Raw genomic sequence first — 87,190 nt, forward strand, 5'->3', positions numbered from 1 at the left:
GCTTTGAACTCAACGCCAACTATCAGGGCATCTCGGGTTCGCCCGGCGACTACGAAGGCAGCATCGCCTACGGCTACAGGGGCGATCGCGCCAACCTGCTGCTGACTGCGGGCTATCGCCACCGGTCGGAAATGTCCGTGAAGGAACGCGACTGGGCCCTGCGTACGGGACCTGAAGGCTATCTCGAAAACCCGCTGGGCGGCTGGGCCGGCACCGGCAACCCCGGCCAGTATCAGACCGCCACCACCGCGCCTGTGGGTTCGCCCAATACCGGCTACAGCGCGGCCACCTTCGCCGGCTCGTTGCCGGACATCGGCTGCGGGGCCAATGGCGGCGCGCCCTACGTTCTGACCACCACCATCGTCAGCCCGACCTCGTGCAACTTCCAGTACACGGCCTTTGACAACCTGGTTGAAAATGAGGACCACTACCAGCTCTACGGCAAGCTGAACGTCGATATCACCGACAACATTCAAGGCAATGTCGAGGTCCTCTGGGCCTCGCACAACACCCCGCTGCAAAGCTGGGCGATCACCGGCCCGAACCAGTATCCCGCGCCGATCCTGGCCTCGGGCGCCTCGCCGGGCGGCGGGGTCTCCCCGATCCCGGCCGGCGGCACCGGTGAACAGTCACGCTTCTACATTCCGAACACCAACCCGGGTCTGATCGCCCTGCTCGGTCAGATCGCCTCGGCGAACTGCTCCGGGGCCGTGTTGCCCTACGGCGTGGACGCCACCACTTGCGCTCAGGGCCTCGCCACGGCGCAAAGCCAGGCCGCCAACGCCGCCCTCCATGGTGTGGCCAGCAGCCAGACGGCTTGGCGGCCGCTCGGCTTCGCGGGCAATCCGTACACGTCCGACCGTCACAGCCACTACTCGTACAAGATTGACACCCTCCGCATCGCGGGCGGGTTCAAGGGCAAGTTCGAGAATGGCATCGGTTGGGAGCTTGGCCTGACCTACCAGGAGCAAGACTTCAACTACAACCTGCAGGACACTTCGGTGAACCGCCTGCAGCTCGGCCTCCGCGGCTACGGCAGCCGGGCCGGCAACGCCGATCAGTGCACCGCGGCGGAAACGGCGAACTTCACCACCAACGCCGGTAACGCCGCCCTGGGCTGCTTCTACTTCAACCCCTTCACCAACGCGATCCAGCAGAGCCTCTCGAACGTCCCGGCCAATCCCTACTATGTGGGCTCAAGCTCGACGATTGCCGGCCTGAACGACGCCGTAGCCAACCGCGGCGCCGTCTTCGATTGGATGGAGGAGGAGCAGCGCAACGAGATTACCGACAAACTCTTCGTCGCCGACCTGATCTTCAACGGTGAGACCAACTTCAAGCTCTGGGGTTCGGATAACATCTCCTGGGCCGCTGGCGCACAGTTCCGCTATGACCGGCGCGTTCAGGATCCGGACGCTGTCTACGACGCCAACGCCACGCCCTGCGTGGACAGCCCGCCGTTCGGCGACGGTACGCCCTATTGCCCGACCACGGCGAACGGCCCGTTCCTGTTCAACGCCAACCTGCGCCCCTACGACGTTGATCGGAAGATCGGTTCGGGCTTCTTCGAAGTCCGCCTGCCGATCACCGACAGCCTCGAAGGCTCGCTGGCCGGCCGTTACGAGTCCTACCAAGGCCAGGGTGAGACCTTCAATCCGAAGGCCGCCCTGCGTTGGCAGGCTCTGGACTGGTTGGCCCTGCGCGGGTCGGTCAGCACCACCTATCGCGCCGCCGCCGCCACCATCACCACGACGAATTTTTCGCGTGGCCTGACCAATGCGAGCGGCACCTACCGGGCCAACGACCTCTACGGCAACCCGAACCTCGAGCCGGAGACGGCGCTCACCTACAGCGTCGGCGCCATGGTCAAGATCGGCGGCTTCAACGCCACGGTCGATTACTGGAACTTTGACTTCAAGGACCAGTTGACCTCCGAAGCCACCCTGGACCTGTTGAACCTGATGTTCCCCACCGGGGGACCCAACAAGTGCGGCAATGCCGCCCTGGCGGCCCGGTTCACGTTCGATCCGGCCGGCTGCGCGGGCGGGCGGCCCTCCGTGCTCTCCTATCGCACCCAGTATATCAATGGCGGCCAGGTGAAGACCGACGGGGTCGACTTCCAGGCCAATCTGCAGGTCGGCGAACTGTTCGGCGGCGACCTGAGCACCGGCTTCGACGGCACCTACCTGCTGAACTACGACGACACCGGCTACACCATTGAGGGTCTGCCCACCTCCGCCGCCGGCGTGATCAAGCGGGCGGGCACCTACCGGGCGTCGCTGTTCACCGGCTACAACCGTCTGAGGGCGAACGCCTACGTGAACTGGGCGGCCGGTGGTCAGAACCTGCGCTGGCAAGTCCGTCATGTCTCCTCGACGACCCAGATCGAACCCAACTCGATCAACATCGCCGCGGCGGTGAAGTCGACGACCAAGGTCGCCGAGTACTGGCAACACGACCTGACCTATCGCGCTGAGCTGCCCTGGGATACGGCCTTGACCCTCTCGGTCATGAACGTCCTTGACCAGGAGCCGCCTTTCGCAATCGGCACCCAGTACAACTACGACCCGGGCAGCGGAAACCCGCTCGGCCGCGTCTACACCATCGGCGTCAAGAAGCGCTTCTAGGATACCGACCGGGCCAAGAGCCCAGCGGACTACACCTCGCGCCGCCCCTTCACCGGGGCGGCGTTTTCTTTTCCTGCGCGGCAGGGGCACGGAGTGATTCGTGCGCACTTGAGCATCAGCCCCGGGCGGGCTCCGGGGCGTGCGCGCGCCCAGACGCTTCCCTCACGGCATGCCCCAAACACATCTCCACTAGCCGTGTCTTTCATGCAACGTCGGCCTCGCGCCAATGCCGCGCCGCACCCATCCATTATTGACGATTAGGTCAAAAATCACGGCGCACTCTCAGGTGGTATATCGCGGGTCTCCGACGTTTTCACTTGATGTTGCATAAGGAAAATCTGGAACCGGCGCCCTCATGAGGGGAGTTACGCACCATGTATCTCTATGCAAACAAAGGCTTCTGATCGTCGACAGCCTAGCAGTTAGTGTGCGCTGCAACACATAACGCCGTTCTGTTTCATCACCGAAAATTTCCTGGTGCTGCAGAGGGCGGCGCCGGATGATCTTTTCTTCACATGAGACAAAAGCGCCCAAGCCGAATTCAAGGGCGACACTCGAGGGGGAACAAATTGATGTTGAAGAGTAGATATTTCTGCGGCGGGTCCATCCTGGCCGTCGCCCTGGCCTTTGGAGCGGGTTCCGCTCTCGCCCAGGAAAGCACCGTCGTTGAAGAGGTCGTGGTCACCGGATCGTTCATCGCCGGAACGTCGGAAAAAGCGGCGCAGCCGGTTGACGTCATCGGAACCCAGGAACTTGCCAAGCAGGGCGCGCCCAGCGTCGTGCAGCTGGTCAAGACCCTGACCGCGGCCCAGTCCTCACTCGGTGAGAGCAACCGCTACAACGGCGGTGCGGGCACCGCCTCGATCAACCTGCGCGGCCTCGGCTCGTCCCGCACCCTGGTGCTGATGAACGGCCGGCGCCTGGCCGACACCACCGCCGCCGCCTTCCAAGGTGGTGGTCAGGATCTGAACTTCATGCCGACGGCCGCCATCGGCCGTATTGAAATTCTGAAGGACGGCGCGGCCGCCACCTACGGCTCTGACGCCGTGGCCGGCGTGGTGAACTTCATCACCCGCAAGGACCTCGACGGCTTCGAGGTGAACGGCAACTACGCCTTCATCCAGGACTCTGACGGCGGCGACTGGGACGCCAGCATCGCCTACGGGAAGGTCTTCGACAGCGGCAACCTCCTGCTGACCGCGGGCTACCGCGCGCGTGGCCGCCTCGACGCCCAGGATCGCGACTATGCGGTGCGTCCGTTTGAGTCGGTCTTCTACGGCGGCTGGTCGGGGTCGGCGAGCCCGGGCGTGTATACCAACGCTGCTGGCACGACCCCCATCTTCCGAGACAATGGCTGTAACGTCCTTGGTTCGCAGGAACTCTCGGGCACGCTGAAGCCCGTGACCTCCGGCGGCGCCCTTTGCCGCTACCAGTTCAGCAATTTCAACGATCTGGTGAACGAAGAGCATCACTATCAGCTCTACGGCGAGGTCAACTTCGACCTGAGCGACGACATCCGCTTCCACGGTGAAATCGCCTGGAATCGCAATGCGGTGCCGGATCAGCGCCTCTCGCCCGCCAACCTCACCACCCAGTTCCCGACCGCCAACACATCTGGATCCACGGCGGCTCCCGGCTATAACAACCAGACACGCTTCTTCGTGCCGGCTTCCAACCCCGGTCTGATCGCCCTGCGCACGGCTTGCGCCGCTCCCCTGACAGCGGCGCAGTGCGCTGCAATGGCCGGCGGCGTCGCCACCAGCCAGACGTCTTGGCGCCTGATCGGTGTCGAGGGCCATCCGCTGAATTCGGACGGCGCCGACTACCAGCAGATCGAGCAGACCCAGTACCGGGTTTCCGCCGGGTTCAACGGCAGGTTCAACGGCGGCCTCCTCGATGGCATGGGTTGGGACACCGCCCTGACCTTCATGGAAAACAAGAGCGACGTCACCACCAACGACTTGCTGGTGAACCGCATTCAGCGGGCCTTCAACGGCCTGGGTGGTGCGGGCTGCAACTACAACACCGGCACACCGGGCGTCGGGGCCTGTAAGTACCTCAACCCCTTCTCCAATGGCATCGCCACCAGCGCCATCAATGGGAACACCAACCCCTTCTATAACGCCGCGGTCGCCAATGACCCGGCGATGAAGGCCTGGCTGTACGGCACCTATACCAATGTGGCGACCAACCAGATCCTTGTGTTCGATGCGGTGATCAACAAGGAAACCAGCATCGCGCTGGGCGGCGGCAACATCGCCTGGGCGGCGGGCGCGCAGTATCGCTACAACCGCAGCCTGGACGACTGGTCCAATCTGGGCGACGTGCAGGCCACGCCTTGCGTCGACTCCATCGACGGCCAGCAGGGCCAATGCGCCAACCCCACCGGTCCGTTCGTGTTCTTCGGAGCCCAAGCCGACGGTGACGTCGACCGCCGGGTCGGCGCGGTCTTCGCCGAGGTTAAGCTTCCGGTGCTCGAAAACCTCGAGATCAGCGGCGCCGTGCGCCACGAAGATTTCGGCGGCAATGTCGGTTCCACCACCAATCCGCGGATTTCGGGTCGCTGGCAGGCGACGGACTGGTTGGCCTTCCGCGGTTCGGCCGGCACGACCTTCCGCGCGCCAGGCGCAAATGCTCTGACGCCCGGCAGCAGCAAGGGTGTCCGCAATATCGCGGGTTCCTACCGCGCCGTCGTGACGGAGAACAACCCGTTCCTCGAGCCCGAGACCGCGACCACGGGTAACCTCGGAGCCATCGTCACGGCCGGTGGCTTCACCGCCTCGGTCGACTATTGGACCTTCGACTTCAAGAAGGAACTGATCACTGAGGATGCAGGCGGGTTGCTCGGCGCCCTCAACGCCACCAACTGCGCCAAGCCCGCCTTCGCGGCGCGCTTCGTGAATGTCGGCGGCGCTGCGATCTGCACGACCCAGGCCAATGTGCTGCAGGCGACGATCAAGATCGTCAACGGCCAGGACACCAAGACTTCCGGCTTCGACCTTCGCGCCCAGTATGACTTCAACAACTTCTTCGGAATGGAATTCTACGACACCCAGGTGACCGTGGGCGCCGAAGCCACTCTGACGAAGGAATACAAGCGCGGAGCCACCACCCTGCTTGAAGACAGCTCCGTGACCATCGCGCCGGCGATCGATCGCGCCGGCAAGCATGAGCTGATCGGGGAGTTCTATTCGTTCCCGAAGACCCGGGCCTCGGCCTTCATCAACGTCGCCGGGGACAAGTGGAACCTGCGCTACCAGCTGCTCTATCGTGAGGGCACGACCATCGCCGGCACTGTCTGTCCGGGTGATGCCGGAGCCGGCACGACCGCCGACTGCCGTTACAACTATGGCACCGGAACCTACCAGAGCGTCGGGAAGCTGGACGACTACTGGCAGCACGACCTGAACCTGCGGGTCGACCTGCCTTGGGAAACCACGGCGACCCTCAGTGTCCAGAACATCCTGGATACCGACCCGCCCTTCGCTCAGAGCTACTACAACTATGACGTCACCAACGGGAACCCGCTGGGCCGCGTCTTCAAGGTGGGTCTGAAGAAGACCTTCTAACGACAACACCGCGACCGGCGGCGGGCATCCGTCGCCGGACTTTCCCAAAGCAACTGAGGGGCGCCGTCCAACTGGGCGGCGCCTCTTCCTTGTCAGGGCTTCTCGCGAGATGGCAGGGCGGCGACCTCCTCGGGCGTCAGCTTGCGTATCCCGCGAACCTCGCAGCGCTGCTGGTGGCTTGGCCCGTAGCCTGACCGGTGGCCGGGAGCAGCAAGGCTCCGGCCGTTAGGGGGAGGGCAAGCGGCTTCATCGCGTCGATCCTTTGGCGAGCGTCCCTGGCGACTATCGCGGGACCCGGGAGACGGAATTGCGGCCGCGCCGCGCCGCGCGGAGAAGAAAGCGAGCCGGATCAACCAATTCTGAAACGCCCTTGGGCAGCGGCGACGGCGCGCCAAGGATCAGGGCCGCCACATGCTCGGCCAGCAGCGGCGCCAGGCAGAAGCCCCGCGAACCCAGGCCGCCCAACAGAAAGAGTCCATCCGCCGCGCCCGGCGCGCGGCCCGCAAGGGGAAGATGGTCAGCTGTGGTGGCGCGAACAGACGCGCGACCGTCCACCGGAAGGTCCGCGAGCCGCCGGGCGAGCTGGGGAAGGGCCGCCGCCAGAGTGGCGCGGTTTCGGTCGTGGTCGCCCGGGCGGACATCGGTCGCCGCATCGTCGCGGTCGTGGGTGGCGCCGAACAGCAGGCCGTTCCGGGTAGGCAGGATATAGCCGCCCCAGGCTGCGGCCTGAACGTCTCCAGGGGCCTCGATCCAACTGGCCTGACCCCGCACGGGGCGGATCCCCGGCTCTGGCCAAAGGGGCTGGTGGCCGGTCGCCAGGATCACCGCCTCGGCCTCGCAGATCGTCGCGCCGTCTGGGGCGACCAGCCGCCAGACGCCGTTCTGGCAGGTGACGCCAGCCACCATGGCCAGCCGGATCTCGCCGCACCAGTCGGCCAGGATGGCCGCTGGCGCAATGGACAGGGCGCCGGTCAGGTCCAGGGCCGCCGGGGCGGGCTCTCCGAGGGTCTGACTGACCTCGGCAGGCTCGCGCAGGACCAGGGCGCCGGGCTCGAAGATGTCGGCGGCGGCGATCTTCGCAAATCGGCCAAGGTCCCGCTCGTCGCCGACCAACTGCAGCACGCCGCGCGACAGGATGGCGTCCGGCGTGTCTTCATAGAGCCGCAGGGCGCGGTCATAGGCTTGGGCGAAGAGGGCGGCCAGAGGCCCGAGACCGGCGTCGAGGCGCGGGGTCACCAGGGCGGCTGGATTGCCCGAGGCCCCGGCGCCCGGGGTTTCGGCCTCAATCAGCATGGGTTGGCAGCCCAGGGCGCGCAGGGCTCGCGCGGCGCCGGCGCCCGCGATACCGGCGCCGACGATCGCGACCCGGGGCGAAGACGTCGCGAGGCGAGCGCCGGGCAGGCTTGCCTCCAGCCGCTCCCGCTTGCGCCCATGGCCGGGGCGCTTTTCGACCGCGAACCCGGCCGCCTGCAGGCCGCGCCGAACCGCGCCGGCTACTGTGAAGGTGGCCGCCCGCGCCCCTGGGGCGGAGCGCTGGGCGACCAGCAGCATCAGGCCCTCGTCCCACATGCCGGGATTGAGGGCTGGCGAGAAGCCGTCGAGGAACCAGGCGTCGGCGCGGCCATCCCAGCCCTCGAGGGCCTCATGGGCGTCCATCACCGCAAGGTCCAGCGTGGCGGAGACTTCAGGTAGGTCGACCCGGTGCAGACCGCGGGCCTGGCCGGGCCAGCGGTCCGTCAGCAGGCGCGCGAGGTCAGAGAGTTCAGGCCAGGCCGACAGGGCCCGGCGGGCTTCGCCGACCTCCAAGGGGTGGGCCTCGATGGAGAAGATGTGCAGGTGAGCGCCAGGATCGCGGGTCGTGCGCCACAGGTCGAGCAAGGCCAGGATATTCAGGCCGGTTCCGAAGCCAAGTTCCGCTGCCACGAATCGCCCGCGCCCGGCCCAAGCGCCAGGCAGGCCGCAGCCGGCAAGGAAGACGGCCCGCGATTCGGCCAAGCCGTCCTCGGTGGAGAAGTAGACATCGCCGTAGAGCCGCGAGCGCGGCTGGCCGTCATCGGTCCAGACCAGGGGGGAAGGCGGAGTTGGATCGCTCATGGGACCGGCCAACGAAAAGGGCCGCCCCCAGAGGGGACGGCCCTTCGTAGACGCAGATGCGTCGTGAAGCTTATTGCTTCGCGGCTTCGGCGGCGGCGGCGGCCGGAGCAGCAGCTTCGGCGGCGGCCGGGGCGGCGGCCATCGCGGCGGCGTCAGCAGCGGCCGGGGCGGCGGCGGCGTCGGCGGCGGCGTCGGCAGCGGTGGCGGCGGCGTCGGTCGCGGTGGCGGCGGCGTCGGCGGCGGTGGCCGACGACTCGGCGGCGGTCGCTTCGGTCTTTTCAGCGGGCTTGGAGCAGGCGGCGGCCGAGAGAGCGGCGACGGCGACGGAAGCGACGAGCAGCTTGCGGAGAATGGTGGAGGTCATGTCCCAGATCCTTAGATTTGATGGTTGAAAGCACCCAAAGAGGCGCCCCCCTTCGGGAAGGCCCCAACAGATGGAATATGCCTGGGTTCGCGGTGAGGGCAAGGCTCAGCTTCACCGGAACTTGATCAGGCTATACAAAAGGGCCGCCCCGAGGGACGGCCCTTCGTAGAACGCGATGCGCTCGAAGCTTAGTGCTTCGCGGCTTCGGCGGCGGCAGCGGCCGGAGCAGCGGCTTCGGCGGCGGCCGGAGCAGCAGCGGCAGCGGCGGCGTCGGCGGCGGCCGGAGCAGCGGCGGCAGCGGCGGCGTCGGTCGAGGCGGCGGCGGCGTCGGTCGCGGCGGCGGCGGCGTCGGTCGCGGTGGCGGCGGCGTCGGTCGCTTCAGCAGCGGCGGCGTCGGCCTTTTCAGCGGGCTTGCCGCAGGCGGCGACGGAGATGGCGGCGACGGCGGCGCCGGCGACGAGGAGCTTGCGAAGGAGTTCGGAGGTCATGCTGGTCCCCTAGGAAACGGAGGTGAAGAAGCGCCCGACTCGCCCCCGGATGGGAACGCCGCAAGCGCAAGGCACGAATATGCCGTGGTTCGCCCCGAGGGCAAGGCTTTAATTCACGCTCTCGTGATCACTTTTCTCCAGCCAAGCCTCAACCCCTTTGAATTCCTCGATTTGGCGATCACGCCTCGCGTGAAGGCTTGGGTGTGGCCGGGCCGGTTTCAGCGGCTATATGGAGCGGTCGGAGGAGATGTCCCATGGATGTTGCGGTCGCGCGCGAACCTCGCGCGGTGCGGATCAACCTGCCCAGCCGGGGTGGGGAGATGTCGGCGCTGGAATTCGGTCCGGCCGGGCGGCCCGTCGATATCCTCTTCACCCACGCCAATGGCTTCAACGCCCGGGCCTATGCGAGCATCCTGGCTCCCCTCGCCGCGGACTTCCACGTCCTGGCCATTGATCAGCGCGGTCATGGCCGTTCCGGCTTGAAGCCGGAGATGGAGGGGCGGACGTCTTGGTACGGCCTGCGCGACGATCTGCTGGCGCTGCTCGAGGCGCTCGACCTCAGGAACGTGGTTCTGGGAGGGCACTCCATGGGGGGCACCGCCAGCATCCTGGCCAGCGCCGAGGCGGCCGGCCGGGTCAAGAGCCTCGTCATGTTCGACCCGGTGGTCCTCAGCCCCGAGGCCATCGCGGCCAATGCGGGGGGGGAGCCCATCGAATCGCCCCTGGTCCAGGGCGCCATGCGTCGCCGCGCGGTCTTTCCGAGCCACCAGGCGGTGGTCGAGGCCTATACTGGCCGCGGCGCCTTCAAGAGCTGGACGCCCGCCATGCTGGCCGACTACGTCGCCGATGGTTTCCGGGAGCGGCCTGACGGCCAGGTGGAGCTGACCTGCGCTCCGGAGTGGGAGGCTTCCAACTTCACGTCGCAGGCCCACGACACCTGGGACGCCTTCGCGCGCTCCACGGCGCCCATCACCATCTTCCGCGCCGAAAACGGCTCCACCTGCCGGGTCGAAGGCCATGAGGCGGAACTCGCCGCCTCGGGGCGGATCACACTGGAGACCGTGCCGGGTACGACCCACTTCCTGCCCATGGAGCGCCCGGACGTGGTGGCGCGCGCGCTCAGGACCGCGGCGTCAAAGCCCTAGGCCCGGGGTGAGCTGGTCGCGGTAGACCGCCTGGGCCGCCGGCGGGATATCGACCACCTTGCGGGCGTCGAGATCAAAGCTGATCACCACAGCTTCGGCGCTGGCCCAGGCCCGTCCGCTGACCGGGTCGACCATCCAGTGCATCACCCGGCGGGTGCGGGCCTCCACGGCGGCGAAGCCTGACCGCAGTTCGACGGAATCGCCGGCGCGCGGCCAGTCGAGGTGCAGCACCCGGTATTCCAGCACCGCTCCACCGATGTTCGGGGGCGGCTCACCCGAGACCGGTTCAGGCCCGGGCCGGGTCTCACCAAACAGCCTGTTCACGCCGTCCGACACTCGGCCGATGAACATCTCGCCACGCATGCGGCCGAACACATCGCACTCCGCCGGCGCGATCACCCCCATGCCGATGCGGGTCAGGTTCAGCTCCAGGGCCTTGGCGTGGCTGGCCATGGGTTGGACCGGCGCCAGGTCGAGACCGCGGGCCGCGGCGTAGGCGGGGATCTCGACCCGCAGCGCATCGGCGGCACGACGAATGCGGGCCGGCCACGGGAAGGCGCGCAGATCTGTGCTGGTGACATGGGAGACCACGACCTGGAAGGTGGCGGCCGGCTCTCCTGACAGGTGGCGGATCACCAGCAGCAGGCGGGCGTCGGTCTCCCCCATCTCCACCACCCCGCCGGTCATGATCAGCCCGGCGCCGGCGCGAGCCTCGCGCAGAAAACGGATATGCTGTTCGCGGACCACCAAGGTCGACTCCGCGCCGGCGGTGAAGGCCCGCGGCATGCCCAGCTGCGCCGCCAGGCCGGCGATCCCCTCGAAGGATTTGGCGACCCAGAACCGGACGTTCAGGTGCCCCATCTCGTCGCATTCCCAGGTGTTGACCCCGCCGCCCCAGACCTCGATCACGCGCCCATCCCTCGTTGCAGGCGGCGAACTTATGGGAGCTCACCTGTAACCGACAGGGGGCGGGCGTCGAATTCCTGCTCAAGCTCGTCCAGCGCGCCATCGCCGCCGTATCGTCATCGTGCGAAGCTGAAGGCCCCAGGGAAGACCGCCACATGCCGCCGCCGATGAAGGTTCTGGTCTATCGACACAGCGTGGTCACCCGCGTCACCCACTGGATCAACGCCATGGCGCTGATCCTTCTGTTGATGAGCGGCCTGCAGATCTTCAACGCCCACCCGGCCCTCTACTGGGGCCAGACATCGACCTTCGCCGATCCTTGGGTGTCCATGACCGCCGTCGACCGCGGTGAGCGGATGATCGGGGTGACCAAGGTAGGGCCGCTCACCCTGGAGACCACCGGCCTGTTTGGCTTCTCAGACGGCGAAAAGCGCGGGTTTCCGTCCTGGTCCACGGCGCCCGGCTATCGCGACCTAGCGGCGGGCCGACGCTGGCACTTCTTCTTCGCCTGGCTCCTGGTTCTCAACGGGCTGGTCTATCTCTCCACCAACAGCCTGAACGGCCACATCCGCCGTGACCTGCTGCCGACCCGGGACCAGCTGGCGCCGCGCCATCTCTTGCGGGAGATCCTCGACCACGCCCGCCTGCGGTTCGCCAAGGGCGATGAGGCCAGGCGCTACAACGCCCTGCAGAAGCTGGCCTATGGCGGGATGGTGCTGATCGTCCTGCCGCTGATGGTGCTGACCGGCCTGACCATGTCGCCGGCTGTGGACGCGGGGCAGCCGTGGCTGCCGGCGGTGTTCGGCGGGCGGCAGTCGGCCCGGACGATCCACTTCATCTGCGCAGGCCTGATCGTCGCCTTCGCCCTGGTCCACGTCGCCATGGTCCTGTTGTCCGGCGTCTGGAACAACCTGCGCTCCATGATCACCGGGCGCTACGCCATAGATGTCGAGGGAGACCCCCGATGAGCGCTGACACCCGTCGCGGCTGGCTCAAGGGCGCGGCCGCCGGCGCCGCGGGCCTCTGGCTGACCGCCTGCAACAAGGTCAATGACGACCCCCGTGTTCGGGCTACCCTGCGCAGCGCCGAGGGCCTGACGCTGCGCGCCCAGCGCCTGCTGATCAGCCGCAGCGCCCTGGCGCCGGAGTTCAGTGAGGCCGATATCAGCAGCGATTTCCGCGCCAACGGCTCGATCAGCCCTGGCGACCCGGAGTACCGCAAGCTGCTGTTGGACGGCTTTTCCGACTACAGGCTGGTGGTGGACGGCCTCGTGGACACGCCCCTGTCCCTGAACCTCGCCCAGGTCCGGGCGCTGACCTCCCGAACCCAGATCACCCGCCATGACTGCGTCGAGGGTTGGTCCAGCATCGGCAAGTGGAAGGGCGCGCGCCTGGGGCCTTTACTGGACCTGGCCGGCCTGAAGGAGGACGCGCGCTATATCGTCTTCCACTGCGCCGACAGCCTGGGCGGCGCGGGGCCGAACGGCCGCTACTATGAGAGCATCGACCTGATAGACGCCTATCATCCGCAGACGATCCTGGCCTACGAGATGAATGGGTCGGTCCTGCCGGTGGCCCACGGCGCGCCCCTGAGGCTGCGGGTCGAACGCCAGCTCGGCTACAAGCACGCCAAGTACGTCATGCGCGTCGAGGCCGTCGCCGACTTCGCCCATCTCGGGGCGGGCAAGGGCGGCTTCTGGGAAGACCGCGGCTACGAGTGGTACGCCGGAATCTGACCTGGCCCTACCAGGGGGTCTTGGCGGTCTGTTCGGCCTCGGCCTTGCACATGGCCGCGTCGGGTTTCGCGCCTGTCTTGCGGAGGGCCTCAAGCTCGGCGCGGACGCCCTCCAGGTCGGCGCGGAAGGCAGGGTCTCCGCGCCAGGTCGCCAGGATGGCGCCGGCATTGGTGCGCCCCGCCTCCACGGCGCTGACGCTGTGCACGCCACAGACCACCCGGCTCTCGCCGAAGGCGCGGCCGCGCATCAGGATCGGGGTCGCTTGGTCAGGCGCCAGTTCGGCCAGGAACATGGCCACGGCCCAGCCCCAGGTCGCATGGCCCGAGGGGTAGTCGGGGCTGGCGGCCAGGGATTCCGTCTTCGGCGCGCAGATATTGCCCTCGCCCGCGATCAGATAGGGCCGCTGGCGCTTGAACACATCCTTGACGCTGGAGACCTGCCGGCTGGCGTCGATCCCCATCCGGGTGAGCATGGACATCATTTTCGGCGTGGCGTCGGGAGACATCTGCACGCCCACGGCGCAACTGAAGGACGTCAGCATGTTGGCGGGCAGGGAAGGGACGTCGTTCTGGGCCAGCGACCATCGAGGGGAGCCCTCAAGGCTGCGGGTGGCCTTGAACACCGCCTGGTCCTCCGCCTCCCGGGCCGAGCCGGTGGCCGGGGCCGGAGGCAGGATCAGGGCCGCGGCCGGCCAGGTCTGGGCGTTGAGATAGCCGGTGGGCAGGCCCCGGGGCGGGGAGGGCGCCACGGCGGGCGCCGGCTGGGCCAGCGCGACGCTGGCGGCGGCCAGGACGCCCGTTAGGCTTAAACCGATCAGTGTACGGCGCATTTCCCGCTCCCTTGTTCTGTTGGGACATCATGCCCATGCGCACCGCCGACGCAACGCCGAAGCTGGCGGGCTTTCTGTGGTGGGATGGCGTCAGGTCCTGGGTTAGGGTCACCAGGAAATCCAAGGCAGACGAGTGGACCCGCTTCCGACCCCAGCTCCGCCCTCCGAGGTGGTCAGTCCGAGCCCCCCGAAGGCGCCGCGTCAGCTTGCCGTGATGCGCGCCCGCGCCGAACTGCTCCGCTGGCGGGTCGTGCCGCGCGTGCGCAAGCCTGGCCGGCGCAGGCTCAATCCCTGGCTGCCGCTTGTTCCGGTGCTGGTCCTGCTGTCGCCCGCCCTGCTGCTGCTTGCGGGGGTGGCCGTCTTCCTGCCCAGACCGTTCCGGATCCATCCCGCCACGGTGATGCTGAACCTCGGGCGCGTCATGATCGCCTTGAGCGGCGGTGACAGCGAGGCTCGTCCACCGCCCCGGATCGCCGACGACCGGTCCTGAGGTCAGGATCGCAAACCACGGCCGCCATCGCGCGGGCGATGGCGGCCGACCTGTCTGCTACTTCGCGATCTTCTGGAAAAGCTTCGCCCAGCGAGGCTTTTCGCGGGTCTTCCAGGCGCCCCGGTGCCAGGCGTCTGACGCGATCAGCGGCACCACGGTGCTGGCCTCGGCGAACACCATCTGTTCCCAGGTGACGTCGACCTTGCCCCAGGAGCAGGCCTCCTTCAGCGTCGAGGAGGAGCAGGCCCCGTCACGCACATCGGCCACCGTGATCTGGATAGCGTACTTGTGCATATCGACCTCGTGGCCGAGGATTTCGGCGCAGACCACGGTGTCCTGGGCGAAGTTCTTGGGAACCCCGCCGCCCACCATGAACAGGCCCGTCGTGCCCGCCGCGATCTTGACGTCGGTCAACTCGCGGAAGTCGGCGACGGAGTCGATGGTCAGGTAGGGCTTGCCCGCCTTCATGTTCTCCACCTGGTGCTTCACCAGGCCAAAGCCGGCCGAGGAGTCGGTGAAGGCCGGGCAGAAGATGGGGATGTCGAGCTCGTAGGCCGTCTCGATCAGCGAGCCCTGCTTCTTGGCGTTGCCGTCGGCCAGCCACTTGCCCATCTCCCAGATGAACTCACGGCTCGAATAGGGGCGCGGCTCCAGCATGTTGCAGAGCTGGAAGATGACGTCGTCGCAGTTCTGAAGCTCTTCCTCGTCGATATAGGTGTCGTAGATGCGGTCGATATAGAGGGCGCGCAGGTCGCGGTCGTCGACCGGGTCCTGGGGCTTGGACTGGTAGTGCTTGAAGCCCAGGGCCTCGAAGAAATCCATGTCCACGATCGAGGCGCCGGTGGAGACCACGCAGTCGATCAGGCCGAACTTCAGCATGTCGCGATAGATATGCATGCAGCCGCCGGCGCTGGTGGAGCCCGCCAGGGTGAGCCAGGTGGAGCAGGCCTTGTCTTCCAGGGCCATGGTCAGGATGTCGGCGGCGCGTGCGGTGTCGCGGCTGGTGAAGCTCATCTGCCGCATCGAGTCGATGATCGGACGGGCGTCGTACTGGTCGATGCTCACGTGCTCGACGGTGGTCGAGAGCAGCTCGGCCTTGCGGTTCGTGTTTTGAACGTCAGCGTTCATTCTCTTGATCCTCAGGAGTTTGAGCGCCCGTCCGTGGAAAAGGAGCCCAGCCGGGACGGAGCGACCGGCTGGACCATCAACAACTGAGCGGGCGGTTATTTCCGCCGACGCTTCTTCCCGCGCGCCCGTGACAGCTTCACGACGTTGTGGTTTTCCGTCTTCGGCACCGAGATCGAGCGCTTGGCCAGGCCGAACATGGAGGCCATGGGGGCGTCGTTGACCTCGATGGTCTCGGCGTCGCCGAACCCGTTGAAGCGGGTGTTCATCGCCACGCCATAGGCGCCCAGCATGCCGATCTCCACATAGTCGCCCTCACGGACGTCTTCGGGCAGCCAGAAGGGGCCGGGCATATGGTCGAGGCTGTCGCAGGTGGGACCCCAGAAGCGGTAGGGCTTCAGGGAGCCTTCGACCTCGCGGGCCTCGCCGTCCTCGTTGCGGATCAGCTTGACCGGGAAGGGCCACTTGGTGTGGGCGGCGTCGAACAGCGAGCCGTAGGAGCCGTCGTTGAGATAGAGCGCGTCGCCCTTGCGCAGTTCGACCTTGGTGAGGATCGAGGAGCCCTCGGCCACCAGGGCCCGGCCGGGTTCGCACCACAGCTCGGTGGTCTCGTGCACCATCATCTCGGCGAAGCCGCGGTCGATGGAGTCGATGTAGTCGGCCAGGGCCGGAGGCGCCATCCCGGGATAGATCGACGGGAAGCCGCCGCCCACGTCCACCACGTCGGCGAAGACGCCGGCGCGGACCAGGGCGCGGGACGCCTGGGTCATGGCCGCCTGGTAGGCGGTGGGACGCATGCACTGGCTGCCGACATGGAAGGAAACGCCCATCAGGTCCTGGGTCGCGCGGCGGGCGGCGAGCAGCAGGCCTGGCGCCTCGAAGGTGTCGACCCCGAACTTGCCCGACAGGGAATAGGCCGCGCCTTCGGCGGCGACGGCCAGGCGCACGATGAGGTTGAGGTCCTTGGCGCCGCCCGTGGCGTCAAGAATCTTGGCCAGCTCTTCGTGCGTATCCAGCGCGAAGGTGCGCACGCCGTGGTCGAAATAGGCCTGGGAGATCGCAGACCGGCTCTTCACCGGGTGCATGAAGGCCATGCGCGAGCCCGGCGCGAACTGGCTGACCAGTTCGATCTCCGGGATCGAAGCCACATCGAAGGAGGTCACCCCATTGGCCGCGAGGGTCTCGATGACCCACGGCGAAGGGTTGGCCTTTACGGCGTAGAAGACGTCGCCTCGGAAATTTTCCTGGAACCAGCGCGCCGCGACGGCCACCGCGTCAGGTCGCGCTATTGCGACAGGACGTTCCGGGGACCGCTGACGGACCAGGTCCAGGGGCGTTTGATACGTGTGCAATTCACGTAACCCCCAATGGATTGTTGAACCTAGCCGGCGTTAGCAGCGCTTTTGAGGACTTCGGGTCCGCCGGAGCGCGGTGAAATAAGGGCATATGACCCCTGTGTAAAGCGGTTTGATTCTGGCGCGGTGAATCGCGCGCAAACCCTGACCGGGCCAAGGCTTGCGAGGGGACCTTCGCGAAGAGATTTGTGACAGTCGCCGGGGAAGGAAATTGCGCGGTGCAGGGGCATTCGCGGACGTCTCGGGCTGACGGCGCCCCAGGGCGTAACGGACGCTAGACCGGACGGCGGGCGCCGTGTCATGAAGTCGTCGCGACGGTCGGCGATGACGCATCTCCGGCCCTTGCCCGCGCCGACCTGGAAAGCTTCTGCATTCATGCCTGACGCCGCCGTTCTGTCCGTACGGAACGCCTCGAAGAGCTTTGGCCCTCGCAAGGCCCTCGACGGCGTGTCCCTCGACGTTTCCCGTGGCGAAATGATCGCCCTCATCGGTCCGTCCGGTTCGGGAAAATCGACCCTCCTGCGCTCCATCAGCGGCCTGCAGGCCATCGACCAGGGAGCGGGCGTTATCGAGGCCTTCGGCGGCCCCGTGCAGGCCGGCGGCAAGATCAGCCGCAAGGTGCGCGAGACCCGCATCCGGGTCGGCTTCATTTTCCAGCAGTTCAACCTGGTGGGCCGCCTCACCCTCTTCACCAACGTGGCGCTCGGCTCTCTGGGCCGCATCCCCATGCTGCGGGGAACCCTCGGCGCCTGGCCTCAGGAGACCAAGGACGCGGTCATGGCCGCGCTCTCCCGCGTCGGCGTCGCCGAATATGCCGGCCAGCGCGCCAATACCCTGTCCGGCGGCCAGCAGCAGCGTGGCGCCATCGCGCGCGCCCTGGTGCAACAGGCCAAGATCATCCTGGCCGACGAGCCCGTCGCCTCCCTGGACCCGGTTTCGGCGCGCAAGGTCATGGAACTGCTGCGCGACCTGAACGCCACCGACGGTCTCACTGTCGTCGTGACCCTCCACCAGGTGGACTACGCCTTGCGCTACTGCCGGCGCGTCGTGGCCCTCAAGGCCGGCAAGGTGGTCTATGACGGTCCCATCGACGGCCTGGGCCGTGAACGGCTGATCGACATCTACGGTCCCGAATTCGAAGACGCCTTCTGGGAAGGAGCGCCGAAATGATCCGCCGCCACGTTCTGACGGCGCTGGCCGCCGTCCTGACCCTCGCCGCCTGCGGCCAGAAGCCCGCCGAGACCGCCGGCGCGCCCAAGGAGCTGACCTTCTCGATCCTGTCGGCCGAGAACCAGGCCTCGATGCAGCCCCTCTGGCAGCCCCTGCTCGATGACATGTCCGAGCAGGTCGGCGTCAAGGTGAAGCCCTATTTCGCCACCAACTACACTTCTCTGATCGAGGCCATGCGCTTCAACCAGGTGCAGGTGGGCTGGTTCTCCGCCCTTCCGGCCCTGGAGGCGACCCGTCGCGCCGACGGCGTGGTCCTGGGGCGTGTGGTCGACGCCGGCGGCGCCGACTCCTACACCTCGGTGCTGATCGTCAAGAAGGGGAGCGGCATCACCCTGGAGGACGTGCTGAAGTGCGACAAGCGTTACTCCTTCGGGATTGGCGACGCCAAGTCGACCTCGGGCACGCTCGCCCCCATGACCTATCTGTTCACCCCGCGCGGGATCGAGCCGGGCGCCTGCTTCAAGGGCGTCCGTTCGGCCAGCCACCAGACCAATGTCTTCTCCGTCGCCAACGGCGTGCTCGACGTGGCCACCAACAACTCCGTCGGTCTGGTGTTCGCGGCCCGCGAGAATCCCGAGGTCGCCGCCAATATCGAGGTGATCTGGAATTCTCCGCCGCTGCCGGAATCCTCCATCGTCGCGCGCAAGGATCTGGACCCGGCGATCCGGGAGAAGATTCGCCAGTTCTTCCTGACCTATGGGACGGGGACCGGGCCGCGCGCCGACAAGCAGCGCGAGGTGCTCAAGGGCCTGGCCTATGGCGGCTTCCGCCCGGCTGACAACACCTACCTGGACCCGATCCGCGAGATGGAGGCCTCCGAGGTCCTGGCCGACGCCAAGCGCGGCGGCGACGCCGCCAAGATCGCCAAGGCCCAGGCCGCCTTCGACGACATCCGCGCCAAGGCCGCCCAGCGGCGCGCGATCAATCCGGACGTCTGATGACCCTCACCGATCCGAAGATGGCGGGCGTGCCCCGTCCCCCGAGCCGAACCCTGGTTCAGCGGGCTCCCGACCTTCTGGTCTGGGGCGGGGTGATCCTGTTCCTGGCCATCAGCTTCGGACCGGTGGAGATCAGCCGCCTGCCCATGCTGTTCTCCAACTCGGAGAACATGCAGCAGTTCGGCCGCGAGCTGCTGCGTCCCGACTTCACCAACTGGAAGCTCTATGTCGCCCAGATGTGGCTGACAGTGCAGATCGCCCTGTGGGGCACCTGTCTGGCGGTGTTCCTGGCCATTCCCTTCGGCCTGGTCTGCGCGCGCAACATCTCCCCGATCTGGCTCCAGCAGCCCATGCGCCTGGCGATGAACCTGCTGCGTTCGGTGCCCGACCTGGTTCTGGGCCTGCTGTTTATCGTGGCCGTGGGTCTGGGCCCGTTCGCCGGGGTCATGGCCCTGGCGCTGAACACGGGCGGCGTCCTGGCCAAGCTGTTCTCCGAAGCTGTGGAATCCATCGACCGCGGCCCGGTGGAGGGCGTCCGCGCCACTGGCGCGACCCCGTTGCAGGAGGTGGTCTGGGGCGTCATTCCCCAGGTCGCGCCCCTGTGGAGCTCTTATGCGCTCTACCGGTTTGAATCGAACTCACGGTCGGCGACGGTCCTGGGTCTGATCGGGGCCGGTGGGATCGGCCAGACGCTCTTCGAATCCCTCAATGGATTCAACTATTCCCAGGTCGCGGCCATCGCCATCGTCATCGTCATAGCGGTCACCCTGATCGATATGCTCAGCCAGACGATCCGCGCGCGGCTTCTCTAGAACCTGCCGACAGTACCGGGTGAGTTCTAGCCGCCTGGGGTCGCCAAGGCGCCCGCCAGGATGGCGGTGACCTCGGAGGTCGCCCGCCCGTCCGCCTTTCGCTCGCTGTACCGGTCCACGAGGTAGTCCGAGCGGTCCCGGGTCAGCAGGGTGAACTTCATCAGTTCCTCCATCACGTCGACGACCCGGTCATAATAGGCCGAGGGTTTCATCCGCCCGGCGTCGTCGAACTCCTCATAGGCCTTCGCCACCGAGGACTGGTTGGGGATGGTGATCATGCGCATCCAGCGGCCCAGCAGGCGCAGGGTGTTCACCGCGTTGAATGACTGTGACCCCCCGCTGACCTGCATGACGGCCAAGGTCCGGCCCTGGGTCGGCCGCACGCTGCCGAGCTCCAGCGGAATCCAGTCAATCTGCGCCTTCATGATGCCGGTGATCGCGCCGTGCCGCTCGGGGCTGCACCAGACCTGGCCTTCGGACCAGAGCGACAGCGCCCGAAGCTCCTGCACCTTGGGGTGATCGGGGCCGACGGCGTCCGGCAGGGGCAGGTCCCGGGGATCGAAAATCCGGGTCTCCGCGCCGAGCCGTTGCAGGATGCGCGCGGCTTCCTCGGTCAGGAGGCGACTGAAGGACCGCTCCCTCAGGGATCCATACAGCAGCAGGATTCGTGGGGGATGGTTGGACACGGCGCCCGGCTCCAACCTTCCATGATCGGGACGGTCGAGAAACTGCGGCTGCAGGGCGGGCAAATCGGTCACGCTATGGGTCCTTGCTTGGGCGCCACGGCGGCCAGGTCTTCCAACCGTCGTATGTTTCAACTAAGTTGGAAATATGGAACTGAAACCCGCGACTGTAAGTCTCTCCGCCCTCGCCCACGAAGGACGGCTCTCGGTCTTCCGGATGCTGGTTCAGGCGGGTGATGCGGGCGTGGCGGCGGGGGACATCGCGCGGCGGATGGAGGTCTCGCCCAGCACCCTCTCGGCGAACCTGAACATCCTCAGCCATGCCGGGCTGATCGATTCCCGGCGCGATGGTCGATCCATCATCTACACCGCCAACTACGACAACATGCGCGGCCTGCTCGCCTTCCTCATGGAGGACTGCTGCGGCGGCGCGCCGGAAATCTGCGGGCCCCTGGCGAAGATCGCCAGCCAGAGCTGCGAGGCGGAGGGCCATGCCTGCTAGGGAGACGACGAATGGCTGAGCCGACGACTGACAAAGTGTACAACGTCCTCTTCCTCTGCACCGGAAATTCAGCGCGCTCGGTGATCGCCGAGGCTCTGATCAACAAGGAAGGCCAGGGCCGGTTCAAGGGCTACTCGGCTGGCTCCATGCCCAAGGGCCAGGTCAACCCGCACGCCTTGGCGCTTGTGATGGCGCTCGGGTTCAGCGCCGAGGATTTCCGCTCCAAGTCCTGGGACGAGTTCGCCAGGCCGGGCGCGCCGCCGCTGGATTTCGTGATCACCGTCTGTGACAACGCCGCCGGCGAGGTCTGTCCCGTCTGGCCGGGCCAGCCGATGACCGCCCACTGGGGTGTTCCCGACCCGGCGGCGGTCCAGGGTTCTCCCGCGGAGCAGGCCGCCGCCTTCGCGGAAGCCGCCAAGCAGCTGGGCGCCCGGATCCGGTTGTTCCTCACCCTGCCTCTGTCGACGATCGACGCCATGTCGTTGCAGAACGCGCTCAAGGAGATCGGCGCGACCGACGACCAGAAGAGGTCTGACCGTTGAGCCTTCCGACAACGCCGGCCCCGGTCGCATCCCCGGCCATGTCGCGGTTCGAGCGATATCTGACGGTCTGGGTCGCGCTGTGCATCGTCGTCGGCGTGGCCCTGGGCCATCTGTTCCCGCGCGCCTTCCAGACCATCGGAGCGGCCGAGGTGGCCAAGGTCAATCTGCCGGTGGCGGTGCTGATCTGGCTGATGATCATTCCGATGCTCATGAAGGTCGACTTCGCCGCCATGCGGCAGGTCGGGTCTCACTGGCGCGGGATCTCGGTCACCCTGTTCATCAACTGGGCGGTGAAGCCCTTCTCGATGGCGGCGCTGGCCGCCCTGTTCATTGGCGGGATCTTTCGCGCCTATCTGCCGGCCGCCGAGATCAACAGCTACATCGCGGGCCTGATCATCCTGGCCGCGGCGCCCTGCACGGCGATGGTGTTCGTCTGGAGCAACCTGTGTCGCGGCGAGCCGAACTTCACCCTGAGCCAGGTCGCGGTCAACGACGCCATCATGGTGGTGGCCTTCGCCCCGATCGTGGGGCTGCTTCTGGGGCTCTCGGCGATCACCGTGCCGCGGCAGACCCTGCTGATCTCGGTCGGCCTCTACATCGTTGTTCCGGTGATCCTGGCCCAGCTCTTCCGCTCGGTCCTCATGCGGGGCGGGGAGGCGCGCCTTAACCAGGCGCTTGGAAGAATCGGGCCGGTTTCATTGACCGCCCTGCTGGCGACCCTGGTTCTTCTGTTCGGCTTTCAGGGCGAGCAGATCGTCCGCCAGCCGCTCATCATCGCCATCCTGGCCGTCCCGATCCTGATCCAGGTCTATCTCAACTCGGGCCTGGCCTATTTGCTCAACCGCCTCAGTGGCGAGGCTCACTGCGTCGCGGGGCCATCGGCCCTGATCGGCGCCAGCAATTTCTTCGAGCTGGCCGTGGCGGCGGCCATCAGCCTCTTCGGGTTCAGCTCCGGGGCCGCCCTGGCCACCGTGGTGGGCGTCCTCATCGAGGTGCCGGTGATGTTGACGGTGGTGGCGATCGTGAACGCGTCCAAGGGTTGGTACGAACGCGGCGCCGCCGTCCAGCGGGTCGCGGCCCGCGCGCAGCGCCCTGACGCCGGCCGGAGCGGGGCCGGGTAGGGGCGACGGCGTCCGGTCACGCCGGTTCTCGTCGCGCCGCCGCGCCCGTCAGGCGGCCTCCGGCCTGCGCCGTCGCACGCGCGCCAACCGACGCAGGCGTCGCCAGAAGCGGGTCTTCTCGGGTTCGGGATAGGGCTGCAGGTTGCGCACGAAGTCCTCGGCGCAGGCGCGCCAGGAGAAGCCCTCTGCGAAGGCGCGCACCTGCTTGCGGTCCAGCTTCAGGGCCTCCAGGCAGGCCTCGCGGAGGCCCTCGGTGGCGCTTCCGGCCAGGACGCCGGCGTTGCTGCCCGGAATGATGTCGATGGGGCCGGGTGCGGGATAGGCCGCCACTGGCGTGCCGGTGGCCATGGCCTCGAGAATCACCAGGCCGAAAGTGTCGGTGAGCGAGGGGAAGACGAAGACGTCGGCGCAGGCGAAATGGGCGGCCAGTTCGTCGCCCATCTTGAACCCGCGGAACTCGACCTCGGGGTACTTGGCCTTCAGCTCCTCGGTCTGCGGGCCGTCGCCAACCACCACCTTGGTGCCGGGCAGGTCGAGGCCGAGGAAGGCCTCGATATTCTTCTCCACCGCGACCCGTCCCACCGACAGGAAGACCGGCCGCGCCAGACCCTCATAGACGTCGCACTCGTCCTTGGCCCTCGGGCGGAAGGCCTCGGTGTCGACGCCCCGGGACCAGGCGGTGATGTTGCGGAAGCCGTGGTGTTCCAGTTCATCCCGCATGGTGGGGGTGGCCACCATCAGGCGGCCTGACGGCTTATGAAACCACTTCATGTAGGCGTAGCCGGCGGCCAGCGGCAGCGGCAGCCGGGCGGAGACATATTCCGGGAACCGGGTGTGATAGCTGGTGGTGAAGGGCAGTTTCCACTCCACGCAGATGCGCCGCGCCGCCAGGCCCAGGGGGCCCTCGGTGGCGATGTGGATGGCTTCCGGCTCGAACGCCTTGAACCGTTCCTGCACCGGCTCGTAGGTGCCGACCGCCACCTTGATCTCGGCATAGGTGGGCAGCGGGAAGGTCTTGAACTGGTCAGGGCTGATCACCTCCACCGAGTGGCCCATCTCCCGCATCTCCTTGATGACCCGGGTCAGGGTGCGGACCACGCCGTTCACCTGCGGCTCCCAGGCGTCCGTCACCACCATGATGCGCATGGGCTTCAGGCTGTCGCGGGGCGCGGTGATGGCCTCGCGGACGCGGTTGCGCGACGGCCGGGGCGGGGCCAGCGCCTGGGTCTGCAGCCAGGCCCAGAAGGCCCCCATCAGAGCCTCACGGGTGGGGAAGTGACGGTAGACGGTGCGCTCGCCCACTTTCGCCTCGGCGGCGATCTCGGCGAAGCTCAGCTCCTCCAGCCCGCCCGACTCCAGCCGGGTGGCCACCGCGCGCAGGATCTGGTCGTGAGTCTCGGCCTTCTGGCGATCGCGCAGACTGGAGACATAGCGAGTTGGGGGCATCGTCATGACAGCGGCACTGTCGTCAGTTCGAGGGGGCTGTCAAGAAAACGGCGTTACGCGGCGATCGCCGGGAGGGGAATCTGGTCCGGCAGGGTCCGGTCGATAGCCGACCAGGAGCGGATCTTGGCCCATTCGAGGATCTCGAGCCGTCCGTCAGGATGCTCGACGAGGGCGGTGCAGCTCTCCACCCAGTCACCATCGTTGATATAGGCGATCCCGTCGATGTCGCGCATCTCGGCCTTGTGGATGTGGCCGCAGATCACGCCGTCCACCCCGCGCCGCCGCGCTTCGTCGGCCACCGCGGCCTCGAAGTTCTCGACGAACTGCAGGGCGTTCTTCACCCGGGTCTTGAGGAAGGCCGACAGGCTCCAGTAGCCGAAGCCCATCCGGCGGCGCACGCGGTTGAACAGGGTGTTGATGGCGATCAGGGCCCGGTAGGCGTAGTCGCCCACAAAGGCCAGCCAGCGGGCGTGCTGCACCACCCCGTCGAACTCGTCGCCGTGCAGCACCAGGAAGCGTTTGCCGTCCGCGGTTTCGTGAATGACGTCCCTCGCCACCACCACGCCGCCGAAGTGGACGCCGATGAATTCGCGCGCGCCCTCGTCATGGTTGCCGGGCACGTAGGTGACGTTCACGCCCTTGCGCGCCATGCGCAAAACCTTCTGCACGACGTCGTTGTGGCTCTGCGGCCAGTGCCAGCCTGAGCGCAGCTTCCAGCCGTCGATGATGTCGCCCACAAGGAAGAGGTGGTCGCATTCGATATGGCGGATGAAGTCCAGTAGCAGTTCCGCCTGACATCCCTTGGTCCCAAGGTGGATGTCGGAAATGAAGACGGTGCGATAACGCCGGATTCCGAAATCGGACATCGAGGCCCCCTTGGCGAGCAACCAACGCCTGCCGGTTAGGCTGATTGCATGTCATTCTCATGAAACCGATCGTGCCCCTTTCGAAGCGGGGCCTTTCGGAGTAAGGGATTCCTCAGGCCGACCCTCCCCAGGTCACCCCAAATCAGGTCCCGATGGACGCCCGTACCTATCCTGCGAAGGAAACGCCGAAGTCTCGGCGTACCCGAGCGCGCATACTCGACGCCGCCATGCGGCTGTTCGCCGACGTCGGCTATCACGCCGCAACCAACGCCATGATCGCGGACGCCGCGAACCTGACGCGGGGCGCGATGCTCTATCATTTCGCCAGCCGTGAAGAGTTGGTGGAGGCCGCTGTCACCTACATCGAGGTGGAGCGCGCTCGACTGTTCGAGCAGGCCGCCTCGGCGCCCGCCGCCCCCGGCGTCGACGCCTCGGAACACGCCATCGACGCCTATTGGGCGTTGTTGCACGAGATTCCCTTCGTGGCCTTCGCTGAGCTGGAGACCGCCGCCCGCACCGAGCCGATGCTGCGCATCCGTCTGGCCGCCGCCCAGAGCGCCTTCGACCGCGCCCAGGTGGGCGACCGGTTCCTGGCGCTTGCCCAGGCCGGCGAGGACCCTCGCTTCCAGACCAGCCGAGATCTCGGCCGCTTCCTGCTGGAGGGCTTGGCGAAGGGCGCGATGACCTACGACGAGCCGGCGCGGAAGGAGCGCCTGCTCACCGTGGTCAAGCGCGCCGTGCGGGTGTTGAACCGCAAGGGCGATGTTCAGGAACTCTGGCCCGACTAGGTCGTCTTGTCAGAGGGTCGCGAGCAGGCTCACGAAGGCGACCGCCTTGATGGCGAGATACCAGAAGACGGCGTTGAGACCCAGGAAGCCGACGATCAGGGCTATCCTGTAAAGACTCGGTCGACCCTTTGGGCCCATCGGGCCCAGGGAAGCTGCGGCCATACTCATATCCTCCGCTGCTGCCATTGGTTCGGGGGGAAGGCAGCTAAGCTTGAGTGTTGCACTGATTCATCGGCAATCAACCGGCGACGAAATGTCACCCATCCAACGCAAAAGCGAAAACTAGGTTTCATCTGTGGCGTGCTGTCCTCACCCACAGGTCGATGCGGGTTTCCAGCAGGTCCAGGGGCAGCGGGCCCGCCAGCAGGATAGCGTCGTGGAACCGGCGGATGTCGAAACGATCGCCAAGCTCGGCCTGGGCCTTCGCCCGCAGCTGCACGATCTTCATCTCGCCGAGCTTGTAGGCCAGGGCCTGGCCGGGCCAGGAGACATAACGCGCCAGCTCAACCTCGATATTGAGCGGCGAGAGCGCCGAATTGTCGGTGAAGCAGGCCCTGGCCTGCTCCAGGCTCCATCCCTTCCAGTGGATACCGGTGTCAGCCACCAGGCGGCAGGCGCGCCACATCTCGTAGGATAGCCGCCCAAACCGCTCATAGGGGTCCTGGTAGACGCCCATCTCGCCGCCGAGTTTCTCAGCATAGAGGCCCCAACCTTCGGTGAAGGCGGTGACGCCGGCGTTGCGCCGGAAGGCGGGCACGCCCTCTAGCTCCTGGCTCAGTGCGATCTGCAGGTGATGGCCGGGGACCGCCTCGTGCAGGGTCAGAGCGGGGAGTTCGTAGAGGGGCCGCTGGTCCAGCTTGGCGGTATTGACGATGTAGCCCCCCGCCACCCCCTGGGCCGGGCTGCCGGAGAAGTAACGGCCGGTGGTGTAGTTGGCCTCGATATCGGCTGGCGCCGGACGCACCCCGTAGGTCAGGCGCGGCAGGGTGGCGAACCAACCGGGCAGCTTGTCGTCGATCCGCTTGGCGATCCGAGAAGCCTTCTCCAGCAGGTCCTCGCGCGAGGTGGCGTAGAACCGCGGGTCGGAGCGCAGCATGGCCAGGAAGGCCTTGAAGTCGCCCTTGAACCCCGTCTCCGCGATCACCCCGTCCATCTCGGCCCGGATGCGGGCCACCTCCGCCAGGCCCACCGTGTGAATCTGGTCCGGCGTCATCGCGGTGGTCGTGTGGTCGGAGACCAGCCAAGCGTAGTACCGTTCGCCGTCGGGCAGGCTGCGAGCGGCCAGGGCCTTGCGGCTCGCCGGGAGATATTCCTTTTCCAGGAACGCCACGAAGTCCCGCTGGGCGGGGCGAACCTTGTCGCGCACCACGGCGAGAGCCTGGGCTTGAAACGCCGCCTGCTCGGGTTGCGGCATGGAGGCGGGCGGGGCCAGGAGCGGGGTCAGGAGGACATCGGTCTCCACCGGGGCGGTGACCATCTCCCGGGCCCTGGCGAGCACTTGGGCGCTGGCGCCGCGCGGCTGGGTGAAGCCCGCCTGCGCCCCGCGCCGGGCGTTGGCGATGTTGGCGGCATAGTAGGCCGGGACGGCGTTCAGCCGATCGATCCAGGCCCTGGCGTCGGCGGCCGAGCGGATCGGCGTGGTGGCGGCCAGATAGCCCAGGGTCTGGTGGAAGCCGCCGTCGGAGTTGAAGGGCATGCGGGCCTCGTCGAAGGCCAGGCTCCGGACCTGCCGGTCAAGGGTCCAGGCCAGGAAGGCGCGGTTCAGACGGGCCTCCTCCGACAGCCCGGCCTCGCCAATGGCGCTCAGCCGCGCCTGGAAGCCCTTCAGCGCCTTGGTCCGCGCCGCGTCGGCGGCCGGCGTCACGTCGGGCAGGCGTGAGAGGGCGGCCCGGTCGCCCTCGCCGCCGGCGGTGATCGGGTCATCGGCCAGGGCATGGGCCTCATAGTCCGCCACCAGGGCGTTCAGCGGCCTGTCGTCAGCCAGGGCCGGGCCCGCAAACAGGAGCAAGGCGAGGGCGAGTAGCAGGCGGCGCATGGGATCGTCCTTCCAGGAGGCGGCAGGCTGGCGCCGGGCGCGGCCCCTGCCAAGCCCTTGCCGCCCACCGCTGATCGGCGTCATGGTCGAGGCGCCGATCAGGTCAGGGGCGGGACGGCCTGCTGCCCATGTGGCTGGCGGCGGTGTCACCGCGCGGCGTGCCCAGCCGGGTGACCATCCTGACCGGCGTCATCGCCGCGGTGATCGCCGGCGTCATGCCGCTGTCGGAGATCACGTCGCTCGCCAATGCCGGGACGCTGGCGGCCTTCATCGCCACCATCATCGCGGTCCTGGCCCTGCGCCGCTCAGCGCCGGCCCTGGCGCGGACCTTCAGGACGCCCTTGGTCTGGGCGATCGGTCCCGCCGGGGTGTTGGGCTGCGTCTACCTGTTCACCAGCCTGTCGGCCAAGACGATGATCTTCTTCACCGTCTGGAACGTGATCGGCGTGGCGGTCTATCTGGCCTACGGGCGGGTGAAGAGCCGTCTGGCCTGAAGCCTCTCTAGTTTTCGCGTGACCGTCGCCGAAACCGGCGTCCACTCTCGGCTGTCACGCTCACTCGGCCGGTTCGTCGAAGCCCTGGGGGCGATCGGCGAGCTGGCGCAGGTACTGGCCATACTCGCTCTTGGCCAGGCGGTCGGCCAGCTTCAGGAGCTGGGGCCGGTCGATCCAGCCCTGGTGGAAGGCGATCTCCTCCAGGCAGCCGATGCGCAGGCCCTGGCGCTGCTCGAAGGTGCGGATCAGCTCGCCGGCCTGGATCAGGCTGTCATGTGTGCCGGCGTCTTCCCAGGCGAAGCCGCGTCCCAGCAGCTCCACGTGCAGCTCGCCTTCCTCCAGATAGATCTGATTCAGGGCGGTGATCTCCAGCTCGCCCCGCGCCGACCGCTCCAGGGTCTTGGCGAAGGTCGAGGCGCGGCCATCGTAAAAATAGAGGCCAGTCACCGCATAGTTGGACTTCGGATGGGCCGGCTTCTCCTCGATGCCGAGCGCCCGGCCGTCGGCGCCCAGCTCCACCACGCCGTAGCGCTCGGGATCCTGCACGGTGTAGCCGAACACCGTGGCGCCCTCGGTCCGGGCGTCGGCTGACCGCAGCATCTGGCTGAAGTTCTGGCCGAAGAAGATGTTGTCGCCGAGGATCATCACGCTGGGCTCGCCGCCCACGAAGTCCTCGCCCAAGATATAGGCCTCGGCCAGGCCGCCCGGCGTCGGCTGGACGATGTATTCGAACCGCACGCCAAGCTGGGAACCGTCCCCCAGCAGGCGCTGAAAGCCCGACTGGTCTTCTGGCGTGGTGATGATCAGGATCTCGCGCACACCGGCCAGCAGCAGGACCGACAGCGGATAATAGATCATCGGCTTGTCGTAGACCGGCAGCAGTTGCTTGGAGACCGCGAGCGTCAGCGGATGCAGGCGCGTGCCCGAGCCGCCGGCCAGGATGATGCCACGTCTCATGCGGTCACCGCGGCTGCGTTCAGATTTTCGATGGTGTCCTCCAGCGCCTCGCGCCACGGCCGCAGCTTCAGTCCAAAGACCCCCTGGAGCTTCACCGTGTCCAGTTCGCAATTCAGCGCGCGACGCGCCGGGGTCGGAAAGGCGCTGGTGGGCACCGGCTGCATGGGCGGCAGGGGTTGGCCCGGACGCGCCAGCTCGAAGATGGCGCGGGCCATCTCGAAGCGGGTGGCGACGCCGTCATTGACCAGGTGCAGCAGGCCCCACTCCGGCGCGCCGGCCGGCAGGCGCGACAGCCGCTGGGCCTGACTGAGCATGAAGCCGGCCACGTCGCCGCTGGCGGTGGGCCGGGCGCGTTGATCGTCCACCACCTTCAGCAGCGGCTGGGTGTCCGCCAGCTTGAGCATCATCTGCAGGAAGTTCTGCCCGAAGGCCGAGAACAGCCAGGAGACCCGGGCAACGAGGGCGCGGTCGCAGTGTTCCAGCACCGCCTGCTCGCCCGCCAGCTTGGAGGCGCCATAGACGTGCAGCGGGTTGGTGGGGTCGGTCTCGACGTAGGGACCGGTCTTCTCGCCGTCGAACACCATGTCGGTCGAGATGTGGATCAGCGGCACGCCGCGCGCCTGGCAGGCCCTGGCCATGGCCTCGGGACCCTTGGCGTTCACGGCATGGGCGAGGTCGGCCTCGCTCTCGGCCTTGTCCACGGCGGCATAGGCCGTCGCGTTGAACACCAGGTCGATGTCGGGTGTCTCGCCGATGACGCGGGCCACGGCGTCAGCGTCGGTGATGTCCACATCGGCCCGCGACAGGGCCTTGATCGCCACCCCGCCGCTGGAGCGGAGCAGCATCTCCCGGGCCAGCTGCCCGGTGGCGCCGAACTGCAGGATCGTCGTGGTCATGCCGTGGCGAGGCCCAGGCGCTCGGACTCAAAGCCGCGCTCGCGGATGGCTTCCCACCAGGCGCGGTTCTCAACGTACCAGCGCACGGTGTCCTCCAGGCCCGCGGCCAGGTCGGTCTTCGGCGCCCAGCCCAGTTCATTGGCGAGCTTGGAAGCGTCGATGGAATAGCGGAAGTCATGGCCCGGGCGGTCAGCCACGAAGCTGATGCGCTCGGCGTGCGGCACATTGGCCGGCGCCAGCTTGTCCAGATGGGCGCAGAGGATCTTGATCACCTCGATATTGCGCAGGTTGCTGTCGCCGCCCACGCAGTAGGTCTCTCCCAGCCGGCCCTTCTGCAGCACGGTCAGCAGGGCGTCGGCGTGGTCGTCCACATGCAGCCAGTCGCGGACCTGCCGGCCGTCGCCATAGACCGGGATGGTCTTGCCCTCCATGGCGCGCAGCACCACCGTCGGGATCAGCTTTTCCGGAAACTGGAAGGGGCCGTAGTTGTTGGCGCAGTTGGTGATCACCACCGGCAGGCCGAAGGTGCGGTTCCAGGCGCGCACCAGGTGGTCGGCGCCCGCCTTGCTAGCCGAGTAGGGCGAGTTGGGGTCGTAGGGGGTTTCTTCGGTGAAACTTCCGCTCTCCCCCAGGGCCCCGAACACTTCGTCGGTGGAGACGTGATGGAAGCGGAAGGCGGCCTTCCTGTCTCCGTCCAGGCCCAGCCAGTAGGCGCGGGCGGCTTCCAGCAAGACCGCTGTTCCCATGACATTGGTGCGCACAAAGTCCAGCGGCCCGTCGATGGCGCGGTCGTTGTGGCTCTCGGCGGCCAGGTGCATCACCGCGTCCGGCTGATGCCTGGCGAAGATCGCCTTCACCGCCGGGGCGTCACAGATGTCGGCTTCCTCGAAGGCGTAGAGGGGCGAGGCCGAGACCTCGGCCACATTCTCCAGATTGGCCGAGTAGGCCAGGACGTCGAGGTTGACCACCTCATGGCCGTCCGCCACGGCCCGTCTCACGACCGCCGACCCGATGAACCCGGCGCCGCCCGTAACAAGGATTTTCATGGAGTCTTTCGTAAGCGATGGCGGCGGTCTTGCCACGTCAATTCCCGCAAGGATTGCCTCTAGCAGGAGATCGCGTCGGGCTCAATTCGCGGCGCGCCGTGACGCTTTTTCGCAAGCTCCGCGCTTGAGGCGGTGAGACGGGGCGCCTACAGTCTCCCCAACTCGCTCCCTCGCATTTTCGGGGATCACGCCGCGCCTCCGCATTTTCGGGGACCAGTCGATGGCGGGCGGCGCGTGTCGCGCCTTGGGGATGGCCGTGGTTTCGAGTTCAGACGACGGGCCGGTTGCGGCCCCCGCAGGGCCCCGGCCCGGCTTCCCCCCCGGCGGACCCCGCGGCCCTGGCGGCCCGGGTGGTCGTTTCGGCGGCAAGGATCTGACCACTGGTCCCATCGGCCCGACCCTGATCGCCTTCGCCCTGCCGGTGATGGGCTCCAATATCCTGCAGTCCCTGAACGGCACGGCCAACGCCATCTGGGTCAGCCACGTCCTGGGGGAGGCGGCCCTGACCGCCACCTCCAACGCCAACATCATTTTCTTCCTGATGCTGGGGGCGGCCTTCGGGGTCAGCATGTCGGCCAACCTGCTGATCGGCCAGTCGGTCGGCGCCGGCGACCTGCCGATGGTCAAGCGGGTGATCGGCACCGCCGTCACCTTCTTCCTCGTGCTGTCGATCGGGGTGGGGGTGAGCGGCTACGTCTTCACCCCGGCCATCCTGCACGCCATGGGCACACCGGCGGACGCCGTCCAGGACGCGATCACCTATTTGCGGGTGATCTTTCTGGCCATGCCGTTCATGTACTTCTTCTCCTTCGTCATGATGGCGCAGCGCGGGGCGGGCGACAGCCGCACGCCCTTCTATTTCTCGCTGCTCGCGGTGGGGATGGACGTCATCCTCAACCCCATCCTGATCACCGGCTTCGGCCCGGCCCCGCGCATGGGGATCGCCGGTTCGGCCATGGCGACCCTCACCAGCCAGACCATCACGCTGGGCATCATCCTGGTCTATCTCTACCGCTCCAACTCGGTGCTGGTGCTGCGCCGCGACGAGTGGAAGCTGCTGAAGCCCGAGTGGGAGATCCTCAAGACCATCGTGGTCAAGGGCATGCCCATGGCCTTCCAGATGCTGGTGATCTCGGGCTCGGCGGTGCTGATGATCAGCATGGTCAACACCTATGGCTCCAGCACGGCCGCGGCCTATGGGGCGGCGACCCAGCTCTGGACCTATGTGCAGATGCCGGCCATGGCCCTGGGGGCGGCGGTCTCTTCCATGGCCGCCCAGAATGTCGGCGCGGGCCGGATGGACCGGGTCGACAAGATCGCCGGCATCGGCTCGCTCTACGCCGCCCTGCTCAGCGCCGGGCCGGTGGTGGTGATCTATCTGGTCGAGCCCACCATCCTGCACCTGTTCCTGCCGGTGGGCAGTCCCTCCCACGACATCGCCATGCGGATCAACATGTTCGCCCTTTGGGGCTTCATCCCCTTCGGCGTGTCCTTCGTACTCTCGGGGATCGTGCGGGCCACCGGGTCGGTCTGGCCCCCCCTGTTCGCCATGATCATCTCGATGTGGATCGTGCGCGTGCCCTTCGCCAACCTGCTGATGCCCGTGATCGGCGCCGACGCCATCTGGTGGAGCTTCCCGCTGGGCAGCATCACCTCCTGCATCCTGGCCGCGTCCTGGTATCGTTGGGGCCCCTGGCGCAACGCGCGCCTGATGAAGTTCACCCCGCACGGCGACGCGCCCGACACCGGCATGAGCCTCCCCGGCGGCCTGGAGGAGAGCGAAGCCGCCGAGGTGGTCGCCGAGGCCGGCCAGCCTGCGGCGCCGCCCAAGGCGTCTTAGGGCTCAACCAGCGCTGAATAGACCAAGGTCCGCAGCTCGCGGCGGATCGGATAGGCGCTGGAGGGCAGGACCTGGGTCATGAAGACCACCTGGATGTCCTCCACGGGATCGACCCAGAAGGCCGTGGAGGCCGCGCCGCCCCAGTAGTACTCGCCGGGGCTGGAGGTCAGCATGGCTTTCACCGGATCGAAGGTCACGGCGAACCCCAGGCCGAATCCGACCCCGGCGTTGGTGGCTTCTGAGAACAGCGAGCGCGACAGGTCGGTCAGGTCCTGGCCGCCCGGCAGGTGGTTGGACGCCATCAGCTTCAGGGTCTTGGGCGCGATCAGCCGCTGGTCGTCCAGCCCCCCGCCATTCCCCAGCATCCGGCAGAAGGCCATGTAGTCCTTGGCCGTCGAGACCAGGCCGCCGCCGCCGGAATGGAAGCTGGGGGTATTCAGGTAGGGGCTCGTTTCCGGGTCGTCCTGCAGGGTCAGGCCGCCGGTGGCTGTGGCGTTGTAGCAGGCGGCGAAGCGGGGCCGTTGATCGTCGCGCACCTGGAAGCCGGTGTCGGACATCTTCAGCGGATCGAAGATGCGGGTCTGCAGGAAGGTCTGGAACGGCATGCCGGAGATGCGCTCCACCAGCACCCCCAGGACGTCGGTGGAGATCGAGTAGTTCCAGGCCTCGCCCGGCGAGAACTCCAGGGGCAGCTTGGCGAGCTCGGCGACGAAGGCGTCCATGTCGGGGCCATAGCTGTCGGCGATCTTCAGCTTGCGGTAGGCGGCGTCCACATTGCCGCGGTTCTGGAAGCCGTAGGTCAGGCCCGAGGTGTGGCGCAGCAGGTCGACCATCTGCATCGGCCGAGCCGGCGATGTGGTCATGAACGGACCGACGCCGGCGTTGAAGACTCCCAGGTTCTTCCACTCCGGGATGAAGCGGCTCACCGGATCGTCCAGGGCCACCAGGCCTTCCTCCACCAGCATCATGAAGGCCAGGCTCGTGATCGGCTTGGTCATCGAATAGATGCGGAACAGGGTGTCGGTCGCCACCGCCTTGCCGCGCTCGCGATCGGCCTGGCCCAGCAGGGTCTCGTGGACCAGTTCGCCACGCCGGCTGATTTGCACCTGGGCGCAGGGGATCTTGCCCGGCTCGACGTAGCGGCTCGCCAGGAAGCGGTCGAGCTTGCCGAGGCGTTCGCTGGAGAAGCCGAGTTTTTCAGGCTGGGTCATACGCTGCGTCCCTGTGAGTCAGTGATCCCCCACCGTGCCGGATGCGCGGGGCCGATATCAAGCGGCGCCGCAGGCGTGTCGCGGCGCCGGCGGCGGTTCGGCTCAGCGCGCCGGTGGTCTCCACGGCCTGCAGCTTTCGCCGCGTCAGCCAGGAAGGACGGTAGGGGCGGCACAAGAATTTCGTGGGTCTGACGCAAAGGCGACGTTGCGTAAGCCGAACAGTCGTTTGATAATGCAGACCAGACCGACGTCCTAAGGGCCTGTCGCGTCGCGGATTTTTGGTCTGGCGTCGCTCTACGCCATACCGGATTTAGGAAAAATTGCCCGCACTTGGCGGCGCCATGGGAGGCCATAGATGGCTTGGGATTTTGAAACTGACCCGGAGTTCCAGAAGAAGCTGGACTGGATTGAAGACTTCATGCGCGAGGAGGTCGAACCTCTGAGCCATCTGGGCATGGCCGTCCATGGCCCGCTCGGCCGCGAGAAGTTCATCAAGCCCCTGCAGCAGAAGGTGAAGGATCAGGGCCTGTGGGCCTGCCACCTCGGTCCCGAACTGGGCGGCCAGGGCTTTGGCCAGCTGAAGCTGGGCCTGATGAACGAAAAGCTCGGCCGCAACGGCCTGGCTCCCACCGTCTTCGGCTGCCAGGCGCCCGACACCGGCAACGCCGAGATCATCGCCCACTACGGCACCGAGAAGCAGAAGGAGCAGTACCTCTGGCCGCTGCTCAACGGCGACATCCGTTCGGCCTTCTCGATGTCCGAGCCCACCGGTGGTTCCGACCCGCTCACCTTCAAGACCCGCGCGGTTCTCGACGGCAATGAGTGGGTGATCAACGGCGAGAAGTGGTTCTCCACCAACGCCCGCTATTCCAAGGTCCTGGTGCTCTACGCGATCACCGATCCGGACGCCAAGGACCCCTACCGCCGCACCTCGATCTTCCTGGTGCCCACCGACACGCCTGGCGTGGAGATCATCCGCAACGTGGCGGTCGGCGGCGGCGGCGAGATCGGCGGCGGCACCGAGGGCTATATCCGCTACAACAACGTCCGAGTGCCCTATGACGCCCTGCTGGGCGATCGCGGCGCGGCCTTCGTCATCGCCCAGGTCCGCCTGGGCGGCGGCCGGGTCCACCACGCCATGCGCACGGTCGGCTCCTGCAAGCACGCCCTGGACCTGATGTGCCAGCGCGCGGCCTCGCGGAACACCCGCGACGGCAAGCTGGCCGACCTGCAGATGGTGCAGGCCGACATCGCCGACAGCTGGATCGCGCTGGAGTCCTTCCGCCTGCTGGTGCTGCGCACCGCCTGGCTGATCGACAAGCACAAGGACTACAACCTGGTGCGCAAGGACATCGCGGCCATCAAGGTCATGATGCCCAAGGTCTATAACGACATCGCCACCAAGGCCGCCCACCTGCACGGCGCGCTCGGGGTCTCCAACGAGATGCCCTTCATGCACATGGTCACCAGCTCGCTGGTGATGGGCATCGCCGACGGTCCCACCGAGGTGCACAAGGTGACCTTGGCCAAGCAGGTCATGAAGGACTACCAGCCCGACAACGACCTGTTCCCCAAGTACCACATCCCGCGCCTGCGCGAGGAAGCCCACGAGAAGTACGCCGACGAGCTGTCGGACCTGAAGAAGGACTACGAGAAGCTGCGAGGCGCCCGGGAGACCGAGAAGGCTTAAGCCGACTTCGATCCAGGCCCTTTCCGGTTCCGGAAAGGCGCGACAATGTGGGGGCGGCTCCTTTGCAGGAGCCGCCCTTCGCATATCCAGACATTTCAGACCCTCCCAATTTCCAAACCCGAGGATTTCCATGATCGACGCCCCCGCCTGGCCCGTGATGAGCATCAGTGACGCCCACGCCCAGCTGACGGCGCCCGGCCAACGGTTCGAGATGGAGGAGAAGGTCATCCGAGGCGTCGCCACCCGCACCTGGAAGAACGCCCCGCCGACCCTGCGTGATGTCTTCCTGAACGGCCGGGCTTTCGGCGAGCGGGAGTTCCTGATCAACGACGACGAACGGGTGACCTACGAAGCCTATGCGCTGGCGACGATCACGCTCGCCCACCGTCTGGCCGCCGACGGCGTCAAGAAGGGCGACAGGGTGGCGGTCATCATGCGCAACCTGCCCGAATGGCCCGTCACCTTCTGGGCGGGCATCCTGCTGGGCGCCATCGTCACCCCGCTGAACGCCTGGTGGACCGGGGCCGAGCTCGAATACGGCCTGGCCGATTCCGGGGCCAAGGTGGCCTTTGTCGATGACGAGCGGCTGGAGCGCCTGGTCGACCACCTGCCCAACCTTCCAGCCCTGGAGCGGGTCTATGTCTCGCGCCTGTCCGCAGCCCGCGGCGACCCCCGGGTCAGCCGGCTGGAGGACGTGATCGGCAAGCCCAATGACTGGAGCCGGCTGGCGGACATGCCTCTGCCGGAGGTGGCCATCGACCCGGAGGACGACGCCACCATCCTCTACACCTCCGGCACCACGGGAAAGCCGAAGGGCGCGCTCGGCACCCACCGCAACATGACGTCCAACATCATGGCCAGCGGGATCTCTGCCGCGCGCAACTTCCTGCGGGCCGGTCAACCCCTGCCGGAGAGCGACCCCCACAAGCTGCCCCAGCGCTGCACCCTGCTGGTGGTGCCGATGTTCCACGCCACCGGCCTGTCGGCCAATCTCAGCCCCAGCATGAACGCCGGTGGCAAGATCGTGATGATGCGCCGCTGGGAGCCGGAGGCGGCCATGAAGCTGATCGAGGCCGAGAAGGTCGGCTCCACCGGCGGGGTTCCCACCATCGCCTGGCAGCTCATCGAGCACCCGGCGCGGTCGAAGTACGACCTGTCGTCCCTGACAGCCGTCTCCTACGGCGGCGCCCCCTCGGCGCCCGAGCTGGTGCGCAAGATCGTCGAGGTGTTCCCGGCCTCCCAGCCCGGCAACGGCTGGGGGATGACCGAGACCACCGCCACCTTCACCAGCCACCTGGGCAAGGACTATTCGTTCCGCCCCGACTCGGCCGGGCCCGCCGCCCCGGTGGGCGAGATGCAGATCCGCGACCCCGCCGACGGCGTCACCCTCCTGCCAGAGGGCGCGGTGGGAGAGTTGTGGGTCAAGGGCCCTCAGGTGGTGAAGCTGTACTGGAACAAGCCCGACGCCACGGCCGAAACCTTCGCGGGCGGCTGGCTGCGGACCGGCGACCTGGCGCGCATCGACGAGGAGGGCTTCCTCTTCATCATCGACCGCGCCAAGGACATGCTCATCCGCGGCGGCGAAAACATCTACTGTGTCGAAGTCGAAAATGTTTTGTATGACCATTCCGACGTCATGGACGCCGCCCTGGTCGGCGTTCCGCACAAGACGCTCGGTGAGGAACCGGCGGCCATCGTGCATCTGAAACCCGGTGGAACGGCGACCGAAGCCGAACTGCGGGCCTGGGTGCGGGAGAGGCTGGCGGGGTTCAAGGTCCCGGTGAAGGTCGTGTTCTGGCCCGAAACCCTGCCCCGGAACGCCAACGGCAAGATCCTCAAGACCGAGCTGAAGAAGGTGTTTGAGGAGTAGGCATGGGTTCTCTGGCGCGAAAGCCGCTGATCGTCGGGATCGGCGGCACCATCCGCTCCAACTCCTCCACCGAGAAGGCGCTGAAGGTGGCGCTGGCGGCGGTCGAGGCGGGCGGGGGCGAGACGCGCCTGCTGGGCGGGGAGTTCCTGGCCAGCCTGCCGATCTACAATCCCCAGCCGGGCGGTCCCACGCCTGAGCAACGGGTGCTCACCGAGGCGGTGCGCGAGGCCGACGGCGTCATCGTCGCCAGCCCCGGCTATCACGGCTCGATCTCCGGGGTGGTGAAGAACGCCCTGGACACCCTGGAGGGTCTGCGCGATGACGCCCGGCCTTACTTCACAGGCCGCGCCGTGGGCTGCGTCATCACCGCCGAGGGCTGGCAGGCCGCAGGCACGACATTGACCACGCTGCGATCGATCATACATGCCCTGAGGGGCTGGCCGACTCCGTTCGGCGCCGCCCTGAACGCCAATTCCGGTTCCTTCGACGCCGAAGGGGCCTGCGTGGACCCCAAGGACGCCTGGCAGCTCGCCACGGTGGGAGAACAGGTCCTGGAATTCGCCCTGCTGAAAGCCGCCCGATGAAGCGCCCCTATCTCGTCCAGACCGGTTCCTCCACCTCCGACGGCGGGGGCGGAGGCAATGAAGAGGCCCACGAATCCGCGATCTCGCCGATCGAGGACATCATCGAGGACGCCCGCAACGGCCGCCCCTACATCCTGGTGGACGCCGAGGACCGCGAGAACGAGGGGGATGTCATCATCCCGGCCCAGTTCGCGACGCCGGACCAGATCAACTTCATGGCCAAGCACGCGCGCGGCCTGATCTGCCTGTCGATCACCGGCGATCGCGCCCGCCAGCTGCGCCTGCCCCCCATGGCCGCGGAGAACCGTGAGGGCATGGGCACCGCCTTCACCGTCTCAATTGAGGCCGCAGAAGGCGTGACCACCGGCATCTCGGCCCATGACCGCGCCCACACCGTGGCCGTGGCCATCGACCCTACCAAGGGCATGGACGACATCGTCTCGCCCGGCCACGTCTTCCCCCTGGTGGCCCGCGACGGCGGCGTGCTGGTCCGCGCCGGGCACACAGAGGCGGCGGTCGACATCTCCCGCATGGCGGGCCTGAACCCCGCGGGCGTGATCTGCGAGATCATGAAGGACGACGGGTCCATGGCGCGTCTGCCCGACCTGGTGGGCTTCGCCCAGCTGCACGGCCTGAAGATCGGCACCATCGCCGACCTGATCGCCTATCGCCGCCGCACCGAACGCCAGGTGGAGCGGGTGCTGGAAACGCCCTTCGACTCGGCCTTCGGCGGCCGCTTCCGGATGGTGATCTACCGCAATATCCTGGACGGCACCGAACACGTGGTCCTGACCAGGGGCAAGATCGATCCCGACAAGGCGACCCTGGTGCGCATGCACCGCGTCGACTTCGCCGCCGACATGCTGGGCCACACCGAGGCGCGTCGGGACTATGTGCCGCGCGCCCTGCAGGCCATCGCCGACTATGACGGCGCCGGGGTGGCGGTATTCATCCGCGACTCCAATCCGGCCTGGCTGTCGGAGCGCTACGGCGCGGAGCCGGGGACCGACCACGGGGCCAATGTGCTGCGCGACTACGGGGTCGGCGCCCAGATCCTGCTGGATCTCGGCGTGCGCGACATGACGCTCCTGTCCAATTCGGCCACCGTGCTGCCGGGCTCGGGCGGCTACGGCCTGCGCATCGTCGGTCGCACGCCGCTCGACTAGCCGGCCGCCCGCCCGGTCACCAGCACCAGCTTGCCGGTCAGGTGGCGGGCCTCCGCGACGCGGTGCGCCTCGGCTGCATCGGCGAGGCCATAGCAGACGATATTTGGCGGCCACACCGCCCCGGCTTCCAGCAGGGCGAGCATCCGCTCGAGATGGGCGCGGTCGCGGGTGACGGCCGGGCGCAGGGTCTCGATGTCCTGGCGTGGCGTGAAGTCCTTCTTCGGCGGGGCGATGAACACCAGGCGCCCACCCGACTTCAGCACCTGGTAGGAGCGGGCCTGGACGTCACCGCCCACCGTGTCGAAGACCACGTCGCAATCATGGACGACCTTGGTGAAGTCCTGGCTGTTGTAGTCGATGACCTGATCGGCCCCGAGGCTGCGCACATAGTCGGCGTTGCCGGCGCTGGCGGTGGTGATCACTGTGGCGCCCAGGTGCTTGGCCAGCTGGATGGCAAAGCCTGCGACGCCGCCCGCGCCGCCCTGGATCAGGATAGTCTCTCCGGCCTTCAGCCTGGCGGTGTCCTCCAGCGCCCAGAGCGCGGTCAGGCTGCTCAGGCCCATGGCCGCGGCGGCTTCATGGCTCAGGGTCGCGGGCTTCCTGGCGATGATGGCGGCCTTGATCGCGATCTTTTCGGCGTAGGCTCCATCCTTGCCCTGGTCGGCGACGCCGAACACCGCGTCACCCACAGCAAGATCGGTGACGCCATCCCCCACGGCGCTGACCAAACCGGAGAAATCGCGGCCCAGGATGTAGGGGAAGGTCAGCTTGAAATACCCGCCCTGCCGGACCTTGTAGTCAGCCGCGTTGACGCTGGCGGCGTGGACGTCGACCACCACCTCCCCGGGACCGGCGACCGGATCGGGCGCATCGCCATAGCGCAGGTTCTCAGGCCCGCCGTGATCTGTAAGCAAGACAGCCTTCATGGGTCCACCTGTTGGAGATCGTCACGCCGCTCGCCGAAGGAGAGACGGCAAGGGTCTGAACGGTGTTCCGGACCGTGTCAAAACAAGGGAGAACCGTTTGACGGCCTCAGGCCGCGACGTGCTGCGCGGTGTCGCCCGTGACCAGGTCTGGCTGCGCCTGCATCCGCCAGTGCCCGCGTTCCAGAACCACGGTCCGGTCGGCGGCCAGGCGGCGCAGTTCCTCGACCACCCGGGTTTCCTGGAAGCTCCGATTCCAGCGACGCTCCAGGGACTCCAGGATCGTGCCGGTGTCGGCGCCCTCGTCGTGGGCGCGCAGGGCGGCGAGGATCATGTCTTCCAGGCTGCGCTTGATGCGGCCACGGCCCAGGCCGGCCTTGCGGACCGGCTCGGCCCTGGGCCTGGGCGGCGACTCGTCTTGCTCAGCCTCGATCAAAGGCGCGCCGTCGAGGGCGGCAAGCGCGATGTTCACCGCGCGCAGCTCCTCCTCGAATGGCTCGGCGGCCTTGGCTCGGGCGGCGACCATCTGAGCTTGGACCTCGGCTCGGTGCTGCAAAAGCAGTTTGCGGATGACGTTCATAGGTTGTCTTCGGCGCGCCCGGGGGGCAGTGGCGACGCGGCGCCTCGTTGTTTGGGTTTGCGACAGATCGTCTCATGTAAGTCACCCTTATGCCCTCGAATTCTTTCGCAAACTGTACTTTTTCGCCCCGAATTGGGGTTTTTATAGTTAACGCCTCTTAGCAATTGGACGTCGTTGCTCATCACCTCCCGGTTGAACTCGGGCGATTTGAGGGAGAAAGTGTTGATTTTATTTGGGAAAATGCCCGTCGGACAGGTTTCGCACATGATCTCCGCCTGCCGTGACGTGCGGAGGCCCCGGCGAAGTGTGATAAAAAAGAACCAGTGACGCCTTGAGCGGGGTGGGTCTGTGACAAAACGGCCCAGCTTGCGGCCAGACACCCTCAAATTGAGGGCATGCATCCATAGGATGCAGACTCGCCGCGCGGCTGATCGCCGGGCCGAATCGGATCGCGAGCAGCTCCAGGCCGCGCCGTGCCGAAACCGCGCTCCCCGAAGGCGCTGATTCAAAAGGAAGTCGGGGGCGGCCAAGCACGCGATTGTCGTTTTCTTGGCGGCGGAACACGCCTATACGACGCTCTGCTACTTATGCACCGCCCGGCCGAAAGGCCGGGCGCCGTCATTTTCGGAGCCCGTCATGACCGACATTCTGATGCCGAAGGCGACCGCCGTCTGGCTGGTCGACAACACCTCGCTCACCTTCGAACAGATCGCCGATTTCTGCGGCCTTCACCCCCTGGAAGTGAAGGGCATCGCTGACGGGGAAGTGGCGCGCGACATCCGCGGCGCCGACCCGATCGCCAATGGCCAGCTTTCCCGCGAAGAACTCGACGCCGCCCAGGCCAGCGACAAGTACCGCATGGTCGCCCAGAAGAGCCGCCACGCCGAACTGCTGAAGCCGGTGAAGAAGGCCCCGCGCTACACCCCGGTGTCGCGCCGCCAGGACCGCCCCGACGCCATCGCCTGGTTCATCCGCAACCACCCCGAGGTGGCCGACAGCCAGATCGCCCGCCTGCTGGGCACGACGAAGGCCACCATCGACCAGGTGCGGAACCGCCAGCACTGGAACGCCGCGAACATCAAGCCGGTTGACCCGGTGACGCTGGGCCTTTCGACCCAGCTCGAGCTGGACGCTGTGGTGCGCAAGGCTGCTGACAAGAAGGCCAAGGACGACGCCAAGCGCGGGATCGTCGAACCGGACGGCGCAACCCTGGAGCCGGCCTCAGTGACGGGCTCAGCCCCGGTCGAGGATGTCGCCGAAGACACCCAGTACGACGACGACGACGCCGAGGATTGATCAGGACGGAGCCCTGGGCGGACGCAGCCGCGTACGCCCAGGGGCGTCCCCCTTCAGAGGGACCTGAATCTCAAACCCTAGTGGGTCCGGGCGCGCAGGGCCTCCATCTCTTCCTTCAGCTTGAGCTTCTTGCGCTTGAGTTCCTTGAGCCGGGCCTCGTCTGATGCTGGTCGGTTAAGCTCGTCCTGAATCGCCTGATCGAGGGAGTGATGGCGGGATCCAAGTTCACGGATGCGGGCTTCAACGGCCATGACGGGTCGTCTCCTTGTGTTGGAACGATGCCAACACTCAACACCCGCTGGTCTGGTCTGTCAGATCACATATGTTTGCACGTGAGCGGACGGAACAGGCGCCTTGAAATCAGGCGCGGGGACCCAAGGGCATGACAAGAACTGATCGTCCTCGTCTCATCGTCGGCATCTCCGGGGCCAGCGGGGTCGCCTACGGCCTACGCGTCCTGGACGCCTGCCGCCAACTCTCCATCGAGAGCCACCTGATCCTCAGCCGCGCTGCGGCCCTGACCATCGCCCAGGAGACCGAGCTCTCGGTCTCCGACGTCCAGACCCGCGCTGATGTGGCGCACAAGGTCGGTGATGTCGGGGCTTCGATAGCCTCGGGCTCATTCCCGACCCTGGGCATGATCGTGGCTCCCTGTTCGGTGCGCACCATGAGCGAGGTGGCCACCGGGGTGACCTCCTCCCTGCTCACCCGCGCCGCCGATGTGACGCTCAAGGAGCGCCGGCCCCTGGTGCTGATGGTGCGTGAGACCCCGTTGCACCTGGGGCACCTGCGCACGATGGTGAAGCTTGCTGAGATGGGCGCCGTGATCGCCCCGCCCCTGCCGGCCTTCTACGCAAAGCCCGCCAGCCTGGAGGAGATGGTCGATCAGTCCGTGGGCCGGGCGCTCGACCTGTTTGGCCTGTCGTGGCGGCCCGTGAAGCGCTGGGGGCAGGACGTCGGCCCCTTGTCGGGTGACGTCTGATGTCCCTCTGGGCGTGGGCGCTGGAGGCCTATGGCCAGCCAGGCGTTCCCGAGGCGACTCTGGATCTGCAGGACTCCCACGGCCAGAACACCTCCTTCCTGTTGTGGGCGGTCTGGGCCGAGGGGCCGGACGCCGAGGCCCTGGCCAGGGCGGTGGCTCTGACCCAGGCCTGGGACGCGAGCGCCCTTCGCCCGATCCGCGAGGTGCGCCGGGCGTTGAAGCAAAGTCTGCCGCCGGTCGATGACGGCGCGCGCGAAGGGTTGCGGGAGGACATCAAGGCCGCCGAGCTGCGGGCCGAGCGCGTGCTGATGGAGACCCTGGAAGGCCTCGCCGGCGCCTCCAGCGGCGGCCATGGCACCCTGGCCTCTCTCCGGGCCGCTTCGACCGCCTGGGGCAAGCCCGCCTCGGACGACGCCCTTGCCATGCTGGCGCGTGCGTTAAGCTAGACGTGGGCTCCGGCGATGCGCATCATCGCCTCGATGGGTTCGGGGCGTGCGTATGAACGATCATGAAGGCGAAGACCCGGAAGAGGAGGGCGTCCGCGCCCGCCTGGCCATCGCCACACTGGACCACTCCGATCTGGACGCCGCCATCCAGGCCCTGATGCTGTCGCCTCTGCCCGACATGATGGTGATCAGCCGCCTGAAGCGGAAGAAGCTGCTGCTCAAGGACGAGATCGAGCGGCTGCGCGATCAGCTGACGCCGGACATCATCGCCTAGCCGAGATACCGCCCATCCGGGCGAATGCCGGCGCCCCGCAGAGGTCGAAACCTCCGAACCTGACCTGACGATCAGCCCGTCGCCCCGCCCGTGGCGATCGGAGGCGCGGCGGTGCGGGCCCGCTTTGCGGCGAACATGGCCGCGTCAGCCTCCGCCACCAGGGCCTCGGGCTCGATGTCCAGGGTGATCTCGCAGACGCCGTAGGAAATGTGCAGCGGCGCTGACCAGTCGCCGAACTCGATGGGCGAGGCCTCGATGGCCTGGGCCAGTGATTCGGCCTTGGCCCGCGCCGTGGCCTCATCGGCCTGGACCAGGATCACCCCGAACTCGTCGCCGCCCATGCGGCCGATGATGTCACTGTCGCGGACATTGGCGACCAGGCGCTCGGCCACCGCGCGCAGGGCGGCGTCGCCGGCCGCGTGGCCGAAGCGGTCGTTGACGCTCTTGAATCCGTCGAGGTCGAAATAGACTACGCTGGCCGGCGAACCATAGCGCTGGGCGAAGGTGCGGATGCGACCGAGCTCCCGGACAAAGGCCCGCCGGTTCAGCAGGGGCGTCAAAGGGTCGCGGTCTGCCAGGGTCTCAGCTTCCGAAAGCTTGGCCTTGAGGCGCGAAACCTCGCCCCGCAGATCGTCGATTTCGGTCAGCAGGGTCTTCACGGCGTTCTGAACCGCCGGCGTCAGGTCGGCCTCGTTCAGACCCAGAAAGGCGGTCTTGTCCGCCGGCGGCGCGGCTCCGGCCGTGAAATGGGCCCCCGCCTGGGCCAAGGCGCGCCTACGGATGGCCGAAAACGGCTCGCTGCGGGCGCCAGTGACCTTCATGTCGTTTTCAACGGGCTTTCAGAGAACGCGAATCGACGAGGCCTTGTCGACGTTAAGAATCCTAAACGTCCTTGGTTGCGGGCGCAAAGGCGGCGCCTATACTCCGCGCCTTCTCGTCGCAGGGGCCTGTATTCCATGAGCGCAATGTCAGCGCCCGTCGCCATCATCATGGGCAGCCGTTCCGACTGGCCGACGCTGAAGGGCGCGGCCGAGAGTCTGGACGCCCTGGGCGTCGCCTATGAGGCCAAGGTGATCTCCGCCCACCGCACACCGGAGCGGATGTACGCGTTCGCCAAGGGGGCCAAGGCAGCGGGATTCAAGGTGATCATCGCCGGGGCCGGGGGGGCCGCCCATCTGCCCGGCATGACGGCCTCTATGACCGAGCTGCCGGTGCTGGGCGTGCCGGTGCAGTCCAAGTCCCTCAGCGGCCTCGACAGCCTGCTCTCCATCGTCCAGATGCCGGCCGGCGTCGCCGTGGGGACCATGGCCATCGGCGAGGCGGGCGCGAAGAACGCCGGCCTGATGGCCGCCCAGATCCTGGCCCTGTCCGACCCGGCCCTGGCCAAGCGCCTGGCCGATCACCGGGCTCGCCACACCCAGTCCGTTTCCGAAACCGTCGAGGACTGATCCCCCCATGGCCATGCTCCCCCTGGCTCCGGGCGAAACCATCGGAATTCTCGGCGGCGGACAGCTGGGTCGGATGCTGGCCCAGGCCGCCTCGCGGCTGGGCTTCGACGTGGCGATCCTGGAACCCGCCCCAGACGCGCCCGCTGGCCGGGTCGCGGCCCATACGGTGCGCGGCGGCTATGACGAGCCGCTCGCCCTGGAGGCCCTGGCCGCCGTCGCCAGCCTGGTCACCTTCGAGTTCGAGAACGTGCCGGCCGCCGCCGTGGCCCACCTGACCGCCCAGGGGGTGGAGGTGGCGCCCAATGCGCGGGCCCTGGCCGTGGCGCAGGACCGGGTGGAGGAAAAGACCTTCCTCAATTCCATCGGCGTGGCCACCGTGGCCTTCGCCGCCGCCGACAGCGGAGAGGCCGCCGCCGCCGCCATGGGCAAGGTGGGCGCGCCGGCCCTCATGAAGACCCGGCGCGAAGGCTATGACGGCAAGGGCCAGCGCTGGGTCGAGCACGCCGCTGACGCCGCCGCAGTCTTCGAATTCCTGGGCGGCCAGCCGGTGATCCTGGAGGCGCCGGCCGACTTTGTGCGCGAACTGTCGGTGATCGCCGCGCGCGGCCGCGACGGCGAGCTGGCCATCTACCCCATGGCCGAGAACCACCACGAGAACGGCGTGCTGCGCCGCTCCGTGGCGCCGGCCGCCGTCAGTCCGGGCCTCGCCGAGCAGGCCGAGCGGATCGCGGCCCAGGTGCTCACGGGGCTGGACTATGTCGGGGTGATCGGAATCGAGCTGTTCGAGCTTTCCGACGGCCGGCTGCTGGTCAACGAGATCGCTCCCAGGGTCCACAACACCGGCCACTGGACCATGGACGGCTGCGAGGTCGACCAGTTCGAGCAGCACATCCGCGCCATCGCCGGCTGGCCGCTGGGCCCAACGGCGGCCATCGCCCGGGTGGAGATGCTGAACCTGCTGGGGGACGAGGCGGACGGCTGGCTGAAGTTCGCCGGCGAGCCGGAGACCCGACTGCACCTGTACGGCAAGCGCGACGCCAAGGCCGGGCGCAAGATGGGCCACGTGAACCGGGTGAGCCCGCTCCTGCCGGAGCGGCGCTAGGGGCTAGGCCTCGTTCGGAATGGCGGAGAGCGCCTCTTCCAGTTCCAGGAAGCTGGGCTGGGCGCCGGAGGGGACGCTGCCGCGGCCGATCTCCACCGAGATCTGGGCGGCGTTGCCGTGCAGGTGGGCCACCAGCACCGACTGGATGATGCGATAATACGAGCCCTCTTCCTCGAGAATCTCCTTCAGGCGGGCCGCGAAGGGCCCCACCAGGCCATAGGCCAGGAACACGCCGAGGAAGGTGCCCACCAGGGCGCCGCCGATCATGGTGCCCAGGACTTCCGGCGGCTCGGTGATCGAGCCCATGGTCTTGATAACGCCGAGCACGGCGGCGACGATGCCCAGGGCGGGCAGGGCGTCGGCCAGGCTCTGCAGGGCGCCGGCGGGCGCCAGGGCCTCATGATGGTGCTTCTCCAGCTGCTTTTCCATGGCGTCCTCGACCTGGTGAGGGTCTTCGAGGTTCATGGTCATCATCCGCAGGGTGTCGCAGATGAAGTCGACGGCGAAGTGGTCCTTCGTCACCTTCGGGAAGCGCGAGAAGATCGAGGAGTCCTTGGGGTTCTCGATGTGGCTTTCCAGGGCGATGACGCCCTTGGACTTCATGGTCTTGGTCAGCAGGAACAGCAGAGACAGGAGGTCGCGGTAGTCCGAGGCCTTCCACTTGGGGCCGGCGAACACCTTGGCCAGGCCGCCCCCTGTTCCCTTCACCACCGTCATCGAATTGGAGACCAGGAAGGCGGCGATTCCCGAACCGCCGATGGCCAGCATTTCGTGGGGGAGGGCGTGCATGATGACGGCCATGTTGCCGCCGGACCACAGGTAGCTGCCGAACACCGTGGCAAAGAGCAGCACAATGCCGATGATCTGAAACATGCGAGACGGGTCCTGGGACGAATTGCCCGGAGCATCCCCGTTAATGCTTAATGCCCGGTGAGGATTTAGGGGGTTTCGCCCTCCAGCGGCGCGGCGTAACAGCCGGTCCATGCCCCAGTCAGCGCCCGTTCCCGTGAGCCTGCCCAAGTCGTCCTTCGCCATCATCTTCGGCGTCTCGCTGGTGACCGCCATGGGCAATACCGGGATGATTTCGGTGCTGCCGGCCATCGGCCGCTCCATCGGCATTCCCGACTTCCTGGTGGCGGGTGTCTTCTCGTTGTCGGCCCTGCTGTGGGCGGGATCCTCTCCCTATTGGGCGCGCGCTTCCGACCGTCATGGCCGCAAGCCGCTGATGCTGGTGGGCCTCGTGGGGTTCGCCGTCTCGATGGCCGCCTGCGCCGTGGTGGTCGCCGCAGGCCTGCATCACTTGGCGCCGCCCATGGTGATCTTCGGCTTCTTCCTGCTGGCGCGCGCGCTGTTTGGCCTGTTCGGGGCGGCCTCCAATCCCGCCACCCAGGCCTATGTGGCCGAGCACACGCCGCCGGAGGAGCGCACCAGCGCCATGTCCAGCCTGGCCGGCGCCTTTGGCCTGGGCACCGTCATCGGCCCGTTCCTTGCCCCGCTGTTCATCCTGCCGTTCTTCGGACTGGCGGGCCCCATGGTGGCCTTCTCGGTGATCGCCCTGATCATGCTTGTGGTGGTCTGGAAGAAGCTGCCCGAGAGCCAGCACATGCCCGTCCAGCCGGTGAGGGCCGAGCCCGTGGCCGGGGCACCGCCCGCCGCCAAGGAAAGCCCGATGTGGCGCGACCCGCGCATCACGCCCTTCCTGATCTACGGCTTCGTGGTGGCGGTCTGCCAGACGGCCCAGGGCCAGACCCTGGGCTTCCTGATCATCGACAAGCTGGGGATGTCCCCCATGCAGGCCCAGGGCTTTATCGCCATCGCCATGATGTTCGGCGCGGTGGCCGGCCTGCTGGCGCAGTGGGGCATCATCCGCATGTTCGCGATGACCCCGCGCCAGCTGCTGCGCTGGGGCGTGGCGGTGGCGGCGCTGGGCAACCTGATCGTCGCCTTCCAGCCAACCTACGCCGCGGTGGTGGCCGGCTACGCCATCTCAAGCCTGGGATTTGGCCTGGCCCGTCCGGGCTTCACGGCCGGCTCATCCCTAGCCGTGGGCATGCATGAACAGGCCCGCGCCGCCGGGGCCATCGCCGCCGTGAACGGCGTCAATGTGGTGCTCGCCCCGCTGTTCGTGCTGCTCTACCAGCAGGTCCACGCCGCGCCCTTCGTGCTCAACATGGTCCTGATGCTGGCCATGCTGGTCTACGCCTTCAAGAACCCGCAACTGGCCAACGCCGACCCCAAGCCGGCCACCCAGGCCGATTCGGCCATGGCCACCCTGGAGAAGAGCGACGAGGGGTCGCTCTAAACCCCAACTACCTGAGGATCAGAGGATGTTGGCCTCGGCCCTCAGCCGTTGGACCATGTCCTGCGACAGATAGCCGTCGGCCGTGAGCCCGCGCGACTTCTGCCAGTTGCGCAGGGCGGTGCGGGTGTTGACCCCCACCACCCCGTCCGGCTGGCCGGGATCGAAGCCGAGCTGGGCCAGGGCCCGCTGGATGGCGATGCGGTCGCCGATGGAGAGCGCAGTCTCGTAGGGCCAGGGCTTGATCACCCCGCCCATGCCGCCGAACCGGTCGGCCAGCAGGCCGACCCCCAGGGCATAGGTGGTGGCGTTGTTGTACTTGCGGATCACGAAGTGGTTGGGGAACAGCAGGAAGGCGGGCCCCTGCGCGCCGGTCGGCGTGATCAGCATGGCCTTGGCGCCGGCGTCAGCGCCGCTCCAGGGCAGGCCGTCGGTGCGGCGCACCCCGTGCTGGGCCCACCATTCCGGGGTCTCCCGCGGGCCCTCGGTCAGGCTGAAATCGAAGCCGTCGGGCACGGTGACCTCGCGCGCCCAACCCTGGCCGCGCTGCCAGCCGCCTTTGGAAAGTAGGTTCGCCGCCGAGGCCAGGGCGTCGTGCGTGGAGCCCCAGACGTCGCGCCGCCCGTCGCCGTCGCCGTCCACGGCGGTGGCCAGGAAGCTGGTGGGGATGAACTGAGTCTGGCCCATGGCCCCGGCCCAGGACCCGCGCAGCTGGCTGCGGGGGAATTCGCCCGAGCCGATGATCCGCAGCGCCGCCATCAGCTGGTCTTCGGCGAAGGCCTGGCGGCGGCCCTGGGCGGCGAGCGTCGCCATGGAGCGGATGACGTCGAAATCCCCGAGCACGGCGCCGAAGCCGGTCTCCATGGCCCAGATGGCCATCAGGATGTCGCCGGGGACCCCGTACCGGGCCTCGATGTCGGCCAGGATGGAGGCGACGGCCGGCTTGCGGCGCGCGGCGATGGCCACCCGATCCTCGCTGACCGCGCCCTTGATATAGTCGCCGAAGGGCTTGGCGAATTCCGGCTGGCGGCTGTCGAGGCTGTTGACCCGCGGATCGGGGACCAGACCCGCCAGTTCGCGATCCAGCAGGCTCGCGGGCAGCCCCGCCTTCACCGCCCGGCTGTAGAAGTCCCTGGACCAGTCATCGAAACTGCGGACTCCCGACTGGGTCGGCGGGACCACTGGCGCGGGCGCCTGGGGCGTGGGGGGCGGTGGCGTCGGGGTCACCACCGGCACCAGATTGGTGGACGGGTCGGCGCAGCCGGCCAACAGCAAGACGAGGAAGACGCGACGATCCATGGTGTAACTTAGCGGGCCCTGGCCCGAGCCTCAATCACAAGCCCGTCAAGGGCGACCGACGGCTTGCGCTGCGAGGGGGGGAGATCAGGCGGCGAAGCTGAGCCGGAGGGTCATCAGACTGGTCTCGCGGATCGGGGCGAGGTCCATCAGCGGATCCAGCAGCAGCTGCATGGACAGGCCAAACAACAGGGCGCCCGTGATCAGGGCCGCGGCGTCGGCGTCGATGCCGGCCCGCACCGCGCCCTCGGCCTGGCCGCGCAGGAAGAAGGACTCCAGGGCCTGCTCCACCTGCTTGTGGGCGGCCGCGAAAGGCGCGCGCAGCTCCGAGACGTCGGCCACGGCGCCGGCCAGGACCACGAAATAGGCTCGCAGCTCGCTGTCGCGGTCCAGGGCGGCCAGGAACACGTCGACATAGGCCAGCACCGCCTCCAGGCCGTTCAGCTCTTCGACCCGCCGGTCCTCCAACAAGCCCCCCAGGCGGCCCTGGAGATCGGCGATCAGGGCCTCGATCAGGCCCCGCTTGGAGCCGAACCTCTGGGTGACCAGGCCACGGCTGTAGCCAGCGCGGGCGCCGATGTTCTCGAAGGTGGCCGCGCCCATGCCGCGCTCCACCACCAGCTCGGCGGCGGCGGCCAGGAGCCGGCGTTCGGATTCGTCGCGTCGCTGCGCCTGGCTCCGGCGCGCTTTGACCTTCGTCAATGTCGTGACCATGTTGCGCACTCTAGAAAGTTGTTGGACAACTAACAAGTGGGCCGCGCTTGACCGTGGCCGCTCCAAGACAAGCAAGGCTGGAACCGCGCATGACCATCCCGTCCGATATCGCCCAGACCATCATCGACCCCCGCGCCTATGCGGACGGCAAGCAAGTGGACGACGCCTTCGCCTGGCTGCGCCGCGAGGCGCCCCTCGAGCAGGCGCAACCGGAGGGATTCGACCCCTTCTGGGTGGTGACCCGCCACGCCGACATCCTGGAGGTCGAGCGCCAGAACGAACTGTTCCACAACGGCGACCGTTCCACGGTGCTCACCACGATCGAAGCCGACCGAAAGGTCAGGGAGATGATGGGCGGAAGCCCGCACCTGGTCCGCTCCCTGGTGCAGATGGACAACCCCGACCACATGGCCTACCGGCGCCTGACCCAGGGCTCCTTTGTGCCGCAGAACCTGCGAGCGCTGGAGGGACGGATCCGCGAGATCGCCCGGGGCTTCGTGGACCGGATGGCGACGCACGGCGACCGCTGCGACTTCGCCCGCGACGTGGCCTTCCTCTACCCCCTGCACGTGATCATGGAGGTGATCGGGGTGCCGGAGTCCGATGAGCCTCGGATGCTGAAGCTGACCCAGGAGCTGTTCGGCAGCGCAGATCCCGAGCTGAGCCGCAGCGGGGGCGCCGCCCAGACCACCGATCAGGGCGTGGACACCATCCAGTCGGTGGTGATGGACTTCATGCTGTATTTCAACGCCATCACCGAGGATCGGCGGATCAATCCCCGCAACGACCTGGCCAGCGTGATCGCCAACGGCACGGTCAACGGACAGCCGCTCGGCCACCTTGAGGCGATGAGCTACTACATCATCGCCGCCACCGCCGGCCACGACACCACCTCGTCCACCACCGCCGGCGCCCTGTGGGCGCTCGCCGAGAACCCCGAGCAGTTCGCCAAGGTCAAGGCCAACCCGGCCCTGATCCCGGGTCTGATCGAGGAGTCGATTCGCTGGGTGACGCCGGTGAAGCACTTCATGCGGACGGCCACCGCCGACGCCGATCTGGCGGGCAGGAAGATCGCCAAGGGCGACTGGATGATGCTGTCCTATCCGTCAGGCAACCGCGACGAGGCGGTGTTCGCCGACCCCTTCAAGTTCGACGTCGAACGCACCCCTAACAAGCACGTGGCCTTCGGCTACGGCGCCCATGTCTGCCTGGGCCAGCATCTCGCCCGCATGGAGATGCGGATTCTCTGGGAGGAACTGTTCGCGCGCCTGGAGTCGGTTGAATTGGACGGCGCGCCTCGCAACATGGCGGCCAGCTTCGTCTGCGGTCCCAAGTCGGTTCCGATCCGCTTCAAGATGCACTGAGGAAGTCGCGTGTCCGAGCCGTTCAAGACCTGGCAATGCCGCACCTGCGGCTACATCTATGAAGAAGAATTCGGCGATCCGGCGGAGGGGCTGGCGGCGGGCACGCGCTGGGCCGATATTCCCGACAGCTGGATCTGTCCGCTCTGCGGGACGGCCAAGGCCGAGTTCGACATGATCGAACTCTGAGCCCCGCCCGACGTTGACTCACTCGCCGCCGGCTCGTATATGCGCCGGCTCTTGTAGACACCCCCGGGCGAGAGCCTGGTCTTTAAGAAGATACGGTCATGAAGGTTCGAAGCTCGCTCAAGTCGCTCAAGACGCGTCACCGCGACTGCAAGCTCGTGCGCCGCAAGGGCGTCGTCTACATCATCAACAAGACCAACCCGCGCTTCAAAGCCAAGCAAGGCTAAGGCTGCGGGGCCCAGATGCCGAAGGCGGTCATCTGGGACGTTGGTAATGTGGTCGTGCGCTGGAATCCGCGCACGCTCTATTCCCAGATCTTTCCAGAGCCGGTCGCTTGCGACCGGTTTTTGTCGTCGGTCTGCACCATGATCTGGCACGTCAACCACGACCTGGGCGTCACCTTCGCGGAGAACCGCGCGCCGCTGATCGCCCAGTTCCCGGAATATCGCGAGGCGATCGAGGCCTGGGAGACCCGCTGGTGGGACATGTTCTCCGGGACCATCCCCGAGAGCGAGGCCGCCATCGAGGCCCTGCACGCGGCCGGGGTTCCACAATACGGTCTGACCAACATGTCCGAGGAGACCTTCGACGGCACCATGGCCATGAGCCCGGCCTTCGGACGCCTGCGCGACATCGTGGTCTCGGCCCGCGAGGGCATGATCAAACCCGACCCGCGGATCTACGCCCTGACTTGCGAGCGCTTCGGCCTGGCGCCGGGCGACATCTTCTTCGTCGACGACAGCGTGGCCAATGTGGAGAGCGCGCGCGCCTTTGGCATCGACACCCACCATTTCACCGATCCGGCGGCGCTGCGGCCGGCGCTGGAGGCGCGCGGGCTGCTCTAGGCCGGAACTCTCTGTCCCGGCGGATGTTGTGCAGCGGTCCCATCGTCTCAGGAGATCGCCCATGAGCACCCCCCACGAACACGCCGTGAAGGTTCTGAACAGCCTGATCGAAACCACCCTCGACAGCGCCAACGGCTACAAGGAGGCCGCGCACAGCTCGCAGGACAGTCAGTACAAGACCATGTTCAGCGAGCGCTCGCTGAAGCGCATGAAGATCACCGGCGAGCTGCAGCAGGAGGTCCGCACCTTCGGCGGCGAGCCCGAGGACGATCAGTCGGTGCTCGGCAAGGCGCACAACATGTTCGTCGACCTGAAGGCCGCCGTCATGGGTCACGATGAAAAGGCCATCATCAACGAGGTCGAGCGCGGCGAGGACTTCATCAAGGCGAAGTACGAAAAGGCGCTGGCCGATGACGAGCTGCCGGCCACCGTGCGTGAGGTGGTGACTCGCGCCTTCGCTGACATCAAGGCCGACCACGACACCATGAGCGCCCTGAAGAAGAGCCTGAACTAGTCCGTCGGCCCCCGGCGCCTGGCGTCGGGGGCCGACCTCACGGCCTATTCGGTCCTGGCGGCCGCATCGACGGCCGCGTCGGTCTTGCGCGCAGCGGCGCCGGCTGCGGCTTGCGCGTTGTCGGCCGCATTGTCGACCGCGACCGCGGTGTTGGCGGCGGCGGCGTCAGCATTGGCGGCGGTGTCGTTCGCGGCCGAGGCCGCTGCGGCGCCGGCCTGGTCGGCGGCCTCCGCGGCGTGGTTCTCGGTCTTCTGCGAGCAGGCGGTCAGGGCGAGGCTGGCGACGGCGGCTGAGAGGGTCAGGGCGAGGCGCATGGGTTTCTCCGTTGATGTTCAAAGGTCTGCGGGCCCCACCCAGCCGACGGGAAGGCCGAGGCGCTCCCGCCTCGAATGAGGCCGAGGAGCTTAACCGCGGAGAGGCGCTTTGGATGCACGGCGAAGGCGACGCAGGGTCACCCTTGCGAGCCGCGCAGCTTCCAGAGCAGGGTGGCGCATCGACTGAAGGACCGTGGCGATGACCTCCCCCCAGCCTCTCCCCTCGATGATCGACCTGACGCCGCTCAACGAGACCTACCGTGCCGACCCCCACCTGGTGCTGGACGACCTGCGTGCCCGATGTCCGGTGCACCGCGACCCGGTGTCCGGAAACTTCGTGATCAGCCGCTATGGCGACGTGCGCGCCATCGTGTCGGACCGGGAGCTGTGGCGCGATCCCCTGCGGGCGGAGCCCGCGGCGCTGTTCCAGCGGCAGCAGACGCAGAACTATGACCCCAGCCTGCCGCGCACCAGCCAGGCCAGCATCCTGACCCTGGACGATCCCGACCACGCCCGTATCCGCCAGCCCCTGGCACAGGCCCTCTACGCCCGAGTGGCCCGCTTCCGGCCGGAGGTGGAGCGCATCGTCGGCGAGGCCCTGGACGGTATGGCGGGCGCCGCGAGCCTGGACCTGATGGCTCGCTTCTGCGTGCCGATCCCTATCGACGCCATCGCCTCCATCCTGGGGGTCGACCACGACCGGCTGGCGGAGTTCCGCGACTGGTCGGAGGGCAGTATCCAGGGCCTCAACCCGTTCCGCACGCCCGAGCAGACCGCCGTCATGGAGACCGCCAGCGCGGCGCTGTCGGACTATTTCACCAAGACGATCGCCGCCCGGCGCCGCGCGCCCCGGGACGACCTGATCAGCGACATGGTGGGGCTGCAGGCGGCGGGCGCGGACCTCAGCGACGACGAGCTGCGGATCAACCTGACCGCCCTGCTGATCGGCGGCAATCTCACCACCACCGATCTGATCGGCAACGCCGTACGCCTGCTGCTGTTGAACCCTGCGGAGCTGGCCAAGCTGAAGGCCGATCGCAAGATCATCAACGGTCTGGTGGAGGAGGTGCTGCGCTACGAGCCGCCGGTGGACATCACCGGCCGGATCGCGTCTTCGGACATGGAGGTGGGCGGCTGTCCGGTGAAGGCCGGCCAAGCCATGACCGTCTCCCTGCGCGCCGCCAACCGAGATCCGGAGGTCTACGAGGACCCGCACCGCTTCGACGTGACCCGCAAGCACAAGCCCCACGTGGCCTTCGGCGGCGGCGCCCATATCTGCATCGGCGCGCCCCTGGCGCGGCTTGAGGCCCAGGTCGCCCTGGTCATGCTGTTCGACCGCTTCCCGAACCTGAAGCTGGCCCATCCGGACGAGACGCCGGCGTGGCGCAGGCTACCCTTCTTCCGGGGCATGGAGCGCCTCGAGGTGCTGACCTAGGCGCGCCAACCCAGCGTTGACCCCGATCAAGGCCGACCAGGGCCAGGCCGGCCAGGGTTGAGGCCAATTCGCGGCGGAGGCGCCCGGGGCCGAACATGGACTCTTCCCACACGACGCCGGCCTTCGACATCCGCGGTCTGTCCAAGGTCTACAGGACAGAGGCCGGGGAGGTGCACGCCCTGCGCGGCGTCGACCTGCAGATCGCCAAGGGCGAGACCCTGGTGCTGCTGGGCCCGTCGGGCTCGGGGAAGTCGACCCTGCTCAACATCCTTGGCGGGCTCGACCGGGCGAGTTCGGGATCGGCGCGTTTCCATGACCTGGAGCTGACCACCGCCAGCGACCGGGAACTGACCCGGTACCGACGGGCGAGCGTCGGCTTCATTTTCCAGTTCTTCAACCTGGTTCCCAGCCTGACGGCGCGGGAGAATGTGGCCCTCATCACCGAAATCTCCCGCGATCCCATGCCGCCGGAGGAGGCCTTGGCCCGTGTCGGCCTGGCGGAACGACTGGATCACTTCCCCGCCCAGCTCTCCGGCGGCGAGCAGCAGAGGGTGGCCGTGGCGCGCGCCATCGCCAAGCGACCCGAACTGCTATTCTGCGACGAACCCACCGGATCGCTGGACAGCGAGAGCGGGGTCCGCGTCCTGGAGGCCATCGCCGAGGTCACCGCCGCGGTGGGGGCGACCACTATGATCGTCTCCCACAACACCTCCATCGGGGCGATGGCCGACCGCGTCATCCGCTTCCGCGACGGCCAGATCACCGAGGTGGCGGCCAACCCCCGCAAGACGGCGCCGAGGGAGATGGCCTGGTGAGGCTCGCCCCCCTGGATCGCAAGGTGCTGCGCGACCTGTGGCGCATGAAGTGGCAGGTGATGGCCATCGCCCTGCTGATCGCCTGCGGGGTCTCGGTGGCGGTGATGTCCTTCTCCGCCCAGCGGGCTCTGGCGACGGCCCAGGCCGCGTTCTACGAAGAGACCCGCTTCGCCGACGCCTTCGCCCAGGCCAAGCACGCCCCGCTGTCCCTGGCGCGGGATCTTGCGGCCATCGAGGGTGTGAGCGCGCTCGACGTGCGGATCGCCGAGGTGGGGCTGATGGATGTGCCCGGCCTGGCGCGGCCGGCGACCGCCCGGCTGATCGCCCTGCCGCAGGACGAGCGGGCGGCGCTCAATGGGATCGTGCTGGTCGAGGGGCGGCTCCCGGACCCCGCGCGCACCGACGAGGCCGTGGCCCTGAAGACCTTCATGACCGCCGCCCACCTTCATCTGGGGCAGAAGCTGAGCGCGGTGATCGGCGGGCGGACCTTCGATTTCAAGATCGTCGGAGCGGCCCTGTCGCCCGAGTACGTCTATGTCCCGGCCCCGGAATCCTTCATGCCCGATGACGCTCACCAGGGTGTGCTGTGGGCGCCGCGGCCCGCGGTGGAGCGGGTGGCCGGCATGTCTGGGGCCTTCAACACCGCGGCCCTCCGCCTCGCGCCCGGGGTCGCGGTCGCCGGTGTGTTGCGGGACGTCGATCGTCTCCTGGCGCCCTATGGCGGCCGGGCGGCCTACGCCCGGGCCGACCAGCCCTCCCACGCGTTCCTGGATGCCGAGCTCAAGGAGCTGTCTACCTCGGCCACCATCCTGCCGCCGATCTTCCTGCTGATCGCCGCGGCCCTGGTGCATCTGGTGGTCACCCGGCTGGTGGAGGCCGAGCGCGAGCAGATCGGCCTGCTCAAGGCTTTCGGCTACAGCGATCTGGAGGCGGCCTCACCCTATCTGAAGCTGGCGGGCGCGATCGGCCTGACCGGCGCCGTGGCGGGAGGGCTGCTGGGCGGCGCCCTGGGGGCGGCGATCGTCGACGTCTATCGGGACTATTTCCGTTTTCCGGTCCTGGATGTGACCTTCCATTGGCCGGCCTTCGCCGGCGCCTCGGCGGTGGCTGTCGGGGCGGCCCTGGCCGGGTCGTTGATGGCCGTGCGCCGCGCCGCGGCGCTGTCGCCGGCGGTGGCCATGTCGCCGCCGCGGCCCGCCGCCTATCGCGCCGGCCTGCTGGACCGCCTGGTGCGGGGCGCTGGGGTCGACCAGGCCACCCGGATGGTGGTGCGCCACCTGGAGCGGTTCCCGATGCGGGGCGCCCTCGCCGCCCTGGGCTTGGCCTCCAGCCTGTCCCTGCTGGTGGGGACCCAGTTCTTGTTCGACAGCATCGACCAGGTTGTGGACCAGGCCTATTTCCGCACCCAGCGCTGGACGGAGTCGGTCGGCCTGGCCGAGGCGCGCGGGATCGCCGCCGTCATCGAGATCGGACGCCTGCCCGGGGTGACGGCGGCCGAGCCCGTGCGTGTGGTGGCCGCACGCCTGAAGGCCGCCGGGCGCGAGGAGACCACCCGCCTGGTGGGCCTGGACTCCGACGCGCGCCTGCAGCAGCCCCTGGACGCCCGCGACCAGCCCATCGCGTTCAAGGGGGACGGCCTGGTGGTGAGCGAAGCGCTGGCGGGACGCCTCGGCCTGCAGGCCGGCGACCGGGTCTGGGTAGAGGTGCTGGACGGACGCAGGCCGAGCGCCCTGATGACCATTAACGCCCTTGCCCGCGACTATACGGGCTTCGCCGCCTATCTGGACCGTCGCGCCCTGAACCGGCTGATGGGCGAGGGCGACCTGGCCAACCGCGCCGAGCTGCTGGTGGCGTCCGACGCACGGCCGGCCTTCTACCGCGCCGTGGAGGCCAGGCCTGGCATCGTCGGCGCCTCCTCCCGCGACGAGACGGTGGCCGCCTGGCGCCAGGCCATGGCCGAAGCCTTCCGCGTGACCCTGATCTTCTATGTCGGCTTCGCCGCCGCGATCGCCTTCGGGGTGGCCTACAACGTCACCCGCATCTCGCTATCGGAGCGGTCGCGGGACCTGGCCACCCTGCATGTCCTGGGCTTCGGCCATGGGGAGTGCGCCTATATCCTGGCCGGCGAGCTGGTGATCCTGGCCCTGGCGGCGGTTCCGCTCGGAGTGCTGGGGGGGCAGGCCCTGGCCCATGGTCTGGTGGCCGCCTATTCGCGCGACGAGCTGCGGCTGCCGGCGGTGATCACCGCTCAGAGCTATGGCCTGGCCATCGCAGCCTATCTGAGCGCCGTGCTGCTGGGCGGGGCGCTGGTGGTGCGCCGCATCTGGGGGCTCGACCTCGTGAGCGTTCTCAAGACCAGGGAGTAGGGCCATGGCCGACATCAAGTGGGTGAGATGGGCGCTGGCGGGCGCGGCGGCGGCCGTGGCCGCGGGCGCCCTGGCCCTGCTGCTGGTCCCACGCCCCGTGCCGGTGGAGGTCGGCGCCGCAACCGTGGGCCCCATCGCCCTGAGCGTCGCCGACCAGGGCTTGGCCCGGGTGCGGGAAGCCTATCTGGTGGCCGCCCCGGTTTCCGGCCGGCTCGAACGGGTTGAGCTGCATGTCGGGGACCCGGTCGTGGCGGGCACGACTGTGGTGGCCCGGATACGCCCCGCCAGCGCCGATCTGATGGACCCTCGCGCCCGAACCCAGGCCGAGGCGGCCGCGACGGCGGCCCAGGCCGCGGTTGGCGCCGCCCAGGCTCAGCAAGAGCAGCTGGCGGCCGAGGCGCGCAAGGCCGATGGCGACCTCGCCCGGGTCCGGGTCCTGGCCGAGAAAGGCTTCGCCGCCCGCCAGGCCCTGGAGTCGGCCGAGGCCCAGAGCCGCGCCGGTCGCGCCGCAGTGCGGGCCGCCGCCGCCCAATTGGCGGTCCGGCGATCGGAACTGGCGGTGGCCCGCGGCGCCCTGCTGGGCCCCGACGCCGCCGGCGGCCAGGCGGTGACAGTGACCTCGCCAGCGTCGGGTTATGTCACCCGTGTGCTGCAGGAGAGCGCCGCGCCGCTGGCCATGGGCGCGCCCTTGCTGGAGGTCAGCGACCAGGCCGGCCTGGAGGCGGCTATCGAGTTCCTGTCCCAGGACGCGGTGCGGATCGCCGAGGGCATGGGCGCCGAGATCTATGACTGGGGCGGCCCCGGAACCCTGCCGGCGGTGGTGCGCCGGGTGGAGCCCCAGGCCTTCACCAAGACCTCGGCCCTGGGGGTCGAGGAGCAGAGGGTGCGGGTGCTGTTGCAACTCACCGGCCCGCCGGCGACCTGGGCGCGTCTGGGGCCGGGCTACCGCGTCTGGGGCCGGGTGATCCTGCGCCGATCGCCCCACGCCCTGAAGGCGCCCGTCGGCGCCCTGGTGCGCGCCGACGGGCGCTGGGCGGTTTACCGGATCGAGGCCGGGCGGGCGCGGCTGATCCCCATCACGGTCGGCGCCCTCGCCGACCAGGAGGCCGAGGTGCTGTCGGGGCTGAAGGGGGGCGACCGGCTGGTGGTCTTCCCCTCTGACAAGGTCCGCGACGGCGCGCGGGTCAGAGCGCGGGCGAGGACGGCGGACTGACGGCTCAGAGCTGGATGACAGCGGCCCGGCGCGAGGCTAGTGTCCGCCGCTTTCCAGCCTCCGACCCGCGAGTTCCCATGGCCGACGACGCCACCGCCCACGCCGACATCCTGAACCAGACGGCCCAGGGCCAGCTGAAGAGCATCATCGAGCGCATCGAGCGCCTCGAACAGGAGAAGTCGGAGATCGCCGAGCAGATCAAGGAGGTCTTCGCCGAGGCCAAGGGCAACGGCTTCGACGTCAAGATCCTGCGCAAGGTGATCCGCATCCGCAAGCAGGACGCCGCCAAGCGCCAGGAAGAAGATGCGATCCTGGATCTCTACCTCTCCGCGCTCGGAGTGATTTGAAGCGCGGCCCACCAGACCGGAAGGCGCAGGCCCAGCGGGCCGCGCTGAACGCCCTGAGGCGCGCCCAGCGCACGGCCGACAAGGCGGGCGTCAAGCTCTCCGACTGGGAGGGCGAATTCCTCGACTCCGTCACCGAGCGGGTGAAGACCTATGGCCGCGCCTTCGCCGATCCCGAGAAGGGCGGCGCGGGTGAGGCCTTCTCGATGATGCAGCACATCAAGCTGAAGGAGATCGTCGCCAAGGCCAAGGGCGAGCCGCGCTTCCCACCTAAGCGTGGCGGCGGCTTCAAGCGCCGGGGTCCTGCCAAGCCCGAGCCCGAGGGCGACTGACCTCCGTGATCGATGAAGACTCCCTCCCGGCCCTGGTGGCCCGGGCCCGACGGGCGGCCTTGACCCTGAAGGCCGTCACCCACCGGCAGAGGCGCGCCGGACACGCCCTCTACATCGTGCTGCTGGAGGATCGCCGTCGCACCCCGCCGTGGGGCTTCTATGTGGGCGAGACCTCGCGCGATCCCGACCTCCGGTTCGACCAGCACAAGACCGGATACAAGGCGAGCCGCCATGTGAACCGCTTCGGCGTGCGTCTGCTCCCCGAGGTGGTGGCGCACCTCAATCCCCTGCGGCGCTGGGAGGCCATCGAACTGGAAGCCGCCCTGGCCGAGGCCTTCCGCAACGCCGGCCTGCCCTGGGTTGAGGGCGGCCACTAGCCGAACGCGGGTCGGGGAACCTCAGGCGCGCGGAATGCGTAGGGAAGGGTGACAGGAGTTCCCGCCATGCCTTTGCCCTTCGCGCTTTCCCTCTGGTTCCACGTCATGTGGGGCTCAGCCATGCCTGCCGCTCCCAAGACACCGGCGCTGCCGGAGTAGGACGTCCTTCTCCCGCAAGAGAAGAAGGAGTCTAGGGCACCAAGGCCGCGCCGCTCGTCACGCCGCCGCGGTGGCGTCGTCGCCCTCGCCCTTCTCCAGGATCCCCTCCAGGCCCTGCTCGCGCACCTTGCGATAGAGGGTGGAGCGACCGATGCCGAGGCGGCGCGCGACCTCGCTCATGTGGCCGGCATAGATCTCGATGGCCAGCTGGATGAGGTCGCGCTCGATCTCCTCCAGGGTGCGCAGGTGGCCGCGGCCGTCGAGAATACGCACCGGCGCGTCCGTCGGCATCTCGGCCATCAGTTGCTGGGCGGTGGGCAGCACCGGCGGGGCGGCCATCAGCGAGGTCGGCGACACCGCCTCGGGCGGCGGGGCCGCGACGCCCGAGATCGCCGGGAAGTCGTAGGGCTGCAGATAGGGGGAGTCGGCCAGGACGATGGCGCGATAGACGGCGTTCTCCAGCTGGCGGACATTGCCCGGCCAGTCGAAGGCCGTGAGGAAGGCCAGGGTCTCGGCCGAGGCGCCGGTGACCGACTTGCCCTCTTCGATGTTGAAGCGGCGGATGAAGTGCTCCACCAGGGCCGGGATGTCCTCGCGCCGTTCGCGCAGGGCCGGGGCCTCGATTGGGAAGACGTTCAGGCGATAGAACAGGTCCTCGCGGAACTGGCCGTCTTTCACCGCCTGGGCGGGATCGCGGTTGGTGGCCGAGACGATACGGACGTCGACCTTCAGGGAGCGCTTGGAGCCGATGGCGTCCACCTCGCCCTCCTGCAGCACGCGCAGCAGCTTGACCTGCATGTCGAGGGGCAGCTCGCCCACCTCGTCCAGGAACAGGGTGCCGCCATTGGCCTCCTGGAACTTGCCCAGGTGCTTGTCGGTCGCGCCGGTGAAGCTGCCCTTCTCGTGACCGAACAGGATGCTCTCGATCAGGTTCTCCGGGATGGCTCCGCAGTTCACCGCCACGAAGGGCTTGCCGGCGCGGTCGGATGACCCGTGCACGGCGCGCGCGATCACTTCCTTGCCGACCCCGCTCTCGCCGGTGATCAGGATGGGGATGGAGGACTTGGCCGCCCGCTCGCCCAGGCGCTTGACCATGGTCATGGCGGGCGAGTCGCCCACCATGTCGGCGAAGCTGGCGCGGCCGGTGGCGTGCTTCTTCAGCCGCTCCACCTCGCTCTTCAGCGACCCCAGGTTCAGGGCGTTGCGGATCGAGACGATGATCCGTTCGGGCGAGGCCGGCTTGACGAAGAAGTCGCACGCGCCGGCCTGCATGGCGGCCACCACGGTGTCGATGCCGCCGGTCGCGGTGATGACGATGACCGGCTGGTGGTGACCCCGGGCCCGCATCTCCTTCAGCGTGTCCTGGCCGGTGATGCCGGGCATCACCAGGTCCAGCAGCACCAGGTCGGTCGCCGCGCCCGACTGCAGGCGGGCGATCGCCTGGTCGCCGTTCTCGGCGTGGACCGCGACAAAGCCCTCGCGCTCCAGCACCGCCTGGATCAGCCTGCGCTGCGTCGGATCATCGTCGACGACAAGGACCGTCTTGGTCATTTGAAAACACCCACCAGAACCGGGCGCCGCCACATGGACGAGGCCTCTTGTTGACCCGGATTGATACAGGCCTTGGGTAAAGGACGGGTTTCGGAGTCCTGAGTCGGACGTTAACGGCGCGCTTCCGGAGCCGCGGGCTAACGGGGTCTGACGTCACGTCACAGGTTGCGGCCTCGGCGCCTGCGCGCATAGTAGCGCTAGGGCCGGAAGACACGGTCGGGAGGACATCATGAAGCTTACCAAGCTCGCCATCGTCGTGGCGTTGGCCGCCGCCGTCGCCGCCTGCGGACAGGGCAAGCCGGGCGACCTGGACGCCAAGCGGCTGGTCGCGGCGTCAGGCAATGGCGACTGGATGTCCGTTGGCCGGACCTATGACGAGCAGCGCTACAGCCCCCTGACCAAAATCGACACCAAGAACGTCGGGACGCTCGGCCTGGCCTGGCACCACGAGTTCGACACCGATCGCGGCCAGGAGGCCACCCCGGTGGTGGTCGATGGCGTCATGTACACCACCACCGCCTGGTCCAAGGTCTACGCCTTTGACGCCAAGACCGGCGAGCAGAAGTGGGCCTTCGACCCCAAGATCGACGGCGCCAAGGCCTTCGACGCCTGCTGTGATGTGGTCAACCGCGGCGTGGCGGTCTGGAAGGGCAAGGTCTATTTCGGGACCCTCGACGGCCGCCTGATCGCGTTGGACGCGGGCACGGGCAAGCCGGTGTGGAGCGTCCAGACCACCGACAATTCCCAGCCCTATACGATCACCGGCGCGCCCCGGATCATCAAGGACAAGGTGCTGATCGGCAACGGCGGCGCCGAGTACGGAGTGCGCGGCTATCTGTCGGCCTATGACGCCGGCACCGGGAAGATGGCGTGGCGTTTCTTCACCACCCCTAATCCCGACGGCAAGCCCGATGGCGCGGCCTCCGACAAGGTGATGGCCGAGAAGGCCGCGGCCACCTGGTTCGGCGACGGCTGGAAGAAGACCGGCGGCGGCGGCACGGTCTGGGATTCCATGGCCTACGATCCGGATCTCGACATCCTCTATGTCGGCGTCGGCAATGGTTCGCCCTGGAACCACGTGAAGCGGTCGGACGGCAAGGGCGACAACATCTTCCTGTCCTCGATCCTGGCCCTGAAGCCTGAAACCGGGGCCTATGTCTGGCACTATCAGACCACCCCGGCCGAAACCTGGGACTACACCGCCACCCAGCACATCATCCTGGCTGACATCACCGTGGCCGGCGCGCCGCGCAAGGTGTTGATGCAGGCGCCCAAGAACGGCTTCTTCTATGTCCTGGACCGGGCCACCGGCGAGCTGCTCTCGGCCAAACCCTATGTGCAGATCACTTGGGCCACGGGGGTCGATCCCAAGACCGGGCGGCCCATCGAAACCCCCGGCGCGCGCTATGAGAATGCGCCGTCCCTGCAGTTCCCCGGTCCGCTGGGCGGCCACAACTGGCATCCGATGTCGTTCAGTCCGCAGACCGGCCTAGTCTACATCCCGGCCCAGGTCCTGCCCTTCGCCTATGTCAACGATCCCAACTACAAGCACCGCCAGGGCGCCTGGAACCTGGGCGGCGACTTCCTCGCCAACGCCCTGCCCAACGACAAGGCCCAACTTGCGGGTTTGAAGGCCATGTTCAAAGGCCAACTCGTCGCCTGGGACCCCGTGGCGCAAAAGGCCCGCTGGACCGTGGAGCACCCCTATTTCTGGAACGCCGGCGTGATGTCGACGGCGGGCGGCCTGGTGTTCCAGGGCAACGGCCTGGGTGAGTTCGTCGCCTATGAGGCCACCACCGGCAAGAAGCTATGGAGCTACAGGACCGAGAACGGCGTGGTCGCCGCCCCCTCCACCTATGAGATCGACGGTGAGCAATACGTGGCCCTGATGGTGGGCTATGGCGGCGGGGCGCCGGTCTCGGCCTCGGTGGTGCTGCGCGAGCGGCCGAGGTTGGCCGGCCGGCTGCTGGTGTTCAAGCTGGGGGGCAAGGCGGTGGCCAAGCCCTACGACATCCCGGTGGTCCCGAACCTGGAGCTCACTGGCGTCACGTCGACCGGCGATGTGAAGGCGGGCTTCGCCCTCTTCCACAACAACTGCCAAGTCTGCCACGGGCCCAGCGCCTCGGGCGCCTATCTGCCCGACCTCAAGAAGTCGCAGATGCTGCTGGCCGCCGAGAGCTGGAAGTCGGTGGTCATCGACGGCGCCCTGAAGGATCGAGGGATGGCCGGCTTCGCCCGCTTCCTGACGCCCAAGGACGCCGAGGACATCCGCGCCTATGTCCTGACCGAGGCCCGCAACGCCCAGGCCGGCGCGAAGCCGGCCAAGGTCCAGGGCGCCAAGTAGGCCCATCACGGGGGATCGCCACGGCGGCGGTCCCCCGTGGGGACCCTGACCGTGAGCCTGCCGTCGATCAACTGAGCGCGTGGTGAACGGCCTCTTAGGGGCGTTCATTCACGCAGCATTCAGCGCCGGCGGGGCATTGCGAGGGCTCAATGCAGATCGCCAACACCCTTGCGGCCCCGCAGCCCGTCCTGCCAGACACCGTCGCCGCCGCGGCCATGGTGCTGCACGACCGCAGCGGGGCGCTGAGTCTCGACCAGCAACTGGGCGCCTATCAGGACCTGGCCAGCCGTTGGCGCGCCGCCCCCTCCGGTGAGCGCCAGGCGCTCGCCAGGGCGCTGACCGAATCTCCCTTCGGCCAGCGAGTGCAGTCGACTCTGAACGGCTTCACCCGGGCCGCCTGGGCCGGCCCCCATGCCGCCCCGCCGGAACCGCAGGCCAAGCTGCTCACCGCCTTCGACAGCCTGTCGGCGGGCGATCAGCAGATTGTGGCCGGGCTGCAGGTGGATGAGGCCGGCGCCCCCGCCTACGGCTCGCCCGCCGAGTACCGAGCGCGCCTGCAGGCCGACTTCGACGCCGCCCAGCCGCGCAAGGCCGACACTGTCAGCCTGTCGCCCGAGGCCAAGGCCCACCTGGCGGGCGCTTCGCAGGCCGTACCGGCCGCCGAGACCGAAGTTTCGCCGGCGCGCGCGGCGGCGCTCGCCGCCTACACCCGCCTCTCGCGCTAGGCGGAAGCCGGCTCGTTTTCGCGGAAGGTCTGGAGCTGGTCCTCCAGCGCCTTGGCGAAGGCCGGGCGGGCCAGGCAGCGGGCGCGATAGGCGTCGAGGTTGGGGAACGTCTTCAACGCCCCGCACGCCTCCAGTTCACGCAGCACCGTGGCCATCAGGATGTCGCCGGCGGTGAAGCGGCCCTCCAGATAGTCCTTGTCGCCAAGCGCCTTGCTGAGCGAGGTCAGGCGGGCGTCGAGATTGGCCTGGGCCGAGGGGCGGCGGCCCTCCGTCCAGGCCTCGCCGGCATAGAAGCCGTCCAGCTGCACAAGGTTCTGGGCCTGGGGCTCGATGGAGTTGAGCGCCGCGAAGATCCAGGTGCTGACCCGGGCCAGGCCCGCCTCGTCCCGGGGCGCCAGGGCCTCGGACTTGGCGGCCAGGCGCAACACGATGGCGCCGGACTCAAACATCTCCACCTCGTCGTCGCGATAGGCCGGGACCTGTCCGAAGGGCTGCCACTGGCGATAGCCCTCCGTATCGCCATCGATCAGGATCACCTCATAGGGCAGACCCGCCTCCTCCAGGGCCCAGCGGACGCGCAGGTCGCGCACCCACCCTTGCGCGAAGGGCGGCGCCCAGCGGAAGGCGGTGAACTGGATGGTCATCGGCCAGGTCCTTCAGTCGTCGTGGCGGGGGCGGCCGGAGCGGGGAGCGCCGACAGGGTGAGCAGGTCACGCCGCGCCCGGTCGGGGTCGGCCAGCTCGGTTTCCAGCGCGGCATGGACCGCGGCCCACAGCGGCAGGGCGGCGGCGAGACGGTCCTGGCCGGCGGCGGTGAGGGCCACGCGGCGGGCGCGATGGTCCTCGGGATCGACGCTGATCTCCGCCAGACCCTCCCGGACCAGGGGCTTCAAGGCGGCGGTGAGGGTGGTGCGATCGGCGCCCAGGGTGGCCGCCACCAGGCTCATCGGCGCCGGCCGGCCTCCGTTGAGAGCGTTGAGCAACGAGAATTGGCCGTTGGTCAGCCCCACCGGCCGAAGCGCCCCGTCAAAACGCCGCGCCAGGGCGCGCGCCGCGCGCTGCGCGTGCAGGCACAGGCAGGTGTCACGGGCGTGAAGGGTGGTGTCGAGGGCGACGGTCGAGGTCATTGGCGTCAACTTATGTTGATATCAACTAAATGCGTCAAGCCGGGCGGGAGCGTGGTGGGCTGGCTGGCATTGATCACCGCGACCCTGCTCCATGCTGACGCTCCGCGTCAGCAGCCTGTGGCAGATATGGGCGGCGCCACGGAGCGCCGGCTTGAAGGAGACGAGACATGATCGCGGGAAGCTGCTGCTGCGGCGCGGTGCGGTTCGAACTGGCGGCGCCGCCCACCATGATGGCCACCTGTCATTGCACGCGGTGCCGAAAGGCGGGGATCAGCACCTTCGTCTTCGTCGACCGGGCAACGTTCCGATGGGTCGAGGGGCAGGACATGGTGGCCAACTACGCGCCGGCCCCGCCCTATCAGTTCTCCCGGTCGTTCTGCCGCGGCTGCGGCACGGCCTTGGGCGAACCCCTGTCGCCGGCCGACTCGTTCCCGATCTCGGCCAACTGCCTGGACGGCGACCCCGGCGTCCGCAACCGGTTCCACGAGTTCGTGGCCGAGAAACCGGCCTGGTACGAGATCTGCGATGGGGCCAAGCAGTTCGAGGGGTATCCGGTGCGGGCGCGTTCGTGATGGCGACCGGTATCCAGCTGCGCCAGGAGGTCCGGAGACAATGGCGCCGGGTCCGCCCTAGTCCCGCCTCAGGCGCCGCGCTAAACCCTGCCCATGAACGCGCCCGTGAAACTTGACGCCCTGCCCGAGTGGCAGCTCTCCGACCTCTATGCCGGGCGTGATGACCCGAAGATCGAGGCCGACCTTACCGCCGCCAAGGCCGCCAACGACGAGCTCGTGAAGCTGAAGGGGCGGTTCGTGGCGCTGCGGAGCGATCCGCTGCACCTGGGCGAGCTGCTGGACCATGGGATCGGGCTCTATGAGAGCGCGGTGAACGGGCTGTGGGCCGTGGGGGCCTATGCCGGCCTGGCCTCTTCGGTGGCCAAGGACGATCCGGTCTGGGCCAAGTTCGAGGGTGACCTGCGCACCCGGTCCTCGCAGATCGGCGCCGAGAGCCTGTTCTTCACCCTGGAGCTCAACCAGCTCGAGGACAACGAGATCGAGATGGCCTTCAAGGCCCATCCCCCCGCCGCCCGCTGGCGCTCGTGGATGCGGCGGGTGCGGCTGTCGCGGCCGCACGAGCTGTCGCCGGACCTCGAACGCCTGCTGATCGACCGCTCGCCCGCGGTGGCCAACTGGGTGCGCCTGTACGACGAGACCCTCGCCCGGCTGACCGCCAAGGTGGGCAAGGAGAACCTGAGCCTGCCCGAGGTGCTGAATCGCCTGTCGGACCCCGACGTGACCCGTCGCAAGGCCGCCGCCCAGGGTCTCGCCAAGGCCCTGGAGGAGCGAACGCCGGAACTGGCGCTCTCCATGAACACGCTGGCCTTTGAGAAGCAGGTGGAGGACCGCTGGCGGAAGTATCCGACCCCGGCCGCCAGCCGCCACATCGCCAACGAGGTGGACGCCGACGCCGTCGAGGCCCTGGAGGCTGCGGTGGTGGAGGCCTATCCGCGGGTCAGCCACCGCTACTATGCGCTGAAGGCCAAGTTGATGGGCCGCAAGACCCTCGACTACTGGGACCGCAATGCGCCGCTCGATACGGCCCAACCGCGCGCCTATGACTGGAAGCAGGCGCAAGGGATGGTGCTGGAAAGCTTCGCCGACCTGGCGCCCAAGTTCGCCGACACCGCCAAGACCTTCTTCGACCGACCCTGGATCGACGCCCGGCCCCGGGCCGGCAAGCAGTCGGGCGCCTATAGCCACCCGGTGACCGCTGAGCGCCACCCCTATGTGTTCATGAACTATATGGGCGAGCGCCGCGACGTGCTCACCCTGGCCCACGAGCTGGGGCACGCCGTTCATCAGACCCTGTGCCAGCCCCTGGGCACCTTGCTGGCCGACACCCCGCTGACCCTGGCCGAAACCGCCTCGATCTTTGGTGAGGGCCTGGTGTTCGAGCGGCTGCTGGCCGCAGCCTCCAAGGCCGAGCGGCTGGGATTGCTGGCCGGCCAGATCGAGGACGGCATCAACACCGTGGTGCGCCAGATCGCCTTCCACCGCTTCGAGACCCGGTTCCACGCGGCCCGTCTTGAGGGTGAGCTCTCGGCCGAGCAGATCGGCGCGATCTGGCTGGAGACCATGGGCGAGAGCCTGGGCCCGGCCATCAAGCTCAACAAGGGCTACGAGCACTATTGGGCCTATGTCAGCCACTTCGCCCACGCGCCCTTCTATGTCTACGCCTACGCCTTCGGGGACCTGCTGGTGCGCGGCCTGATGGAGAAGCGCCGCGAGGATCCGGCCGCCTTCGCCCCCCTCTATGAGGACCTGCTCTCGGCCGGCGGCACCCGGACCTATGTCGAGGCCCTGCGCCCCTTCGGCCTCAATCCTCGCGGGAAGGCCTTCTGGACCGCCGGCATGGCCCAGATGGAACGGCTGGTGGACGCCTTCGAGGAACTGGTCTGATCCAACGGCGAAGCTGCGCGTTCATGGAGCCATGACAACACCTGACGCGCCGCTCGTCCGCAAGCCGATCTTACAGCGGATCGAGACCCGCGCCCTGTTGATCTGGCTGGCCGGCGCGGCGGCGATCTGGGGGTTCTTCAACATGGCCAGCGAGGTGACGGAGGGCGACACCGACATCGTCGATCAGCAGCTGCTGCTGATGCTGCGCCAGCCGAGCGACCTCAGTGACCCCATCGGCCCACGCTGGGTCGAGGAGGCGATGCGCGACATCACCGCCCTGGGCGGCTTCACCTTCCTGACCATCGCCACCATCGTCGCGGTGCTGCTGTTCAGCTTCCACGGCAAGCGGCGGCAGGCGTGGATTCTGGCCGGCACGGTGCTGGCGGCGCAGATGTCGAGCGAGGTGCTGAAAACCCTCTACGATCGCCCGCGGCCCGACCTCGTGCCGCACGGGAGCTTCGTCTACACCCAGAGCTTCCCCAGCGGGCACTCGGCCCTGTCGGCCGCGGTGTTCCTGACCCTGGCCACCCTGATCGCCAGCGTCGAGAAGCGGCCCAACTCAAAGATCCTGATCTATGTCCTGGCTCTGCTGATCACCGTCGGGGTGGGGTTCAGCCGGGTCTTTCTGGGCGTGCACTGGCCAAGCGATGTGCTGGCCGGCTGGAGTCTCGGCGCCACCTGGGCCTTCGGCGCCTGGATCGTGCTGGAGTGGATGCGTCGCCGCGACGTCAGCCGGGAGGGAGCCTAGCTGTTCGAACCGCCGACCGTCTCACATGGATCAGAAAACGCTCTAGCTATCCGGCTGGTAGGCCAGGCCCGCGGCGGCGAGGTCGGACAGCAGGATCTCGGTGAGGGCCACCAGTTCCGCGATGCCGGCGACCACGGCGGGGCGGGCCACCACCTCGGCGGGCACGATCAGGCCGCCTTTGTCGCGCCGCACCAGGCCCTTGGCCTCCAGCTGTAGCAGGCTGCGGCGCACGGTCTCGTAGGGTAGCAACAGATACTTCGCCAGGCCGTAGACGCTGATCGGGCGCCGTTCGGCGTCGGGCAGGATGTCGGCTAGGCCAGCATGGGCCAGGGCGGCGTCGGGGTCCTGGGTCAGGTTCCGCACATTGGCGAGGTTGACCGCTCGCAGGATCAGCACCGCTAAGGGTTCCAGGTCCATGACCCGGGACATGTGGCAAGCGGTCTCCAGACAATAGGCGCTCACGGCGCGATTGACCTGCCGGAACTGGTCGGGGCTCGCGGGTTGGCGCAGGCCGGAGTCGGAGACCCCCAGCCGGCCCGCCGCCTGCACGAACTCGACCGTGGCAGCCCAATTCTCGGCCGCCACGGCCATCAGGCGGGGGTCGAGGAAGGCACGGGCGGGGATGATCACCCCGCCGGGGACGGTCTCGCACATGCCGACCTGGGTCAGCTTCTTCACATGCCGTCGCGTAGTCTCGTAGGGCATGCCCAGGTTGCGGGCCGCCAAATAGATACTGACCGGCTCCCGCATATGGTCGGGGGGAAGGCCGGGCACGCCGGCATGGGGCTCGGCGATGGGCTCCCGTGAGGCGGTCAGGGCGGCGACATTGGCCCGATTGATTTCGAGGAAGACCAGGACGGTGGCGACGTCCCGGCTCATCGAGCGGGCCACGCGCCGCGCGGCGTCGAGCTGGAAATCCCCGCCGAGACGGGAGAGCAGGCGGCGGCGGTCCACGCCGTGCGTGTCTTCAGGCATGCCTATGGTTTACCGAACGCCGCGACGGAATATCAAGCTTAACTACGGACCAGCGCCGACTTGGCGATGATGTGGCGACAGATCTTCTTGATTCCGGCAGGCATGGGGCCGGCGCGCTCGTTCGGGCGCCTGCGTGAGGCTCTAGTCCCGGATCAGCAGCGCGATCAGGGCGTCCGCGTGCCGCTCGATCTCGGCCTTATCCGACATGTCGATACCATAGGCATGGCGCACCTCGCCGGCCAGAGTGAAGGGCGATTGGGCGGCGGCCGCGAGCATGTAGATCAGGTTGCGGAGGGGCACGCGGGGCAGGTGACCCTGGTCCATCAGCGGCCGGAGCAGGCGCCTCAACGCGCGGTGTTGGGGTCCGACGATCTGCTCGGCGATCCAGGCGACGCGGTCGGACTCCCCCATGGCCTCCTGCACCATGATGCGGGCGTGCTCCGGGTGGCGGGCGCAGTAGCGAACATAGTCGCGCAAGGTGGCCTTGAACCGGTCCAGGGGCGGCTGGCCCCTTGTGGTCCGCCAGCCGCCGGCCATGTGGGCGTTCATGTCGGTGATCAGGGGGGCCAGCGCCGCGCGCCAAAGGGTGGCCTTGTCGGAATAGTGGTAGCGGAGCAGGCTGTGCTCGACGCCCGCCAGGCCCGCGATGTCGCGCATGGCGGCGCCCTCGAAGCCGCGCTCGGAGAACAGCTTCAGCGCGGCGTCCAGGATCGCGCTGCGGGTCTCCTCGACCGGCCGCGCGGTGCGGGCCGGGCGGCCTCGGGGACGGGTGGCGGCGACGGTCATGCGATGATTATTGCCCAAATGGACTAAAATAAATAGGGTCACGCCAACAAAGCGGGAGGACATCAACATGACCCAGGCCTGGATGGACAAGTCCCTGTCGCCGGACAACCGCGCCAAGCTGCTGATCGCGCAGCTGACCCTGGATGAGATGATCTCCCTGGTTCACGGACCGATGCCCGCGATGGTCAATCCGCCCCCCGCCGACGCGGCCATGGGCGCGGGCTATATCCCCGGCGTCGAACGCCTGGGCATCCCGCCGCTGAACGAGACCGACGCCAGCCTGGGGATCGCCAACCCGCGCCAGGTGCGCAAGGGCGACGGCGCCACCGGCCTGCCCTCCGGGCTCTCGCTGGCCTCCACCTGGGACCCTGAGCTCGCCCACGCCGCCGGGGTGATGGTGGGCTCGGAGGCCCGCGACAAGGGCTTCAACGTCCTGCTGGGGGGCGGCGCCAACCTGACCCGCGAGCCGCGCTGCGGGCGCAATTTCGAGTATCTTGGCGAGGATCCGCTGCTGGCCGGGGTGCTGGCAGGCGAGGCCATCAAGGGCGCCCAGTCCAACGACATCGTCTGCACCCTGAAGCACTTCGCCCTGAACGACCAGGAGACCTGCCGCCACGTGGTGGACGCCCGCATCGACGAAGGCGCCCTGCGCGAGAGCGACCTGCTGGCCTTCCAGATCGCCATCGAGCGCGGCGATCCGGGTTCGGTCATGTGCGCCTACAACAAGGTCAACGGGGACTGGGCCGGCGAGAACGATTTCCTGCTGAACCAGGTGCTGAAGCGTGACTGGGGCTACCGCGGCTGGGTGATGAGCGACTGGGGCGCGGTCCATTCCACGGCCAAGGCGGTGATGGCTGGCCTGGACCAGGAGAGCGGAGAGCAACTCGACAAGCAGGTCTATTTCGGCGCGCCCCTGAAGGAGGCCGTGGAGCAGGGGGAGGTGCCCTTCGAGCGGCTCACCGACATGGTCCACCGCATCCTGCGCAGCCTGTTCGACAAGGGAGTGTTCGATAGTCCCGCCGTCCGGCGCGAGACCGACTACGCCGCCAACGCCAAGATCGCCCAGGCCGCCGCCGAGGCCGGGACCGTGCTGCTGAAGAACGACGGGGTCCTGCCGCTGGCGTCCAGCATCCGCAAGATCGCGGTGATCGGGGCCCACGCCGACAAGGGCGTGATGTCCGGCGGCGGCTCCTCCCAGGTGATCCCGGTGAGCGGGCCGGGCCATGAGATCGAGGTCGCGGGCCTTGCCGGCGCCTTCGCCAAGGTCACCTACCATCCATCATCGCCGGTGGCGGCGATCCGGGAGCTGACCCGCAACACCGCCGTGACCTTCGTTTCGGGCGAGGACCACGCCGAGGCCGCGGTCCTGGCCAAGGATGCCGATATCGCCATCGTCTTCGCCGACCAGTGGGCGACGGAGGCCGAGGACCTGCCCAGCCTGTCCCTCCCGGGCGACCAGGACGCCCTGATCGCCGCGGTCGCCGCAGCCAACCCCAGGACCGTGGTGGTGCTGGAGACCGGGACCCCGGTGCTGATGCCGTGGCTGGACGACGTCAACGCCGTGCTGGAGGCCTGGTATCCCGGCACGCGCGGCGGCGAGGCCATCGCCAACATCCTGTTTGGGGCGGTCAATCCGTCGGGCCGCCTGCCCATCAGCTTCCCCTGCGGGGTCGAGGATCTGGTGCGCCCGGACATCCCCGGCCAGATCTTCGGGCCCCCGGTGGAGGGCGCGACCCTGCCCACCACCCGCCCCGACGTGCAGCAGCACAAGGGCCGCTTCTCCGTGGAGCATCCCGAGGGCGCCGACGTCGGCTATCGCTGGTTCGCCAAGACCGGGGCGGCCACCCTGTTCCCGTTCGGGTTCGGGCTTTGCTACACCCACTTTGAATATGCGCGGCTGGAGCTGACCGGCGGCGAGACGATCACCGCCAGCTTTGACGTCAAGAACGCCGGCGGCGTCGCCGGGACCGACACCCCCCAGGTCTATGCGACGGTGACCGGCTCGGATGGCAAGCCTTCCCAGCGCCTGATCGGCTGGGCCCGCGTGGCGCTCCAGCCCGGCGAGACCCGCCGCGTGACCGTGACCGCCGACGCCCGCCTGCTGGCCAATTACGACCCCATCCTGCCGGGCTGGCGGATCGCAGCGGGCCAGGTGAGTGTCAGCCTCGCCAGCTCGGCGGAAGACACCATCCTGCATGGGACGGCGGCCCTGAACTCGCGCACAATGAAGCCCTGACCATGAGCCTTTCCGGCCTGACTCTCCGAATCGCGCGGCCCACCGATCAGCTGGACGCCATGGCGGCCTTCTATCGCGAAGGGCTCGGGCTGCTGGAGCTGGCGAGCTTTCGAGGTCACGCCGGGTTCGACGGGGTGATCCTGGGCTTCCCCGGCGCGCCCTGGCACCTGGAGCTGACCCAGGCTCACGGGCACAAGGTGGGCCCCGCACCCAATCCCGACCATCTGCTGACCTTCTATTTCCCGGAGGAGACGGCGCGGGCGACGGCTGTCGCACGGCTGGAGGCGGCGGGCCACCGGCCGGTCAAATCCTTCAACCCCTATTGGGATGAGCACGGCGTCAGCTTCGAGGACCCGGACGGCTATCGCGTGGTGCTGCACCGGGGCGCCTGGGGCCGCTGAACCGGCCGCAGCGTCATCAAGGGCTTGCCAATCTTCAAACGCCCGTTCATTTGCCTGCGCGATGTCCGATGATCTGACCGAAGTCCAGACCGCCATCGTCCCCGATGGTTTTGTCATCAACCTCTGGAACCGGGGGTTCGGCCGCACGGTCGGTCCGTTCTATTCCAGCCGCGACGCAGCCACCGGCGACGAGGTGATGGCGTTCCGGGTCGAGGAGCACCACGCCAACGGCATGAACAACTGCCACGGCGGCATGCTGATGAGCTTCGCCGACATGGCCTGGGGCCGGGTGATCTCCAACAAGCGCGAGATCGGTTGGGTGACGGTGCGACTGACCACCGACTTCCTGTCCGGCGCTCACATGAGCGACTGGGTCGAGGGGACCAGCGAGATCATCACCGAACAGGACGACGTCTTCACCGTCCGGGGCAAGATCTGGTGCGGCGACCGCACCCTGATCACCGGCACCGGCGTCTACAAGGGTATCCGCTCGATCTCCCGCAAGGCGGGCGAGCGGGAAGTGAGAGGGGTGGCCTGATGGCTCTGGATCCGGCGATCAAGGAAGGCGCGCCCGTCGGCTACGACGACCGTCCCATCCATTCCGAACCCGGCAGCCTGCCGCCCCAGGTCCAGGCGCCCCTGGCGCCGTTCCGCGGACGCCATCCCGACGCGCCGGAATGGTTCCTGGACGCCATCGCCCAGGAGCCGGAGCGCAGCTTCGTCACCTCGCTGGGCACCCAGATCGAGGCCCTGACCTGGGGCGAGCTGGGCAAGCCCGGCCTGTTGCTGGTGCACGGCAACTCGGCCCACGCCGACTGGTGGAGCTTCATCGCCCCCTATCTCGCCCAGGACTACCGGGTGACCTCGATGTCGCTGGCCGGCATGGGCGCCTCGGACTGGCGTGAAAGCTACGCCTTCCAGGACTTCGCCGAGGACGCCGAGGCCGTCGCCCGCGCCACGGGCCTCTATGACGGCGGCGTCCTGCCCATCTATATCGGCCACTCCTTCGGCGGCAGCCAGGTGTTCTTCGCCGCGGCCGCTCACCCCGAGCGCATGCGCGCGGCTGTGCTGGTGGACACCGGCTTCGGCGGGCCGCCGCCGGACTCGCCGGAAGCCAAGCGCATGCAGGAACAGCAGGTGCGCAACATCCCCACCGGCGACCGCGCCGCCCGGGTCTATCCGACGGAGGAAGCGGCGCTCGCCCGCTTCCGCTTCATGCCGCCCCAGGTCGCTGGAAACCTGTTCATCGCCGATTTCATCGCGCGCCGCTCCCTGAAGCGCGCGCCCCTGCCCGAGGGCGGCGGCGAGGGTTGGACCTGGCGATTCGACCCGGCCATGTGGAACAAGCTCGACCGCAGCGTGATGATGGGCATGACCGCCGAAGGTCCGCCCAAGGTGACCGTGCCCCTGGTGCACATCTATGGCGACCGATCGGTGGTGAAGTCGCGGATCAGCGATGACCGGCCGTCGCCCCTGCCCAAGGACATGCTGGAGATCGCCATCCCCGATTCGGCCCACCACATCATGGTCGATCAGCCCTTGGCGCTCATCGCGGCGCTGCGGGGTCTTCTGGCCCGCTGGCCCGGCTGAGACACAAGGCGCGCTTGAGCCCCGGCGGCCGACGGTGTAGGTCGGCCCCATCGATTTCCTCACCAGTCTGAGAGACGCCCTTCCATGGCTTCCGAATATCACCGCGGCGAGATGGACATCTCCGAGCAGGTCGCCACGTTCCACCTGTTCAACGGCCTGACCAAGTGGGGCTCCCTGGCGCTCACCGCCATGATGGTGCTGCTGGTCCTGTGGTTCTGCACCCCGACCGGGTTCCTGGGCGCCTTCATCAGCGCCGTGGTGGTGACCGCTCTCGGCGTCTTCTTCCTCCGCGACAAGCCTGCCTCCGACCACTAGGCCGGCTCCGCGCGCGGCCGCCGCGCGCCTTCCTGCGAGACCGGTCGGGCGCGTCGATTCCTCGGCGCGCTTGATGTCTTATGCGGGATTCAAACAAACGTTCGAATCTGCCCTGTCCATCGCTGGACAAGCTCAGCCTGCCCCCCGTATGGTCCGGCCAACACTGACTTGGGGGAAACCGGCGCATGGCCGTCATAGCCGTCACCACTGAACGCCGCGCCGGCGAGACCCGGGTCGCCGCCGTCCCCGAGACGGTGAAGAAGCTGATCGCCGCGGGGTTCTCGGTGGTGGTGGAGAGCGGCGCCGGCACGGCCGCCGCCTATCCCGACGCCGACTACCAGGCGGCCGGCGCCGAGATCGCCAAGGACGCCGCGGGAGCCATCGGCAAGGCCGACATCCTGTTCAAGGTCCGCGCCCCCGAGGCCGCCGAGATCGCGGCGCTCAAGTCCGGCGCCATCGTCGTGGCTCTGCTCAACCCGCACATGGACAAGGACGCCTTGAAGGCGATCGCCGCCAAGGGCGCGACCGGCTTCGCCATGGAGTTCGTCCCCCGCATCACCCGGGCCCAGGTGATGGACGCCCTGTCGTCGCAGGCCAATCTCGCCGGCTACCGCGCGGTGATCGAGGCCGCCGAGGCCTATGGCCGCGCCATGCCGATGATGATGACCGCCGCCGGCACCGTCGCCGCCGCCAAGGTCTTCGTGATGGGGGTTGGCGTCGCCGGCCTGCAGGCGATCGCCACCGCGCGCCGCCTGGGCGCCGTGGTCACCGCCACCGACGTGCGGCCCGCCACCAAGGAACAGGTCGAGAGCCTCGGCGCGAAGTTCCTGGCCGTCGAGGATGAAGAGTTCAAGAACGCCCAGACCGCCGGCGGCTACGCCAAGGAGATGAGCGCCGAGTACCAGGCCAAGCAGGCGGCCCTGGTCTCCAGCCACATCGCCAAGCAGGACATCGTCATCACCACCGCCCTGATTCCCGGCCGGCCGGCGCCCAAGCTGGTGAGCGCCGAACAGGTGGCCTCCATGCGTCCGGGCTCGATCCTGGTGGACTTGGCCATTGAGCAGGGCGGCAATGTCGTCGGCGCCAAGCTCGGCGAGGTGGCGGTCACCGCCAATGGCGCGAAGATCCTTGGGCTGCCCAACCTGCCCGGCCGCATCGCCACCGACGCCTCGGCCCTCTACGCCCGCAACCTGCTGGCCTTCGCCGGCCTGTTGCTGGACAAGGAAGGCAAGCTGGCCCCCGACCTGGAGGACGAGATCCTCAAGGCGGCCCTGGTCACCCAGGGCGGCGCGGTCGTCCACCCCTCGCTGCAAAGCTAGAGCTCCCAAGGAGGAAACGATGGAAGCCGTCGATCCCACAGTCTTCCGCCTGGCGATCTTCGTGCTGGCGATCTTCGTCGGCTACTACGTCGTCTGGAGCGTGACGCCCGCCCTGCACACCCCGCTGATGGCGGTGACCAACGCCATCTCCTCGGTGATCATCGTCGGCGCCCTGCTGGCCGCGGCCGCCAGTGGCGGACCGGACGCGGGCCTGACCCAGAACGTCATGATCTCAAAGGGGGCCGGCGCCATCGCCGCGGCCTTCGCCGCCGTGAACATCTTCGGCGGCTTCCTGGTCACCCAGCGGATGCTGGCCATGTACAAGAAGAAGGATAAGCCCGTGCAGAAGGAAGGCGCCAAGTGAACGCCAATCTCGCGGCCATCGCCTATATCGTCTCGGGCGTCCTCTTCATCCTGGCCCTGCGCGGCCTGTCCAGTCCCACCACCAGCCAGGCGGGCAACCGCAATGGCATGATTGGCATGGCCATCGCCGTGGGCACCACCCTGCTGACCCTCTGGGGGCAACAGGCGCTGGACACCCTGACGCTCGGCCTCATCGTCGGCGGCGTCGCCATAGGCGGCACGGTGGGCGCGGTGATCGCCCGCAAGGTGGCCATGACCTCGATGCCGCAACTGGTGGCCACCTTCCACAGCCTGGTGGGGGCCGCGGCCTGCCTGGTGGCGGTCGCCGCCATCTACACGCCGGCCGCCTACGGCATCCTCGCCGAGGACGGCACGATCCACGTCAGCTCCCTGGTGGAGTTGTCCCTGGGCCTGGCCATCGGGGCCGTGACCCTGACCGGCTCGATCATCGCGGCCCTCAAGCTGAACGGCAATATGAGCGGCGCGCCGATCATGCTGCCCGCCCGCCACCTGCTGAACATCGTCATCGCGCTCGCCATCGTCGCAATGGTGGTGGTGCTGGTGATGGGGGGCGGCCAGCCGGAGGTCATCTGGGCGTTCTGGGCGATCCTCGTCCTCAGCCTGCTGATCGGCGTCACCCTGATCATCCCCATCGGCGGCGCCGACATGCCCGTCGTGGTCTCCATGCTGAACAGCTATTCCGGCTGGGCGGCGGCGGCCCTGGGCTTCACGCTCGAGAACGTGACACTGATCATCACCGGGGCCCTGGTGGGTTCGTCAGGCGCGATCCTGAGCTACATCATGTGCAAGGCGATGAACCGCAGCTTCATCTCCGTGATCCTGGGCGGGTTCGGGGCCGACGATGCGGCCGCCGCCGGCGGCGGCCAGGTCGAGACCCGGCCGGTCAAGCAGGGTTCGGCCGAGGACGCGGCCTTCATCATGAAGAACGCCTCCAAGGTGATCATCGTCCCCGGCTACGGCATGGCCGTCAGCCAGGCCCAGCACGCCCTGCGCGAAATGGGCGACAAGCTGAAGGAAGAGGGCGTGGAGGTGAAGTACGCCATCCACCCCGTCGCCGGCCGCATGCCCGGGCACATGAACGTGCTGCTGGCCGAGGCCAACGTCTCCTATGACGAGGTCTTCGAGCTGGAGGACATCAACGCCGAGTTCGCCAGCGCCGACGTGGCCTTCGTGATCGGCGCCAACGACGTCACCAACCCGGCCGCCAAGACCGACCCCACCAGCGCAATCTACGGCATGCCGATCCTGGACGTCGAAAAGGCCCGCACCGTGCTGTTCGTGAAGCGCGGCATGAGCTCCGGCTATGCCGGGGTCGAGAACGAACTCTTCTTCCGCGACAACACCATGATGCTGTTCGGGGACGCCAAGAAGATGGTCGAAGGCATTCTGAAGGGCCTCTAGACTCTGGCCCTCAGGAACTCGCTGGCGCGGGCTGCGATTTTGTCGCAGCCCGGCTAGGAGAACCTTTACCACTTGAATCTATGGTCGAGCTTCACTCGGCTCTGCTGTAATAGGTTCAAAGCTAATCCTTAACGCCGCCAATATTTTGTCTTAAAGCCACGGCAATAGGTCGCCGCTTACCCGTGGCGATTGGTCGAAGCTGTTCCGCACCACCTCTAGCGGACGCGTTCTAAGCTCGACTGTACTGGAAGAGGTTCCGCTTGTTTTTGAAGTCCTTGTCGACCACCGATCGTGTGCGCCATTTTGGCCTCGAGGTCGCCGTTGCCGGCGTCCTGGCCCTGAGCGTCGCCACCGTCGCCTATGCCGCTCGGCCGAACCTCCTCGACAAGACCGACACCAAGCCCCCCGTCGCCGCCCCGGTCGAGGAGGTGGCGCCGCCCCCGCCGCCGCCGGCCTTCGAGTGCGGCAACCCGGTCCCCGGCGAGAAGATCAATTCCCCTTTCGGCCTGCGCCGGATGCCCTGGGAAGACCGCGGTCGGCTGCATGAGGGCGTCGACATCGCGGGTCCCGTCGGGACCAGGGTCGTCGCCGTCTCGGACGGCATCGTGATCCGCGCCGGCGAGAGCGCCTCCTACGGCCGCTATGTCGAGGTCGAGCATGGCGTGGGTCTCACCAGCTTCTACGCCCACCTCGGCAAGATCGAGCGCGGCATGAAGAAGGGCGCCTATGTCGAGGCCGGCAAGACGGTGGGCCGCATGGGCTCCAGCGGCACCTCCACCGGCCCGCACCTCCACTTCGAGATCCGCCAGGATGACAAGCCGCTCAACCCCCTGGTCTTCCTGAACCGCGAATTCGCCACCGCCGAAGACCTGCCCATCAAGCTGGCCTCCTATGTCTCCCCCCGCGTGCGTCTCGCCACCGTGTCGGAGATTCCGGAGAGCAAGAAGGCGCTGATGGAGGCCAAGGCCGCCAAGGGCAAGAAGGGCAAGGACGGCCGCGTCCGCCAGACCCTCAAGTTCCAGGGCTAGGTCCTGGGCCTGCCCGAGGCGCGGTCGGCGGCCAGGGCGGCGATCAGGACGGCGATCGCCAGGCCCACCCGCGTTCCCATCGGATAGGCGGTGGTGGCCACGGTCCAGGCCGCGAAGGCCAGGAACAGGCCGCTGACGATGCGGCCGGCCAAGGCCCGGCGTCCCGCGATCAGGTTTGCGCTCCAGGCCCCGGCCAGGGGCCCCAGCAGCCAGGCGAGCACCTGGCCCACCTGGGCGCCGACGGGCAGGACCGCAGTGGCCGCGCGGATGGCCGCGGGATCGGTCAGGTTGACCCCCGGGGGCGGGGGGAAGATCGTGTTGGCGGCGCCGTCGACCGCGCCCAGCACGACGAGCCCCACGAGAGGCCCGAGAATCACCGCCAGAATCAGCCGCAGCATGGTCGAATCCCTCATCGTGCCGCCGCGAACCTAGTCCCAGTAAGGCTTGCGCGCATCGTCTTGTAGCAAGGCCAAGCTTGTGCCCATCCTCGTGTCATAAAAAACGAGGAAACGACCCATGCGTTCAGGCTTTAGCGGGCTTGCGCTCGCGTCCGTGCTTCTACTGGGCTCATCTCTCGCCGCTTGCGGGAAGAGCGAACCCGCGGCCCCGGCGGCGCCGGCCGGGCTGGCCCTCTCCACCGCCGAAGGCGCCCACGGCGTGCTTCCCGCCCAGACCACCCAGATCAAGACCAAGGGCTCCGACGCCACGGTCTCCATGACTCCCAACTGGCGGGTCGGCGGCCAGCAGCTCAACATCATGTGGTACGCGGGCGCCAGCCAGACCAAGCGCTTCTTCGTGGTCACCGAGAAGGGCGTGGCCACCGATCAGCCGGCCTATCTGGTCAATCCCGAACTGGGCGTCCGCATGGTCCGCGTCAGCTTCGACGGCGGCCCGCCGGTCACCCTGAAGCCCACCCTGGCCCGCGCGCCCTTTGATGTCCCCCCTGGGGCCAAGGCGGTGACCCGGGTGGAGATCGACTACGGGTCCGCCGACGCGCCGCAGACCGTGGTCTGGAAATAGCCGACGCTACTCTTGCCTCGGCCCAGGCCGGCCCCTAGGTCTGGCTCATGGCCAAGGCAGGCTTCCATCCCACGCGCGGGGCTCTCGTCGACATCGGCGGGCGGCGGTTGCGCGTCGTGCGGGCGGGCCCCGAGACGGCCGGGCCGCTGATCGTGCTGGAGTGCGGCGCCTTCGGGTGCGCGGCCGACTGGGCGGTGGTGCAGCAACGCCTGGCCGACAGGGGCCTGCGCAGTATGGCCTATGACCGCGCGGGGCTCGGCTATTCCGATCCAGGGCCCAGGCCGCGGGACGGCCGCGCCATCGTGGCCGACCTCGAGGCGCTGCTGACCCGTGTGGGTGAGACCGGGCCGCTGATCCTGGTGGGCCACTCCATGGGCGGCCTGCTGCTGCGCGTGTTCGTCGGCCGCAATCGCGAGCGCGTCACCGGAGTGGTGCTGGTGGACGCCGTGACGCCCGAGACCATCGAGAGCCCCGCGGCCGCGCGCGCCATCAATGGGTTCCTGCGCGCCATGAAGCTGGTGGGCCGCTGGGCCGGTCTCGGCTTCATGAAGCCCTTCGCCCTGGTGGCCGGTGACAAGATCGGCCTGGAGGGGGAGGCCTCCACCGAGAAGCGCCGCATCTACGGCCTGGCCAGCCACGCCCACTGGTCGGCGGAGGAGGTCATGCACTGGCCGGCCACCTCGGCCCAGGGACGGGAGATCGGGCACTATCACCCCGACCTGCCGGTGGCGGTGGTCAATGCCGGCGGCACGCGCCTCGGCGCGCGGTTGAAAGCCATCCAGGCCGCGCCCGCCCATGCCTCGGTCCGCGGCTATCTCGCCGACATCGCCGGGGCCAACCACTCGACCCTGCTGGGCAAACGCTTCGCCGATCCGATCATCGTCGGGATCGAGCACGTCATGGCGGAAGGTTAGTCCGCGGCCTCTCAGCCGCGGGCTGTCGCCCAGTCCAAGGGGGCCTCGACCCCAGGCCTCTCCGCAGCGGCTAGGCCGGTTCCCGATCGATCAGACCACAGGCGGCGCGCAATCGGTGCAGGGCGAGCGGGCGGGCCAGCACCTTCGGAACCGCCGCCAGGACGGGGGAGCCTGCTCCCGGGATGAAGGGCAGGCCGCCGCGTGCCCCGGCCGGCAGGCGCTGCAGCGCCGAGCGGCAAGCCGGCGAGAGGCTGGCCGCGTGCCCCGCCAGAGCCTGGACCACAATGGGCCGGTCCGTGGTGATCTCGAACCGTCCATCCCAGACAGCCGTATGCCCCGCGGCGAGCGAGAGTATCTCCAGACCTGCGCGGCCAGGGTCGCGCAGAAACCGGACGTCGCGCTGGTCGGCCTCGATCCGGGCTCCGGCCAGGGTGGCCGTGAGATCGCGCTCGCCCCTCAGGATGTCCGCTAGGCGCTTCAGGCGGTCGCCGCGCGGCGGTCGGGCGGTTCCGGCGGCGCAGAGGCAGGCGGCGGCGAGGAAGGCCGCCGGCGCCCCCCGTAGCAGCGCGCGGGGCGTCGCAAGCCCTCCTGCCAGGTCGGCGGTGGCGAGGGCGAGACCGGCCAGTACGGGGGTCGAAAGGACGGTGTCCGTCTCGTCGCCGGTCAGGGTCGCCCGCGCGCGGGCCCGGGCGAAGCGGGGATCCTCATTGGCGGGGTCCTCGATCCAGGTTTCGCCACGCTCCGCCAGCCAAGCCCGGATCTCCGCGCGTGTCTGGGAGAGCATGGGGCGCAGAAGGAAGGCGTCCCGGCCCTGGGGCCAGGCCGGTGACGGGCTCCACTCGCGGGGACTTGGAGTCGAGGCGCCGGCCTGCCGCATGGCGGCGGCCTCCAGCCGGTCACTGGCGGTGTGGCCCATCAGGACCACCTTTGCCCCGGCCGCCCGCGCGGCGTCCGCGATCAGCCGGTGGCGGGCGCTTCGGGCAGCGGCGGGCAGGCCGGTGGCGGGCTTGTCGCCCTCCCAGGCCAGGGCCCGGAAGTCGGCGCCCAGGCGGTCCGCGGTTGCGGCGCAGGCCCTGGTCCAGGCCGCGCTCTCAGCGCGCAGGCCATGATCGACGGTCAGGATCAGCAGGCGCCGCCTACGGACCTTGGACCAGTCGGCGGCGATCAGACTGAGCGCCAGGGAGTCTCCGCCGCCGGACAGGGCGACGGCGATCGGCGCGGGCGAGGCGCTCAGCAGGCGGCGGTCTAGAACCTTGTGGACGGCGGCGGTCAGGCCGCGCACTTGGCCAGGGTCCGGGCGGCTGCGGCGCGGCCCTTCACGGCGGGCGTCGCCTTGGGGTAGCGCCGGTCGAACTCGCCGAGGATCTGGCAGGAGTCGGCGGGCTTCCTGATGGCGATCAGGGAGCGGGCCAGCTCCACCGTGGCGTCAGGCGCCCAGGCGGTGGCGGGCCAGCCCCGGATGGCGGCGATATAGGCCTGGGCCGCATCGGCGTTGGCGCCCCGGGCGGCAAGGGTCTTGCCCAGCCAGTAGCGAGCCTCGGGCGCCTTGGCGCTGGTGTCATAGCGGTCCGCATAGTCGCGGAAGGCGCCCTCCGCCCCTGTGTAGTCGCCGCTGAGCATCAGCTGGCGGGCGGCGGTGAAGGCCTCGGACGCGGTCTGGACGGGGGCGGACCCACCGCTGGAGCCGCCGGCGAGATCGGGAGACGGCCCCTCAAGCGCCGGCGCCACCTGCCGCTGCTCCACACCGCCGAGCCGGTCGGCCAGGGCCTTGTTGTCCCGCTTCAAGGCCTCGGCGTCACGCTTGGCGAGTTGCAGGTCGTGGTTGGTGGTCTCAAGCTGACCGTTCACCCGAGTGAGCGCCTGTTCGAGGTCGGCGATGCGCCGGGTCAGTTCCTGAAGCTGGTAGTCGGTCTCGGCGGGCTGGACCACCACCGGCTTTCCAGAGTCGCGGCCTTGGAAGACGATGGAGCGCAGCTCGCGCATCACCTGCTCCATGCGGTCCAGGCGCCGCGCGTCGCGGGCGTCCAGCGGATCGATGGGCGTCTGGGCGAAGGCGGGGCCTGAGCTGACCAGAGTCAGGACGGCTGCGGAGGCGAGGGCGAGGCGGCGAAGGGTCATGCGGTCATCATCTTCAGGTCGGGTGGGCCAAATTGGGGCTCGTCCGTGGGATTAGTCCAGAACGCAAAGAGGGGTCCCGCTGCGGGGACCCCTCTCGCACTCTCCTCGAACTGGTACTGGCCGTTCTTAGCGCGCGCCGCCGGTGATGGCGGTGTGGCCGTTCCGGTTGCGCTGATAGGCGTCCTCGCTGGTGCCCGGATCGATCGGGCGTTCCTTGCCGAAGGACACGGTGGAGATCCGCGCCGGCGAGACGCCGCGGCTCACCAGATATTCCCGCACCGAGTTGGCGCGGCGGGCGCCGAGGGCCAGGTTGTACTCGCGGGTGCCGCGTTCGTCGGCGTTACCCTCGATGCGGACCTGGACGCCCTGGTAACGCATCAGCCACTGGGCCTGGGCGTCAAGCACCGGGCCAGCGTCGGAGCGGATGTCATACTGGTCGAAATCGAAATAGACCCGGTCGCCGATGTTGACGACGAAGTCCTGGATCGAACCGGGGACCACATTGCCGACGCCGGGGCCGGGACCCGGTTGCGACGGGTAGCCCGGGCCGGGGCCAGGGCCGACGCCCGGGCCGGGCTTGGGCTTGCTGGCGCACGCGGCCATGGACAGAGCCGCGGTGGTGACAAGCGCCAGTCGAAGGGCGTGCTTGGTGCTGAAGCTCATGTCTGGCTTCTCCTTAAGCTGGGTTTCGCCGGCGCCAACCGCGCCATTCACTAAACTGTACCTGCATTTCCGTGTGTCGGACATTTCAAATGACCGTCACTATGCAAACGTTACACCTGAATTCTCTCGTCAGTTGAGCAGCGGAGACCAGGCTGGGTCTGAGCCAGAGCCCGGATAGGGCGCTGGCCGCAGGATTCGACCTGTTACATCCACCGTCCACAAACGCGGAGGCCCGCCTGGCGTTTCACGGCTGAACATCAGCACGCGCCCGTTCGGCGCCCAGGTGGGGCTTTCGTCGAGGTAGCTGGTGGTCAAAAGCCGCTCATCCGAACCGTCCGGACGCATGACCCCGATGTGGAACTCCCCGCCCGTCTGCTTGGTGAAGGCGATGAAGTCCCCCACCGGGCTCCAGACCGGGGTCGTATAGCGGCCCGATCCGTAAGAAATGCGACGGACGCCCGAGCCGTCGGAATTCATGATGTAGAGCTGGGGCTGGCCGCCGCGGTCGGAGTTGAAGACGATCTTGGTCCCGTCGGGTGAGAACGAGGCCGAGGTGTCGATGCCGGGGTCGGAGGTCAGGCGCGCCGAGCTGCGGCTCTTGAGGTTCATCACATAGATGTCGCTGTTGCCGCCCCGCTCCACGGAGAAGGCCACCCGGCCGCCGTCTGGCGAGAAGCGCGGCGCATAGACCATGCCTGGGAACTGGCCGATGCTCTCGCGCCGGGCGGTCTCCAGGTTGAACAGGTAGATGGCCGACCCCTCCGGCCGCAGGGTCATGTAGGTGATCTCCTGGCTGGTGGCCGAGAAGCGCGGTGACATGACGATGTAGGAGCCGTCGGTCAGGTAGCTGGGATTGGCGCCGTCCTGATCCATGATGGCCAGGGTCTTGGTGCGGTTGATGCGCCCCCCGGTCTCGGACACGAAAACGATGCGGGTGTCGAAATAGCCCTTCTCGCCGGTCAGCCGCTCATAGACGGCGTCGGAGATCTTGTGGGCCACGCGACGCCAGTTCTCAGGCGTGGAGGTGAACTGCAGGCCCAGGAGCTGCTGCTCCGAATAGATGTCCCAGAGGCGGAAATCGACCCGCAGCCGGCCGCCCTCGACGGTGACCTGGCCATTGACCAGGGCCTGGGCGTTGATCGCCTTCCAGTCGGGGAAGCGCGGCTGGACGGCCACGTTCAGCCCCTTCTCGATGTAGGCCTGCTGACCGATAGGGGCGAAGAGGCCCGAGCGCTCCAGGTTGCCCGTGATCACCTGGGCGATGTCGGCGCCGCGGGCTCCGCCAAAGGCGGGGATGGCGATGGGCAGGGGCTGGACATCGCCCTTGTTGACGTTGATCTCGATCTGGGCGGCGGCCGGCGTGGATACTGACACCGTGACAAGCATGAGGCTGGCGAGAGCCAGACAGACGGCCTTCAATCGCATCGGGCGGGTCTCCTTTAGGGCGCTCATTGGCAGGCTTCCTGGGCGTTGAAGGTGGGGGCCCAGGCTTGACCGTAGACTTCACGGGGCAGGGCCTTGTCGGCGGCGGCCTGGCGAACGGCGCGGATGGCCCGTTCTGCGGCGGCCCGGACCACGGGATTGGAAGAGGTTTCCTGGCCGCCGGCCTCCACGGCGCCGACCACCTGACCGGTGGCCGAGAGGGTGAAGGTGACACGCACCCGCACGTCTCGGCCGCCCTCGACCTCGCAGTTGGGGTTCCAACGGCGCTCGATCTGCGAGACCAGGCCCGCCAGCGCGCTGGCCGAGACCCCCTTGCCGGCGCCGGCCGCGGCGCGGGCCTCGAGGGCGGTCTCCTGCCGCGTGGGCCCTCTGGCCGCGGACGAGGACTTTCCCCCGGCGGGGCGGGACTTGGCGATGCTGGCCGATAGAGCGTCGAGGTCCAGGGCCTTCTGAGGCTTGGTGGCGGGTTTCTGGACGCCCTTGGCGGTGGGGTCGGCCGTGGGCTTGGCCGCCGCCGGCGCGGGCTTGACGGGGTTCGGCGCGGGGACGGGGGCCGGGGGCAGCGGCTCGGGCAGGGGCGCC

General features: G+C 68.1%; 88 protein-coding genes and 2 pseudogenes. 54 read left to right on the forward strand and 36 right to left on the reverse strand.

The features are described 5' to 3' along the window. The coding region (locus OCL97_RS10710; RefSeq protein ID WP_377370036.1) for a TonB-dependent receptor domain-containing protein at positions 1 to 2,627 on the forward strand (2,627 nt) is incomplete at its 5' end. Positions 2,628 to 3,199: 572 nt separating this feature from the next. Beyond that, on the forward strand, positions 3,200 to 6,196 hold the full coding sequence (locus OCL97_RS10715; protein ID WP_377370038.1) for a TonB-dependent receptor domain-containing protein: 2,997 nt from the start codon (positions 3,200 to 3,202) through the stop codon (positions 6,194 to 6,196). Between the two features lie 282 nt (positions 6,197 to 6,478). Here the strand turns inward: OCL97_RS10715 and mnmD are convergent, their stop codons facing one another. From mnmD to OCL97_RS10730, 3 genes are all read right to left on the reverse strand, one after another. Next, a complete protein-coding gene (gene mnmD, locus OCL97_RS10720) occupies positions 6,479 to 8,290 on the reverse strand; it encodes a tRNA (5-methylaminomethyl-2-thiouridine)(34)-methyltransferase MnmD (RefSeq protein WP_377370040.1) in 1,812 nt (603 codons plus the stop codon). 70 nt (positions 8,291 to 8,360) lie between these two features. Further along, positions 8,361 to 8,654: a hypothetical protein gene (locus tag OCL97_RS10725; RefSeq protein ID WP_304781464.1), complete on the reverse strand. Its 294-nt coding sequence runs from the start codon at positions 8,652 to 8,654 to the stop codon at positions 8,361 to 8,363. Between the two features lie 188 nt (positions 8,655 to 8,842). Continuing rightward, positions 8,843 to 9,142, reverse strand: coding sequence for a hypothetical protein (locus OCL97_RS10730; protein ID WP_377370042.1), 300 nt, complete (start codon positions 9,140 to 9,142; stop codon positions 8,843 to 8,845). A 254-nt stretch (positions 9,143 to 9,396) separates the two neighbouring features. Between OCL97_RS10730 and OCL97_RS10735 the strand changes: the two genes are divergently transcribed. Continuing rightward, on the forward strand, positions 9,397 to 10,287 hold the full coding sequence (locus OCL97_RS10735) for an alpha/beta fold hydrolase (RefSeq protein WP_377370044.1): 891 nt from the start codon (positions 9,397 to 9,399) through the stop codon (positions 10,285 to 10,287). Here the strand turns inward: OCL97_RS10735 and OCL97_RS10740 are convergent. Further along, complete coding sequence (locus tag OCL97_RS10740; RefSeq protein ID WP_377370046.1) at positions 10,276 to 11,196, reverse strand: thioesterase family protein; 921 nt, start codon at positions 11,194 to 11,196, stop codon at positions 10,276 to 10,278. The two genes, OCL97_RS10735 and OCL97_RS10740, sit on opposite strands and share 12 nt — an antisense overlap. Before the next feature lie 152 nt (positions 11,197 to 11,348). On the opposite strand from OCL97_RS10740, the gene OCL97_RS10745 reads away from it, so the two are divergent. Both OCL97_RS10745 and OCL97_RS10750 read left to right on the forward strand, forming a co-directional pair. Further along, the gene (locus OCL97_RS10745; protein WP_377370048.1) at positions 11,349 to 12,161 is read left to right on the forward strand and encodes a cytochrome b/b6 domain-containing protein; all 813 of its coding nucleotides are present in this window, start codon (positions 11,349 to 11,351) and stop codon (positions 12,159 to 12,161) included. Then, on the forward strand, positions 12,158 to 12,928 hold the full coding sequence (locus tag OCL97_RS10750; protein WP_377370050.1) for a molybdopterin-dependent oxidoreductase: 771 nt from the start codon (positions 12,158 to 12,160) through the stop codon (positions 12,926 to 12,928). The genes OCL97_RS10745 and OCL97_RS10750 overlap by 4 nt, the downstream gene beginning before the upstream one ends. Positions 12,929 to 12,935: 7 nt before the next feature. On the opposite strand, the gene OCL97_RS10755 is transcribed toward OCL97_RS10750, so the two are convergent. After that, a complete protein-coding gene (locus OCL97_RS10755) occupies positions 12,936 to 13,757 on the reverse strand; it encodes an acid phosphatase (RefSeq protein ID WP_377370052.1) in 822 nt (273 codons plus the stop codon). A gap of 133 nt (positions 13,758 to 13,890) precedes the next feature. Between OCL97_RS10755 and OCL97_RS10760 the strand changes: the two genes are divergently transcribed. After that, the gene (locus OCL97_RS10760; protein ID WP_377370054.1) at positions 13,891 to 14,247 is read left to right on the forward strand and encodes a hypothetical protein; all 357 of its coding nucleotides are present in this window, start codon (positions 13,891 to 13,893) and stop codon (positions 14,245 to 14,247) included. A 57-nt stretch (positions 14,248 to 14,304) separates the two neighbouring features. Here OCL97_RS10760 and OCL97_RS10765 read toward each other — a convergent pair whose 3' ends face one another. Together OCL97_RS10765 and OCL97_RS10770 are read right to left on the reverse strand one after the other, a co-directional pair. Next, the gene (locus tag OCL97_RS10765) at positions 14,305 to 15,375 is read right to left on the reverse strand and encodes a 1,9-bis(guanidino)-5-aza-nonane synthase (protein ID WP_305337646.1); all 1,071 of its coding nucleotides are present in this window, start codon (positions 15,373 to 15,375) and stop codon (positions 14,305 to 14,307) included. A gap of 95 nt (positions 15,376 to 15,470) precedes the next feature. Further along, positions 15,471 to 16,724 carry a type III PLP-dependent enzyme gene (locus tag OCL97_RS10770; RefSeq protein ID WP_377370056.1) on the reverse strand — a complete coding sequence of 418 codons (1,254 nt, stop codon included), beginning with the start codon at positions 16,722 to 16,724 and terminating at the stop codon, positions 15,471 to 15,473. 378 nt (positions 16,725 to 17,102) lie between these two features. On the opposite strand from OCL97_RS10770, the gene phnC reads away from it, so the two are divergent. The 3 genes from phnC to phnE are packed head-to-tail and all read left to right on the forward strand — an operon-like array spanning position 17,103 to position 19,707. Next, the gene (gene phnC / locus OCL97_RS10775) at positions 17,103 to 17,897 is read left to right on the forward strand and encodes a phosphonate ABC transporter ATP-binding protein (RefSeq protein WP_304783809.1); all 795 of its coding nucleotides are present in this window, start codon (positions 17,103 to 17,105) and stop codon (positions 17,895 to 17,897) included. Then, on the forward strand, positions 17,894 to 18,895 hold the full coding sequence (phnD, locus tag OCL97_RS10780) for a phosphate/phosphite/phosphonate ABC transporter substrate-binding protein (protein ID WP_377370059.1): 1,002 nt from the start codon (positions 17,894 to 17,896) through the stop codon (positions 18,893 to 18,895). Before phnC ends, phnD begins: the two co-directional genes overlap by 4 nt. Then, the gene (gene phnE / locus OCL97_RS10785; protein WP_377370061.1) at positions 18,895 to 19,707 is read left to right on the forward strand and encodes a phosphonate ABC transporter, permease protein PhnE; all 813 of its coding nucleotides are present in this window, start codon (positions 18,895 to 18,897) and stop codon (positions 19,705 to 19,707) included. Before phnD ends, phnE begins: the two co-directional genes overlap by 1 nt. Positions 19,708 to 19,733: 26 nt before the next feature. Here the strand turns inward: phnE and arsH are convergent, their stop codons facing one another. After that, positions 19,734 to 20,465, reverse strand: a complete 732-nt coding sequence (gene arsH / locus OCL97_RS10790; RefSeq protein WP_377370063.1) for an arsenical resistance protein ArsH — start codon at positions 20,463 to 20,465, stop codon at positions 19,734 to 19,736. Between the two features lie 73 nt (positions 20,466 to 20,538). On the opposite strand from arsH, the gene OCL97_RS10795 reads away from it, so the two are divergent. The 3 genes from OCL97_RS10795 to arsB are packed head-to-tail and all read left to right on the forward strand — an operon-like array spanning position 20,539 to position 22,555. After that, positions 20,539 to 20,892 carry an ArsR/SmtB family transcription factor gene (locus OCL97_RS10795; RefSeq protein ID WP_377370065.1) on the forward strand — a complete coding sequence of 118 codons (354 nt, stop codon included), beginning with the start codon at positions 20,539 to 20,541 and terminating at the stop codon, positions 20,890 to 20,892. 11 nt (positions 20,893 to 20,903) lie between these two features. Beyond that, positions 20,904 to 21,434, forward strand: coding sequence for an arsenate reductase ArsC (locus tag OCL97_RS10800; RefSeq protein WP_377370067.1), 531 nt, complete (start codon positions 20,904 to 20,906; stop codon positions 21,432 to 21,434). A gap of 38 nt (positions 21,435 to 21,472) precedes the next feature. Continuing rightward, the gene (gene arsB, locus OCL97_RS10805; RefSeq protein WP_377370125.1) at positions 21,473 to 22,555 is read left to right on the forward strand and encodes an ACR3 family arsenite efflux transporter; all 1,083 of its coding nucleotides are present in this window, start codon (positions 21,473 to 21,475) and stop codon (positions 22,553 to 22,555) included. 48 nt (positions 22,556 to 22,603) lie between these two features. Here the strand turns inward: arsB and OCL97_RS10810 are convergent, their stop codons facing one another. The 3 genes and pseudogenes from OCL97_RS10810 to OCL97_RS10820 form a co-directional block, all read right to left on the reverse strand. Beyond that, the gene (locus OCL97_RS10810; protein ID WP_377370126.1) at positions 22,604 to 23,701 is read right to left on the reverse strand and encodes a glycosyltransferase family 4 protein; all 1,098 of its coding nucleotides are present in this window, start codon (positions 23,699 to 23,701) and stop codon (positions 22,604 to 22,606) included. Between the two features lie 111 nt (positions 23,702 to 23,812). Continuing rightward, a pseudogene (locus tag OCL97_RS10815) lies at positions 23,813 to 24,007 on the reverse strand (TetR/AcrR family transcriptional regulator); the annotation flags it as partial. A 47-nt stretch (positions 24,008 to 24,054) separates the two neighbouring features. Beyond that, a complete protein-coding gene (locus OCL97_RS10820; RefSeq protein ID WP_305337649.1) occupies positions 24,055 to 24,867 on the reverse strand; it encodes a UDP-2,3-diacylglucosamine diphosphatase in 813 nt (270 codons plus the stop codon). A gap of 152 nt (positions 24,868 to 25,019) precedes the next feature. Here OCL97_RS10820 and OCL97_RS10825 point away from each other — a divergent pair, with 152 nt between their 5' ends. Continuing rightward, positions 25,020 to 25,655 (forward strand): TetR/AcrR family transcriptional regulator, encoded by a 636-nt coding sequence (locus OCL97_RS10825; protein WP_304783790.1) that lies wholly within the window; start codon positions 25,020 to 25,022, stop codon positions 25,653 to 25,655. A 9-nt stretch (positions 25,656 to 25,664) separates the two neighbouring features. Here OCL97_RS10825 and OCL97_RS10830 read toward each other — a convergent pair whose 3' ends face one another. Next, positions 25,665 to 25,817 (reverse strand): hypothetical protein, encoded by a 153-nt coding sequence (locus tag OCL97_RS10830; RefSeq protein WP_377370070.1) that lies wholly within the window; start codon positions 25,815 to 25,817, stop codon positions 25,665 to 25,667. Positions 25,818 to 25,944: 127 nt separating this feature from the next. Beyond that, positions 25,945 to 27,690, reverse strand: a complete 1,746-nt coding sequence (locus tag OCL97_RS10835) for a DUF885 domain-containing protein (RefSeq protein ID WP_377370072.1) — start codon at positions 27,688 to 27,690, stop codon at positions 25,945 to 25,947. A gap of 116 nt (positions 27,691 to 27,806) precedes the next feature. On the opposite strand from OCL97_RS10835, the pseudogene OCL97_RS10840 reads away from it, so the two are divergent. Beyond that, positions 27,807 to 28,184 (forward strand): annotated as a pseudogene (locus OCL97_RS10840) (amino acid permease); the annotation flags it as partial. Positions 28,185 to 28,244: 60 nt separating this feature from the next. Here the strand turns inward: OCL97_RS10840 and rfbA are convergent. The 3 genes from rfbA to rfbB are packed head-to-tail and all read right to left on the reverse strand — an operon-like array spanning position 28,245 to position 31,083. Beyond that, positions 28,245 to 29,141, reverse strand: a complete 897-nt coding sequence (gene rfbA, locus OCL97_RS10845) for a glucose-1-phosphate thymidylyltransferase RfbA (protein ID WP_304783779.1) — start codon at positions 29,139 to 29,141, stop codon at positions 28,245 to 28,247. Continuing rightward, positions 29,138 to 30,037 carry a dTDP-4-dehydrorhamnose reductase gene (gene rfbD, locus OCL97_RS10850; RefSeq protein WP_377370075.1) on the reverse strand — a complete coding sequence of 300 codons (900 nt, stop codon included), beginning with the start codon at positions 30,035 to 30,037 and terminating at the stop codon, positions 29,138 to 29,140. The genes rfbA and rfbD overlap by 4 nt, the downstream gene beginning before the upstream one ends. Next, positions 30,034 to 31,083: a dTDP-glucose 4,6-dehydratase gene (gene rfbB / locus OCL97_RS10855; protein ID WP_377370077.1), complete on the reverse strand. Its 1,050-nt coding sequence runs from the start codon at positions 31,081 to 31,083 to the stop codon at positions 30,034 to 30,036. Before rfbB ends, rfbD begins: the two co-directional genes overlap by 4 nt. 256 nt (positions 31,084 to 31,339) lie before the next feature. Between rfbB and OCL97_RS10860 the strand changes: the two genes are divergently transcribed. After that, positions 31,340 to 32,923, forward strand: coding sequence for an MATE family efflux transporter (locus tag OCL97_RS10860; RefSeq protein WP_377370079.1), 1,584 nt, complete (start codon positions 31,340 to 31,342; stop codon positions 32,921 to 32,923). Here OCL97_RS10860 and OCL97_RS10865 read toward each other — a convergent pair. Beyond that, on the reverse strand, positions 32,920 to 34,134 hold the full coding sequence (locus tag OCL97_RS10865) for a serine hydrolase domain-containing protein (protein ID WP_377370081.1): 1,215 nt from the start codon (positions 34,132 to 34,134) through the stop codon (positions 32,920 to 32,922). The genes OCL97_RS10860 and OCL97_RS10865 overlap by 4 nt on opposite strands. A gap of 355 nt (positions 34,135 to 34,489) precedes the next feature. On the opposite strand from OCL97_RS10865, the gene OCL97_RS10870 reads away from it, so the two are divergent. The 4 genes from OCL97_RS10870 to ribB all read left to right on the forward strand — a co-directional run bounded on the left by OCL97_RS10870 (position 34,490) and on the right by ribB (position 39,444). Then, positions 34,490 to 35,824 carry an acyl-CoA dehydrogenase family protein gene (locus OCL97_RS10870; protein ID WP_377370083.1) on the forward strand — a complete coding sequence of 445 codons (1,335 nt, stop codon included), beginning with the start codon at positions 34,490 to 34,492 and terminating at the stop codon, positions 35,822 to 35,824. 130 nt (positions 35,825 to 35,954) lie between these two features. Then, entirely contained in the window at positions 35,955 to 37,694 is a 1,740-nt protein-coding gene (locus OCL97_RS10875; RefSeq protein WP_377370085.1) for a class I adenylate-forming enzyme family protein, read from the forward strand. A 2-nt stretch (positions 37,695 to 37,696) separates the two neighbouring features. Beyond that, entirely contained in the window at positions 37,697 to 38,278 is a 582-nt protein-coding gene (locus OCL97_RS10880; RefSeq protein WP_377370087.1) for an NADPH-dependent FMN reductase, read from the forward strand. Beyond that, positions 38,275 to 39,444, forward strand: coding sequence for a 3,4-dihydroxy-2-butanone-4-phosphate synthase (gene ribB, locus OCL97_RS10885; protein ID WP_377370088.1), 1,170 nt, complete (start codon positions 38,275 to 38,277; stop codon positions 39,442 to 39,444). The genes OCL97_RS10880 and ribB overlap by 4 nt, the downstream gene beginning before the upstream one ends. Here the strand turns inward: ribB and OCL97_RS10890 are convergent. Together OCL97_RS10890 and OCL97_RS10895 are read right to left on the reverse strand one after the other, a co-directional pair. Further along, a complete protein-coding gene (locus tag OCL97_RS10890; protein WP_377370089.1) occupies positions 39,441 to 40,358 on the reverse strand; it encodes an NADP-dependent oxidoreductase in 918 nt (305 codons plus the stop codon). The two genes, ribB and OCL97_RS10890, sit on opposite strands and share 4 nt — an antisense overlap. Before the next feature lie 118 nt (positions 40,359 to 40,476). Continuing rightward, complete coding sequence (locus tag OCL97_RS10895; RefSeq protein ID WP_377370090.1) at positions 40,477 to 40,947, reverse strand: hypothetical protein; 471 nt, start codon at positions 40,945 to 40,947, stop codon at positions 40,477 to 40,479. 636 nt (positions 40,948 to 41,583) lie between these two features. Between OCL97_RS10895 and OCL97_RS10900 the strand changes: the two genes are divergently transcribed. Next, entirely contained in the window at positions 41,584 to 42,243 is a 660-nt protein-coding gene (locus OCL97_RS10900) for a DUF1013 domain-containing protein (RefSeq protein WP_377370091.1), read from the forward strand. Positions 42,244 to 42,320: 77 nt separating this feature from the next. Here the strand turns inward: OCL97_RS10900 and OCL97_RS10905 are convergent, their stop codons facing one another. After that, positions 42,321 to 42,494 carry a DUF465 domain-containing protein gene (locus OCL97_RS10905; RefSeq protein WP_304783743.1) on the reverse strand — a complete coding sequence of 58 codons (174 nt, stop codon included), beginning with the start codon at positions 42,492 to 42,494 and terminating at the stop codon, positions 42,321 to 42,323. 131 nt (positions 42,495 to 42,625) lie between these two features. Here OCL97_RS10905 and OCL97_RS10910 point away from each other — a divergent pair, with 131 nt between their 5' ends. The 3 genes from OCL97_RS10910 to OCL97_RS10920 are packed head-to-tail and all read left to right on the forward strand — an operon-like array spanning position 42,626 to position 43,945. Further along, positions 42,626 to 43,225, forward strand: a complete 600-nt coding sequence (locus OCL97_RS10910) for a UbiX family flavin prenyltransferase (protein ID WP_377370092.1) — start codon at positions 42,626 to 42,628, stop codon at positions 43,223 to 43,225. Further along, positions 43,225 to 43,671, forward strand: coding sequence for a TIGR02444 family protein (locus tag OCL97_RS10915; protein ID WP_377370093.1), 447 nt, complete (start codon positions 43,225 to 43,227; stop codon positions 43,669 to 43,671). Before OCL97_RS10910 ends, OCL97_RS10915 begins: the two co-directional genes overlap by 1 nt. Before the next feature lie 52 nt (positions 43,672 to 43,723). After that, the gene (locus OCL97_RS10920; protein WP_304783734.1) at positions 43,724 to 43,945 is read left to right on the forward strand and encodes a YdcH family protein; all 222 of its coding nucleotides are present in this window, start codon (positions 43,724 to 43,726) and stop codon (positions 43,943 to 43,945) included. 71 nt (positions 43,946 to 44,016) lie between these two features. On the opposite strand, the gene OCL97_RS10925 is transcribed toward OCL97_RS10920, so the two are convergent. Continuing rightward, positions 44,017 to 44,766 (reverse strand): GGDEF domain-containing protein, encoded by a 750-nt coding sequence (locus OCL97_RS10925; RefSeq protein ID WP_377370094.1) that lies wholly within the window; start codon positions 44,764 to 44,766, stop codon positions 44,017 to 44,019. A 135-nt stretch (positions 44,767 to 44,901) separates the two neighbouring features. Between OCL97_RS10925 and purE the strand changes: the two genes are divergently transcribed. After that, on the forward strand, positions 44,902 to 45,393 hold the full coding sequence (gene purE / locus OCL97_RS10930) for a 5-(carboxyamino)imidazole ribonucleotide mutase (RefSeq protein ID WP_377370095.1): 492 nt from the start codon (positions 44,902 to 44,904) through the stop codon (positions 45,391 to 45,393). A 7-nt stretch (positions 45,394 to 45,400) separates the two neighbouring features. After that, entirely contained in the window at positions 45,401 to 46,495 is a 1,095-nt protein-coding gene (locus OCL97_RS10935) for a 5-(carboxyamino)imidazole ribonucleotide synthase (protein WP_377370096.1), read from the forward strand. Positions 46,496 to 46,498: 3 nt separating this feature from the next. Here the strand turns inward: OCL97_RS10935 and motA are convergent, their stop codons facing one another. Further along, a complete protein-coding gene (motA, locus tag OCL97_RS10940; protein ID WP_304783722.1) occupies positions 46,499 to 47,368 on the reverse strand; it encodes a flagellar motor stator protein MotA in 870 nt (289 codons plus the stop codon). Positions 47,369 to 47,477: 109 nt separating this feature from the next. On the opposite strand from motA, the gene OCL97_RS10945 reads away from it, so the two are divergent. After that, positions 47,478 to 48,797 carry an MFS transporter gene (locus OCL97_RS10945; protein ID WP_377370097.1) on the forward strand — a complete coding sequence of 440 codons (1,320 nt, stop codon included), beginning with the start codon at positions 47,478 to 47,480 and terminating at the stop codon, positions 48,795 to 48,797. Positions 48,798 to 48,815: 18 nt separating this feature from the next. Here the strand turns inward: OCL97_RS10945 and OCL97_RS10950 are convergent, their stop codons facing one another. Beyond that, positions 48,816 to 50,093 carry a lytic murein transglycosylase gene (locus tag OCL97_RS10950; protein WP_377370098.1) on the reverse strand — a complete coding sequence of 426 codons (1,278 nt, stop codon included), beginning with the start codon at positions 50,091 to 50,093 and terminating at the stop codon, positions 48,816 to 48,818. A gap of 84 nt (positions 50,094 to 50,177) precedes the next feature. Continuing rightward, positions 50,178 to 50,804, reverse strand: coding sequence for a TetR/AcrR family transcriptional regulator (locus tag OCL97_RS10955; RefSeq protein ID WP_304783714.1), 627 nt, complete (start codon positions 50,802 to 50,804; stop codon positions 50,178 to 50,180). 89 nt (positions 50,805 to 50,893) lie between these two features. Here OCL97_RS10955 and OCL97_RS10960 point away from each other — a divergent pair, with 89 nt between their 5' ends. The 5 genes from OCL97_RS10960 to OCL97_RS10980 all read left to right on the forward strand — a co-directional run bounded on the left by OCL97_RS10960 (position 50,894) and on the right by OCL97_RS10980 (position 53,710). After that, on the forward strand, positions 50,894 to 52,168 hold the full coding sequence (locus OCL97_RS10960) for a cytochrome P450 (protein WP_377370099.1): 1,275 nt from the start codon (positions 50,894 to 50,896) through the stop codon (positions 52,166 to 52,168). 9 nt (positions 52,169 to 52,177) lie between these two features. Beyond that, positions 52,178 to 52,354 (forward strand): rubredoxin, encoded by a 177-nt coding sequence (locus tag OCL97_RS10965; protein ID WP_377370100.1) that lies wholly within the window; start codon positions 52,178 to 52,180, stop codon positions 52,352 to 52,354. Between the two features lie 98 nt (positions 52,355 to 52,452). Beyond that, complete coding sequence (gene ykgO / locus OCL97_RS10970; RefSeq protein ID WP_111456358.1) at positions 52,453 to 52,578, forward strand: type B 50S ribosomal protein L36; 126 nt, start codon at positions 52,453 to 52,455, stop codon at positions 52,576 to 52,578. A 15-nt stretch (positions 52,579 to 52,593) separates the two neighbouring features. Beyond that, positions 52,594 to 53,196, forward strand: a complete 603-nt coding sequence (locus OCL97_RS10975) for an HAD family hydrolase (RefSeq protein ID WP_304783705.1) — start codon at positions 52,594 to 52,596, stop codon at positions 53,194 to 53,196. A 61-nt stretch (positions 53,197 to 53,257) separates the two neighbouring features. Then, positions 53,258 to 53,710 (forward strand): PA2169 family four-helix-bundle protein, encoded by a 453-nt coding sequence (locus tag OCL97_RS10980; RefSeq protein ID WP_305339128.1) that lies wholly within the window; start codon positions 53,258 to 53,260, stop codon positions 53,708 to 53,710. A gap of 44 nt (positions 53,711 to 53,754) precedes the next feature. Here OCL97_RS10980 and OCL97_RS10985 read toward each other — a convergent pair whose 3' ends face one another. Beyond that, complete coding sequence (locus tag OCL97_RS10985) at positions 53,755 to 54,024, reverse strand: hypothetical protein (protein WP_304783697.1); 270 nt, start codon at positions 54,022 to 54,024, stop codon at positions 53,755 to 53,757. A 199-nt stretch (positions 54,025 to 54,223) separates the two neighbouring features. Here OCL97_RS10985 and OCL97_RS10990 point away from each other — a divergent pair, with 199 nt between their 5' ends. From OCL97_RS10990 to OCL97_RS11020, 7 genes are all read left to right on the forward strand, one after another. Next, positions 54,224 to 55,459: a cytochrome P450 gene (locus tag OCL97_RS10990; RefSeq protein ID WP_377370101.1), complete on the forward strand. Its 1,236-nt coding sequence runs from the start codon at positions 54,224 to 54,226 to the stop codon at positions 55,457 to 55,459. Positions 55,460 to 55,554: 95 nt separating this feature from the next. Next, positions 55,555 to 56,274 (forward strand): ABC transporter ATP-binding protein, encoded by a 720-nt coding sequence (locus tag OCL97_RS10995; RefSeq protein ID WP_305762355.1) that lies wholly within the window; start codon positions 55,555 to 55,557, stop codon positions 56,272 to 56,274. After that, a complete protein-coding gene (locus OCL97_RS11000) occupies positions 56,271 to 58,640 on the forward strand; it encodes an ABC transporter permease (protein ID WP_377370102.1) in 2,370 nt (789 codons plus the stop codon). Before OCL97_RS10995 ends, OCL97_RS11000 begins: the two co-directional genes overlap by 4 nt. A gap of 4 nt (positions 58,641 to 58,644) precedes the next feature. After that, the gene (locus OCL97_RS11005; protein WP_377370103.1) at positions 58,645 to 59,853 is read left to right on the forward strand and encodes an efflux RND transporter periplasmic adaptor subunit; all 1,209 of its coding nucleotides are present in this window, start codon (positions 58,645 to 58,647) and stop codon (positions 59,851 to 59,853) included. Between the two features lie 77 nt (positions 59,854 to 59,930). Continuing rightward, positions 59,931 to 60,200, forward strand: a complete 270-nt coding sequence (gene gapR, locus OCL97_RS11010) for a nucleoid-associated protein GapR (protein WP_304699550.1) — start codon at positions 59,931 to 59,933, stop codon at positions 60,198 to 60,200. Further along, positions 60,197 to 60,529 (forward strand): hypothetical protein, encoded by a 333-nt coding sequence (locus OCL97_RS11015; protein WP_310540558.1) that lies wholly within the window; start codon positions 60,197 to 60,199, stop codon positions 60,527 to 60,529. The genes gapR and OCL97_RS11015 overlap by 4 nt, the downstream gene beginning before the upstream one ends. A 5-nt stretch (positions 60,530 to 60,534) precedes the next feature. After that, entirely contained in the window at positions 60,535 to 60,906 is a 372-nt protein-coding gene (locus OCL97_RS11020; RefSeq protein WP_377370104.1) for a GIY-YIG nuclease family protein, read from the forward strand. A 216-nt stretch (positions 60,907 to 61,122) separates the two neighbouring features. Here OCL97_RS11020 and OCL97_RS11025 read toward each other — a convergent pair whose 3' ends face one another. Beyond that, positions 61,123 to 62,616 carry a sigma-54-dependent transcriptional regulator gene (locus tag OCL97_RS11025; RefSeq protein ID WP_377370105.1) on the reverse strand — a complete coding sequence of 498 codons (1,494 nt, stop codon included), beginning with the start codon at positions 62,614 to 62,616 and terminating at the stop codon, positions 61,123 to 61,125. A 229-nt stretch (positions 62,617 to 62,845) separates the two neighbouring features. Between OCL97_RS11025 and OCL97_RS11030 the strand changes: the two genes are divergently transcribed. Both OCL97_RS11030 and OCL97_RS11035 read left to right on the forward strand, forming a co-directional pair. Continuing rightward, a complete protein-coding gene (locus OCL97_RS11030) occupies positions 62,846 to 64,960 on the forward strand; it encodes a PQQ-dependent dehydrogenase, methanol/ethanol family (protein ID WP_377370106.1) in 2,115 nt (704 codons plus the stop codon). Positions 64,961 to 65,109: 149 nt separating this feature from the next. Continuing rightward, a complete protein-coding gene (locus OCL97_RS11035; protein WP_377370107.1) occupies positions 65,110 to 65,685 on the forward strand; it encodes a hypothetical protein in 576 nt (191 codons plus the stop codon). Here the strand turns inward: OCL97_RS11035 and OCL97_RS11040 are convergent. Further along, positions 65,682 to 66,329, reverse strand: a complete 648-nt coding sequence (locus OCL97_RS11040) for a glutathione S-transferase family protein (RefSeq protein WP_377370108.1) — start codon at positions 66,327 to 66,329, stop codon at positions 65,682 to 65,684. The genes OCL97_RS11035 and OCL97_RS11040 overlap by 4 nt on opposite strands. Further along, positions 66,326 to 66,811 carry a MarR family winged helix-turn-helix transcriptional regulator gene (locus OCL97_RS11045; protein ID WP_377370109.1) on the reverse strand — a complete coding sequence of 162 codons (486 nt, stop codon included), beginning with the start codon at positions 66,809 to 66,811 and terminating at the stop codon, positions 66,326 to 66,328. The genes OCL97_RS11040 and OCL97_RS11045 overlap by 4 nt, the downstream gene beginning before the upstream one ends. A gap of 167 nt (positions 66,812 to 66,978) precedes the next feature. On the opposite strand from OCL97_RS11045, the gene OCL97_RS11050 reads away from it, so the two are divergent. From OCL97_RS11050 to OCL97_RS11060, 3 genes are all read left to right on the forward strand, one after another. Then, entirely contained in the window at positions 66,979 to 67,383 is a 405-nt protein-coding gene (locus OCL97_RS11050) for a GFA family protein (RefSeq protein ID WP_377370110.1), read from the forward strand. A gap of 93 nt (positions 67,384 to 67,476) precedes the next feature. Then, complete coding sequence (locus OCL97_RS11055) at positions 67,477 to 69,267, forward strand: M3 family oligoendopeptidase (protein ID WP_377370111.1); 1,791 nt, start codon at positions 67,477 to 67,479, stop codon at positions 69,265 to 69,267. A gap of 31 nt (positions 69,268 to 69,298) precedes the next feature. Then, positions 69,299 to 70,015, forward strand: coding sequence for a phosphatase PAP2 family protein (locus tag OCL97_RS11060; protein ID WP_377370112.1), 717 nt, complete (start codon positions 69,299 to 69,301; stop codon positions 70,013 to 70,015). 42 nt (positions 70,016 to 70,057) lie between these two features. On the opposite strand, the gene OCL97_RS11065 is transcribed toward OCL97_RS11060, so the two are convergent. Both OCL97_RS11065 and OCL97_RS11070 read right to left on the reverse strand, forming a co-directional pair. Continuing rightward, positions 70,058 to 70,990 (reverse strand): hypothetical protein, encoded by a 933-nt coding sequence (locus OCL97_RS11065; protein WP_377370113.1) that lies wholly within the window; start codon positions 70,988 to 70,990, stop codon positions 70,058 to 70,060. A gap of 141 nt (positions 70,991 to 71,131) precedes the next feature. Further along, positions 71,132 to 71,776: a TetR/AcrR family transcriptional regulator gene (locus OCL97_RS11070; protein WP_377370114.1), complete on the reverse strand. Its 645-nt coding sequence runs from the start codon at positions 71,774 to 71,776 to the stop codon at positions 71,132 to 71,134. Positions 71,777 to 71,843: 67 nt separating this feature from the next. Here OCL97_RS11070 and OCL97_RS11075 point away from each other — a divergent pair, with 67 nt between their 5' ends. From OCL97_RS11075 to OCL97_RS11115, 9 genes are all read left to right on the forward strand, one after another. Then, positions 71,844 to 74,012 carry a beta-glucosidase gene (locus OCL97_RS11075; RefSeq protein WP_377370115.1) on the forward strand — a complete coding sequence of 723 codons (2,169 nt, stop codon included), beginning with the start codon at positions 71,844 to 71,846 and terminating at the stop codon, positions 74,010 to 74,012. A gap of 2 nt (positions 74,013 to 74,014) precedes the next feature. Next, entirely contained in the window at positions 74,015 to 74,413 is a 399-nt protein-coding gene (locus tag OCL97_RS11080) for a VOC family protein (RefSeq protein ID WP_304783640.1), read from the forward strand. A gap of 61 nt (positions 74,414 to 74,474) precedes the next feature. Next, on the forward strand, positions 74,475 to 74,951 hold the full coding sequence (locus tag OCL97_RS11085; RefSeq protein WP_377370116.1) for a PaaI family thioesterase: 477 nt from the start codon (positions 74,475 to 74,477) through the stop codon (positions 74,949 to 74,951). After that, on the forward strand, positions 74,951 to 76,003 hold the full coding sequence (locus OCL97_RS11090) for an alpha/beta fold hydrolase (RefSeq protein WP_304783633.1): 1,053 nt from the start codon (positions 74,951 to 74,953) through the stop codon (positions 76,001 to 76,003). The genes OCL97_RS11085 and OCL97_RS11090 overlap by 1 nt, the downstream gene beginning before the upstream one ends. 84 nt (positions 76,004 to 76,087) lie before the next feature. Further along, entirely contained in the window at positions 76,088 to 76,318 is a 231-nt protein-coding gene (locus OCL97_RS11095) for an aa3-type cytochrome c oxidase subunit IV (RefSeq protein WP_377370117.1), read from the forward strand. A 185-nt stretch (positions 76,319 to 76,503) separates the two neighbouring features. After that, entirely contained in the window at positions 76,504 to 77,637 is a 1,134-nt protein-coding gene (locus OCL97_RS11100) for a Re/Si-specific NAD(P)(+) transhydrogenase subunit alpha (protein WP_377370118.1), read from the forward strand. Between the two features lie 19 nt (positions 77,638 to 77,656). Next, complete coding sequence (locus tag OCL97_RS11105; protein ID WP_377370119.1) at positions 77,657 to 78,001, forward strand: NAD(P) transhydrogenase subunit alpha; 345 nt, start codon at positions 77,657 to 77,659, stop codon at positions 77,999 to 78,001. Continuing rightward, complete coding sequence (locus OCL97_RS11110) at positions 77,998 to 79,422, forward strand: NAD(P)(+) transhydrogenase (Re/Si-specific) subunit beta (protein ID WP_377370120.1); 1,425 nt, start codon at positions 77,998 to 78,000, stop codon at positions 79,420 to 79,422. Before OCL97_RS11105 ends, OCL97_RS11110 begins: the two co-directional genes overlap by 4 nt. 260 nt (positions 79,423 to 79,682) lie before the next feature. Beyond that, positions 79,683 to 80,450 carry a M23 family metallopeptidase gene (locus tag OCL97_RS11115; RefSeq protein WP_305339144.1) on the forward strand — a complete coding sequence of 256 codons (768 nt, stop codon included), beginning with the start codon at positions 79,683 to 79,685 and terminating at the stop codon, positions 80,448 to 80,450. Here OCL97_RS11115 and OCL97_RS11120 read toward each other — a convergent pair. Then, the gene (locus OCL97_RS11120; RefSeq protein WP_377370121.1) at positions 80,447 to 80,848 is read right to left on the reverse strand and encodes a hypothetical protein; all 402 of its coding nucleotides are present in this window, start codon (positions 80,846 to 80,848) and stop codon (positions 80,447 to 80,449) included. The genes OCL97_RS11115 and OCL97_RS11120 overlap by 4 nt on opposite strands. Positions 80,849 to 80,966: 118 nt before the next feature. On the opposite strand from OCL97_RS11120, the gene OCL97_RS11125 reads away from it, so the two are divergent. Together OCL97_RS11125 and OCL97_RS11130 are read left to right on the forward strand one after the other, a co-directional pair. After that, positions 80,967 to 81,470 carry a hypothetical protein gene (locus OCL97_RS11125; protein ID WP_304783613.1) on the forward strand — a complete coding sequence of 168 codons (504 nt, stop codon included), beginning with the start codon at positions 80,967 to 80,969 and terminating at the stop codon, positions 81,468 to 81,470. Between the two features lie 47 nt (positions 81,471 to 81,517). Beyond that, positions 81,518 to 82,384, forward strand: coding sequence for an alpha/beta fold hydrolase (locus tag OCL97_RS11130; protein ID WP_377370122.1), 867 nt, complete (start codon positions 81,518 to 81,520; stop codon positions 82,382 to 82,384). A gap of 70 nt (positions 82,385 to 82,454) precedes the next feature. Here the strand turns inward: OCL97_RS11130 and tilS are convergent, their stop codons facing one another. From tilS to OCL97_RS11155, 5 genes are all read right to left on the reverse strand, one after another. Then, on the reverse strand, positions 82,455 to 83,657 hold the full coding sequence (gene tilS, locus OCL97_RS11135; protein ID WP_377370127.1) for a tRNA lysidine(34) synthetase TilS: 1,203 nt from the start codon (positions 83,655 to 83,657) through the stop codon (positions 82,455 to 82,457). Next, on the reverse strand, positions 83,654 to 84,502 hold the full coding sequence (ybgF, locus tag OCL97_RS11140; RefSeq protein WP_377370123.1) for a tol-pal system protein YbgF: 849 nt from the start codon (positions 84,500 to 84,502) through the stop codon (positions 83,654 to 83,656). Before ybgF ends, tilS begins: the two co-directional genes overlap by 4 nt. 126 nt (positions 84,503 to 84,628) lie before the next feature. Then, positions 84,629 to 85,165, reverse strand: coding sequence for a peptidoglycan-associated lipoprotein Pal (gene pal, locus OCL97_RS11145; RefSeq protein ID WP_304783600.1), 537 nt, complete (start codon positions 85,163 to 85,165; stop codon positions 84,629 to 84,631). Between the two features lie 129 nt (positions 85,166 to 85,294). Beyond that, on the reverse strand, positions 85,295 to 86,590 hold the full coding sequence (gene tolB / locus OCL97_RS11150; protein ID WP_377370128.1) for a Tol-Pal system beta propeller repeat protein TolB: 1,296 nt from the start codon (positions 86,588 to 86,590) through the stop codon (positions 85,295 to 85,297). A gap of 23 nt (positions 86,591 to 86,613) precedes the next feature. Continuing rightward, positions 86,614 to 87,190: energy transducer TonB (locus OCL97_RS11155; protein WP_377370124.1), on the reverse strand; the 577-nt coding region annotated here is incomplete at its 5' end.

It is taken from the genome of Phenylobacterium ferrooxidans, from assembly GCF_042714595.1.
In the GTDB taxonomy this organism is placed as follows: Bacteria; Pseudomonadota; Alphaproteobacteria; order Caulobacterales; family Caulobacteraceae; genus Phenylobacterium; species Phenylobacterium ferrooxidans.

Coding starts and splice junctions, on each gene's coding strand:
- OCL97_RS10715 (WP_377370038.1), top strand. CDS start 3,200: ATGTTGAAGAGTAGATATTTCTGCGGCGGGTCCATCCTGGCCGTCGCC.
- mnmD (WP_377370040.1), bottom strand. CDS start 8,290: ATGAGCGATCCAACTCCGCCTTCCCCCCTGGTCTGGACCGATGACGGC.
- OCL97_RS10725 (WP_304781464.1), bottom strand. CDS start 8,654: ATGACCTCCACCATTCTCCGCAAGCTGCTCGTCGCTTCCGTCGCCGTC.
- OCL97_RS10730 (WP_377370042.1), bottom strand. CDS start 9,142: ATGACCTCCGAACTCCTTCGCAAGCTCCTCGTCGCCGGCGCCGCCGTC.
- OCL97_RS10735 (WP_377370044.1), top strand. CDS start 9,397: ATGGATGTTGCGGTCGCGCGCGAACCTCGCGCGGTGCGGATCAACCTG.
- OCL97_RS10745 (WP_377370048.1), top strand. CDS start 11,349: ATGCCGCCGCCGATGAAGGTTCTGGTCTATCGACACAGCGTGGTCACC.
- OCL97_RS10750 (WP_377370050.1), top strand. CDS start 12,158: ATGAGCGCTGACACCCGTCGCGGCTGGCTCAAGGGCGCGGCCGCCGGC.
- OCL97_RS10755 (WP_377370052.1), bottom strand. CDS start 13,757: ATGCGCCGTACACTGATCGGTTTAAGCCTAACGGGCGTCCTGGCCGCC.
- OCL97_RS10765 (WP_305337646.1), bottom strand. CDS start 15,375: ATGAACGCTGACGTTCAAAACACGAACCGCAAGGCCGAGCTGCTCTCG.
- phnC (WP_304783809.1), top strand. CDS start 17,103: ATGCCTGACGCCGCCGTTCTGTCCGTACGGAACGCCTCGAAGAGCTTT.
- phnD (WP_377370059.1), top strand. CDS start 17,894: ATGATCCGCCGCCACGTTCTGACGGCGCTGGCCGCCGTCCTGACCCTC.
- phnE (WP_377370061.1), top strand. CDS start 18,895: ATGACCCTCACCGATCCGAAGATGGCGGGCGTGCCCCGTCCCCCGAGC.
- OCL97_RS10795 (WP_377370065.1), top strand. CDS start 20,539: ATGGAACTGAAACCCGCGACTGTAAGTCTCTCCGCCCTCGCCCACGAA.
- OCL97_RS10800 (WP_377370067.1), top strand. CDS start 20,904: ATGGCTGAGCCGACGACTGACAAAGTGTACAACGTCCTCTTCCTCTGC.
- arsB (WP_377370125.1), top strand. CDS start 21,473: ATGTCGCGGTTCGAGCGATATCTGACGGTCTGGGTCGCGCTGTGCATC.
- OCL97_RS10810 (WP_377370126.1), bottom strand. CDS start 23,701: ATGCGCATCATGGTGGTGACGGACGCCTGGGAGCCGCAGGTGAACGGC.
- OCL97_RS10820 (WP_305337649.1), bottom strand. CDS start 24,867: ATGTCCGATTTCGGAATCCGGCGTTATCGCACCGTCTTCATTTCCGAC.
- OCL97_RS10825 (WP_304783790.1), top strand. CDS start 25,020: ATGGACGCCCGTACCTATCCTGCGAAGGAAACGCCGAAGTCTCGGCGT.
- OCL97_RS10830 (WP_377370070.1), bottom strand. CDS start 25,817: ATGGCCGCAGCTTCCCTGGGCCCGATGGGCCCAAAGGGTCGACCGAGT.
- OCL97_RS10835 (WP_377370072.1), bottom strand. CDS start 27,690: ATGCGCCGCCTGCTACTCGCCCTCGCCTTGCTCCTGTTTGCGGGCCCG.
- rfbA (WP_304783779.1), bottom strand. CDS start 29,141: ATGAGACGTGGCATCATCCTGGCCGGCGGCTCGGGCACGCGCCTGCAT.
- rfbD (WP_377370075.1), bottom strand. CDS start 30,037: ATGACCACGACGATCCTGCAGTTCGGCGCCACCGGGCAGCTGGCCCGG.
- rfbB (WP_377370077.1), bottom strand. CDS start 31,083: ATGAAAATCCTTGTTACGGGCGGCGCCGGGTTCATCGGGTCGGCGGTC.
- OCL97_RS10865 (WP_377370081.1), bottom strand. CDS start 34,134: ATGACCCAGCCTGAAAAACTCGGCTTCTCCAGCGAACGCCTCGGCAAG.
- OCL97_RS10870 (WP_377370083.1), top strand. CDS start 34,490: ATGGCTTGGGATTTTGAAACTGACCCGGAGTTCCAGAAGAAGCTGGAC.
- OCL97_RS10875 (WP_377370085.1), top strand. CDS start 35,955: ATGATCGACGCCCCCGCCTGGCCCGTGATGAGCATCAGTGACGCCCAC.
- OCL97_RS10880 (WP_377370087.1), top strand. CDS start 37,697: ATGGGTTCTCTGGCGCGAAAGCCGCTGATCGTCGGGATCGGCGGCACC.
- ribB (WP_377370088.1), top strand. CDS start 38,275: ATGAAGCGCCCCTATCTCGTCCAGACCGGTTCCTCCACCTCCGACGGC.
- OCL97_RS10895 (WP_377370090.1), bottom strand. CDS start 40,947: ATGAACGTCATCCGCAAACTGCTTTTGCAGCACCGAGCCGAGGTCCAA.
- OCL97_RS10900 (WP_377370091.1), top strand. CDS start 41,584: ATGACCGACATTCTGATGCCGAAGGCGACCGCCGTCTGGCTGGTCGAC.
- OCL97_RS10905 (WP_304783743.1), bottom strand. CDS start 42,494: ATGGCCGTTGAAGCCCGCATCCGTGAACTTGGATCCCGCCATCACTCC.
- OCL97_RS10910 (WP_377370092.1), top strand. CDS start 42,626: ATGACAAGAACTGATCGTCCTCGTCTCATCGTCGGCATCTCCGGGGCC.
- OCL97_RS10915 (WP_377370093.1), top strand. CDS start 43,225: ATGTCCCTCTGGGCGTGGGCGCTGGAGGCCTATGGCCAGCCAGGCGTT.
- OCL97_RS10920 (WP_304783734.1), top strand. CDS start 43,724: ATGAACGATCATGAAGGCGAAGACCCGGAAGAGGAGGGCGTCCGCGCC.
- OCL97_RS10925 (WP_377370094.1), bottom strand. CDS start 44,766: ATGAAGGTCACTGGCGCCCGCAGCGAGCCGTTTTCGGCCATCCGTAGG.
- purE (WP_377370095.1), top strand. CDS start 44,902: ATGAGCGCAATGTCAGCGCCCGTCGCCATCATCATGGGCAGCCGTTCC.
- OCL97_RS10935 (WP_377370096.1), top strand. CDS start 45,401: ATGGCCATGCTCCCCCTGGCTCCGGGCGAAACCATCGGAATTCTCGGC.
- motA (WP_304783722.1), bottom strand. CDS start 47,368: ATGTTTCAGATCATCGGCATTGTGCTGCTCTTTGCCACGGTGTTCGGC.
- OCL97_RS10945 (WP_377370097.1), top strand. CDS start 47,478: ATGCCCCAGTCAGCGCCCGTTCCCGTGAGCCTGCCCAAGTCGTCCTTC.
- OCL97_RS10950 (WP_377370098.1), bottom strand. CDS start 50,093: ATGGATCGTCGCGTCTTCCTCGTCTTGCTGTTGGCCGGCTGCGCCGAC.
- OCL97_RS10955 (WP_304783714.1), bottom strand. CDS start 50,804: ATGGTCACGACATTGACGAAGGTCAAAGCGCGCCGGAGCCAGGCGCAG.
- OCL97_RS10960 (WP_377370099.1), top strand. CDS start 50,894: ATGACCATCCCGTCCGATATCGCCCAGACCATCATCGACCCCCGCGCC.
- ykgO (WP_111456358.1), top strand. CDS start 52,453: ATGAAGGTTCGAAGCTCGCTCAAGTCGCTCAAGACGCGTCACCGCGAC.
- OCL97_RS10975 (WP_304783705.1), top strand. CDS start 52,594: ATGCCGAAGGCGGTCATCTGGGACGTTGGTAATGTGGTCGTGCGCTGG.
- OCL97_RS10980 (WP_305339128.1), top strand. CDS start 53,258: ATGAGCACCCCCCACGAACACGCCGTGAAGGTTCTGAACAGCCTGATC.
- OCL97_RS10985 (WP_304783697.1), bottom strand. CDS start 54,024: ATGCGCCTCGCCCTGACCCTCTCAGCCGCCGTCGCCAGCCTCGCCCTG.
- OCL97_RS10990 (WP_377370101.1), top strand. CDS start 54,224: ATGACCTCCCCCCAGCCTCTCCCCTCGATGATCGACCTGACGCCGCTC.
- OCL97_RS10995 (WP_305762355.1), top strand. CDS start 55,555: ATGGACTCTTCCCACACGACGCCGGCCTTCGACATCCGCGGTCTGTCC.
- OCL97_RS11005 (WP_377370103.1), top strand. CDS start 58,645: ATGGCCGACATCAAGTGGGTGAGATGGGCGCTGGCGGGCGCGGCGGCG.
- gapR (WP_304699550.1), top strand. CDS start 59,931: ATGGCCGACGACGCCACCGCCCACGCCGACATCCTGAACCAGACGGCC.
- OCL97_RS11025 (WP_377370105.1), bottom strand. CDS start 62,616: ATGACCAAGACGGTCCTTGTCGTCGACGATGATCCGACGCAGCGCAGG.
- OCL97_RS11030 (WP_377370106.1), top strand. CDS start 62,846: ATGAAGCTTACCAAGCTCGCCATCGTCGTGGCGTTGGCCGCCGCCGTC.
- OCL97_RS11035 (WP_377370107.1), top strand. CDS start 65,110: ATGCAGATCGCCAACACCCTTGCGGCCCCGCAGCCCGTCCTGCCAGAC.
- OCL97_RS11040 (WP_377370108.1), bottom strand. CDS start 66,329: ATGACCATCCAGTTCACCGCCTTCCGCTGGGCGCCGCCCTTCGCGCAA.
- OCL97_RS11045 (WP_377370109.1), bottom strand. CDS start 66,811: ATGACCTCGACCGTCGCCCTCGACACCACCCTTCACGCCCGTGACACC.
- OCL97_RS11050 (WP_377370110.1), top strand. CDS start 66,979: ATGATCGCGGGAAGCTGCTGCTGCGGCGCGGTGCGGTTCGAACTGGCG.
- OCL97_RS11055 (WP_377370111.1), top strand. CDS start 67,477: ATGAACGCGCCCGTGAAACTTGACGCCCTGCCCGAGTGGCAGCTCTCC.
- OCL97_RS11060 (WP_377370112.1), top strand. CDS start 69,299: ATGACAACACCTGACGCGCCGCTCGTCCGCAAGCCGATCTTACAGCGG.
- OCL97_RS11065 (WP_377370113.1), bottom strand. CDS start 70,990: ATGCCTGAAGACACGCACGGCGTGGACCGCCGCCGCCTGCTCTCCCGT.
- OCL97_RS11070 (WP_377370114.1), bottom strand. CDS start 71,776: ATGACCGTCGCCGCCACCCGTCCCCGAGGCCGCCCGGCCCGCACCGCG.
- OCL97_RS11075 (WP_377370115.1), top strand. CDS start 71,844: ATGACCCAGGCCTGGATGGACAAGTCCCTGTCGCCGGACAACCGCGCC.
- OCL97_RS11080 (WP_304783640.1), top strand. CDS start 74,015: ATGAGCCTTTCCGGCCTGACTCTCCGAATCGCGCGGCCCACCGATCAG.
- OCL97_RS11085 (WP_377370116.1), top strand. CDS start 74,475: ATGTCCGATGATCTGACCGAAGTCCAGACCGCCATCGTCCCCGATGGT.
- OCL97_RS11090 (WP_304783633.1), top strand. CDS start 74,951: ATGGCTCTGGATCCGGCGATCAAGGAAGGCGCGCCCGTCGGCTACGAC.
- OCL97_RS11095 (WP_377370117.1), top strand. CDS start 76,088: ATGGCTTCCGAATATCACCGCGGCGAGATGGACATCTCCGAGCAGGTC.
- OCL97_RS11100 (WP_377370118.1), top strand. CDS start 76,504: ATGGCCGTCATAGCCGTCACCACTGAACGCCGCGCCGGCGAGACCCGG.
- OCL97_RS11105 (WP_377370119.1), top strand. CDS start 77,657: ATGGAAGCCGTCGATCCCACAGTCTTCCGCCTGGCGATCTTCGTGCTG.
- OCL97_RS11120 (WP_377370121.1), bottom strand. CDS start 80,848: ATGCTGCGGCTGATTCTGGCGGTGATTCTCGGGCCTCTCGTGGGGCTC.
- OCL97_RS11125 (WP_304783613.1), top strand. CDS start 80,967: ATGCGTTCAGGCTTTAGCGGGCTTGCGCTCGCGTCCGTGCTTCTACTG.
- OCL97_RS11130 (WP_377370122.1), top strand. CDS start 81,518: ATGGCCAAGGCAGGCTTCCATCCCACGCGCGGGGCTCTCGTCGACATC.
- ybgF (WP_377370123.1), bottom strand. CDS start 84,502: ATGACCCTTCGCCGCCTCGCCCTCGCCTCCGCAGCCGTCCTGACTCTG.
- pal (WP_304783600.1), bottom strand. CDS start 85,165: ATGAGCTTCAGCACCAAGCACGCCCTTCGACTGGCGCTTGTCACCACC.
- tolB (WP_377370128.1), bottom strand. CDS start 86,590: ATGCGATTGAAGGCCGTCTGTCTGGCTCTCGCCAGCCTCATGCTTGTC.